Source organism: Rhodococcus phenolicus (assembly GCF_001646785.1).
In the GTDB taxonomy this organism is placed as follows: Bacteria; Actinomycetota; Actinomycetes; order Mycobacteriales; family Mycobacteriaceae; genus Rhodococcus; species Rhodococcus phenolicus.
On sequence record NZ_LRRH01000051.1, the window covers coordinates 1 to 109,443 of the forward strand.

Consider the following 109,443-nt stretch of genomic DNA (forward strand, 5'->3'; position numbering starts at 1 on the left):
CCCGTCGAGGAAGCACCGCCCGTCGAGGAAGCACCGCCGGTCGAGGAAGTGCCGCCGGTCGAGGAGGCGCTGCCGGAAGCGCCGCCGGTCGAGGAGGCGCCCCCGGTCGAGGAGGCACCGGCCGAGGAAGAAGCTCCGGAGGTACCCGCCCCGGCGCCCGAGGCCGAGACCGCCCCGGCTCCGGAGGTGACGCCCGAACCCGAACCGGCACCGGTCGTGCCCGCGATCGAGGAGATCGCCCCCACCGCCGGACGCCTCGACCGACTGCGCGGCCGTCTCGCCCGATCCCAGTCGGCGATGGGCAAGAGCCTGCTCGGCCTGCTCGGCGGCGGCGACCTCGACGAGGACTCCTGGGAGGAGATCGAGGACACCCTCCTCATCGCCGACCTCGGTGCCGCGACCACCACCAAGATCGTCGAGCGGCTGCGGCAGGAGATGGCAGCGCGCAACGTTCGCACCGAAGCAGAGGCGCGCGCGGTCCTGCGTGACGTGCTCGTCGCCGAACTGCATCCGGAACTGGACCGATCCATCCGGGCTCTCCCGCACGACGACCACCCGTCCATCCTGTTGGTGGTGGGGGTCAACGGCACCGGTAAGACCACGACGACCGGCAAATTGGCGCGCGTGCTCGTCGCGGACGGACGCCGGGTGCTGCTCGGTGCCGCCGACACGTTCCGTGCCGCCGCCGCAGATCAACTCCAGACCTGGGCCGAGCGGGTCGGCGCGGAGGTCGTGCGAGGCAAGGAAGCCGGCGATCCCGCCGCTGTCGCGTTCGATTCCGTCTCTCGGGGCATCGAGAACGGTGTCGACGCCGTCCTCATCGACACCGCGGGCCGCCTCCACACCAAGACCGGCCTGATGGACGAGCTCGGCAAGGTCAAGCGGGTCGTCGAGAAGAAGGCCGCCGTCGACGAGGTGCTGCTCGTCCTCGACGCGACGATCGGTCAGAACGGGCTCACCCAGGCCCGGGTGTTCGCCGAGGTGGTCGACATCACCGGTGTCGTCCTGACGAAGCTCGACGGGACCGCCAAGGGCGGCATCGTTTTCCAGGTCCAGCACGAACTGGGTGTGCCCGTGAAGCTGGTGGGTCTCGGTGAGGGTGCCGACGACCTGGCTCCGTTCGAGCCGGGCGCGTTCGTGGACGCTCTGCTCGGCTGAGCCGGCTTCCCGGAAAGCCGCGTGACGACACGCGTCGCATCCCCGGTCGGGGTGTGCGATGCACGTGCCGCACGCGGCTTTTCCCATGTTCCGGACGCGGCGGACGAAGACCGCAAAGAGTGAAACAGAGACGAAACACGGTGTGGGTTCCCGTTCACTTCAACGAAACAGCACGGCGCTTCCACGGAAACATCTCGGCAGCAAGCTTTCCTCAACCACGCGCTGACAGGTGCGGAATCTAGGGAGGTTGCAAGTGGAGGAAGTGGTGAACACCGGCGACGCGGCATGGATGCTCATGGCGGCATCGCTGGTACTGCTGATGACACCGGGCTTGGCGTTCTTCTACGGCGGCATGTCGCGCGCCAAATCGGTGCTGAACATGATGATGATGTCGTTCGGCGCGATGGCGGTGATCGGCGTGATCTACGTGCTGTGGGGCTGGTCGATGTCCTACGGCACCGAGAGTGTCGGCGGCATCTTCGCGAACCCGTTCGAGTTCTTCGGTCTCCAGGGCGCCATCTACGACGCCGAGGGCGGCTTCCTCCCGGGCCTGGGCGACTACCCGCAGATCATCGACATCGGATTCCAGGTCACGTTCGCGATCATCACGACCGCGCTGATCTCCGGTGCCCTCGCCGAGCGCGTGAAGTTCGGCACCTGGATGGTGTTCGCGGGCCTCTGGGTCACCTTCGCCTACTTCCCCCTCGCCCACATGGTGTGGGGTGGCGGCCTTCTGTCCGGCTCCGCGGACAGCATCGCTGCGAAGCTGTTCGGCACCGTCGACGACGGTGAAGGCGGCCTGACCGCGGCGGTCCACCCGATCGACTTCGCCGGTGGCACGGTCGTGCACATCAACGCCGGTATCGCCGCGCTTGTCCTCGCCCTGATCATCGGCAAGCGCGCCGGCTTCGGGCAGGTCGCGATGCGTCCGCACAACCTCCCGTTCGTGATGCTCGGTGCCGCGCTCCTGTGGTTCGGCTGGTTCGGCTTCAACGCCGGTTCCGCGTTCGCCGCCGACGGTGTCGCCGGCCTGGCGTGGGTCAACACCACCACCGCGACGGCTTCCGCGATCCTCGGCTGGCTCCTGACCGAGCGCATCCGCGACGGCAAGGCCACCAGCCTCGGTGCCGCGTCCGGTGCCGTTGCAGGCCTCGTCGCCATCACCCCGGCGGCCGGTGCGCTCAGCCCCGTCGGTTCGATCGCTCTCGGTGTCGTCGCCGGTGTGCTGTCGGCGCTCGCGGTGGGCCTGAAGTTCAAGTTCGGCTACGACGACTCGCTCGACGTCGTGGGTGTCCATCTGGTCTCCGGCCTCTGGGGCACCATCGCGATCGGTTTCCTCGCCACCGACACCGGTCTGTTCTACGGGGGCGACTACAAGCAGCTGGTCGTCCAGATCGTGATCGCCCTGGTCGCCCTGGTGTTCACCGCGATCGTCACCACCGTGATCGCATTCGCGCTCAAGCCGCTCGGCTGGCGGATTTCGCCCGAGGAAGAGGCGCGCGGAATCGACGAGTCGGAGCACGCGGAGTCCGCATACGACTTCGTGTCGGCGCTCAGGTGATAAGAAGACGAACGTAGCGGCACGGCAGACTTGGGAAGGATGAGGAAATGAAGCTGATCACGGCAATTGTCAAACCGTTCACCCTCGAAGACGTGAAGGCAGGTCTCGAGCAGGCGGGCGTGCTTGGCATGACCGTCAGCGAGGTCCAGGGGTACGGCCGGCAGAAGGGCCACACCGAGGTCTACCGCGGCGCCGAGTACTCGGTCGACTTCGTGCCCAAGGTACGTGTGGAGGTCGTCGTCGACGACGCCGCCGTCGACAAGGTCGTCGAGACGATCGTCGAGGCGTCGCGCACCGGGAAGATCGGTGACGGCAAGGTGTGGGTCACCCCCGTCGAATCGGTGATCCGAGTGCGCACCGGAGAACGAGGCACGGATGCACTCTGACCCACACGGGTCCGGAACTCGCGGCCCCGATCCTGCTGCTCGTGCAGCGGGATCGGGGCCGCCCGCATCCTCCGGGCCGGACATGTCCCTCACCACCGCGGGCGGCGCCGCCGACCTGGCCACCGCCCGCGACCAACTGCTTGCCGGCGGTGTCCGCAACCGCCGCCTCGATTCGGCGGCGTTGCGACACGCCCTGGTGGACCTGCACGAATTCTGGCTGACCACGAAGGGCTCCGAGGTCGGGATCGTCCCGGACTGCGGGTTCGCGATCGTCGCCGTCGGCGGCCTGGGCCGCCGTGAGATGCTGCCGTACTCCGATCTCGATCTGATCCTGCTGCACGACGACATGGAACCGGCCGTGGTGTCCGGCATCGCCGACCGGCTCTGGTATCCGCTGTGGGACGCGCACATCAAGCTGGACCACAGCGTCCGGACCGTCCCGCAGGCTCTGCAGGTCGCGGCGTCCGACGTCACCGCGGCGCTGGGCATGCTCGAGGCCCGGCACATCGCCGGGGACGTCGAACTGAGCAACCTGCTGATCGGCGGGGTGCGCAGGCAGTGGCGGACCGGGATACGAGGCCGATTCGACGAACTCATCGAACTCACCGAGACCCGCTGGCAGCGCAGTGGGCAGATCGCACACCGCGCCGAACCGGATCTGAAGAGCGGCCGAGGAGGGTTGCGGGACGTGCAGTTGCTCAATGCCCTGTCCGTCGCGCAGCTCACCGACGGCATGCCGGGACTGGGACCGGACGTGCCCGGTGGCGGCCTCGCCGCCGCGCACCGGCGGCTGCTCGACGTGCGCACCGAGCTGCACCGCGTCGCAGGCCGCGCCCGCGACCAGCTGCGTGCGCAGGACGCCGACGAGATCGGTGCCGCGCTGCGTATCGGTGATCGGTTCGACCTGGCCCGGATGCTCACCGAATCGGCGCGAACCGTCAGCTACTCCGTCGACGTCGGGATCCGGACCGCGGGCAACGCGCTGCCGCGCCGCGGGCTCTCGCGGCTGCGCCGCGTTCCGGTCCGGCGTCCACTCGACGAGGGCGTCGTCGAACACACGGGGGAGGTCGCGCTGGCCCGGGACGCACATCCCCGCAAGGACCCGGGGCTGATCACCCGCGTCGCGGCGGCAGCCGCGCAGGCCGGACTGCCGATCTCCGCCTCGACGCTGAACAGGCTCGCCGACAACGCGCCCGAACTGCGCGAACCGTGGCCGCGGTCGGCGTTCAACGACCTGCTGGTTCTGCTGGGCTCCGGCCGGCGGGCCGTCGATGTCATCGAAGCCCTCGACCGCACGGGGCTGTGGGGCCGGCTGCTGCCGGAATGGGGTGCGGTGCGCGACCTGCCTCCGCGCGACGCCGTGCACACCTGGACCGTGGACCGGCACCTGGTGGAGACCGCGGTGTACGCGGGGGGACTGACGACCCGCGTCGCACGACCCGACCTGCTGGTCCTCGGCGCGCTGCTGCACGACATCGGCAAGGGCCGCGGCGGTGACCACAGCGTCGTCGGCGCCGAACTCGCCACCCAGATCGGGCGGCGGATGGGACTGTGGCCGTCGGATCTCGCACTCCTCACCGCGATGGTGCGGCACCACCTGCTGCTGCCGCACACCGCGACGCGCCGCGACCTGGAGGACCCGGCGACCGTGCAGTCCGTCGTCGACACCCTCGACGGCGATCCGGTGCTGCTGGAACTGCTCCACGCACTCGCCGAGGCCGATTCGCTGGCCACCGGCCCAGGGGTGTGGGGTGACTGGAAGGCGTCTCTGATCCGGGAACTGGTCCGGCGCTGCCGGATGGTGATGGCGGGGGAGGACCTGCCCACCCCCGACCCGATCGATCCGGAACTGGCACAACTGGCCGCCGACGGAGGCGTCCACGTGGCACTGCAGCCCGGCGAGGGACCGCACTCGTACACGGTCTCGGTGGTGGCGCCGGACGAACCGGGGCTGCTCGCCGACGCGGCGGGCGTGCTGGCCCTGCACGGCCTGCGGGTGCTGTCCGCCTCCCTGGGCAGCCATGCCGGCAGCGCCGTCAACAGTTTCGTGGTGGCGCCGCGATTCGGGACACCACCCGAGGCCGGTCTGCTCCGGCAGGAACTGATCCGTGCGCGCGGCGGCGACCTGGATCTGCCGGCCGCACTGGACGCGAAGGAACAGGCCGCCCGGGACGCGCAGCTGCCGGCGCAGCCGGAACGGGCCGTGCCGGTCGTGTACGCGCAGGCACCGCCACGCGTGATCTGGTTCGACGCCCCCGATCCCGGGCAGGTGATCCTCGAACTGCGCGCCGAGGACCGGCTCGGATTGCTGTGCCGGCTCGCCGAAGCGTTCGAGTGCGTCGGGGCGGACGTGCGGTGGGCGCGGGTCTCGACCCTCGGCACGTCGGTCGTCGACGCGTTCTGCATCGATCTCACCGGAACCGACACGCGGGCCACGCGTGAGCACCTCGAGCAGGCTGTGCTCGCGGTGGTCCCGGGTGTCGAACCGAAGAAACCCGAGACGACCGGGTGACCCGGGTGCCGCCCGCCGTGACGTGACGGTCGCGGCGAGCGGCTACCCTGGATCGCAGCACTGTCCGTCTTTCGCCAGAACCCAGGAGCGCATTCGGTGTTCGAATCCCTTTCCGACAGGTTGACCGGGGTCCTGAAGGACCTGCGCGGCAAGGGGCGACTCTCCGATGCCGACATCGACGCCACGTGCCGCGAGATCCGGCTGGCCCTGCTCGAGGCCGACGTCGCCCTGCCCGTGGTCCGCGCATTCATCGCGAAGATCAAGGAACGCGCCAAGGGCGCGGAGGTGCACGGCGCGCTGAACCCGGCGCAGCAGGTCGTCAAGATCGTCAACGAGGAACTCGTCGGGATCCTCGGCGGTGAGACCCGCCGCCTGCGGCTCGCGAAGAACCCGCCCACCGTGATCATGCTCGCCGGTCTGCAGGGTGCCGGTAAGACCACTCTCGCCGGCAAGCTCGCGGCCTGGCTCAAGGACCAGGGACACACCCCGATGCTGGTGGCGTGCGACCTGCAGCGTCCCGGCGCGGTCAGCCAGCTCCAGATCGTCGGTGAACGCGCCGGCGTCGCGGTGTTCGCGCCGCACCCGGGCACGTCGATCGGCGGCGGCGACAACGAACTCGGTGTGTCGGCCGCCGACCCGGTCGCCGTCGCACAGTCCGGTATCGAGGAAGCACGCGCGAAGCAGTACGACGTGGTCATCGTCGACACCGCGGGCCGCCTCGGTATCGACGAGGAGCTGATGGCGCAGGCCGCGGGTATCCGCGACGCCGTGCAGCCGGACGAGACGCTGTTCGTGCTCGACGCGATGATCGGCCAGGACGCGGTGAGCACCGCCGAGGCGTTCCGGGCCGGTGTCGGCTTCACCGGTGTCGTGCTCACCAAGCTCGACGGCGACGCCCGCGGTGGTGCGGCGCTGAGCGTGCGCGAGCTGACCGGGCAGCCGATCCTGTTCGCGTCCACCGGCGAGAAGCTCGAGGACTTCGACGTCTTCCACCCCGAGCGCATGGCCAGCCGGATCCTCGGCATGGGCGACGTGCTCACCCTCATCGAGCAGGCCGAGCAGGTCTTCGACGCCGAGCAGGCCGAGCTCACCGCCTCCAAGATCGGCTCGGGCGAGCTCACCCTCGAGGACTTCCTCGAGCAGATGATGGCCGTGCGCAAGATGGGCCCGATCGCGAACCTGCTCGGCATGCTGCCCGGCGCCGGTCAGATGAAGGACGCGCTCGCCAACGTCGACGAGAAACAGCTCGACCGCATCCAGGCGATCATCCGCGGTATGACCCCGGCCGAACGTGCCGATCCGAAGATCATCAACGCGTCCCGGCGGCTGCGCATCGCGAACGGCTCGGGTGTGAAGGTCTCCGACGTCAACCAGCTCGTCGACCGGTTCTTCGAAGCCCGCAAGATGATGGCGGCGATGGCCGGTCGCATGGGCATGCCGGGCGCCCGCAAGAACCAGCGCAGCAACAAGAAGGGCAAGAAGGGCAAGAAGGGCGGTCGCGGACCGACCCCGCCGAAGATCAAGGGCGGATTCCCCGGCGGCATGCCGGGCGGATTCCCCGGCATGGGCGGTGGCATGCCCGCCGGTTTCCCCGATCTGTCCAACATGCCGAAGGGGCTCGACGAGCTGCCTCCGGGTCTCGAGGGCTTCGACCTGTCGAAATTGAAGCTGCCGAAGAACTAGCACCACCGCGGAACCGCGGCTGCCGATCCCCCCGATGCCGGATTCGTCCGGCGGCGGGGGGATCTGGCAGAATGGTTCGCTGTCGTCGCATCCGGTTCCGTACCGCGCGGCGGTCACAGGTTGGAGGCAAAACCGGGCGCGCCAGAAGGGTGCGTCGTCCGAATTGCACGTGACATGCGCGTTCGCGCGCTCGAAGGGAAACACAGCAGTGGCTGTCAAGATCAAGCTCACCCGTCTCGGCAAGATCCGCAACCCCCAGTACCGCATCGTGGTCGCGGACTCGCGTACCCGCCGCAACGGCCGGGCCATCGAGACCATCGGCAAGTACCACCCGAAGGAAGAGCCCTCGTTGATCGAGGTCGACTCGGAGCGCGCGCAGTACTGGCTGGGTGTCGGCGCGCAGCCGACCGAGCCCGTCCTGAACCTCCTCAAGATCACCGGTGACTGGCAGAAGTTCAAGGGCCTGCCGGGCGCCGAGGGCACTCTCCGCGTCAAGGAGGCCAAGCCGTCCAAGCTGGAGCTGTTCCAGGCTGCGCTCGCGCAGGCCGAGAACGAGCCCGCCGCCGAGGCCATCACGCCCAAGAAGAAGAAGGCCGCCAAGGAAGATGCCGCCGAGGCTTCCGCCGACGCTGCCGAGTCCACCGAGGCTGCCGAGTAATGAGTGCCGTTGTCGCCGATGCCGTCGAGCATCTCGTTCGTGGGATCGTCGCCAACCCCGACGACGTGCGGGTCGAGCTGATCACCGGCCGTCGGGGGCGCACCGTCGAGGTGCATGTGCACCCCGACGATCTCGGCAAGGTGATCGGTCGCGGTGGACGTACCGCGACCGCGCTGCGGACCCTCGTCACCGGCATCGGTGGTCGCGGGATCCGCGTCGACGTCGTCGACACCGACCAGTAGGCGAGCGGCAGTGGAGCTCGTCGTGGGCCGTGTGGTCAAGTCACACGGCATCAAGGGTGAAGTGGTTGTCGAGGTTCGCACCGACGAACCCGAGGAGCGCTTCGCCGTCGGCGCCGAGCTGCGTGGCCGCAAGCCGCGCGAGCAGACCCTGCACACGTACACGGTGGAAGCCGCCCGGGAACACTCCGGGCGGCTTCTGCTGCGTCTGCATCAGGTCGCCGACCGCACCGCCGCCGACGCCCTGCGCGGCACATTGTTCGTCGTCGACAGCTCCGAGCTGACGCCGAGCGACGATCCCGACGAGTTCTACGACCACGAACTCGAAGGTCTCAGCGTCCGCATCGTCGAAGGACGGCCCGACGCAGGCACCGAGGTCGGTACCGTCCGCGAGGTACTGCACACCGCCGCCGGCGAACTGCTCGCGATCCGGCCCGCCGGTTCGGATCGAGGAGAGCTGCTGATCCCGTTCGTGACGGCGATCGTTCCGACCGTGTCGATCTCCACCGGGATCATCGAGATCGATCCGCCCGACGGACTGCTCGACCCCGATTTCGGCGAACCGCCCTCTCGTGGAAAAGACAAGGGAGACAAGTAGTTCCGTGCGACTCGACGTCGTCACCATCTTCCCCGAGTATCTCGAGCCGCTGCGCGCGGCACTGCTCGGCAAGGCCATCGACAAGGGCTTGATCTCCGTCGGTGTCCACAATCTGCGCGACTGGACGCACGATGTCCACAAAGCCGTCGATGATTCCCCGTACGGCGGCGGGCCCGGCATGGTGATGAAACCGACCGTGTGGGGACCGGCCCTCGACGACGTCCTGGCCGGACCCGGTGACGTACCGGGAACCGGCGGCGAACCCGACCCCGACGTGCTGCTCGTCGTTCCCACACCTGCCGGGGTGCCGTTCACACAGCAAACCGCGCACCGCTGGTCCGGTGAGAAGCGGATCGTGTTCGCGTGCGGTCGCTACGAGGGAATCGACCAGCGGGTGTTCGACGACGCCGCGCGGCGCGTTCGCGTCGAAGAGGTCAGTATCGGGGACTACGTGCTCATCGGCGGAGAGGTCGCCGTTCTCGTCATGGTCGAGGCGGTCGTGCGGCTGCTACCGGGTGTGCTCGGCAATCAGCAGTCGCACCAAGAGGATTCGTTCTCCGACGGGCTTCTCGAAGGACCCAGCTACACGCGTCCGGCGAGTTGGCGCGGGCTGGACGTACCGCCTGTGCTGATGTCCGGCGACCACGCGAAGGTCGCGCAATGGCGGCGGGAACAGTCCCTGATTCGCACCCGGGAGCGTCGCCCCGATCTGCTGCCGGACACCCCGGCCGACTGAGCCACCTCACTGTCGCCGACCGCGGCGCCGCCTGCCTTTTCCGGTCGTGCGCAGCGACGCACCGTGGAGCGCAGGCTCAGTGCACGGGCCCCACGAAAGCGTCCCGGACCACCTCGGTCACGGTTTCCCGTGCGTGCTCGGCGCTGGCATCCCCGGTGACGTCGACCAGCGCGGTATCCGGCCACGGAGCCCACTCGTTCCGGGCCGGATCGTCGTAGTGCACCTGCTCGCGAGAGAGTACGGCGACGACGTACCGATGGCCGTCCCCGAAGAACCCGGTCGACAGGTGGATCCAGCTGCCGTCCACGCAACACATCCAACCCTGCTTGACGCCGAGTTCGATCGCGTCGGGAAGAGCATCGGGCAGCCCGAAACGCTGATCGTAACCGTCTGCGCCCAGCGGTTCGAAATCGAGCAGGTGTCCGACGATCGTCGCGGTGCCGCGCTCGTCCAGCCCCGAGGTGCCGCCGAGCACCGAGTCGTACCAGGTCAGCAGATCGGAGGCCGTGGTGACGGTGTTCCACCAGTTCCCGTCGTAAGGGGGACTGGTAGCGGTGAGACCGTGCCGTTCGACGACACGATCGACGATCGCGGTGTCGCCGTAACGCGACCACAGATCACTCGCCGCGGAATCATCCGAGCGGGAGAGCATCGCTGCGATCTCGTCGTATTCGCCCTCGCCGAGCCCGATCTCGCCTGTCCCGACGCGGAACAGCAGATCGTCGGCGATGAACAGTTTGACCACCGATGCCGTCTCGATCGGGTCGTCCGCCCCCGCCACTGTGCGCGACCCGGTTTCGCGATCGAGCAACGCGATCGTCACCCGCGCACCGCGCTCGGATTCCGCAAGCGCGGAGGCAGCGACGATCCGTTCGGTCAGCGCCTGGATCTGCGCCGCCTCCGACACCGGGGCTGCCTCCACTGCGGGCTCGGAATCGGTGACGCCGGCCATGAGAACACCGGGATCGGAAGAGACCGATGAACTGCACGCCACCGCGGTCGCTGCCGCGAACAGCAACGAAGCGATCGATCGGCGGCGCGCGCCCCCAGAACCGGACATCAGGTGCTCCTGCTCTCCATTCTGCGGCGACGCAGAGGTCCCCGTATCCAGAATCCTCGCGCGTCGCACGAAGATGACGCGATGAGGATAGCGGTAGGGTTCGACGGCGTGACGACTGCTCTCAAGACCGTTAATCAGCGCCTCGCCGAGGAACTCGACGTCCGGGAGAATCAGGTGGCCGCAGCGGTCGACCTGCTCGACGGCGGAGCGACGGTGCCGTTCATCGCGCGGTACCGCAAAGAAGTGACCGGCGGCCTCGACGACGCCCAGCTGCGACAGCTCGACGAGCGGCTGCGTTATCTGCGCGAACTCGACGAGCGCCGCGCCGCGATCCTCGAATCGATCGACGGACAGGGCAAGCTCGACGACACCCTGCGTGGGCAGATCATGCTCGCCGACACCAAGGCGCGGCTCGAGGACATCTACCTTCCGTTCAAGCCCAAGCGGCGCACCAAGGCCCAGATCGCGCGGGAAGCCGGGCACGAACCGGTCGCCGACGCACTCTTCGGGAACCCGAGCACCGACCCTGCCGGATACACCGCCGAGCAGCTCGACGGGGCCCGCGCGATCCTCGTCGAACGGTTCGCCGAGGACGCCGATCTCGTCGGGGAACTGCGTGAGGCCATGTGGTCGCGTGGCCGGCTGGTCTCGGCCGTGCGCCCGGGCAAGGAGACCGACGGGGCGAAGTTCGCCGATTACTTCGAATTCTCCGAGCCGTTCGCGGACCTGCCGTCGCACCGCATCCTGGCGGTACTGCGCGGCGAGAAGGAAGAAGTGCTGAGCCTGACCCTCGAACCGGACAGCGACGAACCGCAGCCGGGGGAACGCACGTACTTCGAGGGTCGCATCGCCGCCCGCTTCGGCATCGCCGACCAGGGCCGCCCCGCCGACAAGTGGCTGCTCGACACCGTGCGCTGGGCGTGGCGTACCAAACTGCTCGTCTCGCTCGGCCTCGACACCCGGATGCGGCTGCGGCAGTCCGCCGAGCAGGACGCCGTCGACGTGTTCGCCGCGAACCTGCGCGATCTGCTGCTCGCCGCACCCGCCGGCACCCGCCCGACGATGGGCCTGGACCCCGGATTCCGGACCGGCACGAAGGTCGCGGTCGTCGACGCCACCGGGAAGGTCGTCGACCACACCACGATCTATCCGCACCAGCCGCACAACAAGTGGGATCAGGCGCTCGCCACGATCGCCGGGCTGATCGCGAAGCACGGCGTCGAACTCGTCGCGATCGGCAACGGCACCGCGTCACGCGAGACGGACGCGCTCGCCACCGAGCTGATCGCCCGGTCCGGCACGGCGAACCTGACGAAGATCGTGGTGTCCGAAGCCGGTGCCTCCGTGTACTCGGCGTCCGCGTACGCCTCGCAGGAACTGCCCGACCTGGACGTGTCGATCCGCGGCGCGGTGTCCATCGCCCGGCGCCTGCAGGATCCGCTCGCCGAACTCGTCAAGATCGACCCGAAGTCGATCGGTGTCGGCCAGTACCAGCACGATGTGTCCGAGACCCTGCTGGCCCGGTCGCTCGGAGCCGTCGTCGAGGACGCGGTGAACGCGGTCGGCGTGGACGTGAACACCGCGTCCGTGCCGCTTCTCGCGCGCGTCTCGGGCATCGCCGGTTCGCTCGCCGAGAGCATCGTCGCGCATCGTGATCAGAACGGCCCGTTCCGCACCCGGGCGGCGCTCAAGGACGTCGCGCGGCTCGGCCCGAAGGCGTTCGAACAGTGCGCGGGCTTCCTGCGCATCCCCAACGGCGACGATCCGCTCGACAGTTCCGCGGTACACCCGGAGGCCTACCCGGTGGTGCGGCGCATCGTCGACCGCACCGGCAGCACCGTCCGGGACCTGATCGGCAACACCACCGTGCTGCGGGCGGTGCGTCCCGCCGAGTTCGTCGACGACCGGTTCGGCCTGCCGACGGTCACCGACATCATCGCCGAACTCGAGAAACCGGGCCGCGACCCGCGGCCGGAGTTCAAGACCGCGACGTTCGCGGCCGGCGTCGAAAAGGTCGCCGATCTGAAGCCGGGCATGGTGCTCGAGGGTGTGGTCACCAACGTCGCCGCGTTCGGTGCGTTCGTCGACGTGGGCGTCCATCAGGACGGTCTGGTGCACGTGTCGGCGATGTCGCGCAGCTTCGTCAAGGACCCGCACGACGTCGTCAAGTCCGGTGAGGTCGTCAAGGTCAAGGTGCTCGACGTGGACGTACCGCGTCAGCGCATCAGCCTCACGCTGCGTCTGGACGACGAGATCGCCGCCGGCGACGGCAACGGTGGCTCGGCGCCGTCCGCGCGCGGGGGAGCCCGGCCCGGTGGGCAGCAGCGCCGCAACTCGCGGCAGGGCGGTGCACCTCAGGGCGGTGCACCTCAGGGCGGTGCGACTCGGGGCGGTGGCCGGCAGGGGTCGCGGGATCGCCGCTCGGATTCGGCACCGGCGTCGGGATCGATGGCCGACGCACTGCGCCGCGCCGGATTCGGGAAGTGACCGGACGATCCGCGGACCGGGGTTCGCGTCGGGTCTCCGGCGCGGCCCCGGCCTGACATGCTGGGGGCATGCGGTCGACGGTGACGCCATGAGCGAGTGGCTCCGGCACGAGATCATCGACAGGGGACGGCTGCCGCTGCTGTTCTTCCTGCTGGGGTTTCTCGCTGCGTTCCTGTTCATCCGGTTCAGCGTGCGGCTCATCCGCGCTCAGGTGCGATGGTGGCCCGGAAACGTCACGCCGGGCGGGCAGCACGTGCACCACGTCGTGTTCGGTGTGGTCACCATGGTGATCTCCGGTGGTGCGCTCATCGCTGTCTACGAGAACGGCGGTCAGATCACCGGTGCCGTGCTGGCAACGTTGTTCGGGATCGGTGCCGCCCTGACCCTCGACGAGTTCGCGCTGATCTTCTACCTGAACGACGTGTACTGGGAGGAGGAGGGCCGGGTCTCGGTCGACGCGGTCTTCGTCGCCCTGGCCGTCACCGGTCTGGTGCTGCTGGGCCTGCAGCCGCTCGAGCTGGCCGACGTGACCGATTTCCACGAGAGCACTTCGTGGGGTGTGCGCGCGGGCATCGTCGCAACGTCGCTGGTCAACCTGGTGATGGCAGCGATCGTGCTGCTCAAGGGGAAGATCTGGACGGGTCTGATCGGCCTGTTCTTCCTGCCGCTGCTGCTCGTCGGCGCGATCCGCCTGTCACGCCCGGGAGCCCCGTGGGCCCGGTGGCGCTACCAGGGCAGACCTCGCAAGATGCGCCGGTCCGTCGCACGTGAACGACGCTATCGGCGGCCGATGATCCGGGCGAAGATCTTCGTGCAGGACCTCGTCGCCGGGCAGCCGACGCTCGACACCGTGCGCGACAGCATGGAGCATTCGCGAGTCGCCGCGGAGGCCGAACTCGATCGCACCGTGCATCCGGCACCCCCGCCGATTTCATCGACCGGGGTTGCGTCTGGCACAATTGACGGGCTGCCCGGATCGGGCACGCCTACCTGACCTGGGTACGAACCAGTCGAGCCCCGCCCGTACGGCGGCCGCCGCTCGGTTCCTCTGCTCGAGCGAACAAGAGGATGAACTACCGATGAACACCCTGGACTTTCTGGACGCCAAGTCCCTGCGCGACGACATCCCGGAGTTCCGCGCCGGTGACACGCTGAACGTGCACGTCAAGGTTATCGAGGGCTCGAAGGAGCGCGTGCAGGTCTTCAAGGGCGTCGTGATCCGGCGTCAGGGCGGCGGTGTCCGCGAGACCTTCACCGTGCGCAAGGTGTCGTTCGGCGTCGGCGTCGAGCGGACCTTCCCGGTTCACAGCCCCAACCTCGCCAAGATCGAGGTCGTCACCCGCGGTGACGTGCGTCGCGCCAAGCTGTACTACCTGCGCGACCTGCGCGGCAAGGCCGCCAAGATCAAGGAAAAGCGCTGAGCGCTCACGCCTGATCTCCACAGGTTCACGCGAAGCCCGGTCCGGACGTTCCCGGACCGGGCTTCGTGCCCTCTGTGACGCCCGTACATCAGTGGTGTCCGCGCAGCCGAGCGGATCCCAGAGGCTAATCTGGGTCGGTGGCAGAAACACCGCAGGATCCGGCCGTGCCGGAGTCGCAGGCCGTCCCCGCCGAGCGGGGGCCCCGGCACCGAGGGAACACCGGTTCCCACGAGCGGAAGGAATCGGGGGACACCAAGAAGCAGAAGTCGTTCTGGCGCGAACTGCCACTGCTCATCGTCGTCGCGCTCGTTCTGAGCTTCCTCCTCCAGACGTTCATCGCAAGGGTCTACCTGATCCCGTCGGAATCGATGGAACCGACACTGCACGGATGCCCGGGGTGTACCGGCGACCGCATCGTCGTGGAGAAGCTCAGCTACCGGTTCCAGGAACCGCGGCCCGGTGATGTCATCGTCTTCAAGGGGCCGGATTCCTGGTCCACCGGATACGTGTCGACCCGCTCGGACAATGTCGTGATCCGCGGCATCCAGGAGGTCGGATCGCTGGTGGGCCTGGTCCCGCCGGACGAGAACGATCTCGTCAAGCGGGTCATCGCCGTCGGCGGGCAGACCGTCGAATGCTGCGACGACCAGGGCCGCGTCCTCGTCGACGGGAAACCGCTCGACGAGCCGTACATCAAGATGGACTTCCCGTTCACCCCGGGCGTGCTCACGTGCGAGACCGAGATGAAGTCCGGCCGGTGCTTCGGCCCGGTCACCGTGCCCGAGGGTCACGTGTGGGTGATGGGTGACAACCGCAGCAACTCCGCGGATTCGCGCTATCACGTCGGCGATGAGAACCAGGGCACCATTCCGTTGGACAATGTGATCGGAAAGGCCCGCATGATCGTGCTGCCGCCCGGTCGCTGGGGCATGATCGACTCGCCGGAGATCCAGACATCGTGAACCGTTGGCCACCCCGTCCCGTCGTCCGCAGGTCCTCGGGCCTGTGGACGATGGAAACGACGCTGACCCGCTGCGGGCTCGGGCCCGTCGCCGGTGTCGACGAGGCCGGCCGCGGTGCCTGCGCCGGGCCGTTGGTCATCGCGGCATGTGTCCTCGGGCCGAAACCGCATCCCTCCCTGGCGCGGCTCGACGACTCGAAGAAGCTCACCGAGAAGGCACGCGAGGAGCTGTACCCGATCATCCGGCGCCGCGCGGTCGCGTCGAGCGTCGTCGTGGTTCCCGCCGCGGAGGTCGACGCGATCGGTGTGCACGTGGCGAACATCGAAGGCATGCGGCGCGCGGTCGCGGGACTGGCTACTCCGCTCGGATACGTCCTCACCGACGGTTTCCGGGTCCCGGGCCTGCCGGCGGCGTCGCTGCCGGTGATCGGTGGGGACGCCGCTGCCGCCTGTATCGCCGCCGCGAGTGTGCTCGCGAAGGTCACTCGTGACCGGATGATGATCGAACTCGACGACGAACTGCCCGGCTACGGGTTCGCCGTGCACAAGGGCTACAGCACCGCCGTTCACATGGCTGCGTTGCACGAGCTGGGGCCGAGTCACGAGCACCGGCGGTCCTGGGCGAACGTCGAGTCGGTTGTCGTCGCGCGGTCGAAGGCACGACGATTCGATTCCGACGAGGCCGATGCGGGATGATGGCAGCACAAACCAGAACGGGAGGACACCGAGACCGATGAGTGCCGAGGATCTCGAGAAGTACGAAACCGAGATGGAACTCTCGCTTTACCGGGAGTACCGGGACATCGTCGGTCAGTTCGCGTACGTGGTGGAGACCGAGCGCCGCTTCTACCTGGCGAACGCCGTCGAGCTGATCCCGCAGAACGTGGGCGGTGAGGTGTATTTCGAGGTGCGCATGTCGGACGCATGGGTGTGGGACATGTACCGTCCCGCCCGCTTCGTCAAGCACGTCCGGGTCATCACGTTCAAGGACGTCAACATCGAAGAACTGGACAAGCCGGAACTGCGGCTACCCGACAAGCTGGGCTGAGGTCCGCGCGCTGGTCCCGCGGGATCCGCCTGGTGCCGCGGAACCCCGGAGAGTCCGCGGTGCCGCGACCCGTGGCCGGGGGCGTGCCCGGCAGTGGCGCACCAGCGGATCCCGGCGTTCACGGAGGCGTCGATCACCGGTGCGAGCCGGGCATGACGCCGCGCGGCAGTACGAGCTGCAGGTCGTTGTAGGTGACGATGCCCGGAGCGGCAGCGACGACGGCGGGGATGGCGTTGATCGCCGGCATCGCGGTCATGATGTGGCCGAGCACCATGAATTCCTCGAGCGTGGTCGCCTCGAAGTCCGGTGGGGGCAGGAACCCCACCTTCATCGTGACGGTCGGCCGCCCGGCGACCTCGATGACCCATCCGTCCTGGTCGACGACCCAGTCCGGCTCCAGCGTCCGGCCCTTTCGCCAGCGTACCGTCAGTTCGACGCGGGTCGTGCCGTCGAGGATGCCCTTCCAGCTCACGTACACGCCGGCCACGCAGCCCGCGGGAATGGTCCACGAGCCGAGATCGAGATCCTCGGTGGTCTGTGCGTACTCGGCGTCGCAGCGCACCTCGTCGAACTCCACGCCCAGCGCGTCGCCGATCATCCGGACCGCCTCGCCGAACACGCCGGTGCCGTGCGCGGTCATCGCGGGTAGATCGGGGTTGTCGATCGGCTGACCGAATCCGACCGGTTTCTCGGTGTCCGGCGAATCGTAGAACGTCGTGTCGGCCGCCTCGTTGACCGTGATCCTGTCGACCCGGTCGCAGATTCCCGCGGCCACCACAGCCAGCTGATCGACGAACCCGGGGCTGATCCCCGAACCGAACATCGTCGACCCGCCCCGGATACAGGCGGCCATGAGGCGGTCGCGGCCCTCGCCCTGGTTGTGCCCCGTGATGAAGCATGCCGTGGACACCACGTTCACGCCTGCGGACAGGATGCGCTCCAGTTCCCCGACGTCGATCCACATCGGGTTGTACACCACGACATCGGGTTTCAGTGCCAGCAACTCGTCGACAGAATCCGTGGCCCGGATGCCGAGCGGGGCAGTGCCGGCGAGCTCGCCGGCGTCACGGCCGACCTTGTCCGGTGACCAGGCAAAACAGCCGACCAGTTCGTAGGCCGGATTTGCGGCGATGGCGGCCACCGAGCTCTTGCCGACATTGCCGGTGGTCCACTGGACCACCCGAAAGGGTGTCTGCGCCATAGATTCTCCCCGATGTGAACGAGATTCTCACGAGCGTGAGAAATGTAACACGGCAGGTGCGGCCAGGCCAGGCTCGATGCGGGCGGCTACTACACTGCAACCCGTGGCTGACAGGACCGGTACCGTAGGCGACCGGGCGCGTACCGGTGGGCGCCGTCGCGGGCGGCCTCCCCGGCTCAGCCGCGACCGGATCGTGGCGGCGGCACGAAGCCTGCCTCCGCAGGAACTGACGATGCAGGCGGTCGCCGATGTGCTGGGCGTCGACAGGTCGGCGGTCAACTACTACGTGGGAGACCGCGACGGCCTGCTCGAGATCGTCGTCGCCGACCTGTTCGAGGAGCGGCTACGGCAGGTGACCCTGCCCGATGACGAGGACTGGCGCGAACTGTTGTGCGCCTACGGAAACGCGATCCTGGACGGGGCGCTACGGCTCGGTGTCGCCGCCACGTACTTCCGGCTCGACGGGGCCGGTGGCGCAGCGGGGCTCGCGTTGGCCGAACGGGTACTGGGAACGCTCGCGCAGGCCGGATTCACCGCCGCCGACGCCGGCCGGATCCTGGCGCTGATCGCGGGCCTCGCGTTCTCGGCTGCGCGCACCGCCGCGACGATGCCGGGGACACGCGTCCATCCGCAGACACCCATCGCCGCGGAAGCCCTGAAGGACCGCGGCGGCGACTACCCCTTGCTGTGTCGCGTTGTCGCCGAACGGGAATCGGAGGACGCGGTCCAGCGAGACTTCGAGTTCGGCCTGCGGGTCGTCGTCGCCGGACTCGACCGCATGCTCGGCTGACGCCCGTCGCGACCACACGGCACTCACCCACCTGGGGGCCGCCGGCCAGGTGGGCGCCGCATCCGGTGCCGCGTGCGATCCGCGGACCGGGACGCCGCGCAGTTGTACAACTGCACGTGAGATCGGAGGAACCGACGGCCGTACCAGATCCCTCCGACGCGGCACCCGCCACCGGACGGCCGGGCCGCGAGTCTGTCCACAGCCGGACGATTCATCCACAGATTCGGCCGATTCCCGCGTCGCGCCTTCCGCATCGCCCACCGGGGGCCGCAGAGTGGGGGCACGTAGGGGAGGAGCGCGGATGGGACGCAATCAACAGTTGGGGGCGCTCGGGGAGGACCTGGCCGCCGAATTTCTCGAATCCATCGGAATGACGGTGCTCGAACGCAATTGGCGATGCCGCTACGGTGAGCTCGATCTCATCGCGCGAGACGGCGCGGTGCTGGTGTTCGTCGAGGTCAAGACTCGCACCGGCTTCGGATACGGCAGCCCCGCCGAAGCGGTGACGCCGGCGAAGGCCGATCGGATCCGCCGTCTCGCCGGTCTGTGGCTGACCGAACAGCAGACACGATGGCGCCGTATCCGCGTCGACGTCGTGACCGTGCTGGTCGTCGACGGAAACGCACCCATGATCACGCATCTGAAGCAGGTGCTGTGATGGCGCTGGGGAGAGCGTTCTCGGTCGCGGTCACCGGTGTCGACGGACAGGTCGTGGAGATCGAAGCCGACATCGGCCGGGGGCTGCCCGGCGTGAAGATGGTCGGATTGCCGGACACGGCGCTGCAGGAATCGCGCGATCGAGTGCGGGCGGCGGTGACGAATTCCGGTGGGGAATGGCCGGATTCGAAGGTGGTACTGGCGTTGTCACCGGCGACGCTGCCGAAAGTCGGCAGCGTGTACGACGTTGCCCTCGCGTGCAGCGTGCTCAACGCCGCGAAAGCGCTTCCGCTGGAAGCGTTGACGAAGACGATCCTGATCGGGGAACTTGCACTCGACGGACGGATCCGCCCGGTTCGTGGGGTGCTGCCGGCGGTGCTCGCGGCGGCCCGTGCGGGATGGGCACGCATCGTCGTGCCCACGGCGACGATGGCGGAAGCGGGTCTGGTCGACGGCATCGACGTGTTCGGCGCCGACACCCTCGCCGAGGTCGTGTTGTGGCTGCGCGGAGACGGGCCCCTGCACCGGCCGGACTCCAGGCCCGTGCTGCAACGCCCGGTGCGGGCGGATCTGAGTGAGGTCGTCGGACAGCTCGAGGCGCGGCGCGCCATCGAGGTCGCCGCGGCCGGAGCCCATCACCTCATGCTCACGGGGCCACCGGGAATCGGGAAAACGATGTTGGCGCAACGTCTTCCGGGGATCCTCCCGATCCTCTCCGAAGAGCACGCACTCGAGGTCACCGCGATCCACTCGGTTGCGGGTACGCTCAGCGCCGATCGGCCACTGGTCCTGGATCCGCCGTTCATCGCCCCGCACCACACGGCGTCGGTCAGTTCCCTCATCGGCGGGGGCACCGGCATGGCGAAACCCGGCGCGGTGAGCCGGGCGCATCGCGGAGTGCTGTTCCTCGACGAGGTCGCAGAGATGGGCATCAAGGCTCTCGAAGCGCTCCGCACCCCGCTCGAGGACGGGGAAGTACGGATCGCGCGTCGCGACGGAGTCGCCCGCTACCCGGCGAGATTTCAGCTGATCCTCGCTGCCAACCCGTGCCCGTGCGCGCCGCCGCGTGATGCGGATTGCGTGTGTGCCCCGACGGCACGCCGTCGCTACCTGGGCAGGCTGTCGGGACCGCTGCTCGACCGCGTCGATCTCCGGGTACGGATGGAATCGGTCGCGACGAGCGCGCTGATGGGCGACACGGGGGAGAGCACCGAGGACGTCCGCGCCCGCGTCGCCCGGGCGCGCGCAGCCGCTGCCGAGAGATGGGCGGAGTTCGGCTGGTCCACCAACGCGGAGGTTCCGGGCCCGGCGCTGCGCCAGCGGTTCCGCCTGTCGCCGGCCGCGCTCAAGCCGGTCGAATGGGCGCTACGGAAGGGCGCGATCACCGCGCGCGGGGCGGACAGGGCGATCAGAGTCGCCTGGACCGTCGCAGATCTCGCCGGGCTCGACCGGCCCGGGGAGACGGAGGTCGCGGCGGCACTGGACTTCCGGGATCGGGGTGTCGCGTGAACGCGCCGGACACACGCCGGCTTGCGTGGGCGTATCTGTCGACAGTGGCGCAGGGACCGTCGCGGCGGCTGGCAGATGCCGTCGCACAGCACGGACCCGAAGCGATCGCCGACGCGGTGCGCGAAGGAACGCCGGGATCCGAGATCTCCCGGCGCACCCGCGGGCGGGCCCATCTGGACAGCGCGGCCGCGGATCTCGAGATGGTCGCTCGGCTCGGCGGACGCTTGGTCACACCGGACGACGCCGAGTGGCCCGCATGGCAGTTGCTGCCGTTCGGTTCGCTCACCACCGGTACCGATTCCGACACCGGCCCGTTGGCATTGTGGGTGCTGGGACGCCGACCGCTCGACGAACTGTTCGAGCGTGCGGTCGCGGTCGTCGGCACGCGCGCCGCGAGCGGATACGGCGAACACGTCACTTCCGAGATCGCCGGTGATCTCGCGGTCGACGGCTGGACGGTGGTGTCGGGTGCGGCGTTCGGGGTCGACGCCGCAGCGCACCGCGCGGCGCTGGGGGTCGGCGGCACAACCGTCGCGGTGCTCGCGTGCGGAATCGACCGGGCGTATCCGTCGGCGCACACGGTGATGCTGCGCAGGATTGCCGAGCAAGGGGCGGTGATCAGCGAGTATCCGCCGGGCACGACGCCCGCCCGCTACCGGTTCCTGGCGCGCAACAGGTTGGTCGCCGCGTCGAGCAGCGCGGTCGTGGTCGTCGAGGCCGGGTGGCGCAGCGGTGCCCGTAACACCGCGTCGTGGGCGCGGCGACTGGGGCGTCCGGTCCTCGCGGTGCCGGGCCCGGTCACGTCGGCCGCCTCGCAGGGGTGCCACCGGATGATCCGGGAAGGGGAGGCGACACTGGTGGGGAACGCCCGCGAGGTGGTAGAGGCGGCAGGAGCGGTCGCGGTCGCCGACGACGGGGATGGGTCGTGGCGCCGTTCGCTCGACGGAATGTCCGGTGACATGGAGATGGTGTACGAGGCGTTCCCCGCGGTCGGGGCCTGCGGCGTCCCCGAACTGTCCGAATCGGCGGGACTGGACGTCGACCGGGTGCGCGCGGCGTTGCCGTTGCTCGAACTCGCCGGACTGGTCTCGCGCGACGACACAGGTTGGTCGCGGCGCGGCGGGCAGAACGGCGTGGTCGGCATGTAATGTCGATCAAGTTAGGTAACCCTGATAAATGGAGGTGACCAGGTGGCCCGACAGGCACCGAAATCGGCGGAGCTGACCGTCGTGCGGACCGAACGACTTTCCGACCATCTGACGCGCGTGTACTTCGGCGGCCCGGGATTCGCGCAGTTCGAACCCAGCGTCTTCACCGACTCCTACGTGAAGATCGAACTCGAATCCGCGGGTGAGACCGTCGTGCGGACCTACACGGTACGGTCCGTCGACGCCGAGCGCCGCGAGATCGCGATCGACTTCGTCGTCCACGGGGATCAGGGTGTCGCGGGTCCCTGGGCCGTGTCGGCCCGCCCGGGAGACACGGTGGTCGTGCGAGGACCGGGTGGTGCCTACCGTCCCGACCCGGAGGCCGACTGGCATCTCCTCGCCGGCGACGAGACCGCGATCCCAGCGATCGCCGCCGCACTCGAATCCCTCGCACCCGACGCGACCGGCCGGGTGTTCATCGAGGTCGCCGGAGCGGACGACGAGATCTCGTTGACCGCACCGGCGGGTGTCGAGATCACCTGGCTGCACCGTGGAACCGACGCGGGATCCGTCGACGCAGACCGTGCGGCCGCGAACGCGCCGCTGGTTGCAGCGGTGACCGGCGCGGAATGGCTGCCCGGCGCCGTGCACGCGTTCGTGCACGGCGAGGCCGAGACCGTGATGCACCACCTGCGCCCGTACATCCGCAAGGTACGCGGTGTGCCTGCGGCGCGAGCCTCGATCTCCGGCTACTGGAAGCGCGGTCGTACCGAGGAGACGTTCCGCGAGTGGAAGCGCGAACTGGCTGCGAGCGAAGTGGGCTGAGTTCTCATTCCCCGGCGGTGTGGTCGCGGGGCTCGCGCGTCAGCGTCAGCAGTGCAATGAGCGCGAGCCCCCCGCACACCACGATCGCGAGAGCCATCGGCACCGCGGTGCCCTCGCCACCCAACCCGACGAGTGGGGACACGAGTGCCGCGAGCCCGAACTGGGATGCGCCCATGACGGCCGAGCCGGTGCCCGCGGCCGAGGGGACCTGGGCCTGACCGAGAGCGGTCGCGTTGCCCATGATGAACCCGATGCTCGCGACGCACACCCACAGCAGCGGCAGGATTACCCAGCGTTCGGTCCCCGCGGCGATCGTCGCGATCAGCAGCAGGATCCCGGCCCCGAAGAGCAGGGCCGCGCCGAACCGCAGCAGGCTGCGCACCTCGATGCGGCCGATCAGTCGTGTATTGACGATGTTGGCGCCGACCAGTCCGATCGAGTTGACCGCGAAGACCAGCGAGAACTGGCCGGGCGACAGACCCAGGAGATCCTGCGTGACGAACGACGACGCCGAGATGTAGGCGAACATCGCGCCGAAACCGAGCGCGAACGTCGCGGCGTAGCCGACGAACCGGCGGTTGCGTGCGACATAGCCGAAATTGCGGGCGAGCGCGCTCAATCCGCCACCGTGGCGCTTTTCCGGCGGTAGCGATTCGGGAACGAAGGAGAGCACGCCGATCGTCATCACCACGGCCACGGCCGCCAGTACCCAGAAGATGCCGCGCCACCCGATCGGTCCGAGCAGGACACCACCGAGCAGCGGTGCGACGATCGGCGCGACACCGCCGATGATCATCATGACTCCGAACAACTTCGCGGCGGAGTTGCCCCGCGCCCGGTCGGCGATCACCGCACGCGCGAGAACGATGCCGGTGCCACCGCTGAAACCCTGGATCAATCGGGCCGCCACCAGCACCTCGATCGTCGGTGCCGTCGCGCACAGGACGCTGCTCAGCGCGAGCACGACGGTGCCGGCCAGCAACAGCCGTCGGCGTCCCCAGCTGTCGGACAACGGCCCGACGATCAGCTGTCCCGCACCGAGCCCGGCCATGAACGTCGTGAGGGTGAGCTGCACTCCGACGGTCGTGGTGCCCAGGCTCTCCGACATGACCGGGAGGCCGGGCAGATACATGTCCGTGGCCAGTGGCGCTGTCGCCGACAACAGTGCCAGCGCAAACAGCATCTGCAGAGGAATTGTTTTACTCACGAACTAACCTTAGTGGTCGACCGCGCGTGCCCCGTGGCACCCTTCCACGGCGCGGGAACTTGCGCGTATCCGCTCCGCCGAGCACCGTGACGACATGACCGACCTCCCGGCCCCGCTCGCGGTGCATCTCGAGGAATTCGCCGAGCACCTCGAATTGCAGGGCGGGCGCTCCGCGCACACGGTCCGCGCATACACCGCGGACGTCCGCTTCCTGCTGGAGCACCTCGAGACCGCACACCCCGGTGCCAGGATCACGGATCTGTCCCTCGACGTACTGCGATCGTGGCTCGCGACGCAGGTCGCAGGGGGTGCCGCCCGCACGACCCTCGCCCGGCGTACCTCGACCGCCCGGACGTTCACGGCGTGGCTCGTGCGGACGTCGCGACTCGATCACGACCCTGCGGCGCGGCTCGTCTCGCCGCGCGCGTATCGCACCCTGCCTGCGGTGCTGCGGTCCGACCAGGCACTCGAACTCATGGATGCCGCGGAATCCGGCGCCGCCGAACAGGATCCCGTGGCGATCCGCGACCGTCTGATCGTCGAGTTGTTGTACGCGACGGGGATCCGGGTCGGCGAGCTCTGCGGGCTCGACCTGGACGACGTCGACGCGGACCGGCGCGTGCTACGGGTGCTCGGCAAGGGCAACAAGGAACGGGTCGTGCCCTACGGAGCGCCGGCGGCAGCCGCGATCGAGGAGTGGCTGGGTCACGGACGGCCCGCCCTCGTGCGTGCGCCCTCCGGTCCGGCGCTCCTGCTGGGCAAGCGCGGAGGACGCATCGATCAGCGTCAGGTGCGCACCGTGGTGCACGACGCCGTGGCCGCGGTACCGGGCGCCCCGGATCTGGCGCCGCACGGGTTGCGGCACAGCGCGGCGACGCATCTGCTCGAGGGCGGTGCCGATCTGCGCGTCGTCCAGGAAGTCCTCGGGCACTCGAGTCTGGCGACGACGCAGCTCTACACACACGTCTCGGTCGCGCGCTTGCGTGCCGCCCACGAACAGGCCCATCCACGCGCCTGATCCGGCCTGACGGCGTCGGACGGATTTGGTAGCGTCCCCGCGTATTCGATCCGGGGGGGGAATCTGTGAACAGCGACGAGTCGCCGCATGCTCTTCCGGCCTGGCTCCGGGAGGAGCCGACGCCGGAGCCGGTGTCCACACCTGCCCGCCGTGGCTTCCTGCGCTCTGGCCGGTCCGCGCACGACGAGCCGCCGGAGCGGTCGGATCCACAGCCGGTACCGCCCCAACCGCTCCCGCCCCAGCCGCTCCCGTCCGTCGAGGCCGTGACGCAGGCGGCTGCCGCGAGCCCGGCTGCGGGAGTACCACCGGTCGTTCCGTCGAACCCGATCGCGTCGGTGCCGTTCGGCGTGCCGCTGGTGATGCCGGCAACCACACCTGTTCCCACCGGCGGACCCGCGGTTCCGGAGCCGGACCGGCCATCCGGGCCGGTCCCGCAGTCGCCCGCCGCCGTGCCGGCACCGCCGGCGGTGCCGGTACCGACTGCACCACCTGTCGAGCCTCGAATGTCGGTTCCGGTGGAGCCGAGGGTGACGCCGCAGGTGGTCGCCCAGCCCGTCCCGGAACCGGTCCGGTCGTGGTCGGCGCCGTCTCCGCTGCCACCTGCCGAGCAGCAGCTGTCACCGCCGGGGACCGGCACGTTGTCACCGCCGGGGACCGGCACGATGTCACCCGCTGCGCCGGATCATCAACCGTCGAGTCTCGATCTCGAATCCGGGGTGCTCGTCAAACGATCCCGCCGGTCGCCGTCGGGTGGGTGGCGACGAAGCGTGCATAGGCTGACCGGTGGCATGCTCGGTCCGGGTGAATCCGGCGACGAGTCCCGTCGGCAGGACATGGTCGACCGGATCCGTCAGCCCATCGGGGGTGACTACCGGATCGCGGTGTTGTCGCTGAAGGGCGGGGTCGGCAAGACCACGACGACCGTCGGTCTCGGATCGACGTTCGCGTCGCTGCGCGGGGACTGTGTGATTGCCGTCGATGCGAACCCCGATTTCGGGACGCTGGCTCAGCGGGTTCCCCAGCAGACGCATTCGACGGTTCGGGATCTGCTCGCGGCGGCGCCGCGCATCGAGCGGTATTCGGATGTGCGGGCTCACACGTCGCAGGCGTCGAGTCGTCTCGAGGTGCTGGCCAGCGAACGCGATCCGGCGGTGTCGGAGGCGTTCAGCGAGTCCGATTACCGGCAGGTCATCGAGATCCTGCAGGTGTACTACAACATCATCCTCACGGACTGCGGCACGGGCATCATGCATTCGGCGATGCGCGGGGTCCTCGATCTGGCGAACGCATTGGTGCTGGTCAGCTCGCCGGCGATCGACGGTGCCCGCAGTGCGGCCGCGACGCTGGACTGGCTGGAGCATCACGGTTTCGACGAGCTCGTCGCGCGTACGGTCGTCGTGATCAGTTCGGCGCGTCCGGGCGCGTCGAACATCGACATGGACGCGCTGACCGGTCATTTTCTGGCGCGGTGCCGCGCGGTGCAGGTGGTGCCGTTCGACGAGCATCTCGCCGAGGGCGCCGAACTGGACCTCGAGGCGATGCGTCCGGCGACGCGCCGAGCGTTCGTGGAACTCGCGGCAATGGTCGCCGACGACTTTCCGCCGGTGTCGGGGCGTCACGCCGTGCGGTGGTGAGCGCACCGCGGCTCAGACCGGTTCGAGTCGGATGACGGTCGGCCGGACCAGCGGTAGCGGATCGAGGTAGTCGTCCCGATCGCGGCGCAGACCCCAGTGCAGGCATGCCGGGACCGGACATCCTTCGTGTCCCGCCTCGAGGGTGCCGAGCCGGTCGCCGCGCGCGACCCGACGACCGGGGGTCACGCTCGCGGTCACCGGTTCGTAGGTGGTGCGCAGACCGCCCTCGTGGTCGACCGACACGACCGGTTTGCCGCCGACGACCCCGGCGAACACGACCGTGCCGTCCGCGGCGGATCGCACCACCTGCCCGGCGGATCCGGTCAGGTCGACGCCGCGATGTCCGGGCAGCCAGTCGTGTTCGGGAGGATCGAACGGTCGGGCGACCGCGGGCCGGGGTTGCAGCGGCCAGTCGTAGCCGGCCGGCGCGGCGTGCGCGGGCGGGCCGCACGCCAGCGTTGCCGTGACCGAGACGACGACCGTCCGGAAGATTCTCATCTGCCCAGAATTTCCCGTCGGGGGAGAGTCGGCCAGACCGCTGTCCGCGATTGTGGACAACTTGCCCGTGATGCACAGGCAGGACGCTCACGGCCGTTCACCGGCCGGTTTACGGTCGGGCGGGTACAGGCCGTACACTAGTCGGGCGGTCTGCGTTCGCAGATCGACTTCGCGCGTCCGCGCGCCGATCGTGCTGCGAGTTCCCGGGCACATCGGACATGGCCACCGGCTGGTCCCGCAAGGGTTCGGTGGGCATGCGGGCGCCAGGGCGGGCATCGTGCCCGCAGCAACCGAAACGAAAGGCAGAACACAGCTATGGCTGTCGTTACCATGAAGCAGCTGCTCGACAGCGGCGCGCACTTCGGCCACCAGACCCGTCGCTGGAACCCGAAGATGAAGCGGTTCATCTTCACCGACCGCAACGGCATCTACATCATCGATCTGCAGCAGACGCTGACCTACATCGACAAGGCCTACGAGTTCGTCAAGGAGACCGTTGCCCACGGCGGCACGGTCCTGTTCGTCGGCACCAAGAAGCAGGCCCAGGAGTCCATCGCGGAAGAGGCGACCCGTGTCGGGATGCCCTACGTGAACCAGCGCTGGCTCGGCGGCATGCTCACCAACTTCTCCACCGTCCACAAGCGCCTGCAGCGCCTGAAGGAGCTGGAGTCGATGGAGCAGACCGGTGGCTTCGAGGGTCGCACCAAGAAGGAAATCCTCATGCTCACGCGTGAGAAGACCAAGCTGGAGCGCACGCTCGGCGGCATCCGGGACATGGCCAAGGTTCCGTCGGCCATCTGGGTTGTCGACACGAACAAGGAGCACATCGCCGTCGGTGAGGCTCGCAAGCTGAACATCCCGGTCATCGCGATCCTCGACACCAACTGCGACCCGGACCTCGTCGACTACCCGATCCCGGGCAACGACGACGCGATCCGTTCCGCGGCGCTGCTGACCAAGGTCGTCGCGTCCGCCGTCGCCGAGGGCGTGCAGGCCCGTGCCGGCCAGAGCGCCGACAAGGACGCCAAGCCCGAGGCCGGCGCCGGTGAGCCGCTCGCCGAGTGGGAGCAGGAGCTGCTCGCGCAGGCCACCCCGGCCGCCGATGCAGAGGCTCCCGCCGCGGACGCAGCCCCCGAGGCCTGATCCGTTGCACGGCCCCGACCGCTCGATCGCGAGATCATGGTCGGGGCCGTTGCACTGCGGGCAGTCCCGCGCCGGTGCCGCCCGCACCCGATGAACTTTTCCTTCACAGACACAGGAGGCTCGCTCACCATGGCGAACTACACCGCCGCCGACGTCAAGCGTCTCCGTGAGCTCACCGGCTCCGGAATGCTGGACTGCAAGAACGCCCTCGCAGACAACGACGGCGACTTCGACAAGGCCGTCGAGCAGCTGCGCATCAAGGGCGCCAAGGACGTGGGCAAGCGCGCCGAGCGCTCCACGGCCGAGGGCCTGGTCGTCGCCAAGGACGGCGTTCTGATCGAGCTCAACTCGGAGACCGACTTCGTCGCCAAGAACGACGAGTTCCAGGCTCTCGCGGACAAGATCGTCACCGCGGCTGCTGCGGCTCGCCCGGCCGACCTCGAGGCCCTCAAGGCTGTCGACGTCGACGGCAAGACCGTCGGTGCCCTGGTCGAGGAGCTTTCGGCCAAGATCGGCGAGAAGCTCGAGCTGCGCCGCGTCGCCGTCGTCGACGGCCCGGTCGCCGTCTACCTGCACAAGCGCGCCACCGACCTGCCGCCGGCCGTCGGCGTGCTCGTCGCGTACTCCGGTGAGGGCGACGCCGCTGCCGAGGCCGCTCGCGCTGCTGCCATGCAGGTCGCGGCCCTCAAGGCCAAGTACACGACCCGTGACGAGGTTCCCGAGGACATCGTCGCCAACGAGCGTCGTATCGCCGAGGAGACCGCCAAGGCCGAGGGCAAGCCCGAGGCTGCTCTGCCGAAGATCGTCGAAGGCCGCGTCAACGGCTTCTTCAAGGACGTCGTGCTGCTCGAGCAGTCGTCGGTGACGGACTCGAAGAAGACCGTCAAGGCGATCCTCGACGAGGCCGGCGCCACGGTGTCCAGCTTCGTTCGTTTCGAGGTCGGCGCCAGCTAGTCCGATCTGTTCCTCGACCCCGCCGGCCTCGCGCCGAGCGGGGTCGAGGCGCGTCACGGCCCCGCTCGGCCAGGTCGTGACCCTCACGCCCCGGTCTCGGCCCTACGGTGGTGATGAGGCAGGATGATAGGGCCGATCCTGCGCGATCCGCGATCCGTCCCAACCAGAGGAGAGCCATGTCCGACCACGCCCACGAACGGCCCGGCTTCCGCCGGGTGCTCCTCAAGCTCGGTGGCGAGATGTTCGGCGGTGGGAAGGTCGGACTCGACCCCGACGTCGTGACGACGGTCGCGCAGCAGATCGCCGAGGTCGTGCGCAGTGGCGTCGAGGTCGCGGTCGTGATCGGTGGCGGCAACTTCTTCCGCGGTGCGGAACTGCAGCAGCGCGGCCTCGAGCGCGCCCGCTCGGACTACATGGGCATGCTCGGCACGGTCATGAATTCCCTTGCGCTGCAGGACTTCCTGGAGAAGGAAGGCATCGACACGCGCGTGCAGACGGCGATCACGATGGGGCAGGTCGCCGAACCGTACCTGCCGCTGCGTGCCCGTCGCCACCTCGAGAAGGGCCGCGTCGTGATCTTCGGTGCAGGCATGGGCATGCCGTACTTCTCCACCGACACCACCGCTGCGCAGCGCGCCCTCGAGATCGGTGCCGAGGTCGTGCTCATGGCCAAGGCCGTCGACGGTGTCTACTCCGCCGACCCGCGGGTCGACGCCGACGCGACGATGTTCACCGAGATCACCCATCGCGAGGTCATCGAGAAGGACCTCAGGGTCGCCGACGCCACGGCCTTCAGCCTGTGCATGGACAACGACATGCCGATCATGGTCTTCAACCTGCTGACCAAGGGCAATATCGCCCGGGCCGTCGCCGGTGAGAAGATCGGAACACTCGTACGGTCATGATTGGACAACGGAACATGGAGGAACTGCCGTGATCGATGAAGCCCTCTTCGAGGCCGAGGAGAAGATGGAGAAGGCCGTCACGGTGGCCAAGGACGACCTCGGCGGCATCCGTACCGGTCGGGCCAACCCCGGCATGTTCAACCGCATCGTCGTCGACTACTACGGTTCGCCGACGCCGGTCACCCAGATCGCCAGCATCAACGTGCCCGAGGCCCGCATGGTGATCGTCAAGCCCTACGAGGCGTCGCAGCTCGGTGCGATCGAGACCGCGATCCGCAACTCGGACCTCGGCGTGAACCCCACCAACGACGGCAACATCATCCGCATCTCGGTTCCGCAGCTCACCGAGGAGCGGCGCCGCGAACTGGTCAAGCAGGCCAAGTCCAAGGGTGAGGACGCGAAGGTCTCGGTGCGCAACGTCCGCCGCAAGGCGATGGACGAGCTGAACCGCATCCAGAAGGACGGCGAGGCCGGCGAGGACGAGGTCACCCGCGCCGAGAAGGACCTCGACAAGACCACCGCCAAGTACGTGGCGCAGATCGACGATCTGGTCAAGCACAAGGAAGCCGAGTTGATGGAGGTCTGACAGTGGGTCGAGCCGACGGGCCGTCCGGCCCGCAGCTTCCACTCGATTCCGGTGACAGCGCCGGAATCACACCCGCTGCTCCGGCCGCGGAACACGCACCCGCACCGGAGAAGGCATCCAAGGCCGGCCGGAATCTGCCGGCCGCGATCGGCGTGGGCGTCGCCCTCGGCGCACTCGTCATCGGCATCCTGTTGTTCGCGCCGACCGCGTGGCTGGCGGTCGTCGCGATCGCGATCGCGATCGCGACGTGGGAGGTCACCAAGCGACTGCGCGAGGCGGACGTCCGCGTCCCGCCGATCCCGCTGCTGGCCGGCGGGCAGGCGATGATCTGGCTCGGCTGGCCCTACGGCCCGACCGGGGTTCTGGCCGCATTCGCGGGCACAGTCGTGGTCTCCATGCTCTGGCGGCTGTTCGAGCGCGGCCTCACCGCACAGCCGCACAACTACCTGCGCGACACGGCGGTGACCGTCTTCACCGCCGCGTGGCTGCCGCTGCTCGCGTCGTTCGCGACACTGATGGTGCTCGAGGATCAGGGCGCGCAACGCGTGTTCTGCCTCATGATCGTGTGCGTCTCGTCGGACGTGGGTGGCTACGCCGCCGGGGTGCTGTTCGGCAAGCATCCGATGGCCCCCGCGATCAGCCCGAAGAAGTCCTGGGAGGGCTTCGCCGGTTCGCTGATCGCGTGCGTCGTCGCGGGCGTGCTCACCGTGACGTTGATGCTCGACGCCGCGTGGTGGGTCGGGGTGCTGCTCGGTCTGCTGCTGGTGCTGTGCGCGACCGCCGGTGACCTCATCGAATCGCAGGTCAAACGCGACCTCGGAATCAAGGACATGGGCACTCTGCTGCCCGGCCACGGCGGCATCATGGACCGGCTGGACTCGATCCTGCCGTCCGCGTTCGTCACCTGGCTGGTCCTCGCAGCGTTCGTGTAGTGGCCGTGCGACGCGCCGATCGAGGGGTGATCGCCAGCCCCAACATCTGGCACTGGCCCGCGGTCTACGAGGAGGAGAACCGCGCCCAGGACACCCGTGGCGCCGTGTACGCGGCGCTGCGGGAGGCCGCGGACTGGGCGGGTGCCGACGTCCTCGACATCGGCTGCGGCAGCGGATTCCACCTGCCGATGTTCGCGCGGGACGCGGGCACCGTCATCGGTGTCGAACCGCATCCGCCGCTCGTCGACCTCGCCCGCCGGCGCACCGTGGCCGACGAGACGATCACCGTCGTCCCGGGCGACGCCGAGAAACTGCCGCTGCCGGACAGTAGCGTCGACCTGGTGCATGCGCGCACCGCCTACTTCTTCGGGCCCGGCTGCGGGGCGGGGATCGCCGAGGCCCTGCGTGTCCTGCGCCCCGGCGGGGCACTGGCCGTCGTGGACCTCGACGCGACCGCGCACCCCTACGGGCGATGGATGCGCGAGGACCTCCCGCACTACGACCCGCCCGCTGTCGAGGCGTTCTTCGCGGCTCAGGGCTTCGATCTGCGACGTATCGACACCGAGTGGGCGTTCCCCGACCGGGCGGGCCTCGAACGTGTCCTGGGCATCGAGTTCTCGCCGCGCATCGCGGATCGGGCGGTGCGCGAGACATCCGGCACCACCCTGACCGTCCGGTACCGGCTGCACATCCGCCGGAAACCACGGGGCCTGGAACTGTGACGCGACCGGGCGGGCTCACCTATCCGGAGGTCGGGGCGACCGCCGGCCCGCTTCCGACCGGCTACGACCACACCGTCCGGTCCCGCATCATCGGCACCGGGGACCGCACCTTCCGCCGCGCCGCCGAATCGATCGCCGGGTGGCAGCTGCACCGACGCGCCGGTGTCGCGGTGACCGCGGACTCGCCCGTCGCCACGCGCGGTGCGCACGTGTCCCTCCGGTTGCGGTGGGGACCGTTCGTCATCACCGCGCCGTGCCGGGTCGTGTACGTCGTCGACGAACCGCGACGTCGCGGATTCGCGTACGGCACCCTGCACGGCCATCCCGAGCGGGGGGAGGAGTACTTCGGCGTCGAATGGTGTGGCGACGACACCGTGGTCCTCACGATCCGGGCGTTCTCTCGGCCCGCCACCTGGTGGTCACGTGCGGGCGCACCGGTCGCCCGGGCGGTCCAGCGGCGAATCACCGACCGCTACCTGCGTTCCCTCGACGAGTGACGGCGACACCGAACGCCCGGGCCAGGGTGGTGATCTTCTTCGCCTTCGCCAGTTTCGGCAGGTCGCTGCCGTCCCGGACGCCGCTCCCATCCTCGCCGAGCCGGTCGATCACGTCGTGTGCCCAGATCACGTCCTCGGTGCTCGGGCTGAGCGCCGCATTCGCGTAGGGCGCTCGCTCCGGGGTCATGCACAGTTTCCCGGTCATCCCCATCGAGCGGGTCAGCTGCGCTTCCTGCTCGAGCGAGGCGGGGTCGTCGGTCAGGGACGGCCCGTCGATCGGTCCGGGCAGCCGCGCGGCCCGGCTCGCGATCACCAGCCGCGAACGCGGGTAGGCGAGCGCGAGCGGTGTGTCCCCGACCCCGGTGTCGCGGCGGAAGTCGCCGCTCCCGAACACGAGCCGGAACGTGCTGTCGGCCCGGGCGATCTCCGGGGCGGCTTCGAGTCCCGTCGCGGACTCGATCAGGACCAGGATCCGGGTGCCGTCCGGCAGTCGGTCGGCGGTCGCGTCGACCTGCTGGCCGCTCTCGGTCTTCGCGAGCATCACGCCTTCGAGTCCGGGCGTTGCGCGGAGCGCGTCCAGGTCGTCGGCCCAGAAGGCGGTGGTGGCGTCGTTGATCCGCACCCACGCGGTGCCACCGCCGCGCAACCAGTCCACGACCCCGGCTCGCGCGTCCGGCTTGTCGGCGGCCGGCACGGCGTCCTCGAGATCGAGAACGACCGCATCGGCACGGGACGCCGCGGCCGGGTCGAAACGGTCCGCTGCGTGGCCGGGGACGAGCAGCCATGACCGGGCGAGTTCGGGTCGGATCCGAGTGGACATACTTCGATGGTCCCGCGCTTTCGGGCACCGCGGGGCGAACCGGGCGCAATCACCGTTACCCATCGCACACCGGGGCACCACTCGCATCATGGGATAATCGGTGATTATGGCCTCTTCACTGCCCCTGGTTTTCGACGCACCCAAGCGCGGTATGCCTCCGCGTCACCTCGCCGACCTCGACTCCGAGCAGCGGCGTGAGGCGGTGCGGGACCTCGGGCTGCCCGCGTTCCGCGCCGATCAGCTCGCCCGCCAGTACTACGGGCGGCTCGAGGCGGATCCGGAGAAGATGACGGATCTGCCCGCGGCGATGCGGGACAAGGTCGGCGAGGCGTTGTTCCCGACACTCCTGACCCCGGTCAAGCACATCGCGTGCGACGGCGGGGAGACCCGCAAGACGTTGTGGCGGGCCGGAGACGGCACGCTGCTCGAGAGCGTGCTCATGCGTTACCCGGACCGGGCGACGCTGTGCATCTCCAGCCAGGCCGGGTGCGGCATGGCCTGCCCGTTCTGCGCGACCGGTCAGGGAGGCCTGAACCGCAACCTGTCCACGGCGGAGATCGTCGATCAGGTCAGAGCCGCCGCTGCCGCATTGCGTGACGGCGACGTCGCCGGTGGACCGGGCCGGCTGTCCAACGTGGTGTTCATGGGTATGGGGGAGCCGCTCGCGAACTACAAGCGGGTCGTCGCCGCGGTGCGTCGGATCACGTCTCCGGCACCGGAGGGCCTCGGGTTGTCCCAGCGGTCGGTGACCGTGTCGACGGTCGGGCTGGCCCCGGCGATCCGCCGGCTGGCGGACGAGGATCTGCACGTCACACTCGCCGTGTCGCTCCACACTCCCGACGACGAACTGCGCGACACGTTGGTCCCCGTCAACAACCGCTGGCCGGTCGCGGAGGTGCTCGACGCGGCCCGCTACTACGCGGACAAGACCGGTCGCCGCGTCTCGATCGAGTACGCGCTGATCCGCGACGTCAACGACCAGCCGTGGCGTGCCGACATGCTCGGCAAGAAGCTGCACAAGGCGCTCGGCCCGCTCGTGCACGTGAACCTGATCCCGCTCAACCCGACTCCGGGCAGCAAATGGGACGCCAGCCCCAAGGATGTCGAACGCGAATTCGTGCGTCGTGTCCAGGCACAGGGCGTTTCGTGCACCGTGCGCGACACCCGCGGCCAGGAGATCGCGGCGGCCTGCGGACAGCTCGCCGCTGAGGGCTGAGGGCCTGTCCGGACAGGCACCGCTCGTGCGGTGACGCGCCCGGGTGCTGCGTCAGTCTTCTGCGGTGAGCAGGTCGGCGAGGTTGTCCAGGCTGGCGCGCACGACACGCGAGTACGCCGCACTGACGATGGGGTCGGCCAGCTTTCCGAAGATTCCTCCGAGCCCGCTCTCGGTCTCGAGGCGATAGGTGAACCGCGTGCCACCGTCGGTCTCTTCGAGTTTCGATGTGTTGGTGAAATCCACCTTGCCGTCCACGGATTTGCCCGAGATCAGCTTCTGCGGTTCGTATTCGGTGAACTCGGTCACCCAGTCGACGCGCTTGCCCAGGAGGCGGTTGACCCCGCGCCATCGGGTGCCACTCCGATCTCGCCGTCGGTGATCTGTTCGCATTCGAGGATCGACGTTTCCCAGGACGGCCAATTGCGCGCCTCGGTGAGGAAGTCCCACACTTCCGAGACGGGGCGGGAGATGACGACGGATTCTTCGGTAACCGGCATGATGATCACTTCCCGAGTGATGAAACGTTGACACGGCGTTGCTGTTCCCCCGGCGTGGCTGTTCCCCCGGATGTCCCGATCGTGCGGGACCCTGAATCGGACCCGCCCCACGGCATCGATCGCAGAGCGGTCTGCTCGAAATCGTACGCTGATGTCCATCGGTTGTCCCCGATGGTTAGCCGGTGAAAGTGACTGGGTGCGGCGGAGTTCGGGAATGTGCCTGTCCGAGAACGGACATCGGCCCGGGATCCGTCGGCCGCCCGCACCATACGAAGAATCCGTTGGTGCAGTTGAGTTTTGCGTCCTTTGCGCGGAATGTGTTTCGGTGATGTGGTTTACGGATGGGCGGCGGCCGGCACGGGTGTCCGCGGACCACGGCGTGCGCGTGCGGCCCACCGTCCGTCGGTCCGGGCCACCTCGATCGGGTGCTCGAACGCCGTGCTGATCGTCTCGGTGGTCAGTACCTCCTGGACCGGTCCGGCACGGAGGATTCGGCCGTGTGCGACGACAACGACGTGATCGGTCGTCGAGGGGAGTTCTTCGAGGTGGTGGGTGACGAGGATCGACGCCAGGTCGGGCGCGGTCCGGCGGAGCGCGTCGATGCTCTCGAGCAGCTGTTCGCGTGCTGCGACGTCGAGGCCGGTGGTCGCCTCGTCCAGAAGGAGGAGCCGGGGATCGGAGGCGAGGGCCCGGGCGATCAGCGTTCTGCCTCGCTCGCCCTGGGACAGTGTCGGCCACACGGCGTCGTCGCGCGGGCCGAGCCCGACCTCGTCGACGAGAGCCGCCGCCCGCTCCCGCTCCGCCGCGGTCGGCGACCACCTCGGCGGTAGATCGACGGTCCCGGTGAATCCGGTGAGGACGACATCCGTGACCGTCAGCGGCGAGCGCAGCGGATGACGCGGATCGACGTGGCCGATGTCGCGACGCAGCTCCTGCATGTCGACGCGTCCCAGCCTGCGTCCGAGGACCTCGACGGTGCCGGATGTGGGGTGTGTGCGAGCGCCGCAGAACCCGAGGAGCGTGCTCTTGCCGGCCCCGTTCGGCCCGAGCATCGCCCAGTGCTCGCCTCGATGGACCGTGAGATCCACCCCGTGGAGGATCTGCGTGCCGTTGCGCCGGAACGTCACGTCCCGCAGCGCGAGGACCGGGCTCGTCACGCCAGTGCCTCCTTCAGGAACAGCAGGTGCGCCCGGCTCGACGCCGTTGCGGCGCGATCGTCGCGGTCGGCGATCGCGTCGGCGAGGAGGGCATGCGCGTCGTGGTCGGGGCCCGATCCCCATTCCCCGTGGAGCCGGAGCATCTCGATCATGGCCTGCCGCACCCGTGGCGTGAAGCCGTCGAACAACTCGATCAGGATCGGATTGTGCGATGCCGCAACGACACTGCGATGGAAGGCGGTGTCGGCATCGACGTGTTCCTCGATGGACCCGCGGCGCTGCGCTCGGGCGGCGAGGGTTCGCCTGATCGCGCGCAGATCGGCCGGGGTCCGGCGCGCAGCGGCGAGGGCGGCGGCTTCGGTCTCGATGGCGATGCGTGCTTCCAGGACGGTGACGATATCGGTGCGGCGCAGCACTGTGTCCCAGTCCTCGCGGACGTCGAGTGCGGTCACGAAGACCCCCGAACCCTGCCGTGTGGTGAGCACACCGTGTCCCGCGAGTTGCCGGATGGCTTCCCGGACGGTGGAGCGCCCGACGCCTAGTTGCGGGGCGAGGGTCGTCTCTCCGGGCAGGCGCTCGCCGAGTTCCCATTCGCCGGAACGAATCCGGGCCAGCAACAGTTCGGCGGCCTGGTCCGCCAAGGAATGTCTCCGGACCTGCGCCACGGTCGCACCCTCTCTGCTTGTCTGAGGAATCGTACCCAGACTACCCGTCGGCGCGTCGGCGGCCGCCGGCGGTGTGCGACCCGCCCGTCGGCGACGGCCGATCCGTGTGGCCGGCCGGTGGCGGAGCCGGGTTGCGGAAACGCCGCCGCTGCCCGGTGCAATTCGGCGGCCACGGCGGTGAGAATCGGCTGGGACCTGCTTCCGGCGCGGTACGCGATGCGGGTGCGGCGGCCGATCGGCAGGGCGGTGAGCACGACGCCGTCGGGCACGTCGGTGAGCCCGAGCTGGGGCACGAGCGCGACTCCGGCACCCGCGGCGACCAGTTGCAGCACGGTGGCGAAGTCGTCCACTCGATGGGCCACCTGCGGGTCGAATCCTTGATTGAGACAGCTGCGCACCGCCATCGTGTGGCACAGCGTCCCGGAATTGCCGACGATCCATCGGCTGTTGGCGTGGCTGCCGATCACGGCCTCGGCCGGGACGCCCGGGACGGTCGTCGAGGCCAGGTGCACCGCTTCGTCGAGCAGAGGTTCGAGTTCGATGCCGGCGCCCATGGTCGACGGCACGTTGTCGTATTCGTGCACGAGCGCGATGTCCAGGTGATCGCCGCGCAGCAGGTCCGGGACGTCCGCCGGATCGACCTCCGTGACCGTCGGTTCGAGACCCGGTTCGGTGCGGCCGAGTTCGATCAGCGCCGGCAACACGATCGTCCGCAACGCGGTCGGAAACGCCCCGAGCCGCACCGTTCCGGTCAATCCGGTCTCACTCGCGGCGAGCGCGGCCAATGCTCGTTCCAGATCGGCGAGGATCACCTCGGTGTGCTCGACCAGCACCGTCCCGGCCGCGGTCAGGCGAACGCGTCGACCGGTGCGGATCAGCAGCGGCCGCCCGGCTTCCCGTTCGAGAGCCGACAGCTGCTGGGACACGGCCGAGGGCGTGTAGGACAGCGCCGCCGCGACCGCCGCGATGGTGCCGCGATGGGCGAGTTCGCGCAGCAGACGGAGTTTGCGGAGATCGAGCATCAGTTCAGCTTACGTATCGCATCACGAAGGGTAACTGGACCTGCAGGCTTTGTGGGATAAGGCTCGGGGGTATGACTTTTCACCCCTCGGGAATCCTCGTCCCGCTCGTGACCCCGTTCACCGCCACCGGCGACCTTTCCGGCACCGACCTGGAACGGCTCGCGCACACCGTGATCGACGACGGCGCCGCCGGCCTCGTGGCCTTGGGTACCACCGCCGAGGCGGCCACGTTGACCGCGCAGGAGCGCCGCGACGTCGTCCGGGTCTGCGCCGCGGTGTGCCGCGACCGCGGGGTTCCCCTGATCGTCGGCGCCGGAACGAACGACACCGCCGGGACCGGGCGCGCCCTCGACGATCTCGGCGCCGACACCGATGCCGCGGCGGCGCTCGTGGTGGTTCCGTACTACACCCGCCCGTCCGAGGCCGGTGTCGTCGCCCACTTCGAGTACCTCGCCGATCACAGCCCTGTGCCGCTCGTCCTGTACAACGTGCCGGACCGCACCGGGCAGCGGCTCGGGTGGGAAGCGATCGCGCGCCTGTCCGAGCATCCGCGGATCGTCGGACTCAAGCAGGCAGTCGGTGCCGTCGATCCGGACACCGCCCGGCTGTTCACCGAGTGCGCGGACGGGTTCTCGGTGCTCGCGGGGGAGGACACGCTGATCTCGCCGTTGCTCGCGATGGGAGCGGCGGGGGCCGTCGCGGCGACCGCGAACGTGTGCACGGCCGAACTCGCCGAATTGTTCGGGCTCTGGCGTGCGGGGCAGGTCGAGCAGGCGCGGGAATTGGGCAATCGGCTCGCCGGCCCGGCGAGCGCGCTGATGGGTCCGCCCAATCCGGTCGGGATCAAGGCAGTGCTGCACGCGCACGGCCGGATCTCCACACCGAACGTCAGACTCCCGCTGCTGCCGGTCGACGACGGCGAGTCGATCGTCGCCGCCGTCGACCGGCTACGGGTGCGGCCGGCGCGCCGGGACTCCGAGGAGACAGTGCGCTACTTGTCTGAGTAGTTTGCTACAGTCGGATCATGCTCGTGCGCGGACGACTCCTTCTTCGCCACGACGGGGTGTAGCCGGACCGGCTCCCGTCGTGGAGCTCACCCCTGCGCCGGTCACCCCGTCTTCTGTGAGGAAAACCCATGACCGGCAGCACCTTTCCCAATATCCGTACCCCCGAGGGGCCCGTTCCGCCGAATGCCCCGGCGTGGAATCGGCAACGCGGCTCGCAGATGCCGTCCCACCGCTACCGGGACGTCCACTCCCGAGTCGACGTCCCGGTGAGCGAACGTCACTGGCCGACCCAGCGTCTCACGCACGCACCGCTGTGGGTTCCCGTCGATCTGCGCGACGGGAACCAGGCTCTCGCAGAACCGATGGACCCCGCGCGCAAACGGCGCTTCTTCGAGCTGATGATCGCGATGGGGTACAAGGAAATCGAGGTCGGCTACCCGTCGGCATCCCAGACCGACTTCGATTTCGTGCGACTGCTCGCCGACACCGCCATCGCGCCCGCCGACGTCACGATCGCAGTGTTCACACCCGCACGCCGCGACCTGATCGCCCGTACCGTCGACTCTGTGCGGGGAATCGCCAACCCTGTGGTGATCCACATGTACACCGCGACCGCCCCGATATGGCGGGATGTCGTCCTCGGGCACGGTCGCGAGGACCTGACGGAACTCGTGCTGGCCGGTGCGCGTGACGTCCTCGCGTTCGCCGGCAACATGCCGAACGTGCGCTTCGAGTTCTCCCCGGAGGTCTTCAACCTCACCGAGCCCGACTACGTCCTCGAACTGTGCGACACCCTGACGGAACTGTGGGATGCGTGCCCCGACCGTCCCGTGATCGTGAACCTGCCCGCGACCGTCGAGATCGCGAGTCCCAACGTGTACGCCGACCAGATCGAATACATGCACAGGAACATCGCGCGTCGGGACAGCGTGATCCTGTCCGTCCACCCGCACAACGATCGCGGCACCGGCATCGCGTGCGCGGAACTCGCGGTCCTCGCCGGTGCGCAACGAGTCGAGGGCTGCATCTTCGGCAACGGCGAACGTACCGGAAACGTCGACATCGCCACGCTCGCACTGAATCTCCACGCTCAGGGTATCGACCCGATGATCGACTTCTCCGACATCGACGAGATCCGCCGGACCGTCGAGTACTGCAACCGCATCGACGTGCATTCGCGCCACCCGTACGTCGGAGACCTGGTGCACACGGCCTTCAGCGGCACCCATCAGGACGCCATCCGGAAAGGCTTCGCCGAGCATCGTGCCCGGGCCGCTGTGGAGGGCCGGCCCGAGCGTGAGATCGAGTGGAGGGTCCCTTATCTGCCGATCGATCCGGCCGATATCGGCCGGACGTACGAGGCGGTGATCCGGGTCAACTCCCAGTCCGGCAAGGGCGGCATCGCGTACCTGCTGGAAACCGAGTTCGGCACAGTCCTGCCGCGACGCCTGCAGATCGATCTGGCCCGGCACGTGCAACGACACACCGACGCGTCCGGCGGTGAGGTCACGGCACGGCAGGTGTGGGAGATCTTCGACCGTGCCTACTTGGGCGCGCCGGATTCCGATCCGGAGTTCGGCACGATCGCGCTGCACGAACACCTTATCGAGGTCCTCGCCGTGCACGACACCGTCGTCGGGACCGACACGCTCACCCTGGTCGAGTTCCGCCACGGGGGAGGTACCGAGTGGGCGGCCGGCAGATCCGATACCGTCGAGCGGGCACGCGCGGCAGCGATCGCCGCCGCGGTGTCGAAGTCGGGTGCGTGCGTCTCGTGAACGCGTTCGGTCAGTGTGGCATCACCGTCTTGCCGGCGGCGGGAAGGTGGGGGACGAGCTCGTCCTCGGGTTCGATCCCGAACGAGCGCAATGCCATCGCCAGCATCGAGTACGCGCCGACGGTGAACACCAGATCCATCAGCTGTTGATCGTCGAGCTCCGTGGACAGTGCCGTCCACGTCTGCGCGCCGATCGTGCCGTCGTCGAGCAGTTCGTCGACCGCCGCGAGCATCGACCGTTCGGAAGGTGAGAACTGTTCGGCACCGGGATCGTCTGCGACGAGCGCGATCTCGGTGTCGGTGAGTCCGGCCCTGCGGGCCAGCAGCACGTGCTGAGCCCACTCGTAGTCCGAACCGCGGTGGGCGGCGACGCGCAGCACCAGCAGCTCCCGTTGTCGGGGGGACAGCGATGTTCCGCGCAGCAAGTGCGAATTGAACGTCAGGAACGACTGCGTCAGCTCCGGATAGCGGGCCAGGGTGCCGAGCAGGTTCGACCCGGACGCGCGGCCCTGCTCGGGTCCTGCGCTCGCAACGGACGAGCGGTACCCCGAGACGAACGCGGCCATCTCGGGGGACCACTGTTCCACGGGCAGGGGCGGTATCCGGGTCATCTCGTCGGCTCCTCGCTTCCGTTCCGTGCCGGCCTGCTCATGTGTTGCGGCCACCGTTGACCCCGAACACCTGGCCGGTGATGTATCCGGCTTCCTCCCGTGCCAGGAACGCGCAGGCCGCCGCGACATCCGAGGGATGGCCGATCCGGCCGACCGGCGTCCGGGCGGTCTGCGCGTCCAGGTCGACGAAACCCTTCTCGACGGTGCGGCGCAGCATCGGGGTGTCGATGAACCCGGGCGGAATCGTGTTGACGGTGATGCCGTGCCTGCCGAATTCGAGCGCCAGAACCTTCGTCAGCCCCACCACCCCCGATTTTGCCGACACGTAACCCGCCAGTCCCGGGGAGCCGCTGTGCACGCTCGACGACGAGATGTTCACGATCCGGCCCCATCCCTCGGCGATCATGTCCGGCAGCACCACCTGACAGCAGTCGAAGGTGCCGGTGAGGTTGATCGCGATCGAACGCGCCCACAGTTCCGGCGTGACGTCGAGGAACGGCGAATCCAGGGTGAGCCCGGCATTGTTGACGAGGATCGTGGGCCGGCCGAGCCGAGCGCGTACCTCGTCGACACCCGACTCGATCTCGTGGCGATCGGTGACATCGACGCGCAGTCCCAGTGCCTTGCCGCCGTTGTCCTCGATGCCGGCCGCCACCGCCTCGGCGGACGCGGCATCGACGTCGAGGACCGCGACGGTGTTGCCCTCGTCGGCGAGCCGCTGCGCGATGGCCTCGCCGATGCCCGACCCCCCGCCCGTGACGATCGCAGTGCGCCCGCTCAACTGATCGCCTCCGTACCCAGCAGTGTCGATCGGTGCATCCGGCGCGGCTTGTCCCGGTCGAACGGGCACGCCCGATGCACGAGGCCGGTGTTGTCCCAGATGACCATGTCGCCTTCGGACCATTCGTGCCGGTACACCAGATCGGGTGCGGTGGCGCGTGCTTCGAGGTCGTCGAGAAGGGCGCGGCCGTCCTCGACGTCGAGTCCGACGATGTGCGAGGTGGTTGCTCCGAACACCAGTGAACGCCGCCCCGAATCGTGCTCCCAGACCAGCGGCAGCTCCCGCACCGCGCGTGACGCCCACTCCTCGATCTGCTCGGGGGTCGGATCCGGGTACGTGAGGCGCTGGATCGCCTCGAACGTGTGCACCACGCGCAGCGTCGAGAAGTACTCCTTCTCCTCATCGGTCAACGCGTCGTACGCCGCGTAGGTGCTCGCGAACTCGGTTTCGCCGCCCTCGGCAGCGGTGACCCGGGCGGTGAGGACCGACGCCTTGGCGGGGATCTCGTCGAGCGCTCCGTCGATGTGCCAGTAGTCGTTGCTCGCGAAGTACTCCTTGTTCGGGTTGTCCGGCTCGAAGCTGATCTCCATGATCTCGGGGATCCGGTACTTCGGGAACAGCGCGAGTTCGCCGAGACGGCGGCAGAACTTCACCTGCGCGTCATCGTCGATGTGCAGTTCCCGGAACAGGATGACGCTGTGCTCCTCGAGTAGGTCGAGAAGCGCACCGGGCACGGTGTCGTCGGTGAGCAGACGCTCGACGCCGACGTCGAGGATCTCGACGCCGATGTCGTCGGTGAGCTTCTTGGTGGCAAGAGTGGGCATGGATGTCCTCACTGTCGGCGGCCGGGTATGCCGTGCCCGGCGGCGGTGTCAGTCCTGCTGGGGCTCGTAGCCGAGGATCGCCTTGACCTCGAGATAGTCGTGGAAGCCGAATTCGCCCCACTCGCGCCCGTTGCCGCTCTTGCGGTAACCGCCGAACGGCGCATGGAAGTCGAACGCGTCGTTGATCGCGACGTTCCCGGCCCGGATGCGTCGCGCGACGGCACGGGCCCGGTCGGGGTCGGTACCGGCGACGAACCCGGCGAGTCCGTACTCGGTGTCGTTGGCGATCTCGACGGCGTGGTCGATGCTGTCGTACCCGATGATCGTCAGGACCGGACCGAAGATCTCTTCACGGGCGATCGTCATGTCGTTCTTCACGTCCGCGAAGACGGTCGGCTTGACGTAGAAGCCGGTGCCGAGTCCGGCGGGCCGGCCCGGACCGCCGGTCACGAGGGTGGCGCCTTCGTCGATGCCCTTCCGGATCAGGCCTTGAACCTTGTCGAACTGTGCCTTCGAGACGACCGGGCCGATCACGAAGTCTCCGTTCGGATCTCCCACGGTGACCTGTTCGGTGGCGGCCCGGGCGGCCTCGGCGGCCTCGGCCATGCGCGCGGCGGGGACGAGCATGCGCGACGGTGCGCTGCACGTCTGCCCGGAGTTCATCATCATCGTGGCGACACCCTTGGCGACGTTCCCGGCGAGGTCGGTGTCGTCGAGAACGATGTTCGGGCTCTTGCCGCCGAGTTCCTGGGTGACTCGTTTGACTCCGGGTGCGGCGTTGGTTGCGATGTCGATGCCAGCCCGGGTGGACCCGGTGAAGGAGACCATGTCGACATCGGGGTGACCCGACAGCACGCGACCGACACCGGGGCCGTCCCCCTGCACGAGATTGAACACCCCCGGAGGCACGCCGGCCTCGTCGAGGATCTCGGCGAAGATCTGTCCGTTGAACGGTGACTGTTCCGAGGGCTTGAGCACCATCGTGCAGCCGGTGGCCAGCGCCGGAAACACCTTGACAGCGATCAGGCTGATCGGCCAGTTCCAGGGTGTGATCAAGCCGCACACCCCGATCGGTTCCTTGACGATCAGGCTGGCGCCGCGCTGCTCCTCGAAAACGAAGGCCCGAAGCGCCTCGATCGCCGTGGTCAGGTGGCCGAGACCCAGATTGACCTGGAATCCGTTGGCGAGTGCGGCGGGGGCGCCGATTTCTTCGGTCAGTGCCGCACCGAGGTCTCCCATACGCCGCTGGTACACGTCGAGGATCTTCTCGAGCAGTTCGAGTCGTTCCTCGCGGCTCGATGCCGACCACGCCGGGAAGGCGCGCCGGGCGGCGGCGACTGCCTTGTCGACGTCGGCCGGCGATCCGAGCGCCACCGTGCCGGCGACCTGTTCGGTCGCCGGGTTGACGACCTCGAACGTCTGCGGCCGTGCCGCGTCGGTCCACCGGCCGTCGATGTAGAACTTCAGATATTCGCGCATGGCAACCCGGTTCTCTCGTTCGGATTCTGTTCGAATTTCACTGCTGGCCTTCGGCATACCACGTGCGGAACTCGTCGTAGCTCGGCATTTCCTCGGAGTTGGCCTTGGGGTCGACCGCGACGTGGATGACACCGGGCTTGCCGCTCGCGTACGCACGCTTGATCGCGGGCGCGATGTCCGTGTCCTTCTCGACGTATTCGCCGTAGCAGCCGAAGCCTTCGGCGATCTTGTCGAAGCGCGTCTCGGTGCTCCAATGCACGCCGGTCTCGAGCGACCCGTGCCCGAAGGTGCGCTTGTACACACCCACTTCCAGGCCCCACGCGTAGTCGACGGCGACGACGCAGACCAATGGAAGGTTCAGCCGCGCAGCGGTTTCCAGTTCGGCGATGTGGAACTGGAACGACGAGTCGCCGGTGATGAGCATCATCGGCCGCTGACCGCCGTCGGCGACACCGGCACCCACCGCGTACGGCAAGCCGGTGCCCAGGTGCCCGAAATTCTGGTTCCACATCACGTCGTGCGGTTTGGCCTGCGAGTACGTCCAGCCGAAGATGGTGGTGGCGCCGCCGTCACGCACCATGATGCCGCCGGCCGGGAAGTCCTTGGTGGCCTCGACGATCAGACGCGCGGGATGTACCGGGCTCTGCCCGGAAGGTGCCGTCTCCGCGAGTTCGGCGAGACGCTCTGCGTCCTGCTCGATCCATCGGGCCAGCTCCGGCGTCGCGCTGCGCGGAGTGTCCTTCAATGCGTCGACGAGCTGCGGGACGACCGCGCGCAGGTCGCCGACGAGGGGGACGTCGATCGGCCGGTTCACGCCGATCGCGGACGGATCCTGTTCGATGTAGAGCCACTTGCGGTTCGCTTCGTTCGCGATCCAGTGACGGCCGCGGCCGAAGTGGACGGGCTCGCCCAGTTCGGTGCCGAGGGCCAGGCACAGGTCGGATTCGACCACGGCTTCGATCGCGGACGGGGAGAAGCCGTACGGGAAGGTGCGGTCCTCGAGGCCCTCGATGTACGACGTTCCGCCCGAGGTCTGGACGACCGGGCACGCCATCAGCTCGGCGAGTTCGCGCACCGATCTTCCGGCACGCGAGGTGTGCACGCCGTGCCCGACGAGCAGCACCGGCTGCTTCGCGGCCCTGATGAGCTCGGCGGCCTCGGCGACACGGTCCGCCCCGGCCGTCTGCCCGACCAGGCGGTACCGCTCGGGCGGCAACACCGCGGGAAGATCGAGTTCTTCCTGGATGACGTGCTGCGGGTATTCGATGTACACCGGGCCGGGTGTGCCCGACAGTGCCTTGCGCAGACCTTCCCGGATGATCTCGTCCGTCTGCTCGGCGTACTCGATGCTCGCGTGGTACTTCACCGAGTTCTCGATCAGCGCCATCTGCTGGACGAACTGGATCCGTCCGCGACGCACACGCTGTTCGGTGATGCGCGCACGCTGGCCGCCGAGGAAGATGACCGGCGAGTTCTCGACCTTGGCGCACATGATGGCGCCGGCCAGATTGGCGAGCCCGGGACCGAGCGTGCCGATGCACACGGCGGCCTTGCCCGTCATCCGCGAGACCGCTTCGGCCATGAAGCCCGCGGACTCCTCGTGGTGCGGAGCGACGACGTTCCAGCCGCGTTCCTCGGCGGCGTGGAACAGGTGAACGAAGTTCGGATCCGGAATGCCGAAGATGGTGTTGATACCTTCGGCCTCGAACAGGTCCAGGATGCGTTCGTAGACCTTAACCGACATGCGTGCTTCCCTTCTGTGCGGCTGCGCCGGCATCGACGCCGGTGGCTGTCGCAAAGCTTCTGATGATGTGGTCGACGTGACCCGATACGGTCGGCAGGATCCACGGATCGTCCGTGTCGCGGATCGAGTCGATCTGTTCGCCGACCTCCGCGATCGTCCAGGACGGCCGATACACGCCGGGTGTCTCGGCGATGAACGCGCGCGCGATCCGGCCCGCGATCGTCACCAGCATTTCTCCGGTGATGGAACAGGATTCGTGTGCAAGCCAGCCGACGGCAGGGGCTGCCAGTTCCGGATCCATCGGCGGATACTTCGACGTGTCCAGTCCTTCGGCCAGCCGGGTCAGCGCCGCCGGCACGATGACGTTGGAGGTGACGCCGTGCTCGGCGCCTTCGATCGCGGCAACGTTGGACAACCCGATGATGCCGCCCTTGGCCGCCGCGTAGTTGGCGACCCGGTGGTTGCCGTAGAGGCCGCCGATCGACGATGTGAGCACGATCCGCCCGTAACCGGCCTCGCACATCAGCGGAAACGCCGGGCGCACCACGTTGAACGCACCGCGCAGATGGACGTCGAGCACGGCGTCGAAGTCCTCGTACGTCATCTCCGCCAGCGGCGAGTACCGGTTGTTGCCCGCGTTGTGGATCAGGACGTCGATGCGGCCGAACCGGTCGACGGCCGCCTCGACGATCGCCCTGCCGCCCTCGGCCGTCGCGACCGACTCCGTGCTGGCCACCGCTTCGCCGCCGGCCTCCACGATCTCGCGGACGACCTCGTCGGCGGGACTGATGTCGGCGGGATCTCTGCCTGCGCTCTCGCCGCTGATCGTGGCACCGGTGTCGTTGACGACCACCTTCGCGCCCAGGGACGCGAGCAGCAGCGCGTAGGCGCGCCCCAGCCCGCGTCCCGCGCCGGTGATCACCGCGACGCGTCCGTCGAATCGCAGATCAGACACGGGGAACTCCTCTCGTGCCGGACATGTCGGATCGGCCGATCACTGCTCGAGTACCAGGCCTTCCAGTTCGCCTGTGCTGCGCCAGTTCTCGAGCAGTTCGGTGAGCTCGTAGAAGCCGCCCCAGAACGGATCGCCGAGGAACGACCGCCCGTTCGGCTCACCCTCGCTGTTGTAGTAGCCGGGGGTGCACTCGGTCGTGAATTTGCTGTTGTCGAATGCGTATTGGCGGATGGTCTGGACCCAGCCCTCCTCGGCTTCCGCGGTCGGCTCGACGTGGGAGATACCGCGGCTCTGCGCCTCTGTGATGATGTACGCGATGTGGTCGGCCTGCTGCTCGAACATGAGCGTGGTGGCTGCGGTGACGCCGCCCTGGACGAATCCGGTCGCGAAGTGGTTCGGGAAGCCGTGCGCCATGATTCCGTGCAGGGTGCGGAATCCCTTGCCCCAGTGGTCGTAGAGCGATGTTCCCTCGCGTCCGGTGAAGGGCGCGATGTCGAACTGGCGCTCGAGGGCAGTGGTGATCTCGAAGCCGCTGGCGAAGACGATGCAGTCGAATTCGTGCTCGACGCCGTTCGCGATGATGCCCTTCTCGGTGATCCGCTCGACACCCTTGGTGTCGGAGACGTCGATCAGGGTCACGTTCGGCCGGTTGAACGTCGGCAGGTACTCGTCGTTGAAGACCGGCCGCTTGCACATATTGCGGTAGTACGGCTTCAGCGTCTCCGCGGTCTGCGGGTCCTCGACGATCGACTCGACCCGCTGACGCAGCCGCTCCATGGCCTTGTAGTCCTCGATCTCCTTGAGCTCGAGGAACTTTGCCGGATCGGCGAGGGCGGCCCAGCCGTTGGTCTCGTTGAGCTTCGCGGCCAGATTGCGCGCGACCTCGGTCCAGCCGTCGCAGATCAGGTCGGGCTCGCCCGGGTTGTAGAACGCGAACGCCGCGTTGTGGAAGTTGCGCTGTCGCTCCGCCCGCCAGCCCGGCTGCAGGCTCTTCACCCATTCCGGATCGGTCGGGTAGTTGGCGCGTTCGAAGATGTACGACGGGGTCCGCTGGAAGACCGTCAGCTGCTTCGCGCCCCGGGCCAGGTGCGGGATCGCCTGGACCGCGCTCGAACCCGTGCCGATGACGGCGATCCTCTTGTCGCCGATCCTGTCGAGTCCACCGTGCAGGTCGCCACCGGTGTAGTCGTAGTCCCAGCGTGCGGTGTGGAAGGTGTGACCCTTGAAATCCTTGATGCCGGGGATGCCGGGGAGCTTCGGGCGGTTGTACGGGCCCTGGCACATCACGACGAAGCGGGCGAGGATCTCGTCGCCGCGATTGGTGCCGATCCGCCAGCGCCTGATCCCCTCGTCCCACTCCAGCGACCGGATCAGCGTGTGGAAGATCGCGTGTTCGTAGAACCCGAAGTGCTTTCCGATGCGCTGGGCGTGCTCGAAGCACTCGTCGCCCTTGGAGAACTTCTCCTTCGGCATGTAGCCGGTTTCCTCGAGCAGCGGGAGGTAACAGTACGCGTCGGAGTCGATCTGGATTCCGGGGTACCGGTTCCAGTACCAGACACCTCCGAAATCGCCACCGAGCTCGATGATCCTGAAGTCCTTCACACCGGCCTGCTGGAGCCGGTGGGCGGTGATGAGACCGCTGAATCCACCGCCGAGGATCACCACGTCGATCTCGCCGACGATCGGCTCGCGTGGCTCCACCGGCAGGTGCGGGTCTCCCGTGTAGAACTCCTCGAACTCGTCGTCGGCCTCGAGATATTGTTGCTGGCCGTCGGAGCGAAGGCGCTTGTCACGCTCGAGGAGATACTTCCGGTGCAGGGCTTCCTGATCGACCTCGGGTGTCTGCGTAGCGGCGCAGGGTTCCATGTGAATGTCCTCGGTTGGTGGGGATTCGAAAGTCAGGCGAGGTCGCGTGGTGCGCCGGTGCCCATGTAGGTGGCGAGATTGTGGTGCAGGTTGACGACGCTGCGTTCGCGGTACGGATTCGGTTTGGGTCCGGAGAAGCCGCGGGTCTTCATGCCCTGCTGGACCGCGGCCATGTTCGAGAAGTCCTGCGGCAGCACCGTGCGCCAGCCGGGATCGTCGGCAGGGGTGTACTCCCACTCGGTCTTCGGTTCCTCACCGGCCGGGAACAGTTCGTACACGGCGGCTTCGAAGATGCACTTGTCCGGGTCGTAGCCGTACGGCCGGGCGCTGTAGCAGAGCATGTTGTTGACCGCGTGCCCGATCTGGAAGTTGGGGAAGATCTGCCACGCTGTTCCGCTCTTCGCGACGATCTGCGGGTCGACGGTCGGCCAGATCACTCCCCGTGCCTCGTCGTCACGCCGCGCCGAATCGAGCCAGTGCCGCAGCACCTGGTCGGGGGGAGTGCCCTCGGGCAGCTCCTCGAGGAGTCGCTGCGCGGCGTCGACGAGGGTGCGGGTCGTGTTGGTGTTCGCGTTCTCCCACGTGAAGTTCTGCAGCTCGATCGTGGCCTTGCGCGCGTCGGGGCCGTTGCCGACGCGCAGCTTCGCCTGCTGCTCGTCCATGCCCTTGGGGGCGTCGTAGCCGATGTTGCTGTGTTTGCCCTGCGCCCGTGACCATCCGAGGAAGTTCCCGAAGTTCATGAACTCGGGGTGGGTGTAGGGCACGTGGTAGGTCTCCATGAAGGCTTCGAGCGCGACCTTCCAGTTGCAGTCGAACACAAGCCATTTGCGCCACCGGTAGCGCATGTTCTGAAGCTGGAACGGGTCGAGGAGAGAGGCGGCGGGTTCGAGGTAGTCCCGCAGCGGTTCGCAGTCCGGATCCATGTTGATCCAGATCCAGCCGCCCCACGTGTCGACCTTCACGTCGACCAGCCGGGAGCGCTCGTCGGTGAGCGTGCCGTTCCAGTCGTCGCGTTCGGCGGCGAACGTGTTGTTCCCGTCGAGGTCGTAACGCCAGCCGTGGAATCCGCACACGAACTGCTTGGCGCAGCCGCGCGCCTCGCGGGCACCGTCGGGTGTGTCGACGAGCTTGCGCCCGCGGTGCGAGCACACGTTGTGGTAGGCGCGGATCGTGTCCGGTCCGGTGCGCACGACGATGATCGAGTCGTCGAGGATGTCGTAGGTGAGGAAGTCACCCACCTTGACGAGTTCCTCGACGCGGCCCACCTGCTGCCACACCTTCGCCCACAGTTTGTCGCCCTCGGCGCGGGCGTAGTCCTCGGACAGGTACGCCTCGACACCGATCGTGAGAGGCGTCGAGAGTGGTTCGGCTGCTGAGGCGGTTTCCTGGATGTTGTCGACTGTGTCGGTCATCTGGGACTCTCCTGGTGAACGTGTGTGTCAGCGGGTGATGGCGGCGCGGAACGATTCGTCCTTGAGGAAGAGCGACGTGTGGTCGGCTCCCATGTGCGTCCATTTGAGATTCAGGCCGCCGTCGACGAGGAGTGTCTGCCCGGTGATGTAGCTCGACAGCTCCGAGAGGAGGAACAGGATCGCCCCGGCCTGTTCCTCGGGCCGGCCGCGGCGGCCCATGGCGATCGCGCGACGGTCGCGTTCGGGGTCCTCGTCGACGTAGGTGCCCGACGCCGGTGTCGCGGTCACGCCGGGAGCGACGGCGTTGACGCGGATACCGTCGACGGCCAGCTCGACGGCCATCGTGCGGGTCGCGGCCACCAGAGCGGCCTTCGCGGTGCCGTAGCCGATGTGGAACGGCGCGGTGTTCATGCCGCTGATCGACGAGATCGAGACTATCGAGCCGGGGTTGCCCTGTGACTTGATCTCGGCGGCCACGGCCTGGCTCATGAAGAACATCGTCTCGAGGTTCTGGGTGAACAGCGCCCGCCAGTCCTCGCGGGTGACCCGGGTGGCCGGCATCCACGTCGCCGGTGCCGCACCCCCGGCGACATTGACGAGTCCGTACAGGTCGCCGTCCGTCCGCCGTGCCGTCTCGATCACGGCGGCGATGCCCTCGTCGGTGGATGCGTCGGCCGCCAGCGGAACCACCCGAAGGCCCTCGGCGACAAGAGGTTCGATGTGCTTGTTCAGATTGTCCTCGGAGCGGCTGACCGCGATCACGGTGGCGCCTGCCTCTGCAACGGTCCGGGTGACCGATGTTCCGATGCCACCGCCCGCGGCACCGGAGACGACGACGATGCGGCCGTCGAGACCGAGAAGTTCGCTGCTCACCGCGCTCACCGGACCTTGCGGATCGCCAGGACGCTGCCCTCGGCGTCCGCGGAGACGTAGAGGGTGCCGTCCGGCCCTGCGGCGATACCCGCGAACGGGCCCTGGGGGCCGGAGAACGGCGGCAGGCCGAGCAGCGGTTTCGGGGTTACGCCCTCGGGTGCACCGACCGGTAGGTTGCGCGCGATGATCTGCTGGGCCTTGGTGTCGAGGTCGACCCCGATGAGGGTTTTCGCGTCGACGTCGACGATGAACAGCGTGCCGTCGTGGACGACGATGCCCTCCGGTCGCTCGAGCCCGTCGATCAGTGTGTCCACGCCGGAGCCGGTGATCGAGAGGATGCGTCCGGCGCCGGCTTCGGAGACCAGGGCCGTGCCGTTCGAGGCGAACGTGACGCCGATCGGCTCGTTCAGGCCGTCGGCGACGACCTGGGCAGCGCCGGACGTGACGGCGTAGACCTTGCCGGCACCCAGGTCGGCGGTGACGACGGTTCCGCTGTGGGACACCGCGACTCCGTAGAGTGCGTCGAGTCCGTCGACGAGGACCTCGCTCTCGGCGGCCGCCGGGTTGTACCGGGAGACGATGCCGTCGCCGGTGACGATGAACTCGCCGTCGCCCACAGCGGTGACCCCGCGGATGTAGCCGGGCCAGCCGGGGCTGAACAGCATTCCGAGAGTGCGGGTTCCGCCGCCGGGTTCGAGCGCGAGCAGGAACGTGCCGTCCGCGATGTAGAGGGTGCCGTCCGGCCCGACGGTCAGATCCAGAGGCCAGGTCAACCCGTCGGGCAGAGCTTCGCGGGTCTCGCCGCCGGCGAGGATCTCGGTGACCTTGCCGGTGAAGCTCGACACGAACAGGCGGTCGCCGAGGAAGGTGAGGTTGTCGAGGCCGGGGTTCAGCTGGGCCAGGACCGTGCGGTCGCCGTTGCGCGGGTCGATCCGCAGGACCTGTCCGGAGGCGACCTGGGTGGAGACGATGAAGCCTTCGGAGTCGAACTTCACGGCATCGGGGACGCCGAGGTCGCCGGCGACCCGTTCGGGTTCGCCGCCGTCGGGGTCGATGCGCCAGATGTCGTTCGTGCCGAGCAGGGGATAGTAGAGCTTGCCGTCCGGTCCGACCTCCATGCCGTTGGGCATCGGCAGTTCGTCGAGCAGCACCTTGGGGGCGCCGCCGGTGGGGTTCAGTTCCATGAGGCGGCCCCCGACGCGGCATTCGTTGACGAAGAGCCGGTCCCGGTGGACGGTGATGCCGTTCGCGCCGGGCAGGTCGTCGCGCAGCAGGCGGGTGCTGCCGTCGGCGCCGCGGATGCTGACCCGTCCGTCGTAGTACTCGGTGATGTACATGTCGCCGTGGCTGTCGAATGCGACGTCGTCGGGGGCGACGATGTCGCTGCCCTTGGCGCTGATCGTCTCGAGTGCGCCGCTGTCCGGGTCGAACGCGCTGATCTGGCTGCCCGCGACCTGCGCGACGTAGATGCGCCCGTCCGGGCCGGTGCGGAGACCGTTCGCGCCGAACAGTCGGCTCGGCGGTGTGAGTCGTTCCATTCCCCATCCGTCGATGAGGCTTGTCGATGTTCCGGTGTAGCGCGCCCCTCGTGTCAAGGTGGGGTCCCCTCCCGTGATGAGAATCGGATTCTCAGAAGTGTGGAACTCGGTTGTGCTTCATGTGTGAGTGTTGTCGCGACAGGGCGCTGCGTATCCACCGCGAGTGACGCAGGCCACTTTCTTCGATGAGGGAGTGTAAACATGAAACGGTGAGCTTTACAAGTATTACTATCCTTATAAGGATAGACCGGGCACAAGGATGCGCAGCTATGGAGCCGGCGCGGCGCACGCTGCGATTGCGTTGGGGGAGTGAGGGATCGGTAAGGAAGGCTCACGAAAATCCGGATGCGGAATCCGCAACCGGAGGGTGTCGGCCCGGAGCTAGATCCGGGGGCGCTGGCCGGCTTGGCGCGCCATCGCGGACGACGCGTTCACCACGCCGTCGTCGAAGCGGTCGAGGAGCAGCGCCTGTGTCGCGGCCAGGTGTGCGCGGGCGATGCGTTCGGCTTCGCTGTCGCGGCCGGCGGCGATCTCGTCGACGATGCGGCGATGGATGCGCACCGCCTCCTGCGCCTCTTTCTCGGACGGGTACTCGCCGCGGCGGGTGAGCACTTCTGCCCACGCGACCTCCTGTGCCGACCACAGCGCAACCAGGCTGCTCACGACGTACCGCACGGTGACGTTCGGTGTGAAGGAGACGACGAGATCGTGGAATTCACGCGCGACCCGGGTGAAGGCGACGCCGTCGTCGACCACTTCGGCGCACGCGTTCACATTGGCTTCGAGGGTCGGAACGATCACCTCGGCGCGGTCCGGGCACCGCGCCAGTTCGGCTGCGCACATCGGTTCGAGCTTCTGCAGGCCTGCGGCGAGATCGCCGAGGGTGACGCGGGCGCCCTGCAGGGCCAGGCCCAGGTGGTATGCGGCGGAGAACTCGTCCGGCCGGTGCACCTCGGCTCCGCCGACATTGCCGCGCCGCACGGTCACCAGGCCCTCGGTCTCGAGGATGCGCAGAGCCTCCCGGATCGAGGGATAACTGACGCCGAAATCCTTGACGAGCTGGTCCTGAGTGGGGAGTCGATAGTCGTCGTTCGAGAGGATGTGGTCGCGAAGCTCGGCTGCGACCGTTTCCGCGATGCGCCGCTGGGGAACTCGGCCGCGCCGCGGGGTCGTCACGAAGTGCGCCTTTCGTCCATGAGCGCCAGTCTAGACAGAGCTCTCACCATTCCTCCAATTATTGACAGCCTTGATAGGAGCAAGTATTGCAATCCTTATTAGGATAGACGTAGGGTCCGGGCATGGACTTCACGATGGGTGGGTCGGCTCCGGAGCTCAGGACCGAGCTTCGCAGGCTGGTGCAGGAACACGTGCCCGAGCACTTCCTCGGAGCATTCACCGACGATCCGGCCGATCTCGAAGCGGCGCAGTCCTTCTGCCGCCTGCTCGCCGAGCGCGGGCTGCTGTGCGCGGCCTGGCCGGAAGAGTTCGGCGGGCGCGGCGCCTCGATCTGGGAACAGACCGTCGTCCGCGAGGAGATGTGGGCGCACCACGAACCACGGGGCGCCCAGTACATGGGCGTGAACTGGGTCGGGCCCACCATCATGCGTCACGGGACCCCCCGTCAGCAGGATGTGCACCTGCCGCCCATCGCGCGCGGCGAGGTGATCTGGTGCCAGGGTTTCAGCGAACCCGAGGCGGGTTCGGACCTCGCGTCGTTGCGGACCACCGCGCGCCGCGACGCCGACGGCTGGCTGATCTCCGGCCAGAAGATCTGGACGTCCTACGCCACCATGGCGCAGTGGTGCTTCCTGCTGGCCCGTACCTCGACCGGCGCGCGGAAACAGCAGGGCCTCACGGTCTTTCTCGTTCCCATGTCCGCCCCGGGAATCGAGGTGCGGCCCATCCGGGCGATGCTCGGACCGCACCACCTCAACGAGGTCTTCTTCGACGACGTGCGCGTCACCGAGGCGGACGTGCTCGGCGAGGTCGACAACGGCTGGTCCGTCGTGCAGGAAGTCCTGTCCTACGAGCGCGTGGGCATCGCCCGGTACGCCCGCTGCGAGCGGTTGCTGCAGGCCGCACCTTCGGTTCTCGGTGACCGCTGGGACGACGTGCCCGACGAACTCGTGGCCCGCTGGGCGCGAATGCTCACCCATTGCCGCCGAGCCCGCCTGCTCGCCTACCGCGTGGTGTCGCTGCAGGGCGCGGGCACGGTCCAGCCCGGCGACGCCGCGGCGTACCGGATCGCAGTCACCACCCTCGACCAGGGAAGCGCCGAAGTGCTCACCGAGATCGCCGTGTACGCCACGCCCCCCGACGGCAACGCGGATGAATTCGACAATGCGACGGCCCTGTGGTTCCGCCGGGCGGTGGAGGACCACTGGCGGTACTCCCAGGCGGCCACGGTCGCGTCCGGCAGCATCGAGATGCAACGCATTCTTCTCGCACGATCCCTCCTGGCGGCATCATGAACATCGAATTGAGCACGGAAGCAACCGACTACGGCCGCGAAGCGTTGCGGGCACTCGAGGCGGCGGGTGGTGACGACCTCGTCAGGCGTGTCGAGCACGATCCGTCGCTGCGGCAGGACATCGTCGCACCGATCCTCGCCGGCCTCGGTGCGTGGGATCTCGATCCGCGCCGGGACTCCGACGAACTCGAGGCGGCGGCCGCGCTGTGCCGCAGCGTCGGCTACTGGACGGTGCCGTACCCGGTCGCCGAGCGCCTCGCCCGCCCCTCCGATCTCGACGTCGACGGCCTGGTGGTGGTTGCCGATTCCGACCCCAAGGCGCCCATCGCGAACCTCGATCTGCGGTGGGTGGCCGTCTCACTGGACGGCCGGCGTAGTCACGCAGTCGCGCGGACGCCCAGCACGCCGCCGCGCATGTCCGCGTTCGCCGCGCAACTCGTCCTGGAACCGATCGACGACAACGGCGCCGGCGACCTCGCTCTCGCGCTGGTCCTCCCGTGCTGGACCCTGCTGGGAATGCTCGACCGCGCAATGGATCTCACGCGGTCCCACGTCCTGCTCCGCGAGCAGTTCGGTGCGCCGCTCGCCCGTCTGCAGAGCGTCCAGTTCCAGCTCACCGAAGCCGAAGTCGAACGCAGCGGACTCGACGTGCTCGCCAAGTACACGCTGTGGAGCATCCAGGCCGGCAACCCCGAGGCACTCGACGATGCGCTCGCTCTGAGGCTCGCGGCCGTGGAGGCGGCGCAGATCGTGTTCCGCATCGCCCACCAGCTTCACGGAGCCAGCGGGTTCTGCGACGAGACGACGGTGTCCTGGATCTCCCGCTACAGCATCCCGCTGAGACGCATCCCGTGGGGGCCGTCCGGCACGCTCGACGCGCTGACCCGCACAATCGGCCGACGCGGCCTGACCGGCCTGTTCACCCCCACCATCGAGAGGGCGCTGCTGTGACCTACGACCTTCCCGATGTGCTCACCGTCGAATCCGACGGGCCCGTCCGGATCGTGACCGTCAACCGCCCCGACGAACTCAACGCCGTGAACGCGGATCTGCACCGGGCGCTGGCACTCGTGTGGCGGCAGCTCTCGGCCGACCGCGACGCCGCCGTCGTCGTGCTCACCGGTGCCGGCCGCGCCTTCAGCGCCGGCGGCGACCTCGACTGGATCACCTCGTTCCTCGACGACCCGGTCGCGCGTGACGAGAGCATCCGCGAGGGCGCCGAGATCATCGAGGAGCTGCTCCGGTTCCCGCTGCCGGTGATCGCCGCGGTGAACGGGCCCGCGGTCGGGCTCGGCGCCAGCATCGCCGTGCTGTGCGACATCGTGCTCATGTCCGAGCGTGCGTATCTCGCCGATCCGCACGTCGCAGTCGGCCTGGTCGCCGGCGACGGGGGAGCAGCCTTCTGGCCGCTCCTCACCCCGATCCTGCGTTCACGCGAATACCTGTTCACCGGCGACCGCATCCCGGCCTCGACCGCCGTCGAGCTCGGTCTCGCCAGCCGCATCACCGCACCCGACGATCTGCTGCCCGAGGCCCGGCTCCTCGCGGCGCGGCTCGCCGCCCAGCCGGCGCAGGCACTGCGGGGTACCAAACGCGTCGTCAACATGTACCTGTCACAGGCGCTGGCCGGACCGATGCAGGCCGGCTTCGCCGCCGAGGTCGGCACGATGCAGACGCCCGAGCATCGGGACCGCCTTCTCGCGCTGCGCGCGAACACCGACCGGCGGAAGGAGCCCGCGAGATGAGTCCGGCGCCACCCGCACTCGACGAGTTCCGCGCCGAGATACGCGCTTGGTGCCGCGACCACGTCCCCGCGGGGTGGCGTGCGGCGCAGACCGGTGCCACCGACGACGAATTCGTCGCCTTCCAGAAGCAGTGGTTCCAGGAACTGCGCAGTGCCGGATACGCCGTGCCGCACTGGCCGAAGCAGTGGGGTGGCGGCATGTCCGTCCCCGAGCAGGTCGTCCTTTACCAGGAACTGGCGGCCCACGACGCCCCACGGCTCGTCCTGCCGTTCGTCTCCATCCACCACGCGGCCTCCACGCTGCTCGCCGCCGGAACCGACGAACAACGCCGACGCCACCTGCCCGCGATCCTCGACGGCGAGATCTGGTGCCAGGGCTTCTCCGAACCCGGCGCCGGATCCGACATGGCGGCGCTCGCCACGACGGCCCGCAGGAACGGTGACCACTACATCGTCGACGGTCAGAAGCTGTGGGCGAGCGGCGCGGTGCACGCGGACCGGTGTCTGCTGCTCGCCCGCACCGATCCCGGCGCACCGAAGCGTCGTGGCATCTCGTACTTCCTGATGGACATGAGCAGCCCGGGCATCGAGGTCCGGCCGATCCGGCAGGCCACAGGCGAATCGCATTTCTGCGAGATCTTCCTCGAAGGCGTGGTGGTTCCCGAAGCCGACCGCGTCGGAGCGGAGAACGACGGGTGGAAGATCGCGCAGGAAACCCTCGGTGCGGAACGCGGTATGACCATGCTCGAACTCGCGGAACGACTCGGTACCGGCGGATTCGGCCGGCTCGTCGCGCTGTGCGCGCGGCCCGGACCCGACGGCACGGTTCCGCTCGACGATCCGGTGGTCGCGGACCGGCTCGCGGCGCTGGAAACGGAGATCGCGGGCCTGCGTGCCCTGTGTGCCGATTTCGTCGCCGACGACCGGCCCGGCCCCGCGGACGCGTCGATCGTCAAGCTGTACTACAGCGAGTTGTTGCAACGCACAACCGATTTCGGTGCCGAGGTCGCCGGACTCGCGGCCCACACCGAATTGCGCAAGCCGCTGTCGAGCGGCTGGGAATCGGGAATGTGGGTGCTCGATTTCATCGGCTCCTGGGAATGGACGATCCCCGGCGGCACCAGCGAGATCCAGCGCACCATCATCGGCGAACGCGGACTCGGCCTGCCCCACGAACCCCGGAGCGCGACGTGACCGGCACTCTCGATCTGACCGAGTTCCACGACGAACTGCGCGCCGTCGCGCGAAGTATGCTCGCAGCCGCGGGTGCCGGCGCCGCACCGTCCTGGGATCTCGTCGCCGGGTCCGGATGGATCGGACTCGAAGCCCCCGAGCAATTCGACGGTGCCGGGGGAGGATTCGCGGAGGTTTCGATCGTCCTCGACGAATACGGACGGGCAGCGGCAGCGGGACCGCTTCCATCTGTTGCCGTTCTGGCCGTGCCGGTACTCGGCCTGGTCGAGCCAGGTCCGGCCCGGGACGGTTTGCTGAGTGAGTCCGTCGCCGGCGCGACCGTTCCGGTCCTGGTGCTGGGCGGCGGGGGGCTCGCGGCGCCACCGTTCCGCCTCGACTCCACCACGGGCGGGCATGTGCTGCGGGGAGAGGCCGGCTTCGTGCTCGACGCGCCCGTTGCCGACCGGCTGCTGGTGCCCGCGGCAGGACCGGACGGAACCGTCGTCCTCGTCGACGTCGACCCGGGTTCCGTGGGCATCGACGTGACGAATCAGCCCGTGCTCGATGCGACGAGATCCTTCGGGACGGTCGTCGCGAACGGGGCCGTGATCGCGGACGATGCAGTCCACTCGTTCCGGGGCGACCCCGCGCGTACGCTGCAGCACCTGTACGACCGCGCCGCGACCGCGGTCGCATGCGACAGTCTCGGGCTGGCCGAAGCGATGCTCGACACCACCGTCGCCTACGTCGGCGTGCGCGAGCAGTTCGGGCGGAGGATCGGCTCTTTCCAGGCCGTCAAACATGCGTGTGCCGACATGCTCGTGGCGATCACGGTGTCCCGCCGGCTCGTCGCCGGTGCCGTGCGCGCACTCGTCGACGACGCGCCGGATGCCGCGGTCGCGGTATCGATGGCGAAGTCGCACGTGTGTGCCGCCGCCGTGGACGTCGCGGGCAAGGCCGTGCAACTCCACGGCGGCATGGGCTACACGTGGGAGAGCGGAATCCACGTGTATCTCAAACGCGCCACTCTGAACCGGTCGTTGTTCGGGTCCCCGGGGCAACACCGCAGACGACTCGCGGAGCGGTATGTGATTGCGGGGCAGGGACGGCCGGGTTCCTGAGGTCATGCGTCGGTCGGGTGCCACTCGTCATGCCGGTGCCGGCGCGGAGCTGTGGGTCAGCACCCCGCTGTGCATCTCGTACAGCTCGTCGACGAGGTCGAGCCGGGCGAGGTCGTGGGTGACCATCACGATCGCGAGGTCCCGCTCGTGGGCGAGCCCGGCCAGCAACCCGACGATCTCCCGGCTGCGGGCCTCGTCGAGCGCCGATGTGGGCTCGTCGACCAGCAGCACCGACGGGTCGTTCATCAGGCTGCGGGCGATCGCGACGCGCTGCCTCTGTCCGCCGGACAACTGGTGGGGTCGCTTGTCGAGATGACCGTCCAATCCGAGCGAGGTCAGCAGGTCGCGGGCCCGATCGCGATGGTCGCGAACCCGGCCGCCACGCAGATGCGCCGTCATCAGCAGCTGGTCCACGGCAGTGAGCGACGCGAGCAGATTGGACTGCTGGAACACGAAACCGAGTTGCTCGCGGCGGAGCGCGGTGCGCTGGGACCGACTCAGTCCGGTGGTGTCGGTCCCGTTGACGGTGACGGTGCCGAAGTCGGGGGCGGTCAGCAGGCCCGCCACTGCGAGCAGACTCGACTTGCCCGATCCGGACGGGCCCGTGACCGCGGCCAGTTCACCGCGGCGGACGGCGAGGCTCACGTGGTCGAGCACGCGGAGCACGCCGTCGCCGTCGGGGTAGGTCAGGACTGTGTCGTGGAGAGTGATGCTCACGGTCGTCTCATCTCTGTCGGGTGTCGGGTGTCGGGTGTCGGGTGCCCGTGTCAGCGGGCCGCACCGAGCGCCTCGAGAGGGTCCACGGTGGCGACGCGGATCACTGCGGCGGTTGCTCCGAGCATGCCCAGCACGACGAACGCGACGAACGGCACCGACGTGCCCGCCGCCGTGAGCGTGAACGGGACCACCTGGGCAGCAAGATTTCCCAGTCCGACCGCGGTCAGCGTGCCGAGACCCGCCCCGGTCACGAGCACCAGCAGTCCCTGACCGAGCGCGTCGCACAGCAGGTAACCGGGGGATGCGCCGATGGCCCCCAGCACGGCGAGGTCCTGGGTGCGCTGGACGGTCCACACGGTGAAGAATGCGCCTGCCACCAACGCGCCGACCACGAGCAGCATGCCCTGCATCAGGAGCAGCGAACCGCGCTCGGAACTGTAGCCTCCGATCGCGTTCACGGCTTCCGGAACATCGGCGATCGCCGTACCGGTGGCCGCGCCCACGGCGGAGGCGTCGAATGCGGCGGTCGTGCGCAGCGCGACGATGGTGCCCTCGCTGCCGCCCGACGTCGGTAACGCCAGCCAGTCGGCTCGGTCGAACCAGACCACCGGTTGGTGGCTGTAGTACGAGTCGTCGAGCAGCGCCCGCACCGTGAACGACCGCCCACCGGCCTCGACGCGCTGCCCGAGGTCCCAGCCGTTGTCGTCGGCGAGTGTCCGCTCGACCGCGACGTCGCCCGGCCGGAGCGGTACCGGCGCCGCGAACGATGAGCCGTCGACCCCGAATGCGGCCGCTCCGACGTCACCGCCTGCGCCCGTCACCCGTGTCGTCGCCACCCCGACGATCGCGGCGTCGTCGACGCCCGGTTGTGCGGCGAGGCCGCTGCGCTGCGCCTCGCCGATCCGGGAGTCGGCGAACGAGAGTTCCCGGTCCGGCGCGGGCGCGTCGAAGGCGAAGTGGTCGGCGCCGATGCCCTGCACCGCGGCGATCGACCGGTTTCCCAGTCCCGCGGTCAGCCCCGACAGCATCACCACCATCAGCGAGAGGAGGAACAGGACCGCGGTCGTCAATGCGAAGCGGCCCTTGGCGAACGCGAGGTCACGAATACCGAGGAACATGGGTTCCAGCGTTGCCTGCGGCGGGGGCCGGTCGCATCGCACGAGGGTTGGGTTCTCCGGTCAATCGAAAGTTGGATTCCTGCGATCGGGGCAGGTCGGCGCCCTGCGGCGGTGTTAGCGTGGACGAAATGCAACTCCCAGCGCACCCTGATCGAGGTCCCGCCTCGACCTCTGCCGATCGCGGTCCGGCCTCCGTGCTGCGTGCCATGACGCTCGGCGCGCACGGCCTGTTCGTCCTGCTGCTCGCTGTCGGAGCCGCTCGCAGTGTCGCCGACGAGCCGAATCCCGCGCCCGCGCTGGTCCTCGCGTTGCTGGTGCTCGTGTGGTATCTCGCAGGGGTCCGGTTCGCCCGTCGGTCCGCTGTCACCGGCCGGCCGAGTTACGGACGATGGTGGCTCGCGGTGCTGGTCGCGGGATGGCTCGGTCTCGCGGCGTTGAGCGGGAACTACGTGTGGGTGGCGTTCCCCCTGTTCTTTCTGTGCTTCCACCTGCTTCCGACCGCGGGCGCACTGGCGTCGACGGCCGCCGTCACCGCGGTGGCCGTCGCGGCCGCACTGTGGCACGGCGAGGGGAATGCGGTGGCGTCGATCATCGGGCCGATCTTCGGTGCCGCTGCCGCCGCCGGAATGGCGGTGGTGTACCAGCAGTTGGTTCGCGACGGCCGGCAACGCCGGCAACTGTACGACGAGCTGGCCCGCGCGCACCGCGACCTGCTCGGGGCTCAGGACGAACTCGCAACGCTCCAACGTGAGGCGGGAGCCGTCGCCGAGCGGGCCCGGCTCGCTCGCGACATCCACGACACTCTCGCCCAGGGCTTCTCGTCGATCCTGCTGCTCGCCCGGGCGGGGCAGCGCGACCCCGAACCGGTCGCGGTGCTGGCCCGGATCGCCGACACCGCGCAGGACAACCTCGCCGAGGCGCGACGGGTCGTCGGGGCGCTGACACCGTCCGCTCTGGAAGAGGCTTCTCTCGGGCCGGCCCTCGGCAGGCTGGTGGCGCAGTTGCGTGAGCACACAGGTGTCACCGCCGAACTCGTCGTCGACGGTCACGCCGTGGCATTGCCGATGGAGTTCGACGTCGCGTTGCTGCGGGTCGCACAGAGCGCACTCGCGAACGTGCGATCGCACTCGCGAGCGGCGCACGTCCGGGTCACTCTCACGTACACCCCGGACGAGGTGCGGCTCGACGTCGTGGACGACGGTGCCGGATTCGATCCGGGTGCCGCAGCCGGGCCGCACTCGTACGGTCTGCGCGCGATGCGCGACCGGCTGGATTCTCTCGGAGGTTCACTCGTCGTCGAGTCCGCTCCGGGTGACGGCACCGCCTTGGCCGCAACGCTTCCGGTTCCGGTTCCGTCATGACACTGCGGATCCTGCTGGTCGACGACCATCCGGTGGTGCGGGCCGGGCTGCGGGCCCTGTTGTCGTCGCACGACGGACTCGAGGTGGTCGGGGAAGCGGCGACGGGAGAGCAGGCGCTCGAACTGGTGGCGGCAGTGCGTCCCGACGTCGTGCTGATGGACCTGCGGCTCGGGGAGGGCATGGACGGCGCGACGGCCACCGCGCAGATGGTGGCGCGTGCCGACCCGCCCCGCGTCGTCGTGCTCACCACCTACGACACCGACGGCGATATCCTGCGGGCCGTCGAGGCGGGCGCGTCCGGCTACCTCCTCAAGGACAGTGAAACGCAGATTCTCGTCGACGCGGTGTGGGCCGCGGCCCGCGGAGAAACCGTGCTCGATCCCGATGTGGCGCAGCGCCTGTACCAGCGGATCCGTACACCCGGGGTCGAGCTCAGCGCCCGCGAGGCGGAGATCGTCGCTCTCGTCGCGCGCGGGTTGTCCAACCGAGCCGTCGCGAAGGAACTGTTCGTCACGGAGGCGACCGTGAAATCACACCTGGTGCATGTCTTCTCGAAGCTCGGCGTGGACAGCCGGACGGCCGCCGTCGCAGTCGCGCGGGATCGCGGCCTGATCGACTGAGCCGAGCCCGGAGGCCGGTCGCGCCCGGGAACCTAGGGGTTCCGGAGGCGTTCCGTTGCGAGCGTGCGGACCTCGTCGGTCTTGATCTTGGCGCTGCCGGTCAGTGTGATCTCGTCCTCGCCGAAGAACAGCACGTGACGGGGAACCTTGTAGCTGGCGAGCTGTTCCCGCAGGTGCGCTCGGATCGTGTCCGCCTCGAGATTCGTACCGTCGTGCGGCACGATGCACGCGACCACGACCTCGCCGAGGGTGTCGTGCGGCACCCCGACCGTGCGGGCGACCTTGACGCCCGGCAATCCGATCAGCGCCTCGTCCACTTCGAGCGGGGAGACGTTCGCGCCGCCGGTCTTGATGATGTCGTTGAGCCGGCCCTCCCAGAACAGCCGGCCGTCCGCGTCGAGGTGACCACCGTCGCCGGTGTGGAAGAAGCCCTCGGCGTCGAGCGTCTCGGACAACGGCACGCCGAGATACCCGAGCATCAATGTCGGTCCCTTGACGCAGATTTCGCCGCTGTCGCCGATCGGGACGGGAGTTCCCGAGAGGGGCTCGACGACCTTGACGGTGACGCCGGGCAGCGGCACCCCGCTGCTGCCTGCGGTCACGTCGTCGGGGGTGTTCGCGGGATACGCCGTCGAGATCGTGAACGTCTCGGTGTTGCCGTATGCGTGACCGGGCTCGCGGTAGTCCACGGAGACCGATGGATGCCGCGCGATCGGAGTGCTGTTGTCCACGAACCGCATCGCGCTCAGGTCGGCCCCGGCCCAGTTCGGTGCCGCCTCCAGCTGTGCCCACTGGTGTGGCCACGCGACCGGGAAGTTCACCCGCTCGCGTTGCATCAGGGCGAGTGCTTCGGCGGCGTCGAACATCGATTGCAGGACGAGCGAGCCGCCCTTGGACAGGGTCGCGCCGAGCGCCATCCCGAAGTTGCCCGACCAGAAGAAGCCGTTGGCCGACCAGCAGCGCACGTCGTCGGCGGGTTCGAACCCGTACATCCGCCCGAACCGCCACGATTGGATGCTCACCCCCCGGTGGGCGCTGAGAATTCCTTTCGGTTTGCTCGTGGTACCCGAGGAGAAGAACAACACGGCGGTATCGCTCGGCTCGACCCCCGCGGCGGTTGCCTCGACGATTTCGCGGGGCACGTCGCGTCCCCCTGCGACGAACGTGTCCCACGACTCGACGGCGCCGCCGGCAGGCGCGGCACCCACCGCGGCGAGATACCGGAGGTGCGGGTACCGCACCGACTGCAGGTCGCCGGGTGTGGACCCGCCGATCTTCGGTTCCAGGTCGGTGAGTGCCTCGGCGAGGTCCCGGTTCGCGACGGTGCGTTCGAACAGCAGCACCGAGATGCCCGACGTCCCGATGAGGAGGTCGAGTTCGGCGGCGGTCGAGAAGGTGCTGAGGGCGACCGCGACACCGCCGACGAGCGACGTGCCGAAGGTCGCCGCGATCCACTCGGGCCGGTTGGTCATCAGCACGCCGACCCGGCTGTCCTTGCCGATCCCCACCGCCCGCAACGCCCGCGCGACCTCGATCGCGCGCTCCCAGAGGTCGGTGTAACTCCAGCGGGTGACATCGCCGGATTCGTGCATCACGAGGGCTTCCCGGTCGGCATAGGCCGTGGTGACTTCGCGGAGGAAACCCGGCAGTGTCAACGTCCCGAGACCGGGCTCCTCGGTGAGCGGTGGTCCCGAGACAACCGAAACCGGTTGTGCCGATACAGCATTCTCTACGGTCGTCATGTCGGCCCTCGTGTGTTCGGTGCGATCAGTGCGGCAGTTCGATCTCGGCGGTCGAGGAGACCAGGACACCCGAGTCCTGGTTCGTCAAGCGCAATTTCACCTGCACCAGCGGCACGCCCCACGTGGTGTCGGTCTGCTTGTCGATCACCTCGGCGTCGAAGTACGTGACATCGCCCTCGAATGCGGGAGTGCGGAAATCGGATTTGATGTGCCGCACCATGCCGTCGTTGCCGGCCCAGTTGGCGAGGTAGTCCGTGCACCAGGCGCCCATCGTCGCGCCGTAACCGTAGGCGCGGGCCATACCCACCTCGCCGGCCTTGTCGGCGTCGATGTGCCCGCGGGACGGTCCGACATACAGTCCGTCGCGCAACCTCGGGTCGATCCGGGCACCTTCCTCGTCGAAGCCGAATCCGTCCACCCAGCCCGGGTCCTGGTTCACCCACGGGTCGTCGACACCGTCGGGAGCGACCCATTCGAAGGTGCCCCAGATGTTGAACAGGAACGCTCGGTACTCGGTGGTGAAGGAGGCGATCGTGTGCGGGCCGAGAACTCGGCGGGGCAGGGTGTCGCCCACCTTCACTTCGTCGAAGTGAGGCGAGATGCCCGAGCGCGTCGTCAGCAGCCATTCGTGACGCAGAGCATCGATCTCGGTGAGTTCGTCGGCCGTCCATCGTTTGATCTCGCCGAGCTGGTTCTCGTACTTCCCGCGCTTGTTGGCTTCCTCCGCGAGGTACCGGATGGCGGTCGATCTCTCCCGCGCTACGAGAGCACCGTGCTGGTTGCGGTGCACGGTGTCGCCGCGCGAGAACATCGTCGGGCCGGCAAAACTCGTGTCGGCAACCTTGTAGTCGTGGAATCGGCGGTCCTGGAACAGTTTGTCGCCGGGGCGGACTGGGGTTCCGTAGAACCACCACTCCTCGCCGCCGAAGATCAGGTGGCTGCCGGGGATTCGGCCCACACAGGCGGGGGCTGCGCCGTGCCCGTAGTCGAGTGCGACGGCGATCGACTGCGGTGCGATGATGCCGCCGTAACGGGACGCGCGGGCGAACTCCTCGTCCCAATGGAGGGGGTTGGGGTTGTCCATCGCCATCACCCAGCGGCGGATGTCGGAGGCGCTGCACGGATCCCACAGCTGCCCGCCGCCGACGGGTTTGCCGACGCGGTGATCGACGTCGGACAGGTCGAGTTCGGGATTCGATTTCTTGGTCACGTCCACTCCTCGATCAGCGATTGACATCGACAACGATGCGGCCGCGCACGGTGCCGTCCATGAGCTTCCCGGCGGCAGCGATCGCTTCCTCCAAACCGACCTCGTGCGCGATCGCGTCGAGCACACTCGCATCGAGATCCCGGGCCAGGCGCTCCCACGCGGCGGCACGCCGCGGGTGCGGGGCCATCACGCTGTCGATACCGAGGAGGGAGACGCCGCGCAGGATGAACGGCGCGACCGAGGCGGGGAAGTCCATGCCTTGTGCGAGGCCGCACGCGGCGACCGCGCCGCCGTAGCGGGTCTGGGCGCACGCGTTGGCGAGAGTGTGGCTACCGGCGGTGTCGACGACGCCGGCCCACCGTTCCTTCTGCAGTGGTTTGCCGGCAGCCGACAGTTCGGCACGGTCGACGACGGTGGCGGCACCCAGCGCGGTGAGGTAATCCGCCTCCGAGGTCTTACCGGTCGCGGCGGCGACGGTGAAACCCGCCTCGGCGAGCAGCGCGATGGCGACGCTGCCGACCCCGCCGGTCGCTCCCGTCACCAGGATCTCGCCCTGGTCCGGAGTCACCCCGTAGCGGACCAGCGCGTCGACGCACAGGCTCGCGGTGTAACCGGCCGTCCCGATCGCCATGGCCTGCCGCGTGGTGAACGTGTCGTGCAGCGGAACCAGCCAGTCGCCGTCGAGCCGGGCGCGCTGAGCGAGCCCGCCCCAATGGGTTTCGCCGACCCCCCAGCCGTTGAGGACGACCCGGTCGCCCTTCGACCATCGCTCGTGCGAGCTGTCGGCGACGACGCCGGCGATGTCGATTCCGGGCACCATCGGGAACCTGCGCACGACCGGCGACTTGCCGGTGATCGCGAGAGCGTCCTTGAAGTTGAGGGTGGAGTACTCCACATCGACGGTGACGTTCCCGCCGGGCAGGTCGGTGTCCTGCAGGTTCTTGCGCGTCACCGTCTGTCCGGTTTCGTCCTTCTCGATCACCACTGCGGAAAACATCGTCGGAGCAAGTCCTTCCTCGAGCCGTCGAGCGACAGCGAAAACTGCATTCGTCGGACCGGGCGCCGTGCCGGAATCGGCGTCTCCGGGCCCATGCAGCGGACACTACGTCAATCCTTGTAAGGATGGCAATACTTGAATCTTCGGAGCGGCCTGGCGATACTCCGCTGTGACAGACGTCACCACTCGGTGGATCGGCGTACGGATGTTCGGGAAAAACGCTGGGGGACAGGACCGAACGCGTCGGTTCCCGGCATCACCGAATCCGGCGTCGACGTACCGCGACCCGAAAGGCCGAGATGCCACGAAGAAGGATGCTGTTGTCCGCCGTCGCCGCGGGATGTGCCGCGACCCTACTGCTCGGGGCCTGCGGCGCGCAGAACGACGAGGGACCCTCCGGCGGGGTCGAGGCCGGTGATCCGGTGGCCGGCGGCGACCTCGTCGTCCTGCAGACCGGGGAACCGCGCTCCCTGGACCCGGCCGCGTTGTCCAACACGTGGTCGCATCAGCCGGTGCTGGGCAATGCGCTGTACGGCACGCTGATGGTCAACGACGTCGACACCTTCGACATCGAGTACAAGATGGCCACCGGGTTCTCCACCACCGACGGGGGAACCACGTTCCTGCTGACCCTGCGGCCCGGTCTGACGTTCACCGACGGCACGCCTCTCGATGCCGCCGCGGTGAAATTCAACTGGGACCGTATGGGCGATCCGGCGGTCGGGTCGACCACGATCCGTTGGGCCGGGCAGATCGCGGGCACCGAGGTGATCGACCCCGAAACCCTCCGCGTGATCATGCGATCCCCGAATCCGCACTTCGCGCAGTCCGTCGTCTCGAGCGGTCTCAACTGGATCGCCTCACCGGACGCGCTGGGGAAGGGGCAAGCCGCATTCGACGAGAATCCCATCGGCGCAGGGCCGTTCACGCTCACCCGCTGGACCCGGCAGGACTCGATCGAACTTGCGAAGAACCCCGGTTATTGGGACGCGCCGAAGCCCTACCTCGACAGCCTGACCATCCGCACCGTCAGCGACACCAACCAGCGGGTCAACGCGATCACGACAGGTGCCGCGGACCTCGCGTCCGAAACCAACTGGGCGAGCCTGAAGAACGTCGAATCCGCCGGCTACTCCTACGAAGTGGTCCCGACCGGCGGTGGACAGTTCATCGGCATGAACTTCGCCCGCGCACCGTTCGACGACGAGCGTGCCCGCCGCGCGGTCGCCCTCGCCGTCGACCTCGACGCGGTCAACACCGCCGTCTACAACGGGGAAGGACAGGTCCCGCAGACCCTGTTCGAGGAGAACTCGCCGTATTTCAGCGACATCGAACTCGGCCGGACCGATCCGGAGGCCGCGCAGCAACTGTTCGACGAACTCGCCGCCGAGGGCAAGCCGGTCTCGTTCACCTTCCTGTCCTACCCGACGACCGAGAGCAAGACCCTCGGAGAGGCGCTCCAGGCACAACTCAGCGCCTACGACAACGTCGAGGCCAAGGTCGACGTCGTGGACTATGCCACTGCCACCGCACGTTCGGGAGCTCGTGATTTCGACATGTTCATTTCGTCGGCGGTCATCCAGGACCCGGACAGCCCGCTGTGGATGGCGTTCCACACCGATTCCCCGGGCAACGTCATCGGCATCGACGATCCGGAATTGAGTGCGGCGCTGGACGCCGGACGATCCGCCGGAACGGTCGACGAACGCAAGGCAGCGTACGAGACGGTGCAGCAACGACTCGTCGCCCTGAATCCGGGTATCTGGTACTACCGTGCCGTCCCTGCGGTCGTCATGGGTGCGGACGTGCACGGCGTCGAGCTGTACGGGCTCGGATCCCCTCTGCCGGAGGAGATCTGGTCCACCGAGTGAGATCGGGCGGGCCGCCGCGGTCGATCGGCGGCCCGCCCGGATCAGCGGGCGGTCCAGCCCCCGTCGACGACGATCGTCTGACCGGTGACGTAGCTGCCGGCATCCCCGGCGAGCCACACCACAGCGCCCACGATGTCGTCGGCGGTGCCTTCCTTCGGGAGCGGTGTGTTGCGGCGCAGGTACTCGGCGGCCCGCTCGCTCTCGTAGAGCGGGCCGGTGATCTCGCTGCGGAAGAAGCCGGGCGCCACCGTGTTCACCCGGATCGAATGCCGGGCCCACTGCACCGCGAGTTCGGAGGTCAGGCCGGACAGGCCGAGCTTGCTCGCGGCATAGGACGCCTGCGGTATCCCGGGAACACCGACGCGGCCGCTGATCGACGAGACGTTGACGATCGAACCGCGACCGGCGGCTCGCATGTGCGGAAACACGTCCTGCGCGAGCCGGAACGGGGCGAGCAGGTTCAGGTCCACGGTGCTGCGCATCGCATCGAGCGGCTCGGACTCGGCGCGTTCCTCGGTGAACATGCTGCCCGCCGCATTGACCAGGATTTCCGGCGGTCCCAGCTGCGCGAGCACCGTCGGCACGACCTCGGCGACCCGGTCGAGGTCGGACAGGTCGCAGGTCACGGCCAGGCCTCCGATCCGCCGGGCGAGGTCGGTGAGGCGATCGCGGCGCCGCGCCACCACCGCGACCGTCGCCCCGAGCGATGCCAGGGCCTCGGCGACGGCTGCGCCCAGCCCGGACGATGCTCCGGTCACGATCGCGACCCGGCCCTCCAGGCCGAACATTCGCGCGGCGGCGTCGCCGATCGGTGCCACGGGGCTCTCCTCTCGATGGGGGAACGATCCTCGCACGGATCGTGTGATGCCGGGATCAGGCATGGCCGGTGTCCCGCCGTCCGGGGGTGCGGCGCGAGGCGACGAACTCGCCCAGCCCGGCCCGCTGGATCTTGCCCATCGCGTTGACCGGCAGGGCATCGACGCGGGACCAGAGCTCCGGGACCTTGTACGACGCGAGTTCGCGTCGGCACAGTGCGGAGATATCGACGAAATCCGGTTCGAGGCAGTGGCTTTCGATCACGGCCGCGACACGTTGGCCGAGCCGGTCGTCCGGGACCGGGTACACGGCGGCCTTCACGACGTCCGGATGGCCGGCCAGCACACGTTCGACCTCGAGCGGGTATACGTTGGCGCCGCCCCGGATGATCACGAGCTTCTTGCGATCGAGGACGGTGAGCCGGCCGTCGCCGTCGACTGTTCCGATGTCCCCGGTGGGGATCGGCCCCGGTGCCGGCGGCCGGATACGCCCGTCCTCCCAGTAGCCGAGCATCGGAGTCCAGGAGTTCGCCCACGGGCCCTCGCCGGCGCCGGCGAGTTTCAGTTCGCCGAGCTCACCGGCGGCGAGCCGACGGCCCTCGTCGTCGTACGCGGCGACGTCGTACTGCGGCAGAACCCGCCCGCTGGCTCCGGGATACCATTCGTCGCCGACCGGGTCGATGGACACGACCGTGGGCGCCTCGGTCAGTCCGTAGGTCACGCGCGGGACCAGCCCGTGCGTGTCGGCGAAGGCGCGGCGCAGCGCGTCGGGGGTGTCGCTGCCGCCGCTCCACACCTCGCGCAGGGTCCCGAGGGCGATGTCCGGGCGGTGGGCCAGGTCGAACAGCTGTGCCGGAGCGCCGTTCCACACGGTGACGCTGCGGGTGGTGATCCACTCCGCGACACCGTCGAGGTCGCGGCGGTCCATCACGACCGAGCAGCCGCCCGCCTGCGCGGTGAGCAGGGTCGAGAGCACCATGAGATTGAGGATCGTCAGGGGGAAGCTGTCGCCTTTGCGCAGATCCGGTCCCCAGCCTCGGGTCGCGACGAGTGTCGCGCCGGGCAGCAGCAGATTGCGGTGACTGTGCACCACGGCCTTCGGGCTGCCTGAGGTTCCGCTGGTGAACGCGATCCCGGCCGGAGACTCGGGGGCCACGGCGACCGGGGGAGCGTCGCCGGCGCGGGTCAGCAGCTCCGCCCAGCGGTCCGGGCGCACGGACTCGGCGGTGTCCAGCGTGCACCGGTCCCCGGCCAGGACCACCGCCGGGGCGCACAGGTCGAACAGGTTCCGTTGCTCGCCCTCGGCGAGCGCTTCGCCGATCCCCGCCCAGATCGCGCCGATGCGCATTGCGCCGTGGAACGCCGCGACGATATCGAGATCGTTGGGCAGGCACGCGGCCACCCGGTCGCCGGGGCGGACTCCGAGTGACCACAGTGCCCCGGCCGCACGGCGCGCCTGTTCGTCGAGTTCCGCGTACGTCCACACGCCTGACGCGGCGTCGATCGCGGGGGCGTCCGGACGCTCGGCGAGTGCGGCGTCGAGAACGGCACCGATGGGGGCCTGCGGCCCGGTGTGTCTTTTTGGCGGCCCCGACCGCCCAAAAGACATACCGGCAGTGGCCGTCGAGTTCGTTTCCACCCCACAGTCATACCACTATCCTTGTAAGGATTCACCTGATAGTGTGGCGCCGTCCCGGGGAGGGATTCGAAGCGTCGCGTCATCGGTCCGGCAGAGCGCAGTGAGGTTGAGACGAATGGAACACACAGGTCCGCTGTCCGGCGTGCGGGTCGTCGACCTGACCGCCATGGTGATGGGCCCGTACTGCACCCAGATCATGGCCGACATGGGCGCTGAGGTGATCAAGATCGAGCCGCCCGCCGGAGACAACACCCGCTACATCTCGGTCGGCCCGGAACCGGGCATGAGTGGGGTCTTCGTCAACGTCAACCGCGGCAAACGCAGCGTCGTGCTGGATCTGCGCACCGACGGGGACCGGGCGGTCCTGCGCGAACTCGTCACCGGCGCCGACGTGTTCATCCACTCGATGCGTGCGAAGGCCGTCGCGAAACTCGGCTTCGGCTACGACGACGTCTCCGCGCTGAATCCGTCGATCGTCTACACCAACTGCTACGGCTACGGCCGCCGCGGACCGGACGCGGACCTCACCGCCTACGACGACACGATCCAGGCCGAATGCGGGCTGCTCTCCGCCCAGGAGCAACTCACCGGCGAAGCCGGCTACGTCGGCACCATCATCGCCGACAAGGTCGCCGGCCTCACGGCGGCGTACTCCACGATGATGGCCCTGTTCCACCGCGAACGCACCGGCGAGGGGCAGGAGGTCGAAGTCGCCATGTTCGAGACGATGGCGTCGTTCATGCTCGTCGAACACGCCAACGGCGCGATGTTCGACCCGGCGGCGGGCCCGGCGGGCTACCCCCGCGCCGTCGCCCCCAACCGCAGGCCGTACCGGACGAAGGACGGCCGGATCTCGGCACTGGTGTACAACGACAAGCAGTGGACGGCATTCGTCGACGCCGTGAAACCGGCATGGGCCGGAGAGCATTACGCGACCCTCGAGCAACGCGCCCGCTCCATCGACACCGTGTATGCGCATCTCGGTGCGACGTTCCTCGAACGGACCACGGGGGAGTGGCTCGATCTGCTGCGCGCCCTCGACATTCCCGCCGCCCCGGTACGCAGCCTGGAGGAACTGTTCGACAACGACCACCTCGACGGCGTCGGCTTCTTCCAGGACGTCGACACGGAGTACGGCACCGTGCGATTCCCGGGGCCGCCGACGTGGCTGTCGCGCACCCCCGGGCGCGTCGCCGGTGCCGCCCCCCGGCTCGGCGAGCACACCAGGGAGGTGCTCGACGAACTTCACGCCGCGGCCGGTGCGCGAGTGAACGGGACGGACGCATGAGCGGGCTGAGCGCGAATCTCGGAACACGCACGGACACTATCGATCTCACCGATTACCTGCGGTCCGGCGACCACATCGTCATCGGGCAGGCCTGCGGTGAGCCCACCACCCTGATCGAAGCGCTGATCGAGCAGGGCCCGGGCATCGGGGGTGTGAAGGTGTTCGTCGCGACGAGCTTTTCGGGGATCTTCGCGCCGGGCCTGACCGGCAGTTTCGCGATGTCGAGCATGGGCGCGATCGGCGCGTTGCGGGCGCTGACCAGGGTCCACGAACTCGACGTGATTCCGTGTCATGTCGGTCAGGTCGGCGCGATGATCGAGGCGGGCGTCATCCGCTGCGACGCGGCCTTCGTTCAGGTCGCCCCGGCCGACGAGGAAGGCCGCCACAGCTTCGGGCTCGTCAGCGATTACGTGCAGGCCGCCGTCGCGACCGCTCGCGTCGTGCTCGCCGAGGTCAACGACCGGGTGCCGGTCACCTTCGGTGAAACTCTCCCTGCATCGGAAATAGATCGTGCGGTGCATGTTTCACGTCCTCTGGTCGAGGTTCCGCCGGCGCCGATCGGGGCGGTCGACGCGGCCATCGCGCAACACGCCGCCGCCTACATCGAGGACGGATCGGTCATCCAGACCGGAATCGGAGCCGTACCCGATGCGATCCTGCGGCTCCTGCACGACCGGGTCGATCTCGGCGTGCATTCCGGAATGATCGGCGACGGTCTCGTCGAGCTGATCGAGTCCGGTGCAATCACCAACGCGCGCAAGAGAATCGACCCTGGCGTCTCGATCACGGGGGCGCTGATCGGAACGGCGCGGCTGTACGGGTTCGCCCATCGCAACCCGCAGATCCGCATGTGCACCACCGCGTACACCCACGACGCGGGGGTTCTCGCGCAACTCGACAAGCTCGTCACGATCAACTCGGCGATGGAGGTCGACCTGACCGGGCAGGTCAATGCCGAACAGAGCGGCCCTGCCTACCTCGGCGGCACCGGCGGCCAGGTCGATTTTGTGCGTGCCGGTGCACGCTCGGCCGGCGGCCACGCGATCATGGCACTGCCCGCGACCGCGAAAGGCGGCACCGTCAGCCGGATCACCGCGGCACTGTCCGGTCCGGTCACGACCGCGCGCTCCGACGTCGACGTCGTCGTCACCGAATTCGGTGCGGCCGAGCTTCGGGGACGCACGCTGCGGGAACGTGCCCGCCGTCTCATCGCGATCGCCCATCCGGACTTCCGCGAGGAACTCGAGCGGCAGGCCCACACCATCGAGCAGCGAGGTTTCTGAGTGAACGAGCCCGTACTCTTCGAGGCCCGCGACGACGGCATCGCAGTGATCACGCTGAACCGGCCGGAGACCCGCAACTGCCTGACCGCGGAGATCCGCAAGGGCCTCTACGCCGCGTGGGAACGGTTCGAGCAGGATCCGGACCTGCGCGTGGCGATCCTCACCGGCATGGGGGAGAAGGCGTTCTGCGCGGGGGGTGACCTGAAGGAGATGGTCGAGACCGGCATGCGGGTGCCGCCGCGCGATCTGATTCCGGTCCCGTACGACACGGTCGAGCTGTCCAAACCGACGATCGCCGCGGTCAACGGTGCCGCGTTCGCCGGGGGCTGGTTGATCGCCCAGGCCTGCGATCTGTGCGTGGCGAGCACGACCGCGACGTTCGCGATCACCGAGGTGAAGGTGGGGCGCAGTTCGCCGTGGGCGTCGCCGCTGATCCACATGATCCCGCAGCGGATCATGATGGAGATCCTGCTCACCGGCAAACCGGTCACCGCGCAGCGGGCGTACGAAATCGGACTGGTCAACCGGCTCGCCGAACCGGCCGCTCTGCTCGAGACGGCACTGGAGCTGGCGGGGGAGATCCTCGCCGGCGCGCCGCTGTCGGTTCGTGCCGCCCGCGAAACCGTGATGATCTCCACGGAGATGGGGAGGTCGGCGGCGTTGCGGGCGGCTCGGCACGCGTCGGAATTCTGCTACAACAGCGACGACGCGCAGGAGGGGCCGCGGGCGTTCGGCGAGAAGCGGAGCCCACAGTGGCGGGGCCACTAGAGGGCGGCGTGGCGGGGCACTGAAGGGCGGCGTGGCGGGGCCGGTGACGAGACGGTTGTTCGCCTTCTGATTCGGAGGATGCCCGAGCCGGGTACACACAGGCCGACAGCACGACTCCGGCTTCGGTTCCGTCCCGGGCCGGTGGTGGACGTGACAGCCTGAATGCACCGGCCGGGAACCGTGGCCGGGGCAGGAGCCGACGATGACCTCATCCCCAGCCCGCACCGCCGGTCCCGTCGGCGAAGGTTCCGTTCCGACCGTCGGGGTGGAGGAAGAGTTCGTGCTCGCCGATCCCGGTACCGGGGCTCCGTGGCTCGACAATGTCGCCGTCGCCGCGGCCGGGCACGAATTCGGCGTGGACCTGCAGTTGGAACTGTCCCGGTGCCAGATCGAAACCGCCACCCCGGTCTGCACGAACATCGCGGAGTTGCGGACGCAACTGCGGCGGGCGAGGACCGGTGCCGCCGCGGCGGCCGCGTGCTCGGGTGCGGTGCTGCTGGCGACGGCGGTACCACCGCTGGGCCCGCCGCCGCGCCTGATCACGGACCAGGCCCGATATCGCAACCTCGTCGAGAACTTCGGTCTGCTCGGCGAGCAGGTCATCTGCGGCTGTCACGTCCATGTCGCCATACCCGACCGGGACGCCGGGGTGCGGGTCAGCAATCATCTGCGGCCGTGGTTGCCTGCGTTGCTGGCGTTGACGGCGAACTCGCCCATCGCCGACGGACGCGATACCGGATACGCGAGCTGGCGTCACGTGCTGTGGACTCGGTGGCCCAACGCCGGTCCGCCACCGCGTTTCGAGTCCGCGCAGCATTACGACGCCGTGGTCGCGACGATGCTCGAGCATCGGGTCATCCTCGATACGGCGATGCTCTACTGGGATGTGCGGTTGTCGGCGCATCTGCCCACCATCGAGGTCCGCATCGCGGATACCCAGGCCACCGTGGACGAGGCGGTCCTGCTCGCCACCTTGGTGCGTGGCCTGGTCATCACCGCTCTCGATCCGACGCGGCAGGGACAGGGTGTTTCCGACGTGGAACCGGAGGTTCTGCGGGCTGCGTACTGGCGAGCCGCCCGCGACGGTCTCACCGGGCACGGAATCGACACCGAGTCCGGTCGTCTCGTGCCGGCCGCACACCCGATCACGCGGCTTCTCGAACATGTGCGTCCCGCCCTCGAACGCACCGGCGACTACCGGTCCGCCCGGGAGGCCGTGGACCGGATGCTGAGGGAGGGGAACGGCGCCGCCCGGCAACGCGCGACCTTCGAAGAAGGCACGCCTGCCGACCTCGTCCGGTTCCTGGCCTGCGCCCCTGCGCGGGACATCGCGTGATCCCGGGGCACCCGCGGTTTCACCGCGTGGACGAAACCCGCGAGCGCAGCGAGTCGATCGCGTCGACGAACACCGCGGTGAAGCTGCCGCCACCGTGCCCGGCATCGTCGACGACGACGAGACGGCTCCCGGTCCAGCGGCGGGACAGGTCCCACGCGGTGTCGAGCGGTCCGGAGACGTCGTATCGCCCGTGCACGAGAACCCCGGGAATGCCGTCGAGCCGTTCCATTCCGTCGAGCAGTTGATTCTCCGCGAGGAAGCAGTCGTGGGCCCAGTAGTGGGTGACCATCCGGGCGAACATCATCCGGAAGGCGGGGTCCTGGTATCTCGGGAGCGGTTTCCACCCGGGGACGAGGGAGACGTGGGTGTCCTCCCACTCGCACCAGCGCCGTGCCGCCTCCTCGCGACGGGCGGCGTCGGGATCGGCGAGCAGGCGTGCATAGGCGGCCGCGAGGTTTCCGTCCCGCTCGTTCTCCGGCACCGGTTCGACGAATCGTTCCCATTCGCGGGGAAAGACGCGGCGCATGTCGCGGGTGATCCAGTCGATCTCCTTGCGGCTGCCCGAGGTGATCGCGCCGAGCGCCATGCCGATCACCCGCTCGGGATGCGCTTGCGCGTACGCCAATCCGAGTGTGACGCCCCACGACAACCCGGTCACGATCCACTGCTCGATTCCGAGATGCACGCGAAGGCGCTCGATGTCGGCGATCGAGTGGACGGTCGTGTTCGTCGACAGGTCGATGCCCGGATCGTCGACGCGGGGTGTGCTGCGTCCGCACCCTCGTTGATCGAACAGCACGGCGCGGAAGGCGTCCGGATCGAAGTATCGGCGCATTCCGGGTGTACAGCCGGATCCGGGTCCTCCGTGGAGATGGATCACCGGTACTCCGGTCGGGCTGCCGACGGTCTCCCAGTACAGGGAGTTCCCGTCGGAGACGTCGAGGTGTCCGGAGTCGTGAGGTTCGACGGCGGGGAACAGGTCCATCTGCCCGAGTCTTCCATCGGAGGGGTCAGGTGCCGCCGCTTCGGCAGCAGGAGCGGCGTGGCGAGCAGCAGCACCCCGCAGATCGTGATCGCGGTGAGCGGGGTGGTCGCCGTGGCGACGACGCCCCCGAGTGCGATGACGCCGGCCTGGGAGAGTTTGCTGCTCACACTCCACGCGGTGAGGGCACGCGCAGTGTGATCGGCCGGTGTGCGCTGCAGTTTTTCGGTCGCGGCGATCGGGTTGAAGATCCCCATGGATGTGATCAGCAGGGCTTCGACGACGATCACGGTGACGAGGCCGCCGGTGCCCGGTCCGGCGAACGCGAGGCCGAGAGGAAAGATCGAGCGCAGCCATCCGGAGGCGAGCATCACGCGGTGGCGTCCGTAGCGTGCGACGAGCAGCGCCGAGAGGCGGGCGCCGGCGAGACCGCCGAGCGCGGGAATCCCGAACGCGAGGCCGTATTGCCATGCGGGCATGCCGAATTGCCCGAGGAGGAGAACTGCCAGCAGGGGGCTCGTGGCCATGATCAGGCCGTTGACGGCCATGGAATTGAGGAACAGCCGCCGGAGCACGGGGTCGGCCAGCAGAACTCTCCAGCCCTCGCGGAGCTCGAGGGTGCGCCGCCTCGTCGCCGGGGCACGACGGGCCGCGATGTCGTTGCCGCGGCGGGCCGCGATGTCGCTGCCGCGGATTCGGCGGACGGCCACTGCCGACAGGAGAAAGCTCACAGCGTCGATCGCGACGGTGACGACGGGACCGCACATCGAGACGAGTACGCCCCCGAGAGGTGGGCCCGCCGCTGTCGCCACCCAGTTCGTTGCTTCGAACCTGCCGTTCGCTGCCACCAGGCGGTCGCCGGGGACGAGATGTCTGACGTAGGCACCCGATGCGGCGGTGAACGCGATTGCTGCGGTGCCGGAGATCACCGCGACGATCAGCACTTGCGCGTAGGACAGCACTCCGAGCAGGTAGGCGATCGGAATGCTCGCCATCGCGAGGAACCGGACGATGTCCGTCGCCACCATCACCGGTCGCTTGGCGCGACGATCCACCCACGGACCCAGCGGAGTCGCCGTGACGGCAGCGACCGCGAGTGCGGCGGACTCGAGGATCGCCACCGCGACGGTGGGCACGTCGAGCGCCTGAACGGCGATGAGGGGGAATGCCCCGAACGCGATCCACGTGCCGTAGGTGCTCACCGCGTACGCCGACCACAGCCGGCCGAAATCGGACCCCGGTCCCACCTGCATGCGACTCCTCGTGACAACCCAGCGTTGGGTATCCGAATGACACCAAGAGGATTCGACGAGATCAAACAACTGGCGGGAAGCGAGCCACAACCGATGGTTGTGCAGCGTCCGATAGCCTCGTCCGATGGACTCCGAAGCGCTGCGATCGTTCGTCCTGGCCTCGAATCTGGGCCGGTTGCAGCATGCCGCCGACGAACTGGGGGTTTCGCAGCAGGCCGTGTCCAAGCGGATCGCCGCCCTCGAGCGAGAACTCGGAGTACGCCTCTTCACACGCACGGCCCGGGGCGTCGAACCGACACTCGACGGTCAAGCGCTCCTGCCGCACGCGCGGAGCATCGTCGCCGGCGTCGACCGGGCCGTCGCCGCGGTGCGGCCGGGATCCCGGACCCTCCGGATCGACGTCCTTGGCCTGCGCAGCGCCCAGGCCGTCGTCCTGCACGACTACTGGCGGGCACACCCGGAGATCGATCTCGACGTGGTGACCCTCAAAGTGAACGATCCGCGTGAGGTGGTCGCCGCGGTCGTATCGGGCGACATCGACGCCGCGTTCCGCACCCTCACCGATCGCGCTGCGCTGCCGCGCGATCTGCGGATGATCCACGCGTTCGACTCACCGCTGGAACTGCTCGTCGGCCCGCGGCACCCGCTCGCGTCCGCGCGGACACTGACACCCGGCCGGTTGCGTGGCCACCGGATCTGGGTTCCGGGCATCGCTCCTCGCAGTGAATGGGCGGAGTTCTACGCCGAACTCGCCGCCGAGTTCACCCTCCGGATCGATGCGGCGGGACCCAACTTCGGCAACGAAGTGCTGCTCGACGTCATCGCGGACTCGGCGGACGTGGCGACCCTCGTCGGCGCGCGCGATCGCTACCTCTGGCCGTCGAGCCATGACCTGCGCCGCATCCCGATCGCCGGACCGGCGTTGGCATACCCGCTCTCGCTGATCTTCCGAGGAACGAACACCCACCCGGGGCTGCGCGCGATCATCGACCATCTCGGCACACTGCCGCGGCTTCCGGCAGCGACGTGGCGCCCGTCCTGGGCCCCGCCCGCGCATCCGGTGCCGGGGTGACCTGCGCGGCACGGGGAACGGGCGACAGACAGCAGGGCCTGCCCGGAACACTCCGGGCAGGCCCTGCCGAAAATCGTGTGCGACTACCGCGGGCGACGGCGCTTGACGGCGTCGACCACGAGGATGAGCACGAGAAGCGCGGCGAAGCCGATGAGGTACCAGTCCTCGACGCGGCCGTGGTGATTGCCGATGATCATGAACAGCAGGAAGATCGCACCGATCACGCCCATGGTGCGGAACAGCTTGGGAGATTCGCCGCTCCAACCCCACTCCGCCGAGGGCACCTCGGCCGTGTCGACGTGAGTGGACTGCAACTCGGTACCGGCCACGGTTGTTCCTCCTGCTCGAAAGATCGCGCTGTTGGGCTAATCGTGACATACGACCGCGTGTCGTATGAAGCGGGGGCGGCACCCGCGCGTCGCGGCGCCCGGCCGATTCAGGAACGGCTCAGGTGCATCAGGAACAATGGTCGCGTGGTCGACACAGAATCCCGCTCCCGCACCCGCGTCCTGCTGCTCGGCAGCACCGGATCGATCGGCACCCAGGCGCTCGAGGTCGTCGCCGCCAATCCCGACAGGTTCGAGGTGGTCGGCCTGGCCGCCGGCGGCGGAAACCTCGACCTGCTCGCCGAACAGATCCGCGTGACCGGAGTCACCGAGGTCGCGGTCGCGAACCCCGGTGCCGCGGCCCGGCTGAAGTTGCCGCACGACGGGGTGACGGTGCGCAGCGGCCCGTCCGCCGTCACCGAACTCGTACGGGAGACCGAAGCGGACGTCGTCCTCAATGCGCTGGTCGGTTCGCTCGGCCTCGAACCGACGCTCGCGGCCCTCGGGACCGGCGCGCGGCTCGCGCTCGCCAACAAGGAATCGCTGGTTGCCGGTGGCGCGCTCGTCACCGCCGCGGCCGCGCCCGGACAGATCGTGCCCGTCGACTCCGAACATTCGGCGCTGGCGCAGTGCCTGCGCGGCGGCGCCGCGGGCGAGGTTTCGCGGCTGGTGCTCACGGCGTCCGGCGGCCCGTTCCGGGGCTGGAACGCCGAACAGCTCGAGGACGTCACGCCGGAGCAGGCGGGTGCGCATCCGACCTGGTCGATGGGTCCGATGAACACCCTCAACTCGGCGACCCTCGTCAACAAGGGCCTCGAGCTGATCGAGGCGCACCTGCTGTTCGGGATCGGCTACGACCGCATCGACGTCACCGTGCATCCGCAGTCCATCGTCCATTCGATGGTCACGTTCGCCGACGGGTCGACCCTCGCTCAGGCGTCGCCGCCCTCGATGAAACTCCCGATCGCGCTGGCCCTGGCGTGGCCGGACCGGGTGCCCGACGCCGCGCCGGCCCTGGACTTCGCGACGGCGTCGACCTGGGAGTTCGCGCCCGTCGACGACGTCGTGTTCCCGGCGATCGAACTGGCACGTGCCGCAGGACGCGGCGGGGGCAGTCTCACCGCCGTGTACAACGCGGCCAACGAGATCGCTGCCGAGGCGTTCCTCGCCGGGGCGCTGCCGTTCCCCGGCATCGTCCGCACCGTCGAGACGGTGCTGAACGACGCACACGAGTGGTCCGCGGAACCCGCTACCGTGGAAGATGTGCTCGCCGCCGACGGCTGGGCTCGGGACCGAGCCCGCGCGCTCGTGAACTAGGAGGAGCGGCTACAGATGATGTTCGTGCTGGGCGTGGTGATCTTCGCCCTCGGCATCACCGCCTCCGTCGCGCTGCACGAGGCCGGTCACATGTGGACCGCGCAGAAGCTCGGCATGAAGGTGCGGCGGTACTACATCGGTTTCGGTCCGAGGGTCTTCTCGTTCCGCCGCGGCGAGACCGAGTACGGCCTCAAGGCGCTGCCCGCGGGCGGTTTCTGCGACATCGCCGGCATGACGGCACTCGACGAACTCGAACCCGACGAGTACGACCGCGCGATGTACCGGCAGAAGACCTGGAAGCGGCTGGTCGTGATGTCCGGCGGCATCGCCATGAACTTCCTGATCGGCATCGTGCTCATCTATGCGCTGGCCGTCACGTCCGGCCTGCCCAACACCGAGACCCGCGCGGTGGTCGGGACCGTCGGGTGCGCCCCCCCGACCCAGGCCGGTGAGGAAGGCGGTTACGAGCCCGCCGCCTGCGAGGGCGTCGGACCGGCCCAGGCCGCCGGAATCGAACCCGGCGACATCGTCGTCGCGGTCGGCGACACCCGCGTCGAGACGTTCGGCGAGCTCGTCCAGGCCACCCAGCCGCTGTCCGGAACGGTCGACTTCACCGTCGAGCGCGGCGACGAAACCCTCACCTTCCCCGTCACGGTGCAACAGGTGCAGCGCTGGGTGTACGAGAGCAACGAACCCGACGCCGAGCCGGTGTCGCGGGAGGTCGGTGCCATCGGTGTCGGTGGCGAGCCGCGTGAGCTCGAATACACACCGCTGTCGGCGGTCCCGGCGACCTTCGAATTCACCGGGTACCTCGCGGCCCGCACCGCCGAGGCGCTGATGCAGTTGCCGTCGAAGGTGTCGGATCTGTGGACCGCGGTGACCGGCGGGGAACGTGCCGTCGACACCCCTGTCAGCGTCGTCGGTGCCAGCGTCATCGGCGGGCAGTTCGCCGAACGCGGCATCTGGCAGTCCTTCGTGTTGCTGCTCGCCCAGCTGAACTTCTTCCTCGGCGCGTTCAACCTGCTGCCGCTGCTGCCGCTCGACGGCGGGCACATGGCCGTCACCATCTACGAGCGCATCCGCAACTGGTTCCGCAACCTGCGCGGCCTCGCCGACGGACCGGCCGTGGACTACATGAAACTGCTGCCCATCACCTATGTGGCGGTGGTCGTCGGCGGTGCCTACATGCTGCTGACGCTCACCGCGGACATCGTCAACCCCATCAAGCTGTTCTGACCTGCGCCGCTAGAATCGGCAGGTAGCTACGAAAGAAGGCGAAACGTGACCAGCCCCATCGGATTGGGCATGCCCGAAGTTCCCGCGGTCCTCGCACCGCGACGGAAGACCCGCCAGCTCATGGTCGGCGATGTCGGTGTCGGCAGCGACCATCCGGTGTCGGTGCAGTCGATGTGCACCACCAAGACGCACGACATCAACGCGACCCTCCAGCAGATCGCCGAACTCACCGCGTCCGGTTGCGACATCGTCCGTGTCGCGTGCCCGCGGCAGGAGGATGCCGACGCGCTCGCGACCATCGCGAGGAAGAGCAAGATCCCCGTCATCGCGGACATCCACTTCCAGCCGCGCTACATCTTCGCAGCGATCGACGCCGGGTGTGCCGCGGTGCGCGTCAACCCCGGCAACATCAAGGAGTTCGACGGCCGCGTCAAAGAGGTCGCGAAGGCCGCCGGCGACGCCGGCATCCCGATCCGTATCGGCGTCAACGCCGGATCCCTCGACCCGCGGCTGCTGCAGAAGTACGGCAAGGCCACCCCGGAGGCGCTCGTCGAATCGGCGCTGTGGGAGGCGAGCCTGTTCGAGGAACACGGCTTCGGTGACATCAAGATCTCCGTCAAGCACAACGACCCCGTGGTGATGGTCGAGGCGTACCGGCAGCTCGCCGCACAGTGCGACTACCCGCTGCATCTCGGTGTCACCGAGGCCGGGCCCGCCTTCCAGGGCACGATCAAGTCCGCGGTCGCGTTCGGCGCGCTGCTCTCGGAGGGCATCGGCGACACCATCCGGGTGTCGCTGTCCGCACCGCCCGCCGAGGAGATCAAGGTCGGCACGCAGATCCTGCAGTCGCTGAACCTGCGTCCCCGCAAGCTCGAGATCGTCTCCTGCCCGTCGTGTGGTCGCGCGCAGGTGGACGTCTACACCCTGGCCAACGAGGTCTCCGCAGGTCTCGAGGGCATGGAGGTGCCGCTGCGCGTCGCCGTGATGGGCTGCGTCGTCAACGGTCCCGGCGAGGCCCGCGAAGCGGATCTCGGTGTCGCCTCCGGCAACGGCAAGGGCCAGATCTTCGTGAAGGGACAGGTCATCAAGACCGTCCCCGAGGCGCAGATCGTCGAAACCCTCATCGAGGAGGCGATGCGCATCGCCGAGGAGATGGAGGGTGACGCCGGCTCCGGCGCCCCCACCGTGTCCGTGGGCTGAGCCTCCGACCCCCTGAATCGGGAGTAGGTTTCCGTAGAGCCGAAGCTCGTGGCAATCTGATCGGTATCGGCAGTCGACAGGTGGTGGGCACGTGCTCAAGCTTCTGGGGGTCCGGTCGCTCGGTGGACGGGACACCGCGGCGGTGCTACGGGTACTCGCCCGCGACCCCGTGGCCTCGTGCATGGTCACCGGACGCGTCGAGGAGTACGGCATCGCCGGCCGTTCCGTGGGCGGCGACATGTGGAGCCGCGGCGGCGCGGAGACATCGCTGTGCTTCTCCGGAGCCAACCTGATCCCTCTGCTCGGTGCTCCCGACGACCTGCAGGCGTTCGCCGAACGCGCCGCACGCGGACCGCGGCTGTGCTCGTCGGTCGTCGGACGCGCCGAACTCGCCATGCCCATGTGGGAGCTGCTCGAATCCGCGTGGGGACCGGCCAGGGAGGTGCGCGCCGAACAGCCCCTGCTCGTCCTCGACCGGGAACCGCTCGTGACACCGGACCCGCTGGTACGCCGTGTTCGTCCCGAGGAGCTCGACGCCTACCTGCCCGCCGCCGTGGCGATGTTCATCGAGGAAGTGGGCATCGACCCACGTGCCGGGGACGGGGGAGTGAGCTACCGGCGCCGCGTCGCGAGCCTCATCGCGACCGGACGTGCCTGGGCCCGGTTCGAGAACGGTGAGGTGGTCTTCAAGGCCGAGGTCGGCTCGCAGTCGTCGACGGTCGGGCAGATCCAGGGAGTCTGGGTGAGCCCGGACATGCGCGACGCCGGACTCGGATCGGCGGGCACCGCGGCGGTCGCGGTCGCGGTCGCGGCGACCGGCCGGTTGCCGAGCCTGTACGTCAACAGCTTCAACGTGCGGGCCCGCGCCGCCTACGCGCGCGTCGGGTTCCGGCAGGTCGCCACGTTCTCCACCGTTCTGCTCGACTGAGCGGGGACAACGGTCGCCGGACGGCGAGACGCCTGCCACGTTCGCTGCGCCTCCCCGAACTCCGGCCGTCGGCCTCCTACGATGGCGGGCGATGACAGCAAGATCAGTTCCCCGGCCGGCCCCGCCCGCCCGCCGTCGTGTCCTCTACCGGATGACGGCGGTGTGGCTCGTGGTGGTCGCGGTGGTCGGCGGCCTCGTCGCGTGCACGCCGAAACCCGCCGGACCCGAATCGGCGGCCCAGGCGTTCTTCGCGGCGTTCGCCGAACAGGACTTCGGGGTCGCCGCCGCCCACACCGATCGCCCCGGGGACGCCGAATCGGCCCTCGCCGAGACGTGGGACGGACTGCAGGCCGAATCGCTGACCGCCGGCACGACCGGCGTGCAGATCCACGGCGACGCCGCGACCGTCACCTACTCCTACGAGTGGCACCTGCCGAAGGACCGGATCTGGCAGTACACCGGGACGATGCAGATGGGACGCAGCGGCGACGACTGGATCGTGCGGTGGACCCGCTCGAACCTGCACCCGCAGCTCGGCGACCGCCAGACGATGCACCTGCGAACAAAGGCAGCGCCGCGGGCGCGCGTCAACGAGCACTCCGGTGGGGACGTGCTCGTGCCCGGGACCGTGTACTCCGTCACGTTCGATGCGTCCGCGAGCAGCGACGTCCTCGGTGCAGCGCGCGCCCTGTCCGCCGCGCTGACCGGCTTCGACAAGTCCCTCACCGCCCAGTCCATCGCCGAATCCGCGACCGCGGCGAGCGGGCCCATGGCCGTGGTCCGGCTCGTCGAGGACGACTACGCGACCGTTTCCGAGGCGCTGGGCGCGATTCCGGGGGTGAGCGTCGTCGAGCAGGCGGATCTGGTCGCCACCGACCGGAACCTGGCGCCCGACCTGCTCGGACAGATCAAGAAGACGGTGATCGACGAGATCGACGGTGTCGCCGGCTGGAGCGTCGTCGTGCTCAACCAGTACGGCGTCGACATCGGTGTTCTCACCGAGACGGCCCCGCAGCCGGCTCCGTCGTTCTCCATCAGCCTGGACCGGCCGATCCAGCTGGCGGCGCAGGCCGCCGTCGATGCCCGGACCGAACAGGCGATGACGGTCGTGATCGAGGCCTCCACCGGTGCGGTCCTCGCGGTCGCCCAGAACAAGGCCGCCGACCGGGACGGGCCGGTCGCGATCGCGGGCCACTACCCGCCCGGATCCACGTTCAAGATCATCACCTCGGGTGCGGCGATCTCCACCGGTCTCGCCACCCCCGACACGATGGTGCCGTGCCCGGGTCGCATCACCATCGGCGAACGCAGCGTCCCCAACTACAACGAGTTCGAACTCGGCACCGTCTCGATGGCGACGGCGTTCGCCCGCTCGTGCAACACCTCGTTCGCGAAACTGGCGTCCGAGATGCCCGCCGACGCGCTCACGAATGCCGCCGCCGCATTCGGTATCGGACCCGAGTACGGGGTCGTCGGTCTGCCGGTGTTCTCGGGATCGGTCCCGCCGGCGGAGAACACCGTGCAGCGCGCCGAGGACGGTTTCGGGCAGGGCAAGGTCGTCGTCAGCCCGTTCGCGATGGCACTGGCGGCCGCGACCGTCGCCGCCGGGCGCACCCCGGTCCCGTATCTGATCCAGGGTCGCGAGACGACGGTGGACGGCGACCGTCCCGAGGTCACTGCCGGGAACCGCCCGACCATCACCCCGGAGATGGTCGACGGGCTGCGCGACATGATGCGGCTCGTGATCACCAGCGGCACCGCCGACCGCATCCGCGACCAGGGCGAGGTGTACGGCAAAACCGGTGAGGCGGAGGTCGAGGGCGGATCGCACGCGTGGTTCGTCGGCTATCGCGGGGACCTCGCGTTCGCCACGCTCGTCGTCCGCGGCGGCAGCTCCGACAACGCCGTCGCGGTCACCCGGGACATGTTCGCGGCACTGCCGGAAGGCTACTGAGCCTCACGGCAACAGGGACAGCCGGCGCGCCACGACGACGGCCTCGTGCCGGTTGTGCACGTCCAGCTTGCCCATCGCACTGCGCAGGTAACTCTTCACGGTCTCCGGTGTCACCGACAGACGCTGCGCGATCTCGATGTTGGTGCACCCGAGCGCCACATGCGAGAGCACATCGGTTTCGCGCGGCGACAGCACGATCGCGGTCGCCGGGGCCGGGGTGCCACCGAACGCGCCGACGAGCCGATCCGACAGAGACCGCAACTGTTGCCGCAGGCCGGCATCGGTCACCGTCTGGGCGAGGCTGCGCAGTTCGGCATGAACCTCCCGGACCTCCGCCGTCGCCATCGGATCACGCTCGGCAGGACTCTGCCGCGCGAGCATCGCCACTCGCCGGTCGACCTCGTCCCGCACCGTGATCTCGTCGGCGAGACGTCGCGCGGCCTGCACGAACGCCCCCACGGCGCGATCACCGAGCGGAGCACACTCGCGGATCGCCCCGTACAGCACCGCGCGCGCGGCGCCGCCCACGAGCACCGGAACAGCGAGGATCGAACGCAACCCCTCGCCGAGCACCGGCCGGTCGAAATGGTGCGTGATCGACGACGACCGCCCGTAGTCCGCGACCGTGAGCGGTTTGGCACGGTCGACGACGAGCCCGCCGAGCCCGGCCTTGGGGGGAACGATCACCCCGTCGAGGCCGTTGGTGCGGGTCCCGAGGAACTCGCTCAGCTGCAGGTGGCCGCTGCGGACCTCACCGGCGAACACGACGGAGACCTGCGCGTCCGCTGCGGTGCGTCGCAGCTCGCCGCGCAGGGCGTCACCATCGCGCGGCCGGAGCAGAGACGAGGGACCGGAAACCGGCACGATCGCTCACCCCTTTCCGGGGGTATCGGGAAAGTTCTGTGACTCGGATCATAGAGGTGGCGGTACGTTCGGGTGACGCGCATCCCCGTGACGTGCCGCGACGACCCTGTGAACGCTCGACGAGGAGGACGGATCGATGGCTGCCGACTTCGCTGCCCGTGTCCGCGAACTGCTGGACCGCTACGACACCGCGGACGCGTGCGCCGCCGACCTGCTGTGCGACGACCACCCTGCGGACGCGGTCGCGTTCACCGTCGTCGACGCCGACCTCACCTCGAAGGATCTGACGTACGGCCACCTGCGCGAGGAATCGACCCGGTTCGCGGCAGCGCTGAACGATCTCGGCGTCGAACCGGGCGACCACGTCGCGACCCTGATGGGCAAATCCACCGACCTGGTCGTCGCGCTGCTGGGCATCTGGCGTCGCGGCGCCGTGCACGTACCGCTGTTCACCGCGTTCGCATCGCCGGCCATCGCGTTCCGGTTGCAGGCCAGCGGCGCGAAGGTGGTGGTCGCCGACGCCGACCAACTCGGCAAACTCGCGCCGGGGGAGGACATCCCCGCGGATGCGCCGTGGCAGATCGTCGTCGCGGGGGACTCCGGCGACGCCGGGGTCGGGCTTCATTTCGCCGAACTGCTCGAAGCCCACACCGGCGACGATCCGCGCGGTGCGGCGGTCGCCGTCGGCGGTGCCGGTGGTCTCGTGCAGCTGTTCACGTCCGGTACCACGGGAACGCCGAAAGGCGTGCCGGTTCCGGTGCGGGCGCTCGCGTCGTTCCACGCGTACATGGAATTCGGTCTCGACGTGCGCGCCGACGACGTGTTCTGGAACGCCGCGGACCCGGGCTGGGCGTACGGCCTGTACTACGCGCTGCTCGGTCCGATGGCCGCCGGCCGGCGCAGCATCCTGCTGCACGCCGGATTCTCGCCGTCGCTGACCTGGCAGGTGATGGACACGTTCGGCGTCACCAATTTCGCGGCCGCGCCCACGGTGTACCGCAGCCTGCGTGCCGATGCCGACACCGGACCCGAAATCCGGCTGCGACGCGCATCGTCGGCGGGTGAGCCGCTCACCCCGGACGTGCTGAACTGGTCCGAGCAGAAATTCGGTGTCGTCGTCCACGACCAGTACGGGCAGACCGAGCACGGCATGTTCGTCGTCAACGCGTGGGGCGAGGGCCTGCTCGAGGACGTGCCACCGATGTCGATGGGCAAACCGCTGCCCGGCTGGTCGGTCGCCGTGCTGAAGGACGACAGCGACGAACTCGCCGACCCGAACGAAGTCGGCCGCGTCGCGATCGACACCCACGCCAGCCCGCTGCTGTGGTTCACCGGCTACGTCGACGCACCGCAGAAGACGAAGGAACGTTTCAGCGAGGACGGCCGCTGGTACCTGACCGGCGACGCCGGCCGCGTCGACGAGAACGGTTTCTACTTCTTCTCGTCCCGCGACGACGACGTGATCATCATGGCCGGTTACCGGATCGGGCCGTTCGACGTCGAGAGCGTGCTCGTGCTGCACGAGCAGGTCGTCGAGGCCGCCGTCGTCGGCATGCCCGACGAGTTGCGCGGCGAGGTGCTCGAGGCGTTCGTCGTCCTCCGCGAGGGTATCGAGGGCACCGACGAGCTCGAGGTCGAGCTGCAGCAGCTGGTCAAGAAGAAGTTCGCTGCACACGCCTATCCGCGGACGGTGCACTTCGTGCCGAACCTGCCGAAAACCCCCAGCGGCAAGATCCAGCGGTTCCTGCTCCGTCAGCGCTGAGCGCGTCCGGCGGGTGCTGAGCGCGTCCCGCGGGTGCCGAGCGCGTCCCGCGGGTGGTGCCTCGACGGCATCACCCGCGGGGCCGGGGGCATATCCTGGTCCGCATGTCTGTGCGCACAGCTCTCGTCCCCGGCACCCCCACCCCCGTTCGTTCGGTTCCCAAGCTCCTCGAGCGTCCCGAGTACGCGTGGAAGCCGACCGCCAAGGAAGGCAGCGAGCCGTGGGTGCAGACCCCGGAGACCATCGAGAAGATGCGTGAGGCGTCCCGGATCGCGGCGCAGGCCCTCGCCGCGGCGGGCGCGGCCGTGGCGCCCGGTGTGACCACCGACGAACTCGACCGCATCGCTCACGAATACATGTGCGACCACGGCGCCTACCCGTCCACGCTCGGCTACCGCGGCTTCACCAAGTCGTGCTGCACCTCGCTCAACGAGGTCATCTGCCACGGCATACCCGACTCGACCGTGATCGAGGACGGCGACATCGTCAACATCGACGTCACCGCCTACATCCACGGCGTGCACGGCGACACCAACGCGACCTTCCTGGCCGGCGACGTCTCGGAGGAGCACCGGCTGCTCGTCGAGCGCACCCGCGAAGCCACCCGGCGGGCCATCAAGGCCGTCGCGCCCGGACGTGCCCTCAACGTCATCGGCCGCGTCATCGAGGCCTACGCCAACCGATTCGGCTACGGCGTCGTCCGCGACTTCACCGGCCACGGTATCGGCGAGACCTTCCACAACGGCCTGGTCATCCTGCACTACGACCAGCCGGCCGTCGAGACGGTCATCGAACCGGGCATGGTCTTCACCATCGAACCGATGATCAACCTCGGCACCGTCGACTACGAGATCTGGGACGACGGCTGGACGGTCGTCACCAAGGACCGCAAATGGACCGCGCAGTTCGAGCACACCATCGTCGTCACCGACACCGGATGCGAGATCCTCACACTGCCGTGACGCCGCGATCGCGTACCGTTCTGCGGCATGGAAGCGACTGACGTGAGCACCGCGAGCGGCACCGTCCGGGTACGGATCGACGGACCCGAGAGCAGGCACACCGTGCTGCTGCTGCCCGGCGCGGGGGAGACCGCCGACGTGTTCGACGCGGTGTGCGAGCGCCTGCACAATTCCGACCTGCGGACGATCGTGCCGGAGAGCATCGACGGCCTCGACCCGGCCGCGGTGTTCGCGCTGCTCGACGAACTGAAACTGCCATGGGTGCACCTGGCGGGCAGCGGTGCCGGTGCGGAACTGGCGTGGGCCGTCGCGGCGGGTCGGTTCGGCCGGTTCGCGAGTCTCGTCGTCGCCGACCGCGGTCACCCCGCAGTTCCCGACGCCGGCGGTGCCGTGCGCGACGGATCGGCGCCCGCCGCCGAGGTCCCCACCACCGTCGTGATCGGAAGCGGCGCGCGCCGCGCCGAGGCCGACGGATCCATGCGGTACGTCACGGGAGAGTTCCGGGTCGTCGAACTCGACGGCATCGACAACGTCCCGGCACAGGCCCCGGCCGAGTTCGCGTCGGCGATCGCCCTGCGCACCGGAAGCTGGTAGGACGACGGCGCCCGGTGCCGCCCTCACGGAACGGCACCGGGCGGCCGGTCACAATCCCAGCAGCGCGTTCTCCACGACCTCAGGCAACCCCGGATGGATCCAGTACTGCCCGGTCGCCATCTCGTGGGCGGTCAGTCCGAAACTCATCGCCTGGATCAGCGGCTGGATCACCGTCGACGCCTGCGCACCCATCACGTGCGCGCCGAGCAGCAGACCCGTCGACCGGTCGGCGATCAGCTTGCAGATGCCCTCGGTGTCCTCCATTGCCCAGCCGTACGCGACATCCCCGTAGTTCTGGATCTTCACGGAGATGTCGTATCCCTGCGCGCGGGCCTGTTCCTCGGTGAGCCCGACATCCGCGATCTGCGGATCGGTGAACACCGCTGCCGGCACGAAGCGGTGGTCGGTGCGGCGCAACGCCGCGGTGTCCCCGGACCAGGCGTCCTGCAGCAGGTTGTGCTGCACGACCCGCATCTCGTGATTCGCGACGTGCTTGAGCTGATACGGCGACGACACGTCACCGAGCGCGAACACCCCTCGTGCGGTGGTGCGCTGGAACTCGTCGACGACGACGCGCCCCTGCTCGTCCAGCTCCAGCCCGCCGGCCGCCGCGTCGAGCTCGTTCCCGTTCGGTTGCCGTCCGACCGCGACCAGCAGCGCGTCACCCGCGACGACCGTGCCGTCGGAGAGCACGACCTCGACACCGTCACCGACCGGGCGGAACTCCTTCGCCGGATTCGACAGGTGCACGTCCCACTTCGCCTGCGCGATGCGCGTGAACCGCTCGGAGACGTCCGTGTCGAGGTGACGTAGTAGCCGGCTGCTGCGCGCCAGGATCGACACCCGCACACCCAGCGCGGAGAACACGTGCGCGAACTCCATCGCGATGAATCCGGATCCGAGGATCACCAGCGATTCGGGCAGCTTCGGCAGCCGCATCACGTCGTCGTTGGTGTGGTACTTCACGCCGCTGTCGCGAACCTCCTGCGGCACGATCGGCCGGGATCCGGCGGCCACCACGATCTGGTCGGCGGTGATCGTCTCGCCCGTGCCGGTGTCGAGAGTGCGCTCGCCGACGAACCGCGCGTGCCCGTCGAACACCGTGACGTTGGCGCAGTCCTCGCGCCGGTACCGTTCGCCGCCGGCCGAGATCGGGTCGATCCGCCCGAACACCCGGTCGACGATGTCGTTCCAGCGCACACCGTCGACACTCGCGTCGATGCCGTACTTCGCGGCGGTACGGACGGTGTGCGCGACCTCGGCCGCGTACACGTACATCTTCGTCGGAATGCATCCGACGTTGAGGCAGGTGCCGCCGAAGGTGCCCTCTTCGAGGATCGCCACCTTCTTGCCGTCGTAGCGCTCGTCGAGGATCGAATTGCCCGATCCGGAGCCGATGATCGCGAGGTCGTAGTGGGTCACGCGGGGTCTCCTGCGGTTCGTGTGTGCACGCTGCTGTCGTGGCGGCTGCTGTCGTGGTTGTCCAACCCGTCCAGCCACCGGTCCAATTCCCGGAACGCCACGGCGAGCGGTCCGGGAGTGGACAGGAAGACGTCGTGACGGGCCCCGTCGATCGGGACGATCGTGGTGCGGTCGCCCAGGCACCCCGCCCACCGGGCGATCTGCCGCACATCGAGGACGGCATCGACGGTGTCGATCGCCGGGTCGTACTTCGGAGCGGATCGGCTCGCCGTGGACCGCAGGATCAGGGAGGGCACCCCGATGTCGAGTCCGCGATGCAACTGTGCGTGCCCGCACCGCACCGCCCGCAGCCACCCGAACGTGAGAGGAAAACCGGCCAGCGGTTTCCAGTCGAGGTTGTAGCTCCAGCCGCCCGTACGCAGGCTCACCCCGTACGTGTCGAGCTTCTGGGCCGGAACGACGTCCTTGGGCCGGAGACGTCCGAGGACGTCGATCGCGACCGTGCCCACGTTGCGCAGATAGGACGGTCCCTGCAGGTCGAACCAGGGACTGTTGAGAACGACGCCGCTGATCCCGGCGCCCGCTGTGCCACCGGGCCGCCTGTTCAGACGGTCGAGCCACAGCGGCAGCACGAGGCCACCCGTCGAATGCGCGACCAGCAGCACGTCCCCGCCCGTCTCGGCGCGGACGATCCGCAGGGCCTCGTCGAGCTCGGTGTCGTAGTACGACAGGTCGGTGACGAAGTGCGCCGTGTGGCCGTCGGCGCGGGATCGTCCGCACTTGCGCAGGTCCAGGGCGAAGAAGCGGTAGCCCTGCTCCGCGAAGTGCTCGGCGAGATGCTGCTGGAAGAAGTAGTCGGTGAACCCGTGCACGTAGAGCACCGCACGGCGCGGGGCATCCCCGTCGGCAGGCTGGTAGCGGACCAGGGTCGCGCTGATCTCGCCTTCCCCGTCCGGATCGGTGCCGAGCGGGAGAACGAGCTGCTGATAGCCGTCACCGAGGATGTCGGGCTGCCAAGTAGTCACCATCACACTGTATTGGTGTTCAAGCCGGATCGTGGCGGGGGCACAATTGGGGGGAAGGAAACGCCGAGCGACGTGCGGGTAACCTGTTCGTCGCAGTCGGCGCGGCTGTGGTGGTTCCCAGATCCGTTCGTGAGCCGATCGGAAGTGGAGCGGGACCACGGACGTGCACGGGACACCCACGAGCCCCGGTCCTCGAGGATCCGGCGGTGCGTGCGAACAGACAAGGAAGTCGATCCTCCAGTGGCAGACAACGTGTTAGAGGCGAAGACCGATGTAGTGCTCATCGGTGCAGGCATCATGAGCGCCACCCTCGGCGCGCTGCTGCGTCAGTTGCAGCCCGACTGGTCGATCACCGCTTTCGAGCGGCTCGACGCCGCCGCGGCGGAGAGCAGCGATCCCTGGAACAACGCCGGAACCGGTCACTCCGCGCTGTGCGAGCTGAACTACACCCCGGCCAAGACCGACGGCACCGTCGACATCACCAAGGCGATCAACGTCAACGAGCAGTTCCAGGTCTCGCGCCAGTTCTGGTCCTACGCCGTCGACAACGGGATCCTGTCCGATCCCAAGAACTTCATCAACCCGATTCCGCACGTCAGCTTCGTGCACGGCGCCGACGACGTGAAGTACCTGCGCGCCCGGTACGACGCGCTGGCCGGCCACCCGCTGTTCGCGGGCATGGAGTACTCCGAGAGCCCCGAGCTGTTCTCCGAGCGTCTGCCTCTGATGGCGAAGGGTCGTGACTTCTCCGACCCGGTCGCCGTCAACTGGACCTCGACCGGCACGGACGTCGACTTCGGTGCGCTCACCAAGCAGCTCATCAACAACGTCGCCGCCTCCGGTGGCACCGTGTTCTTCGGTCACGAGGTGACCAACCTGTCGAAGCAGTCCGACGGCAGCTGGATCGTCAAGGTCCGCAACACCCGCACGCGGGAGTCCCGCAAGGTTCACGCGAAGTTCGTCTTCGTCGGCGCCGGTGGCGGTGCACTGCACCTGCTGCAGAAGTCGGGCATCAAGGAGGCCAAAGGCTTCGGCGGCTTCCCCGTCTCGGGCGCGTTCCTGCGCTGCACCAACCCGGACGTCATCGCCCAGCACAGCGCCAAGGTGTACGGCAAGGCCGCCGTCGGCGCGCCGCCGATGTCGGTGCCGCACCTGGACACCCGCGTCATCGGCGGCAAGCAGGGTCTGCTGTTCGGTCCCTACGCCGGCTGGTCGCCGAAGTTCCTCAAGCAGGGTGGCGTCATGGACCTGCCCAAGTCGATCAAGCCGAACAACATCATGTCGATGCTCGGTGTCGGCGCGACCGAACTCGGCCTCGTCAAGTACCTCGTCGGCGAGCTCACCCAGTCGCCGCGCGACCGCATCGGCACCCTGGCCGAGTTCGCGCCGCAGGCGAAGCTCGAGGACTGGGAGCTGATCGTCGCCGGTCAGCGCGTCCAGGTCATCCGCCGCAAGGGCGCCGGCGGCGTGCTCGAATTCGGCACCGCCGTGGTCAGTGCGGAGGACGGTTCCATCGCCGGTCTGCTCGGTGCGTCCCCGGGTGCCTCCACCGCCGTGCCCGCCATGCTCGACGTCCTCGAACGCTGCTTCCCGCAGCAGTGGACCGGTTGGCAGGGCAAGCTGCGCGAAATGGTGCCGTCCCTCGGGACGAAACTGTCCGACGATCAGGCGCTGTTCGACAAGGTGTGGCACTGGAGCACCAAGTCGTTGCAGCTCGACGTCACCTCCGTGGCGGAGACGACCGCCCCGATCGAGCCCGCATCGGTCTGATCCGACCGACACGACCCGACACCTGTCACAGGCCGGTCCGCACGGCGCGGTCCGGCCTGTGACACGTCGCCAACCAGAAGTGGGGAACCCCGGTGCCATCCATGCCTGCGGACGAGACCAGCTACCTCGTCGGCCTGAATCTGTCCGGTCGCCGGGTGGTCGTGGTGGGCGGCGGTTCCGTCGCCCAGCGACGCCTCGGTCTGCTCGTGGCCTCCGGGGCCGTGGTGCACGTCGTCGCCCGGGTCGCGACGCCCGCGGTCGAGAGCATGGCCGCCGCCGGCCACATCACCCTGGAACTTCGCGACTACCGCGACGGGGACCTCGACGGTGCCTGGTATGCGCTGGCCTGCACGAACGAACCCGACACGAACGCGGCGGTCGTTGCCGAAGCCGACCGCAGCCGAATCTTCTGCGTCCGCGCCGACAACGCCCGTCACGGCAGCGCCGTCACCCCCGCCACTGCGGCCTACGACGGCCTGTCCATCGGTGTCCTCGCCGGCGGCGACCACCGTCGCTCTGCCGCCGTCCGCACCTCGATCCGGGAGGCTCTCGCCGGGGGCGCCGCGATCGCCGACACCGCGCCGGCTCCGGTCGGCGTGGCGCTCGTCGGTGGCGGCCCGGGCGATCCGGACCTGATCACCGTGCGCGGTCGCCGGCTGCTCGGCCGCGCCGATGTCGTCGTCGCCGACCACCTCGCGCCGCAGGAGCTGCTCGACGAACTCGGCCCGCACGTCGAGGTCATCGACGCGTCGAAGCTGCCGTACGGGCGGGCGATGGCGCAGCAGGCCATCAACGACACGCTCGTCGACCGGGCGAAGGCCGGCAAGTTCGTCGTGCGGCTCAAGGGCGGCGATCCGTACGTGTTCGGCCGCGGCTTCGAAGAACTGCAGGCGTGTGCCGCCGCCGGGGTGCCGGTCACCGTCGTCCCGGGCATCACCAGTGCGATCTCGGTGCCGTCGGCGGCCGACGTCCCCGTCACCCATCGCGGCGTCACCCACGAATTCGTGGTGGTCAGCGGGCACGTCGCCCCCGATCACCCGGACTCCCTGACGGACTGGCCGGCGCTGGCGCGGCTGCGCGGAACCCTCGTGCTGCTCATGGCGGTCGAGCGGATCCAGCAGTTCGCCGACGCCCTGCTCGCCGGCGGACGTCCCGCGGACACCCCGGTCGTCGTCGTACAGGAAGGCACGCGGCGCACCCAGCGGGTGCTGCGCGCCGACCTGCAGACCGTCGCGGCCCGCGTGCGCGAGGAGCAGATCCGGCCACCCGCGATCATCGTGATCGGCCCGGTCGCGGGCCTCACGGCGGATGCCGGGTGAGCCGGATGCTGGGTAACGTCGACGGGGTGTCGGACTCCTCGAAGCCCACCCGCTCCGCGACGGCCGGGGCACTGGGCCTGGCCATGCTGGTCCTGAGCGGCCTGCAGCTGATGGTCGTGCTCGACGGCACCGTCGCGAACCTGGCACTGGCCCCGCTGCAGGCAGAGCTGGGACTGTCCGACGCCGGCCGCAACTGGGTGCTCACCTCGTACGCGCTCGCGTTCGGCGGACTGATGCTGCTCGGCGGCCGCTTGGGCGACAGTTTCGGCCGCAAACGCATGTTCGTCGTGGGTGTCGGCGTGTTCACCGCTGCGTCGCTGCTGTGTGGTCTCGCGAGCGGTGAGTTCATGCTCATCGCCGCCCGCGCGTTGCAGGGTGTCGGCGCCGCGATCGCCTCGCCGACCGCGTTGGCTCTCGTCGCGACCACGTTCGCGCCCGGTCCCGCCCGCAACCGTGCGATCGCGGTGTTCGCGGCGATGACCGGTGTCGGTTCGATCGCCGGGCTGATTCTCGGGGGAGCGCTCACCCAGGTGTCCTGGCGCTGGATCTTCCTCATCAACGTCCCCATCGGGGTCCTCATCGTCGTGGCCGCGTCCCTCGTGCTGCGGGAGACCGCAACCGAACGGCTCGCGCTCGACGTGCCCGGCGCGGTCCTCGCGACCCTCGGCTGCACGGGTGTGGTGTTCGGTCTGAGCGAAGGACCCGAGATGGGCTGGGCGAGCCCGGCCGTGATCGGCGCGCTCGTCGGAGGTGTCGTCGTCCTCGGGCTGTTCCTGCTCGTGGAGCGGCGCGCCGAGAATCCACTGCTGCCGTTCGTGTTGTTCCGCGACAGCTCCCGGGTCGCCACGTTCGTCTCGATCTTCTTCGCCGGCGCCGTGATGTTCTCGCTGGCCGCGTTCGTGGCGCTGTTCGTCCAGGACATCCTCGGCTACACCCCGCTGCAGGCAGGTCTGGCGTTCGTGCCGTTCGCGTTCGGTCTCGGCGGCGCGGCGGCGGTCGCGTCGAAGCTCGTGGTCCGCGTGCAGGCGCGCTGGCTGGTGGTCGCGGGCGCGGTGATCATGAGCGTGAGCCTGTTGTTCGGGTCGACGATGGACGCGACGGTGCAGTACCTGCCGACCCTGTTCGTGCTGGTGCTGATCGTCGGTTTCGGGGTGGGTCTGGCATCCGTGCCGCTCCCGTTGTGCGCGATTGCCGGGGTCGGGACCCACGAGATCGGCCCCCTGTCGGCGATCGCCCAGGTCGCTCAGACCCTCGGCGGTCCCATCGGCCTGGCGGTGATCGGCGCGATGGCGACCTCCCGGACCATGGCGAACGGCGGCACCTCCGGTGCGGTCGCCGACATGACCGCCGCGCAGCTCGCCGCGCAGGGGGACGGTTACATGTTCGCGCTCGTCGGTTGCGCGGTGTGCGCGGTGATCACCGGTGTCGCGGCGTTGTTCATCCGGTTCACCCCGCAGCAGGTCGCGCAGGCGCAGGAGGCAGAGAAGGCCGCCCAGAACGTCTGAGTCCGGGGCCGTCCCACCGGTCACACCGCGTGGGCTCGTTCCGGCTCGACCGCGGCGGAGGCCGCGAGGGGTGTCCGCGTACCCGCCGCGCGGCGTCGCCGGATCGCCTTCTCGATCTCGATCACGACCGGCACGATCACCGACAGGCCGATGCACGCGAGCCACTGACCCCCGGTCAGCGAGGTGGTCATCAGCAGCTTCTGCAGGAAGTCGAGTTCGACGGCGAGCACGGTGATGATCGTGGGGATCGCGAGGATCTTCACCGCGCCCAGGATCGGCGGTGCGAAGCCCGTCTCCGGATCGCGCCGCATCACCAGCCCGCCGAGGATCGACCCGAGGGACATGACCACGAACGCCATCGTCATCGGCACGTTCGCGACGGTCGAACTCATCTCGCCGGGCGCGAGGAACAGCGCGGCCAGGGTGACCGCGAACTCGACGGCACCGTAGAAGACCCACTGCCACAAGGCAAGCGGATTGGTGATCGGCACGGCCGGGTCCCGCGGCGGCTTGCTCATCAGGTGCGGCGGCGACGGGTCGTGCATGATCACGATGACCGGGAACATGGTGACGAAGAAGTTCTGGAACAGCACCATCAGCGGGGTGAGGGCGACACCGTCGTTGATGTCGAACACGCTCGCGACGAGGAACAGCAGGATCAACGAGAACAGTTTGGCCATCTGGCAGCGGATGAACGCGACGATCTTGTCGTAGATGCTGCGGCCCAGGCTGATCGCGGTGACCAGGGTCCCGAAGTTGTCGTCGGTCAGGATCATGTTCCCGGCCTGCTTGGTGACTTCGCTGCCGGATCCCATCGCCACACCCACGTCGGCCTGCTTGAGTGCCGCCGCGTCGTTGACGGCGTCGCCGGTCATCGCGACGATCGCGCCGTCGCGCTGCATGAGCTCGGCCAGGCGCAGCTTGTCCTGCGGGGTGACCCGGCCGAAGACGTGCAGATTCGGCAGCGCCGCGGCCAGCTCGTCGTCGGACAGTGCCTGAATCTCCGGTCCGCTGATCGCGCCCGGCCCGAGGCCGAGTTCGGCGCCGATCGCGGACGCGGTGATGGCATGGTCCCCGGTGATCATGCGCACGTCGATGCCCGCCGCGTGCGCGGTGCGCACGGCCTCGACGGCCTCGGGCCGCAGCGGATCGATGATGCCCACCATGCCGACGAACGTCAGGTCCTGGACGAACGACATCGGATCGGCGGTGACCTCGGCCTCCCGGCCGTCGAGGAGGCGCGCGGCGAACGCCAGTACCCGCAGCCCCTTCTCGGACATGCTCCGGTTGGCCGCGAGGATCTGGTCGCGCACCGAATCCATCGGTACCTGCCCGTCCTCGGTGAACGCCGTCCCACAGCGGGCCAGCACCACGTCCGGTCCGCCCTTGACCAGTTCGACGAACGTGTCGCGGCCGTCCAACGGCAGATGGTGGAAGGTCGCCATGAACTTGTACGCCGAATCGAACGGGACCTGGGCCACACGTGGATAGGCGCGCCGGGTCTCCTCGGCGTCGACCCCGATCTTCGCGGCCAGCACCACCAGCGCCGCCTCCGTCGGATCGCCGACCACGACACCCGCATCGGAGACGGTGGCGTCGCTGTCCAGGCACAATCCGTACGCCAGCCGTGTGAAGTCGGGTGTCTCCGCCCCCGCGACGTGGCGCAACGCTCCGGTCTTCGCGTAGCCCTCGCCCTCGACGGTGAACCAGCGACCATGGAAGTACAGCGACCGCGCCGTCATCTGGTTCATGGTCAGGGTGCCGGTCTTGTCGGAATTGATCGCACTGGTCGCGCCGAGCGTCTCGACGTCGTTGAGGTTCTTGACGATCGCCTTGGCGTCGGCGAGCTGTTTGGCCCCGTACGACAGCATGGACTGCACGAACGTCGGCAGGCCCGTCGGGATCGCCGAGATCGCCATCGAGATGCCCAGCAGCAGGACCGTGGTGGCACTCTGGCCGCGCAGCAACCCGATGACGACGATCACCGCGACCGCTCCCCAGGCGACGATGCCCAGCACCTTCGTCAGCGAGCCCAGTTCGCGTTGCAGCGGGGACTTCTTGGGCGCCACCGCCGACAGCATGGACGCGATCCGGCCCATCTGCGTCTGCATTCCCGTTTCGGTCACCACCATCGTCGCGGTGCCGCGGGTGACCGACGTGTTCTGGAACAGGATGTTGCTGCGGTCGCCGAGAGTCACATCGGCGGAGCCGAGCGTCGCCACGTCCTTCGCGACGGGGGCGCTCTCACCGGTCAACGCCGCCTCCTGGGTTTCCAGGGTGGCGGAGGTGAGGATCCGGCCGTCTGCGGGCACCAGGTCGCCCGCCTCGAGATCGACGATGTCGCCCGGGACGAGATCGGTCGAGGGGATCTCGGTGAGGGTGCCGTCGCGCACCACACGGGCCTGCGGGACCTGCATCTTCGCGAGCGCGTCCACGCTCGCCCGCGCTTTCAGCTCCTGCCTGGTACCCAGCACCACGTTGAGCACCACCAGTGCGGCGACGGTGAGAGCGACCGGAATCTGGCCGATGACGATGCCGACCACGACGACCGCCACCAGCATCACGTTCATCGGGTCGGTGAGCTGCAGCAGCGTGATCGCCCACAGCGACGGTGCGGGTTCGGACGCGATGATGTTGGGTCCGTAGCGGGCACGACGCTCCTCGACGGCGGCGCTGCTCAGCCCGGACCGGTCGTCGGTGGACAGCGACGCGGTCACGGCACCGGGTTCCATGGCGTGCCACGGCTGTGCGTCGGGAGGAGCGCCGGCCGGCGGGACGTCTGCCGCGGGCGTGTCGCGCGACGCGGATCGTTGACCGAGCATGCTCTGGTACCTCCTCGCGCCGGTGGGCGTGATGGTCAGAAGGGGGTGGGAATCCAGTCCACGACGAGACCGGGATCGCGATACCCGTCCGGTTTCTGTCGTTCGGGCAGCGTGATCTCGGGGAGTTCCAGCGGCTCGTATGGCACCCGGTTCAGCAGGTGGGTGATGATGTTGAGCCGCCCGCGCTTCTTGTCGTCGTTGAGCGCGACGTGCCAGGGCGACCATCCGGTGTGCGTGAGCCGGAACATCTCGTCGCGTGCTCGCGAGTAGTCGTACCAGCGGCTGTAGGACTCGAGGTCCATCGGGGACAGTTTCCAGGTCTTGCGCGGATCGTTGATGCGGCTCTGCAGCCGCAGCGTCTGCTGTTCCTGGCTCACCTCGAGCCAGTACTTGATCAGGATGATCCCGGACTGCTGGATCGCGCGTTCCACCGCCGGGACGAGCTGCAGGAACTGATCGGTCTGCTCCTGGGTGCAGAATCCCAGGACGGGTTCGACGCCCGCGCGGTTGTACCAGCTCCGGTCGAAGATGACGACCTCACCGGCTGCGGGCAGGTGCGGCATGTACCGCTGGAAGTACATCTGCGACTTCTCGCGATCGGTCGGGGCGGGCAGCGCCACGACGCGGAAGACGCGCGGACTCACCCGTTCCGTGATCGCCTTGATGACACCGCCTTTCCCGGCGGTGTCACGGCCCTCGAACAGGATGCAGACCTTCGCGCCCGTGGCCTTGACCCACTCCTGCATCGCCACGAGTTCGGCGTGGAGCGGTTTGAGGAGCTTGCGGTATTCCTTGTTCTTCATCGGCGGCAGATCGAGATCGACGCCGATCGGCGGGGGATGGAGCTCACCGGTGTGCGCACCGGTTCCGCCCCCCGCTGCCTCGTGCCCTGCTGCCTCGTGCCCTGCTGCCTTGCTTCCCTTGGACTTCTTCCCCATGGGCGCTCCCGCGTCGGCTGTAGGGTTCAGAACTATACGGCAGCACCCGGGCCATCGCCGGGAAACTCCACCGGCTCCGTGCCGGTGCCGGATGTCGTTGTCGCAGTTGCCCTCAGGTCAGCACGATCAGTTCGGTGCGGGACGCGACCTCGACCCGAAGGCCCGCCTTCGCCGCGACCCGCGCCACCGCCTCGACGTCGGCCGGTTCCGCGCGGGTGACCACCAGTGCCCGAGCCAGCAGACCCTTGTGGTGCTTGTTGAAGTGACTGACGACCTTGCGGGTGCCGTCCGGCTGCTCGGTGAGCACGGTCGCCGTCACCGCGCCGGGCACCGGCCCGAGCTGCTGGTAGATCCCCGATCGCAGGTCGACGACGAGATCGCCCGCGGCTTCGGTCGTCAGCGCGGCGGTCAGTTCCGGCTTCCACAGGGACGACAGCGTGGTGAACCCGGGCAGCTTCGAACCGCCCGACAGGCGGTAGGCGGGGATCGGATCGCCCGCGCGGATCGCCCCGAACAACGCCGAGCCCATCCCGATCCGCCGGTACGCCTTCTCCCGCTGCGCCCGGGTGAACGACTTCGCGTCCAGCGCGTCGAACAGCACCCCCGTGTATCGCTCGAGCGCGGGCCGCGTCGCCGACACCCACAACTTGGCGTTGCGTTCGATCTCGTCGGCCTGCGTGGCACCGAGCCCGAGGGCACGCATCGACGCGTCGGTGTCGGCCGCCAGGTCCACCAGAGCCTGCACGAGCATCTCGCGCGTGTCGGTCAGCTGCGGCATCGACAGCTCGCCCAGATCGAGGGGCGCGCCGTTGCCGCCGTCGGACTTGGTTTCGGAGGGAGGCAGAAGCACCAGCACAACCGCATACCGTACCGAGGGCGGACGAGGGCCTGGAGGTAGGCTGCCTTTCCGTGATCACCCGCATGTCGCACCTGTTCCTCCGCACGCTCCGCGACGACCCGGCCGACGCCGAGGTCGCCAGCCACAAACTGCTCGTCCGAGCGGGCTACGTGCGGCGCATCGCGCCGGGCGTCTACTCGTGGCTGCCGTTGGGACTGAAGGTGCTGCGGCAGGTCGAGCGGGTCGTCCGCGAGGAGATGAACGGCATCGGCGCGCAGGAGATCTCCCTGCCCGCACTGCTCCCGCGCGACCCCTACGAGACCACCAACCGGTGGACCGAGTACGGCGACTCGCTGTTCCGGCTGCAGGACCGCAAGGGCGGCGACTACCTGCTCGGCCCCACCCACGAGGAGATGTTCGCGCTCACCGTCAAGGGTGAATACAACTCCTACAAGGACTTCCCGGTCACCCTGTATCAAATCCAGGCGAAGTACCGAGACGAGGAACGGCCCCGCGCCGGCATCCTGCGCGGCCGCGAGTTCATCATGAAGGACTCCTACAGCTTCGACCTCACCGACGAGGGCCTGGCTTCGTCGTACCGGGCGCACCGCGACGCGTACGAACGGATCTTCGCGCGGCTCGGCGTCAAGTACGTGATCGTCTCCGCGACCTCCGGCGCGATGGGCGGCAGCGCATCCGAGGAGTTCCTCGCCGAGTCCGACGCCGGCGAGGACACCTACGTGCGTTGCCTCGAATCGGGATATGCCGCGAACGTCGAGGCGGTCGAGACCCTCGCTCCCGAGCCGATTCCGTTCGACGGCCTGCCCGATGCGGTCGTACACGACACCCCGGACACCCCGACCATCGAATCGCTCGTCGCCGTCGCCTCGGAGATCCTCGGACGGGAGGTCGCGGGCGCGGAGACCCTCAAGAACATCCTCGTCAAGGTCCGGCAGCCCGGTGGTGAGTGGGAGCTGCTCGGCATCGGCATCCCGGGCGACCGGGAGGTCGACGACAAGCGACTGGAGGCGTCGCTCGAACCCGCCGAGGTCGAGTTGCTCGGCGACGCCGACTTCGCCGCCAACCCGTTCCTCGTCAAGGGGTACATCGGTCCGAAGGCATTGCTGGACAACGGAGTTCGCTATCTCGTCGACCCGCGCGTGGTGGACGGCACGAGCTGGATCACCGGTGCCGACGAAACCGGCAAGCACGTGTTCGGGCTGGTGGCCGGCCGCGACTTCACCCCGGACGGCACCATCGAGGCCGCCGAGGTCCGCGACGGCGACCCGTCGCCCGACGGCGCCGGCGCGCTCGTCTCGGCACGCGGCATCGAGATCGGTCACGTCTTCCAGCTCGGCCGCAAGTACACCGACGCGTTCGCCGTCGACGTGCTCGGGGAGAACGGCAAGCCGGTACGTCCCACCATGGGGTCGTACGGCGTCGGCGTCTCGCGCCTCGTCGCGGTGATCGCCGAACAGCAGCACGACGACAAGGGCCTGCGCTGGCCCGCCGAGGTCGCGCCGTTCGGGGTGCACCTGGTCATCGCGAACAAGGACGACGCCGCCCGTGAGGGCGCCGAAGGACTGGCCGCGGACCTCGACAAGGCGGGCGTCGAGGTGCTCCTCGACGACCGCAAGGCGTCGCCGGGCGTGAAGTTCAAGGACTCCGAACTGATCGGTGTGCCGCTGGTCGTCGTCGTCGGACGCGGCTGGTCCGAGGGCAACGTCGAACTGCGCGACCGCTTCACCGGTGAATCCCGCGAGGTCGCGGTCGCCTCGGCGCTCGACGAGATCCTCGCCGCCGTCCGCGGCTGATCCGGGCGCGGTACGGCAGATCCCGCTCCTTCAACCGTCTCCTTCAACCGAGCGAATGTATCGTTCGCTCGGTTGAAGGAGACGAACGGTACATTCGCTCGGCGCAGGCACGGCAGACTCGGGTCATGAACAGCGATCCAACGTGGCAGACGACCGACGACTATCTCACCGACATCCTCATCGGGGGGGACGACGCGCTCGACAGCGCCCTGGCTGCGAACAGCGAGCAGGGGCTGCCGCCGATCGACGTCTCCGCCCCGCAGGGCAAGTTCCTGCACCTGCTCGCCCGCGCGGTCGGTGCCCGCAAGATCCTCGAGATCGGCACCCTCGGCGGCTACAGCACCATCTGGTTCGCCCGCGCCGTCGGCTCGTCGGGTCGCGTGATCACGCTCGAATACGAACCGCACCACGCCGAGGTCGCGCGTGCCAACCTCGACCGTGCCGGCGTCGGCGACATCGTCGACATCCGGGTCGGTGCCGCACTGGACTCGCTGCCGCACCTCGGCTCCGAGGCGCCGTTCGACCTGGTGTTCATCGACGCCGACAAGGAGAACAACCCGCGCTACGTGCGCGCGGCGCTCGAGCTGTCGCGGCCCGGGACGGTCGTCGTCGTCGACAACGTGGTGCGCGGCGGAGCCGTCTCGGATGCGGGACTCGACGACGAGCGGATACGTGCGAGCCGCGAGGTGCTCGAGCTCATCGCGTCCGAGCCGCGACTGGACGGCACCGCCCTGCAGACCGTCGGCAGCAAGGGCTGGGACGGTTTCGCGCTCGCCCTCGTGACCGGGTAGCGCTCCCGTTCGGATCGGCCGAACCCGAGCGAATGCACCGGTTCGTCTCCGCTGACCGATCGGCTGTACCGTTCGCTCGGAGAAGGGCGGGGCGTCAGAACAGGGGGCCGCCACCGAACACGCTGCGGTGCGAGGGCGGACGGTGCCCGTCGTCGGTGAGGTCGTAGTCGCGGGCGAGTTCGGCGGTGACGAACGTGTGCCCGCTGCGCTCGGCGAGTTCCGGGTCGTCGGTCAGCGCCGCGACCACGGCACCGATGAACTCGGGCGACTCGGCATCCGCGACCGGGAATCCGGCGATGTGGGTCATTCCGCTCGCGACGATCTTCTCGGTGCGCACGATGCCCGGCCACAGCGACACCGTGTGCACGTCGTGGTCGCGCAGATCGGCAGCCATGTCGGAGGCCATCTTGTCGAGGCCGGCCTTGGATATCCCGTACAGCACCGAATGCAGGTGGCCGCGGGTGCCGAACGACGAGATGTTCACGATCAGGCCGGTGCGTCGCGGCACCATCAGGCGGGCCGCGGCGACCGACGCGACGTAGTGCGCGCGCAGCCCGAGCCCGATCAGGCTGTCCCAGTCGTCGAGCGGTCGCTCCCAGAACGGGGTGTCGAAACCGCCGAAGCCGCGCGGACCCGCCCACACGTTGTTGACCAGCAGGTCGAGCCGGCCGTCCTGCTCGTCGGCGATCTGCGCGAACACGGCGTCGATTGCCTCGTCGTCGCGGTGGTCGCACGCGACCGCGTGCCCGCGACCGCCGCGCTCGGTGATCTCGCAGGCGGTCGTCGCCAGGGGAGCGTCACCGGTCGCGGGCCCTCGTCCGGTCACGTACACGGTCCATCCGGAGTCTCCGAGGATCCGGGCGATGCCCTTGCCGACCCCGCGCGATGCGCCGGTGACCAGCGCGACCCGGCTCACTGCCGGACCTCGGGACGTCGATCGGTGGTCGGGGGAACGGTCGGTTCGGGTCCTGTCGTCGGCACCCCCACGACGGTAGAACACGTTTCGGTTTTGCGGTACGGAATTCCGGAGGACGGGATCTTCAGGGCTGTCCGGGCAGGGCCACGGTGGGAGGTGCGACGCCCAGGTTCACCCGCCACCGCGCGCCGCGCAGGGCCGATTCGGTCAGCGCGTCGACGGCCGTGCCGCGGGTGGGTTCGGTGGTCGCCCGTTCGACGACCGACCGCCACGCGACCGCGACGTCCGTCTCGATCTGCACGGCGAGTTGCGCGGCGCTGACCGGGTCGGTCACCGGGAACGGCACCGTGTATCCGGCCGCGGCGACGGGCGGGGTGACATTCGCCGCGGTCAACGCGTCGATCGTGGCGTCGCGGCGCGCCCGGTGCGCGGCAGTGTCGGCGGACACCTCGTCCCCGCGCGCCGGGTTGGAGAACGCGGCGACGAGACCGTAGCCGAACACGGCGGCGTGTTCGGCGTTCAGTGCGTCGACGAGTGCTTGCTGCTCGGGTCCGAGCCCGGGGGAACTCACGGCAGCAGCACCGCCGTCTCGGTCGCGCACGCCGCGCTGACGGACGCCAGCAGGCCCGCGCGGTAACCGCGCAGGGTGCGAGCCAGATTCGCGGCGTCGCGCTGGGACCGGGTCAGCCGCTCGCGCAGCAGTTCCACGGTCGGAGCCTCGGCCGGCAGGGCCGCGGTCGGGGGAGTCGTCGGGGACGTGGGTGTGGCGCCCACCAGTCGCGCGACCTCGGCGTCGAGCGCCTCGGCGTGTGTCGTGCGTTCGGCGCCGATCGTCGCGAGCGCTTCGGCCCGGTCGGGCGCCACGGCGACGAGGGCGCCGGCGAGAGCGGCGTCCGTGCGTGCCCGCTCGGCCTGTGCGATCAGCGGATCGGGCTCGTCCGTCTCGTCGGACGGTGTGCCGCATCCGGCGACGGTCAGCAGGCCCGCGCTGCCCAGCGCGGCGCCGGACCAGCGCAGCAGTGTTCGTCGGGACACGGGTGACGGGTGTGGTGGCATGGACACCGGACCATCGTGCCAGTCGCGGCGAATCGATCCGGACGCCGCCCTGGTCACGGCACACCGAAATGCGCGATACCCTTGATACCTGCCGGATCGATCCCCGTACCGGCCCGCCTACCGCTGCGACCACAACTGAACGAGGAGCTTGTCGCCATGCCTGTGCCGCCCCCGGAGAGGATTGTCGAGCTCGTCTCGGATCTGATCGAGCGTGAGGGTTACGACCTCGAGGACGTCGTGGTCACGGCGGCCGGCAAGCACAGCACCGTGCGGCTCATGGTCGACAGCGACGCAGGTCTCGGCCTCGACGAAGCCGCCCGCCTGAGCCATCTCGTGTCGGAGGCGTTCGACGCGGTGTCCGATTTCGGTGAGTCGCCGTACATGCTCGAGGTGACCAGCCCCGGCATCGGGCGGCCTCTCACACAGGATCGGCACTGGCGGCGCGCCCAGGGGCGGAAGGTTCGCGTGGACCTGGGTACCGAGTCGCTCGTCGGCCGCATCGGTGAACTCGTCGGTGACGAGATCCGCATCGTGGTTCCGGACCGCAACGGTCCGATCGTGCGGGCGATCCCGCTGTCCCAGGTACGGGCGGCGACGGTCGAGGTGGAGTTCAACCCGCCCAACCCGCGGGAGCTGGAGCTCGCCGGCGGCCTGCCCGACGGCCGGGTGCGCGCGGGCGAGATCGACGAGAACGCGGTCGGGGTGGACGACGACGGCAGTGAAGACGAAGACGACGTGAACGAGACGAAGGTGGACAAGTGAATATCGACATCACGGCGCTGAAGGCGCTCGAATCCGAGAAGAACATTCCGTTCGATGCGCTGATCGAGACGATCTCGACGGCTCTGCTCACCGCCTACCGGCACGTGGACGGTCACCAGCAGCACGCCCGGATCGATCTGGACCGCAAGACCGGTGTCGTGCGTGTGATGGCCGAAGAGTTCGACGCCGACGGCAACCTCGTCTCCGAATGGGACGACACCCCGGCCGACTTCGGCCGGATCGCCGCGACGACAGCCCGGCAGGTCATCATGCAGCGCATCCGTGACGCCGAGCATGAGCAGCGCTTCGGTGAGTTCGTCACGCACGAAGGGGAGATCGTCGGCGGCGTCGTCCAGCGCGACACCCGCGCCAACGCCCGCGGCATGGTCGTCGTGCGAATCGGTGGCGACAACGGCGCCGAGGGTCTGATCCCGCCCGCCGAACAGGTACCGGGGGAGACCTACGAGCACGGTGACCGCATCAAGTGCTACGTGGTGGGAGTGGCGCGGGGACAGCGCGGGCCGCAGATCACCCTGTCGCGGACCCACCCGAACCTGGTTCGCCGGCTGTTCGCGCTCGAGGTCCCGGAGATCGCCGACGGATCGGTCGAGATCGTCGCGGTGGCCCGCGAAGCCGGGCACCGGTCGAAGATCGCGGTGTACTCGCAGGTGCACGGGCTCAATGCGAAGGGGGCATGCATCGGTCCCATGGGTCAGCGTGTGCGCAACGTGATGCGTGAGCTCGGCGAGGAGAAGATCGACATCATCGACTTCGACGAGGATCCGGCACGGTTCGTCGGTAACGCCCTGTCGCCGTCGAAGGTGGTATCGGTCACCGTCGTCGACCCGGAGGCCCGGGCCGCGCGCGTGGTCGTCCCCGACTTCCAGTTGTCCCTCGCGATCGGCAAGGAAGGCCAGAACGCCCGCCTGGCCGCCCGCCTGACCGGATGGCGGATCGACATCCGGAGCGATGCCGCGGCGGGTGACGATGATCACTCGGGTGCCGCTTCGACAGGCAGGTAGGGGTGGAATGCGGGCTTCCGGGCGAATCGGCGGTAGAGTGGTCGATGGTTCAGCATGAGCCGTCGTCGTCACGTGGCGCGCGCACCGGTCCGGTACGTACCTGCCTCGGGTGTCGGCAGCGATCGCTGACTGCCGATCTGCTGAGGATCGTGGCACGGGAAGTGGAGCCGAAACGCTTCGTTCTGGTGCCCGATCCCGAACGCAGGCTCACCGGGCGGGGAGCGTGGTTGCATCCCGATCCGGAGTGTCTGAGTCAGGCGGAGCGGCGTCGAGCATTCGGCAGAGCGCTGAGGGTGCCCGGGAATCCGGACGCGGCGGCGCTTGTTCAGCTGGTCGGGTCCGGCGACGGAGCATCACTCGGCGTAGCACCGCAGTGAGATCGACGGCAGGGACACCAACGCAGTGACATCGAACTCTGAGAAGAACAGGCACGAACACTCATGAGCACACCGTGAAGCACCAGCGATGAACGTCCATCGGAGATAACCCGAGGTCGTGCGGGCAACCAGCCGCTCGACCTCATCAGTGAGGAGAGCAGTGGCAGGCAAGCCCCGCGTGCACGAGTTGGCGAAAGAACTCGATGTCACAAGCAAGGTCGTACTCGAGAGGCTCAAGGAGCTCGGCGAGTTCGTGAAATCCGCGTCGTCGACGGTCGAAGCGCCCGTCGCACGTCGCCTGCGTGAATCCTTCGGCAAGGCCACGAGCGAAGGCTCGTCGGCAGCCCCGACCCCCGGCCCCAAGC

General features: G+C 68.8%; 99 protein-coding genes and 2 pseudogenes. 62 read left to right on the top strand and 39 right to left on the bottom strand.

Features of this window, described 5'->3' with window-relative positions; translation table 11 throughout:
- The 9 genes from ftsY to trmD all read left to right on the top strand — a co-directional run.
- Window positions 1-1,158: signal recognition particle-docking protein FtsY (gene ftsY, locus A8G15_RS14325; RefSeq protein ID WP_156665404.1), on the top strand; the 1,158-nt coding region annotated here is incomplete at its 5' end.
- Between the two features lie 253 nt (window positions 1,159-1,411).
- Window positions 1,412-2,719 carry an ammonium transporter gene (locus A8G15_RS14330; RefSeq protein WP_068160492.1) on the top strand — a complete coding sequence of 436 codons (1,308 nt, stop codon included), beginning with the start codon at window positions 1,412-1,414 and terminating at the stop codon, window positions 2,717-2,719.
- 47 nt (window positions 2,720-2,766) lie between these two features.
- Window positions 2,767-3,105: a P-II family nitrogen regulator gene (locus tag A8G15_RS14335; protein ID WP_068160495.1), complete on the top strand. Its 339-nt coding sequence runs from the start codon at window positions 2,767-2,769 to the stop codon at window positions 3,103-3,105.
- Window positions 3,095-5,617, top strand: a complete 2,523-nt coding sequence (locus tag A8G15_RS14340; protein ID WP_068160498.1) for a [protein-PII] uridylyltransferase — start codon at window positions 3,095-3,097, stop codon at window positions 5,615-5,617. Before A8G15_RS14335 ends, A8G15_RS14340 begins: the two co-directional genes overlap by 11 nt.
- A gap of 96 nt (window positions 5,618-5,713) precedes the next feature.
- Window positions 5,714-7,300 (top strand): signal recognition particle protein, encoded by a 1,587-nt coding sequence (ffh, locus tag A8G15_RS14345; protein ID WP_068160500.1) that lies wholly within the window; start codon window positions 5,714-5,716, stop codon window positions 7,298-7,300.
- A gap of 208 nt (window positions 7,301-7,508) precedes the next feature.
- Window positions 7,509-7,958, top strand: coding sequence for a 30S ribosomal protein S16 (gene rpsP / locus A8G15_RS14350; protein WP_068160729.1), 450 nt, complete (start codon window positions 7,509-7,511; stop codon window positions 7,956-7,958).
- Window positions 7,958-8,200 carry an RNA-binding protein gene (locus A8G15_RS14355; RefSeq protein ID WP_068160502.1) on the top strand — a complete coding sequence of 81 codons (243 nt, stop codon included), beginning with the start codon at window positions 7,958-7,960 and terminating at the stop codon, window positions 8,198-8,200. The genes rpsP and A8G15_RS14355 overlap by 1 nt, the downstream gene beginning before the upstream one ends.
- 10 nt (window positions 8,201-8,210) lie before the next feature.
- Window positions 8,211-8,795 (top strand): ribosome maturation factor RimM, encoded by a 585-nt coding sequence (gene rimM, locus A8G15_RS14360; protein WP_068160504.1) that lies wholly within the window; start codon window positions 8,211-8,213, stop codon window positions 8,793-8,795.
- Between the two features lie 4 nt (window positions 8,796-8,799).
- Window positions 8,800-9,531, top strand: a complete 732-nt coding sequence (gene trmD / locus A8G15_RS14365; RefSeq protein WP_068160507.1) for a tRNA (guanosine(37)-N1)-methyltransferase TrmD — start codon at window positions 8,800-8,802, stop codon at window positions 9,529-9,531.
- Between the two features lie 76 nt (window positions 9,532-9,607).
- Here trmD and A8G15_RS14370 read toward each other — a convergent pair whose 3' ends face one another.
- Window positions 9,608-10,591 carry a serine hydrolase family protein gene (locus A8G15_RS14370; protein WP_068160509.1) on the bottom strand — a complete coding sequence of 328 codons (984 nt, stop codon included), beginning with the start codon at window positions 10,589-10,591 and terminating at the stop codon, window positions 9,608-9,610.
- Window positions 10,592-10,699: 108 nt separating this feature from the next.
- Here A8G15_RS14370 and A8G15_RS14375 point away from each other — a divergent pair, with 108 nt between their 5' ends.
- The 6 genes from A8G15_RS14375 to A8G15_RS14400 all read left to right on the top strand — a co-directional run bounded on the left by A8G15_RS14375 (window position 10,700) and on the right by A8G15_RS14400 (window position 16,508).
- A complete protein-coding gene (locus tag A8G15_RS14375; protein WP_068160512.1) occupies window positions 10,700-13,078 on the top strand; it encodes a Tex family protein in 2,379 nt (792 codons plus the stop codon).
- Between the two features lie 88 nt (window positions 13,079-13,166).
- Complete coding sequence (locus A8G15_RS14380; protein WP_068160514.1) at window positions 13,167-14,072, top strand: hypothetical protein; 906 nt, start codon at window positions 13,167-13,169, stop codon at window positions 14,070-14,072.
- Window positions 14,073-14,157: 85 nt separating this feature from the next.
- Complete coding sequence (rplS, locus tag A8G15_RS14385; RefSeq protein ID WP_068160517.1) at window positions 14,158-14,499, top strand: 50S ribosomal protein L19; 342 nt, start codon at window positions 14,158-14,160, stop codon at window positions 14,497-14,499.
- Between the two features lie 137 nt (window positions 14,500-14,636).
- Window positions 14,637-15,461 (top strand): signal peptidase I, encoded by an 825-nt coding sequence (gene lepB / locus A8G15_RS14390; protein WP_211270170.1) that lies wholly within the window; start codon window positions 14,637-14,639, stop codon window positions 15,459-15,461.
- Window positions 15,458-16,156 carry a ribonuclease HII gene (locus tag A8G15_RS14395; protein ID WP_082899902.1) on the top strand — a complete coding sequence of 233 codons (699 nt, stop codon included), beginning with the start codon at window positions 15,458-15,460 and terminating at the stop codon, window positions 16,154-16,156. Before lepB ends, A8G15_RS14395 begins: the two co-directional genes overlap by 4 nt.
- A gap of 37 nt (window positions 16,157-16,193) precedes the next feature.
- Entirely contained in the window at window positions 16,194-16,508 is a 315-nt protein-coding gene (locus tag A8G15_RS14400; RefSeq protein ID WP_068160521.1) for a DUF2469 domain-containing protein, read from the top strand.
- Between the two features lie 133 nt (window positions 16,509-16,641).
- Here the strand turns inward: A8G15_RS14400 and A8G15_RS14405 are convergent, their stop codons facing one another.
- Window positions 16,642-17,709: an NAD(P)H-dependent amine dehydrogenase family protein gene (locus tag A8G15_RS14405; protein WP_068160524.1), complete on the bottom strand. Its 1,068-nt coding sequence runs from the start codon at window positions 17,707-17,709 to the stop codon at window positions 16,642-16,644.
- Window positions 17,710-17,812: 103 nt separating this feature from the next.
- On the opposite strand from A8G15_RS14405, the gene A8G15_RS14410 reads away from it, so the two are divergent.
- The 5 genes from A8G15_RS14410 (at window position 17,813) to A8G15_RS14430 (ending at window position 22,638) form a co-directional block, all read left to right on the top strand.
- Entirely contained in the window at window positions 17,813-18,499 is a 687-nt protein-coding gene (locus A8G15_RS14410; protein WP_068160528.1) for a TetR/AcrR family transcriptional regulator, read from the top strand.
- Between the two features lie 301 nt (window positions 18,500-18,800).
- Window positions 18,801-19,157 (top strand): YraN family protein, encoded by a 357-nt coding sequence (locus tag A8G15_RS14415; protein ID WP_068160531.1) that lies wholly within the window; start codon window positions 18,801-18,803, stop codon window positions 19,155-19,157.
- On the top strand, window positions 19,157-20,665 hold the full coding sequence (locus A8G15_RS14420; protein WP_068160534.1) for a YifB family Mg chelatase-like AAA ATPase: 1,509 nt from the start codon (window positions 19,157-19,159) through the stop codon (window positions 20,663-20,665). Before A8G15_RS14415 ends, A8G15_RS14420 begins: the two co-directional genes overlap by 1 nt.
- Window positions 20,662-21,813 carry a DNA-processing protein DprA gene (gene dprA / locus A8G15_RS14425; RefSeq protein WP_068160536.1) on the top strand — a complete coding sequence of 384 codons (1,152 nt, stop codon included), beginning with the start codon at window positions 20,662-20,664 and terminating at the stop codon, window positions 21,811-21,813. Before A8G15_RS14420 ends, dprA begins: the two co-directional genes overlap by 4 nt.
- Before the next feature lie 42 nt (window positions 21,814-21,855).
- Entirely contained in the window at window positions 21,856-22,638 is a 783-nt protein-coding gene (locus A8G15_RS14430; RefSeq protein WP_068160547.1) for a siderophore-interacting protein, read from the top strand.
- A 4-nt stretch (window positions 22,639-22,642) separates the two neighbouring features.
- Here the strand turns inward: A8G15_RS14430 and A8G15_RS14435 are convergent, their stop codons facing one another.
- Complete coding sequence (locus A8G15_RS14435) at window positions 22,643-23,821, bottom strand: multidrug effflux MFS transporter (RefSeq protein WP_068160551.1); 1,179 nt, start codon at window positions 23,819-23,821, stop codon at window positions 22,643-22,645.
- A 118-nt stretch (window positions 23,822-23,939) separates the two neighbouring features.
- On the opposite strand from A8G15_RS14435, the gene A8G15_RS14440 reads away from it, so the two are divergent.
- Together A8G15_RS14440 and A8G15_RS14445 are read left to right on the top strand one after the other, a co-directional pair.
- Window positions 23,940-24,863 carry a tyrosine recombinase XerC gene (locus tag A8G15_RS14440; RefSeq protein ID WP_068160555.1) on the top strand — a complete coding sequence of 308 codons (924 nt, stop codon included), beginning with the start codon at window positions 23,940-23,942 and terminating at the stop codon, window positions 24,861-24,863.
- 662 nt (window positions 24,864-25,525) lie between these two features.
- Entirely contained in the window at window positions 25,526-26,497 is a 972-nt protein-coding gene (locus tag A8G15_RS14445) for a MinD/ParA family ATP-binding protein (RefSeq protein ID WP_068160733.1), read from the top strand.
- A 12-nt stretch (window positions 26,498-26,509) separates the two neighbouring features.
- Here the strand turns inward: A8G15_RS14445 and A8G15_RS14450 are convergent, their stop codons facing one another.
- Complete coding sequence (locus A8G15_RS14450) at window positions 26,510-26,995, bottom strand: M23 family metallopeptidase (RefSeq protein WP_068160558.1); 486 nt, start codon at window positions 26,993-26,995, stop codon at window positions 26,510-26,512.
- A gap of 315 nt (window positions 26,996-27,310) precedes the next feature.
- Here A8G15_RS14450 and rpsB point away from each other — a divergent pair, with 315 nt between their 5' ends.
- The 7 genes from rpsB to A8G15_RS14485 all read left to right on the top strand — a co-directional run bounded on the left by rpsB (window position 27,311) and on the right by A8G15_RS14485 (window position 32,734).
- On the top strand, window positions 27,311-28,138 hold the full coding sequence (gene rpsB / locus A8G15_RS14455; RefSeq protein ID WP_068160563.1) for a 30S ribosomal protein S2: 828 nt from the start codon (window positions 27,311-27,313) through the stop codon (window positions 28,136-28,138).
- A gap of 129 nt (window positions 28,139-28,267) precedes the next feature.
- Window positions 28,268-29,092, top strand: coding sequence for a translation elongation factor Ts (gene tsf, locus A8G15_RS14460; RefSeq protein WP_068160566.1), 825 nt, complete (start codon window positions 28,268-28,270; stop codon window positions 29,090-29,092).
- A 176-nt stretch (window positions 29,093-29,268) separates the two neighbouring features.
- Complete coding sequence (gene pyrH, locus A8G15_RS14465) at window positions 29,269-29,997, top strand: UMP kinase (RefSeq protein WP_068160568.1); 729 nt, start codon at window positions 29,269-29,271, stop codon at window positions 29,995-29,997.
- A 28-nt stretch (window positions 29,998-30,025) separates the two neighbouring features.
- The gene (gene frr / locus A8G15_RS14470) at window positions 30,026-30,583 is read left to right on the top strand and encodes a ribosome recycling factor (protein WP_068160580.1); all 558 of its coding nucleotides are present in this window, start codon (window positions 30,026-30,028) and stop codon (window positions 30,581-30,583) included.
- Window positions 30,580-31,515 carry a phosphatidate cytidylyltransferase gene (locus A8G15_RS14475; RefSeq protein WP_425415094.1) on the top strand — a complete coding sequence of 312 codons (936 nt, stop codon included), beginning with the start codon at window positions 30,580-30,582 and terminating at the stop codon, window positions 31,513-31,515. The genes frr and A8G15_RS14475 overlap by 4 nt, the downstream gene beginning before the upstream one ends.
- A gap of 26 nt (window positions 31,516-31,541) precedes the next feature.
- Window positions 31,542-32,237: a class I SAM-dependent methyltransferase gene (locus A8G15_RS14480; RefSeq protein ID WP_068160738.1), complete on the top strand. Its 696-nt coding sequence runs from the start codon at window positions 31,542-31,544 to the stop codon at window positions 32,235-32,237.
- Complete coding sequence (locus A8G15_RS14485; protein ID WP_068160583.1) at window positions 32,234-32,734, top strand: DUF1990 domain-containing protein; 501 nt, start codon at window positions 32,234-32,236, stop codon at window positions 32,732-32,734. The genes A8G15_RS14480 and A8G15_RS14485 overlap by 4 nt, the downstream gene beginning before the upstream one ends.
- Here A8G15_RS14485 and A8G15_RS14490 read toward each other — a convergent pair.
- Entirely contained in the window at window positions 32,700-33,554 is an 855-nt protein-coding gene (locus A8G15_RS14490) for an HpcH/HpaI aldolase/citrate lyase family protein (RefSeq protein WP_068160586.1), read from the bottom strand. The genes A8G15_RS14485 and A8G15_RS14490 overlap by 35 nt on opposite strands.
- A 106-nt stretch (window positions 33,555-33,660) precedes the next feature.
- Here A8G15_RS14490 and rlmN point away from each other — a divergent pair, with 106 nt between their 5' ends.
- Window positions 33,661-34,770 (top strand): dual-specificity RNA methyltransferase RlmN, encoded by a 1,110-nt coding sequence (gene rlmN / locus A8G15_RS14495; RefSeq protein WP_068160588.1) that lies wholly within the window; start codon window positions 33,661-33,663, stop codon window positions 34,768-34,770.
- A gap of 51 nt (window positions 34,771-34,821) precedes the next feature.
- Here the strand turns inward: rlmN and A8G15_RS14500 are convergent.
- The 4 genes and pseudogenes from A8G15_RS14500 to A8G15_RS14515 all read right to left on the bottom strand — a co-directional run.
- Window positions 34,822-35,267 (bottom strand): annotated as a pseudogene (locus A8G15_RS14500) (SRPBCC family protein).
- Window positions 35,268-35,602: 335 nt separating this feature from the next.
- Window positions 35,603-36,424, bottom strand: a complete 822-nt coding sequence (locus A8G15_RS14505) for an ABC transporter ATP-binding protein (RefSeq protein ID WP_068160596.1) — start codon at window positions 36,422-36,424, stop codon at window positions 35,603-35,605.
- A complete protein-coding gene (locus A8G15_RS14510) occupies window positions 36,421-37,089 on the bottom strand; it encodes a FadR/GntR family transcriptional regulator (RefSeq protein ID WP_068160599.1) in 669 nt (222 codons plus the stop codon). Before A8G15_RS14510 ends, A8G15_RS14505 begins: the two co-directional genes overlap by 4 nt.
- 137 nt (window positions 37,090-37,226) lie before the next feature.
- Window positions 37,227-38,111: pseudogene (locus A8G15_RS14515) on the bottom strand (LysR family transcriptional regulator); the annotation flags it as partial.
- A 71-nt stretch (window positions 38,112-38,182) separates the two neighbouring features.
- Here A8G15_RS14515 and dapA point away from each other — a divergent pair.
- Both dapA and A8G15_RS14525 read left to right on the top strand, forming a co-directional pair.
- Window positions 38,183-39,118, top strand: a complete 936-nt coding sequence (dapA, locus tag A8G15_RS14520; protein ID WP_068160602.1) for a 4-hydroxy-tetrahydrodipicolinate synthase — start codon at window positions 38,183-38,185, stop codon at window positions 39,116-39,118.
- A gap of 128 nt (window positions 39,119-39,246) precedes the next feature.
- Entirely contained in the window at window positions 39,247-40,896 is a 1,650-nt protein-coding gene (locus A8G15_RS14525) for a 2-isopropylmalate synthase (protein WP_068160605.1), read from the top strand.
- A gap of 10 nt (window positions 40,897-40,906) precedes the next feature.
- On the opposite strand, the gene A8G15_RS14530 is transcribed toward A8G15_RS14525, so the two are convergent.
- The 11 genes from A8G15_RS14530 to A8G15_RS14580 form a co-directional block, all read right to left on the bottom strand.
- Window positions 40,907-41,506 carry a carboxymuconolactone decarboxylase family protein gene (locus tag A8G15_RS14530; RefSeq protein WP_068160740.1) on the bottom strand — a complete coding sequence of 200 codons (600 nt, stop codon included), beginning with the start codon at window positions 41,504-41,506 and terminating at the stop codon, window positions 40,907-40,909.
- Between the two features lie 37 nt (window positions 41,507-41,543).
- Window positions 41,544-42,287: an SDR family NAD(P)-dependent oxidoreductase gene (locus A8G15_RS14535; RefSeq protein WP_068160608.1), complete on the bottom strand. Its 744-nt coding sequence runs from the start codon at window positions 42,285-42,287 to the stop codon at window positions 41,544-41,546.
- A complete protein-coding gene (locus tag A8G15_RS31845) occupies window positions 42,284-43,111 on the bottom strand; it encodes a TauD/TfdA dioxygenase family protein (RefSeq protein ID WP_068160617.1) in 828 nt (275 codons plus the stop codon). Before A8G15_RS31845 ends, A8G15_RS14535 begins: the two co-directional genes overlap by 4 nt.
- Before the next feature lie 48 nt (window positions 43,112-43,159).
- Window positions 43,160-44,590: an aldehyde dehydrogenase family protein gene (locus A8G15_RS14545; protein WP_068160620.1), complete on the bottom strand. Its 1,431-nt coding sequence runs from the start codon at window positions 44,588-44,590 to the stop codon at window positions 43,160-43,162.
- Window positions 44,591-44,627: 37 nt separating this feature from the next.
- Window positions 44,628-46,334: a thiamine pyrophosphate-binding protein gene (locus A8G15_RS14550; RefSeq protein WP_068160622.1), complete on the bottom strand. Its 1,707-nt coding sequence runs from the start codon at window positions 46,332-46,334 to the stop codon at window positions 44,628-44,630.
- Window positions 46,324-47,289 carry an SDR family NAD(P)-dependent oxidoreductase gene (locus A8G15_RS14555; protein ID WP_068160624.1) on the bottom strand — a complete coding sequence of 322 codons (966 nt, stop codon included), beginning with the start codon at window positions 47,287-47,289 and terminating at the stop codon, window positions 46,324-46,326. The genes A8G15_RS14550 and A8G15_RS14555 overlap by 11 nt, the downstream gene beginning before the upstream one ends.
- A gap of 39 nt (window positions 47,290-47,328) precedes the next feature.
- A complete protein-coding gene (locus A8G15_RS14560; protein WP_068160627.1) occupies window positions 47,329-49,155 on the bottom strand; it encodes a flavin-containing monooxygenase in 1,827 nt (608 codons plus the stop codon).
- 32 nt (window positions 49,156-49,187) lie between these two features.
- Window positions 49,188-50,567: an aromatic ring-hydroxylating oxygenase subunit alpha gene (locus A8G15_RS14565; protein ID WP_068160628.1), complete on the bottom strand. Its 1,380-nt coding sequence runs from the start codon at window positions 50,565-50,567 to the stop codon at window positions 49,188-49,190.
- A 27-nt stretch (window positions 50,568-50,594) separates the two neighbouring features.
- Window positions 50,595-51,440: an SDR family NAD(P)-dependent oxidoreductase gene (locus A8G15_RS14570; RefSeq protein ID WP_068160744.1), complete on the bottom strand. Its 846-nt coding sequence runs from the start codon at window positions 51,438-51,440 to the stop codon at window positions 50,595-50,597.
- Between the two features lie 5 nt (window positions 51,441-51,445).
- Complete coding sequence (locus A8G15_RS14575; RefSeq protein ID WP_082899905.1) at window positions 51,446-52,978, bottom strand: SMP-30/gluconolactonase/LRE family protein; 1,533 nt, start codon at window positions 52,976-52,978, stop codon at window positions 51,446-51,448.
- A 381-nt stretch (window positions 52,979-53,359) separates the two neighbouring features.
- Window positions 53,360-54,154 (bottom strand): FadR/GntR family transcriptional regulator, encoded by a 795-nt coding sequence (locus A8G15_RS14580; protein WP_068160634.1) that lies wholly within the window; start codon window positions 54,152-54,154, stop codon window positions 53,360-53,362.
- 122 nt (window positions 54,155-54,276) lie between these two features.
- Here A8G15_RS14580 and A8G15_RS14585 point away from each other — a divergent pair, with 122 nt between their 5' ends.
- Genes A8G15_RS14585 through A8G15_RS14605 form a run of 5 tightly spaced genes read left to right on the top strand, consistent with a single transcriptional unit; the run spans window position 54,277 to window position 59,486 of the window.
- A complete protein-coding gene (locus A8G15_RS14585; protein WP_068160636.1) occupies window positions 54,277-55,449 on the top strand; it encodes an acyl-CoA dehydrogenase family protein in 1,173 nt (390 codons plus the stop codon).
- Window positions 55,446-56,399, top strand: a complete 954-nt coding sequence (locus A8G15_RS14590; protein WP_068160638.1) for an acyl-CoA dehydrogenase family protein — start codon at window positions 55,446-55,448, stop codon at window positions 56,397-56,399. The genes A8G15_RS14585 and A8G15_RS14590 overlap by 4 nt, the downstream gene beginning before the upstream one ends.
- Window positions 56,396-57,193, top strand: coding sequence for an enoyl-CoA hydratase/isomerase family protein (locus A8G15_RS14595; RefSeq protein WP_068160639.1), 798 nt, complete (start codon window positions 56,396-56,398; stop codon window positions 57,191-57,193). The genes A8G15_RS14590 and A8G15_RS14595 overlap by 4 nt, the downstream gene beginning before the upstream one ends.
- Complete coding sequence (locus A8G15_RS14600; RefSeq protein WP_068160642.1) at window positions 57,190-58,386, top strand: acyl-CoA dehydrogenase family protein; 1,197 nt, start codon at window positions 57,190-57,192, stop codon at window positions 58,384-58,386. The genes A8G15_RS14595 and A8G15_RS14600 overlap by 4 nt, the downstream gene beginning before the upstream one ends.
- The gene (locus A8G15_RS14605; RefSeq protein WP_068160644.1) at window positions 58,383-59,486 is read left to right on the top strand and encodes an acyl-CoA dehydrogenase family protein; all 1,104 of its coding nucleotides are present in this window, start codon (window positions 58,383-58,385) and stop codon (window positions 59,484-59,486) included. Before A8G15_RS14600 ends, A8G15_RS14605 begins: the two co-directional genes overlap by 4 nt.
- 27 nt (window positions 59,487-59,513) lie before the next feature.
- Here the strand turns inward: A8G15_RS14605 and A8G15_RS14610 are convergent, their stop codons facing one another.
- Together A8G15_RS14610 and A8G15_RS14615 are read right to left on the bottom strand one after the other, a co-directional pair.
- A complete protein-coding gene (locus A8G15_RS14610) occupies window positions 59,514-60,203 on the bottom strand; it encodes an ABC transporter ATP-binding protein (RefSeq protein ID WP_068160645.1) in 690 nt (229 codons plus the stop codon).
- A 50-nt stretch (window positions 60,204-60,253) separates the two neighbouring features.
- Complete coding sequence (locus A8G15_RS14615; protein WP_068160748.1) at window positions 60,254-61,321, bottom strand: ABC transporter permease; 1,068 nt, start codon at window positions 61,319-61,321, stop codon at window positions 60,254-60,256.
- Window positions 61,322-61,449: 128 nt separating this feature from the next.
- Here A8G15_RS14615 and A8G15_RS14620 point away from each other — a divergent pair, with 128 nt between their 5' ends.
- Entirely contained in the window at window positions 61,450-62,682 is a 1,233-nt protein-coding gene (locus tag A8G15_RS14620) for a sensor histidine kinase (RefSeq protein ID WP_082899912.1), read from the top strand.
- On the top strand, window positions 62,679-63,302 hold the full coding sequence (locus A8G15_RS14625; RefSeq protein WP_068160647.1) for a response regulator: 624 nt from the start codon (window positions 62,679-62,681) through the stop codon (window positions 63,300-63,302). Before A8G15_RS14620 ends, A8G15_RS14625 begins: the two co-directional genes overlap by 4 nt.
- Window positions 63,303-63,334: 32 nt before the next feature.
- Here A8G15_RS14625 and A8G15_RS14630 read toward each other — a convergent pair whose 3' ends face one another.
- The 3 genes from A8G15_RS14630 to acuI are packed head-to-tail and all read right to left on the bottom strand — an operon-like array spanning window position 63,335 to window position 67,251.
- Window positions 63,335-65,044, bottom strand: a complete 1,710-nt coding sequence (locus A8G15_RS14630) for a class I adenylate-forming enzyme family protein (RefSeq protein WP_068160648.1) — start codon at window positions 65,042-65,044, stop codon at window positions 63,335-63,337.
- 25 nt (window positions 65,045-65,069) lie between these two features.
- Window positions 65,070-66,254 (bottom strand): FAS1-like dehydratase domain-containing protein, encoded by a 1,185-nt coding sequence (locus A8G15_RS14635; RefSeq protein ID WP_082899913.1) that lies wholly within the window; start codon window positions 66,252-66,254, stop codon window positions 65,070-65,072.
- A 13-nt stretch (window positions 66,255-66,267) separates the two neighbouring features.
- On the bottom strand, window positions 66,268-67,251 hold the full coding sequence (gene acuI, locus A8G15_RS14640) for an acrylyl-CoA reductase (NADPH) (RefSeq protein WP_068160650.1): 984 nt from the start codon (window positions 67,249-67,251) through the stop codon (window positions 66,268-66,270).
- 314 nt (window positions 67,252-67,565) lie between these two features.
- Here acuI and A8G15_RS14645 point away from each other — a divergent pair, with 314 nt between their 5' ends.
- Window positions 67,566-69,122, top strand: coding sequence for an ABC transporter substrate-binding protein (locus tag A8G15_RS14645; RefSeq protein ID WP_245687847.1), 1,557 nt, complete (start codon window positions 67,566-67,568; stop codon window positions 69,120-69,122).
- Between the two features lie 41 nt (window positions 69,123-69,163).
- Here A8G15_RS14645 and A8G15_RS14650 read toward each other — a convergent pair whose 3' ends face one another.
- A complete protein-coding gene (locus A8G15_RS14650; RefSeq protein ID WP_068160750.1) occupies window positions 69,164-69,910 on the bottom strand; it encodes an SDR family NAD(P)-dependent oxidoreductase in 747 nt (248 codons plus the stop codon).
- 85 nt (window positions 69,911-69,995) lie between these two features.
- The gene (locus A8G15_RS14655; protein WP_068160652.1) at window positions 69,996-71,546 is read right to left on the bottom strand and encodes a class I adenylate-forming enzyme family protein; all 1,551 of its coding nucleotides are present in this window, start codon (window positions 71,544-71,546) and stop codon (window positions 69,996-69,998) included.
- A 145-nt stretch (window positions 71,547-71,691) separates the two neighbouring features.
- Here A8G15_RS14655 and A8G15_RS14660 point away from each other — a divergent pair, with 145 nt between their 5' ends.
- The 4 genes from A8G15_RS14660 (at window position 71,692) to A8G15_RS14675 (ending at window position 76,251) form a co-directional block, all read left to right on the top strand.
- Complete coding sequence (locus tag A8G15_RS14660; RefSeq protein ID WP_068160655.1) at window positions 71,692-72,864, top strand: CaiB/BaiF CoA transferase family protein; 1,173 nt, start codon at window positions 71,692-71,694, stop codon at window positions 72,862-72,864.
- A complete protein-coding gene (locus A8G15_RS14665; RefSeq protein WP_068160657.1) occupies window positions 72,861-74,147 on the top strand; it encodes an acetyl-CoA hydrolase/transferase family protein in 1,287 nt (428 codons plus the stop codon). Before A8G15_RS14660 ends, A8G15_RS14665 begins: the two co-directional genes overlap by 4 nt.
- Complete coding sequence (locus A8G15_RS14670; protein ID WP_068160660.1) at window positions 74,148-74,915, top strand: enoyl-CoA hydratase/isomerase family protein; 768 nt, start codon at window positions 74,148-74,150, stop codon at window positions 74,913-74,915.
- A 202-nt stretch (window positions 74,916-75,117) separates the two neighbouring features.
- The gene (locus A8G15_RS14675) at window positions 75,118-76,251 is read left to right on the top strand and encodes a carboxylate-amine ligase (RefSeq protein ID WP_068160663.1); all 1,134 of its coding nucleotides are present in this window, start codon (window positions 75,118-75,120) and stop codon (window positions 76,249-76,251) included.
- A 19-nt stretch (window positions 76,252-76,270) separates the two neighbouring features.
- On the opposite strand, the gene pip is transcribed toward A8G15_RS14675, so the two are convergent.
- Window positions 76,271-77,236, bottom strand: a complete 966-nt coding sequence (pip, locus tag A8G15_RS14680) for a prolyl aminopeptidase (protein WP_068160665.1) — start codon at window positions 77,234-77,236, stop codon at window positions 76,271-76,273.
- Window positions 77,128-78,486, bottom strand: a complete 1,359-nt coding sequence (locus tag A8G15_RS14685) for an MFS transporter (protein WP_082899907.1) — start codon at window positions 78,484-78,486, stop codon at window positions 77,128-77,130. Before A8G15_RS14685 ends, pip begins: the two co-directional genes overlap by 109 nt.
- 124 nt (window positions 78,487-78,610) lie before the next feature.
- Here A8G15_RS14685 and A8G15_RS14690 point away from each other — a divergent pair, with 124 nt between their 5' ends.
- The gene (locus tag A8G15_RS14690; RefSeq protein ID WP_068160671.1) at window positions 78,611-79,558 is read left to right on the top strand and encodes a LysR family transcriptional regulator; all 948 of its coding nucleotides are present in this window, start codon (window positions 78,611-78,613) and stop codon (window positions 79,556-79,558) included.
- 83 nt (window positions 79,559-79,641) lie between these two features.
- Here A8G15_RS14690 and A8G15_RS14695 read toward each other — a convergent pair whose 3' ends face one another.
- The gene (locus A8G15_RS14695; protein ID WP_068160673.1) at window positions 79,642-79,887 is read right to left on the bottom strand and encodes a DUF2631 domain-containing protein; all 246 of its coding nucleotides are present in this window, start codon (window positions 79,885-79,887) and stop codon (window positions 79,642-79,644) included.
- A gap of 144 nt (window positions 79,888-80,031) precedes the next feature.
- On the opposite strand from A8G15_RS14695, the gene dxr reads away from it, so the two are divergent.
- The 5 genes from dxr (at window position 80,032) to A8G15_RS14720 (ending at window position 86,519) form a co-directional block, all read left to right on the top strand.
- On the top strand, window positions 80,032-81,201 hold the full coding sequence (gene dxr / locus A8G15_RS14700; RefSeq protein WP_068160676.1) for a 1-deoxy-D-xylulose-5-phosphate reductoisomerase: 1,170 nt from the start codon (window positions 80,032-80,034) through the stop codon (window positions 81,199-81,201).
- 15 nt (window positions 81,202-81,216) lie between these two features.
- The gene (locus A8G15_RS14705) at window positions 81,217-82,437 is read left to right on the top strand and encodes a M50 family metallopeptidase (protein WP_068160678.1); all 1,221 of its coding nucleotides are present in this window, start codon (window positions 81,217-81,219) and stop codon (window positions 82,435-82,437) included.
- A gap of 45 nt (window positions 82,438-82,482) precedes the next feature.
- Window positions 82,483-83,637 carry a flavodoxin-dependent (E)-4-hydroxy-3-methylbut-2-enyl-diphosphate synthase gene (ispG, locus tag A8G15_RS14710; protein WP_068160681.1) on the top strand — a complete coding sequence of 385 codons (1,155 nt, stop codon included), beginning with the start codon at window positions 82,483-82,485 and terminating at the stop codon, window positions 83,635-83,637.
- Window positions 83,638-83,728: 91 nt separating this feature from the next.
- On the top strand, window positions 83,729-84,565 hold the full coding sequence (locus A8G15_RS14715) for a GNAT family N-acetyltransferase (protein WP_068160684.1): 837 nt from the start codon (window positions 83,729-83,731) through the stop codon (window positions 84,563-84,565).
- A 151-nt stretch (window positions 84,566-84,716) separates the two neighbouring features.
- On the top strand, window positions 84,717-86,519 hold the full coding sequence (locus A8G15_RS14720) for a penicillin-binding transpeptidase domain-containing protein (RefSeq protein WP_068160687.1): 1,803 nt from the start codon (window positions 84,717-84,719) through the stop codon (window positions 86,517-86,519).
- Between the two features lie 3 nt (window positions 86,520-86,522).
- On the opposite strand, the gene A8G15_RS14725 is transcribed toward A8G15_RS14720, so the two are convergent.
- Window positions 86,523-87,383, bottom strand: a complete 861-nt coding sequence (locus tag A8G15_RS14725; protein ID WP_068160689.1) for a helix-turn-helix transcriptional regulator — start codon at window positions 87,381-87,383, stop codon at window positions 86,523-86,525.
- A gap of 136 nt (window positions 87,384-87,519) precedes the next feature.
- Between A8G15_RS14725 and A8G15_RS14730 the strand changes: the two genes are divergently transcribed.
- From A8G15_RS14730 to A8G15_RS14740, 3 genes are all read left to right on the top strand, one after another.
- On the top strand, window positions 87,520-89,145 hold the full coding sequence (locus A8G15_RS14730; protein ID WP_068160692.1) for an AMP-binding protein: 1,626 nt from the start codon (window positions 87,520-87,522) through the stop codon (window positions 89,143-89,145).
- Between the two features lie 104 nt (window positions 89,146-89,249).
- Window positions 89,250-90,107, top strand: coding sequence for a type I methionyl aminopeptidase (gene map, locus A8G15_RS14735; protein ID WP_068160695.1), 858 nt, complete (start codon window positions 89,250-89,252; stop codon window positions 90,105-90,107).
- 27 nt (window positions 90,108-90,134) lie between these two features.
- Window positions 90,135-90,701 (top strand): alpha/beta fold hydrolase, encoded by a 567-nt coding sequence (locus A8G15_RS14740; RefSeq protein ID WP_068160699.1) that lies wholly within the window; start codon window positions 90,135-90,137, stop codon window positions 90,699-90,701.
- 48 nt (window positions 90,702-90,749) lie between these two features.
- On the opposite strand, the gene mtr is transcribed toward A8G15_RS14740, so the two are convergent.
- Together mtr and A8G15_RS14750 are read right to left on the bottom strand one after the other, a co-directional pair.
- Window positions 90,750-92,123 carry a mycothione reductase gene (gene mtr, locus A8G15_RS14745; protein ID WP_068160702.1) on the bottom strand — a complete coding sequence of 458 codons (1,374 nt, stop codon included), beginning with the start codon at window positions 92,121-92,123 and terminating at the stop codon, window positions 90,750-90,752.
- On the bottom strand, window positions 92,120-93,148 hold the full coding sequence (locus tag A8G15_RS14750; protein WP_068160753.1) for an alpha/beta hydrolase: 1,029 nt from the start codon (window positions 93,146-93,148) through the stop codon (window positions 92,120-92,122). The genes mtr and A8G15_RS14750 overlap by 4 nt, the downstream gene beginning before the upstream one ends.
- Before the next feature lie 240 nt (window positions 93,149-93,388).
- Here A8G15_RS14750 and mqo point away from each other — a divergent pair, with 240 nt between their 5' ends.
- From mqo to A8G15_RS14765, 3 genes are all read left to right on the top strand, one after another.
- Window positions 93,389-94,918, top strand: a complete 1,530-nt coding sequence (gene mqo, locus A8G15_RS14755; protein ID WP_082899909.1) for a malate dehydrogenase (quinone) — start codon at window positions 93,389-93,391, stop codon at window positions 94,916-94,918.
- Window positions 94,919-95,019: 101 nt separating this feature from the next.
- Window positions 95,020-96,237 carry a uroporphyrinogen-III C-methyltransferase gene (gene cobA / locus A8G15_RS14760; protein WP_068160708.1) on the top strand — a complete coding sequence of 406 codons (1,218 nt, stop codon included), beginning with the start codon at window positions 95,020-95,022 and terminating at the stop codon, window positions 96,235-96,237.
- Window positions 96,238-96,320: 83 nt separating this feature from the next.
- Entirely contained in the window at window positions 96,321-97,742 is a 1,422-nt protein-coding gene (locus A8G15_RS14765) for an MFS transporter (protein ID WP_245687851.1), read from the top strand.
- A gap of 20 nt (window positions 97,743-97,762) precedes the next feature.
- Here A8G15_RS14765 and A8G15_RS14770 read toward each other — a convergent pair whose 3' ends face one another.
- The 3 genes from A8G15_RS14770 to yaaA form a co-directional block, all read right to left on the bottom strand.
- A complete protein-coding gene (locus A8G15_RS14770) occupies window positions 97,763-100,474 on the bottom strand; it encodes a cation-translocating P-type ATPase (protein ID WP_068160757.1) in 2,712 nt (903 codons plus the stop codon).
- A 125-nt stretch (window positions 100,475-100,599) separates the two neighbouring features.
- Entirely contained in the window at window positions 100,600-101,502 is a 903-nt protein-coding gene (gene ppk2 / locus A8G15_RS14775) for a polyphosphate kinase 2 (protein WP_082899911.1), read from the bottom strand.
- 112 nt (window positions 101,503-101,614) lie between these two features.
- The gene (gene yaaA / locus A8G15_RS14780) at window positions 101,615-102,358 is read right to left on the bottom strand and encodes a peroxide stress protein YaaA (RefSeq protein WP_068160711.1); all 744 of its coding nucleotides are present in this window, start codon (window positions 102,356-102,358) and stop codon (window positions 101,615-101,617) included.
- 53 nt (window positions 102,359-102,411) lie between these two features.
- Here yaaA and A8G15_RS14785 point away from each other — a divergent pair, with 53 nt between their 5' ends.
- Both A8G15_RS14785 and A8G15_RS14790 read left to right on the top strand, forming a co-directional pair.
- Window positions 102,412-104,154 (top strand): proline--tRNA ligase, encoded by a 1,743-nt coding sequence (locus A8G15_RS14785; protein WP_068160712.1) that lies wholly within the window; start codon window positions 102,412-102,414, stop codon window positions 104,152-104,154.
- Between the two features lie 125 nt (window positions 104,155-104,279).
- Entirely contained in the window at window positions 104,280-104,945 is a 666-nt protein-coding gene (locus A8G15_RS14790) for an O-methyltransferase (RefSeq protein WP_068160715.1), read from the top strand.
- Window positions 104,946-105,039: 94 nt separating this feature from the next.
- Here the strand turns inward: A8G15_RS14790 and A8G15_RS14795 are convergent, their stop codons facing one another.
- The 3 genes from A8G15_RS14795 to A8G15_RS14805 all read right to left on the bottom strand — a co-directional run bounded on the left by A8G15_RS14795 (window position 105,040) and on the right by A8G15_RS14805 (window position 106,917).
- Window positions 105,040-105,861, bottom strand: a complete 822-nt coding sequence (locus A8G15_RS14795; RefSeq protein WP_068160717.1) for an SDR family NAD(P)-dependent oxidoreductase — start codon at window positions 105,859-105,861, stop codon at window positions 105,040-105,042.
- Window positions 105,862-105,985: 124 nt separating this feature from the next.
- Window positions 105,986-106,432: a ferritin-like domain-containing protein gene (locus tag A8G15_RS14800; RefSeq protein WP_068160719.1), complete on the bottom strand. Its 447-nt coding sequence runs from the start codon at window positions 106,430-106,432 to the stop codon at window positions 105,986-105,988.
- A complete protein-coding gene (locus A8G15_RS14805) occupies window positions 106,429-106,917 on the bottom strand; it encodes a conserved transmembrane alanine RICH protein (RefSeq protein ID WP_068160722.1) in 489 nt (162 codons plus the stop codon). The genes A8G15_RS14800 and A8G15_RS14805 overlap by 4 nt, the downstream gene beginning before the upstream one ends.
- 156 nt (window positions 106,918-107,073) lie before the next feature.
- On the opposite strand from A8G15_RS14805, the gene rimP reads away from it, so the two are divergent.
- The 4 genes from rimP to A8G15_RS14820 all read left to right on the top strand — a co-directional run.
- Window positions 107,074-107,679, top strand: coding sequence for a ribosome maturation factor RimP (gene rimP, locus A8G15_RS14810; RefSeq protein WP_068160725.1), 606 nt, complete (start codon window positions 107,074-107,076; stop codon window positions 107,677-107,679).
- Entirely contained in the window at window positions 107,676-108,701 is a 1,026-nt protein-coding gene (gene nusA, locus A8G15_RS14815; protein WP_068160726.1) for a transcription termination factor NusA, read from the top strand. The genes rimP and nusA overlap by 4 nt, the downstream gene beginning before the upstream one ends.
- Window positions 108,702-108,745: 44 nt before the next feature.
- On the top strand, window positions 108,746-109,078 hold the full coding sequence (locus tag A8G15_RS29925; protein ID WP_082899915.1) for a YlxR family protein: 333 nt from the start codon (window positions 108,746-108,748) through the stop codon (window positions 109,076-109,078).
- Between the two features lie 160 nt (window positions 109,079-109,238).
- A partial coding sequence (locus A8G15_RS14820) for a translation initiation factor IF-2 N-terminal domain-containing protein (RefSeq protein ID WP_156665405.1) occupies window positions 109,239-109,443 on the top strand: 205 nt, incomplete at its 3' end.

Bases quoted from the DNA above. Each gene is read 5' to 3' on its own strand.
- A8G15_RS14340 (WP_068160498.1), top strand. From the start codon at position 3,095: ATGCACTCTGACCCACACGGGTCCGGAACTCGCGGCCCCGATCCTGCT.
- A8G15_RS14615 (WP_068160748.1), bottom strand. From the start codon at position 61,321: ATGTTCCTCGGTATTCGTGACCTCGCGTTCGCCAAGGGCCGCTTCGCA.
- A8G15_RS14660 (WP_068160655.1), top strand. From the start codon at position 71,692: ATGGAACACACAGGTCCGCTGTCCGGCGTGCGGGTCGTCGACCTGACC.
- A8G15_RS14740 (WP_068160699.1), top strand. From the start codon at position 90,135: ATGGAAGCGACTGACGTGAGCACCGCGAGCGGCACCGTCCGGGTACGG.
- pyrH (WP_068160568.1), top strand. From the start codon at position 29,269: ATGTCCGACCACGCCCACGAACGGCCCGGCTTCCGCCGGGTGCTCCTC.
- A8G15_RS14370 (WP_068160509.1), bottom strand. From the start codon at position 10,591: ATGTCCGGTTCTGGGGGCGCGCGCCGCCGATCGATCGCTTCGTTGCTG.
- A8G15_RS14805 (WP_068160722.1), bottom strand. From the start codon at position 106,917: ATGCCACCACACCCGTCACCCGTGTCCCGACGAACACTGCTGCGCTGG.
- rplS (WP_068160517.1), top strand. From the start codon at position 14,158: ATGAACACCCTGGACTTTCTGGACGCCAAGTCCCTGCGCGACGACATC.
- A8G15_RS14490 (WP_068160586.1), bottom strand. From the start codon at position 33,554: ATGTCCACTCGGATCCGACCCGAACTCGCCCGGTCATGGCTGCTCGTC.
- A8G15_RS14405 (WP_068160524.1), bottom strand. From the start codon at position 17,709: ATGGCGCAGACACCCTTTCGGGTGGTCCAGTGGACCACCGGCAATGTC.
- dapA (WP_068160602.1), top strand. From the start codon at position 38,183: ATGACTTTTCACCCCTCGGGAATCCTCGTCCCGCTCGTGACCCCGTTC.
- A8G15_RS14685 (WP_082899907.1), bottom strand. From the start codon at position 78,486: ATGCAGGTGGGACCGGGGTCCGATTTCGGCCGGCTGTGGTCGGCGTAC.
- A8G15_RS14380 (WP_068160514.1), top strand. From the start codon at position 13,167: ATGAGCGAGTGGCTCCGGCACGAGATCATCGACAGGGGACGGCTGCCG.
- A8G15_RS14645 (WP_245687847.1), top strand. From the start codon at position 67,566: ATGCTGTTGTCCGCCGTCGCCGCGGGATGTGCCGCGACCCTACTGCTC.
- A8G15_RS14720 (WP_068160687.1), top strand. From the start codon at position 84,717: ATGACGGCGGTGTGGCTCGTGGTGGTCGCGGTGGTCGGCGGCCTCGTC.
- A8G15_RS14335 (WP_068160495.1), top strand. From the start codon at position 2,767: ATGAAGCTGATCACGGCAATTGTCAAACCGTTCACCCTCGAAGACGTG.
- A8G15_RS14355 (WP_068160502.1), top strand. From the start codon at position 7,958: ATGAGTGCCGTTGTCGCCGATGCCGTCGAGCATCTCGTTCGTGGGATC.
- A8G15_RS14530 (WP_068160740.1), bottom strand. From the start codon at position 41,506: ATGACCCGGATACCGCCCCTGCCCGTGGAACAGTGGTCCCCCGAGATG.
- A8G15_RS14560 (WP_068160627.1), bottom strand. From the start codon at position 49,155: ATGGAACCCTGCGCCGCTACGCAGACACCCGAGGTCGATCAGGAAGCC.
- A8G15_RS14705 (WP_068160678.1), top strand. From the start codon at position 81,217: ATGATGTTCGTGCTGGGCGTGGTGATCTTCGCCCTCGGCATCACCGCC.
- A8G15_RS14765 (WP_245687851.1), top strand. From the start codon at position 96,321: ATGCTGGTCCTGAGCGGCCTGCAGCTGATGGTCGTGCTCGACGGCACC.
- A8G15_RS14400 (WP_068160521.1), top strand. From the start codon at position 16,194: ATGAGTGCCGAGGATCTCGAGAAGTACGAAACCGAGATGGAACTCTCG.
- A8G15_RS14585 (WP_068160636.1), top strand. From the start codon at position 54,277: ATGGACTTCACGATGGGTGGGTCGGCTCCGGAGCTCAGGACCGAGCTT.
- ppk2 (WP_082899911.1), bottom strand. From the start codon at position 101,502: ATGGGGAAGAAGTCCAAGGGAAGCAAGGCAGCAGGGCACGAGGCAGCA.
- pip (WP_068160665.1), bottom strand. From the start codon at position 77,236: ATGGACCTGTTCCCCGCCGTCGAACCTCACGACTCCGGACACCTCGAC.
- rpsB (WP_068160563.1), top strand. From the start codon at position 27,311: ATGGCTGTCGTTACCATGAAGCAGCTGCTCGACAGCGGCGCGCACTTC.
- A8G15_RS14650 (WP_068160750.1), bottom strand. From the start codon at position 69,910: ATGTTCGGCCTGGAGGGCCGGGTCGCGATCGTGACCGGAGCATCGTCC.
- map (WP_068160695.1), top strand. From the start codon at position 89,250: ATGTCTGTGCGCACAGCTCTCGTCCCCGGCACCCCCACCCCCGTTCGT.
- A8G15_RS14655 (WP_068160652.1), bottom strand. From the start codon at position 71,546: ATGTCTTTTGGGCGGTCGGGGCCGCCAAAAAGACACACCGGGCCGCAG.
- A8G15_RS14730 (WP_068160692.1), top strand. From the start codon at position 87,520: ATGGCTGCCGACTTCGCTGCCCGTGTCCGCGAACTGCTGGACCGCTAC.
- rimP (WP_068160725.1), top strand. From the start codon at position 107,074: ATGCCTGTGCCGCCCCCGGAGAGGATTGTCGAGCTCGTCTCGGATCTG.
- A8G15_RS14545 (WP_068160620.1), bottom strand. From the start codon at position 44,590: ATGCGCGAATATCTGAAGTTCTACATCGACGGCCGGTGGACCGACGCG.
- A8G15_RS14600 (WP_068160642.1), top strand. From the start codon at position 57,190: ATGAGTCCGGCGCCACCCGCACTCGACGAGTTCCGCGCCGAGATACGC.
- A8G15_RS14415 (WP_068160531.1), top strand. From the start codon at position 18,801: ATGGGACGCAATCAACAGTTGGGGGCGCTCGGGGAGGACCTGGCCGCC.
- A8G15_RS31845 (WP_068160617.1), bottom strand. From the start codon at position 43,111: ATGCCCACTCTTGCCACCAAGAAGCTCACCGACGACATCGGCGTCGAG.
- A8G15_RS14620 (WP_082899912.1), top strand. From the start codon at position 61,450: ATGCAACTCCCAGCGCACCCTGATCGAGGTCCCGCCTCGACCTCTGCC.
- A8G15_RS14770 (WP_068160757.1), bottom strand. From the start codon at position 100,474: ATGGAACCCGGTGCCGTGACCGCGTCGCTGTCCACCGACGACCGGTCC.
- cobA (WP_068160708.1), top strand. From the start codon at position 95,020: ATGCCTGCGGACGAGACCAGCTACCTCGTCGGCCTGAATCTGTCCGGT.
- A8G15_RS14575 (WP_082899905.1), bottom strand. From the start codon at position 52,978: ATGGAACGACTCACACCGCCGAGCCGACTGTTCGGCGCGAACGGTCTC.
- A8G15_RS14525 (WP_068160605.1), top strand. From the start codon at position 39,247: ATGACCGGCAGCACCTTTCCCAATATCCGTACCCCCGAGGGGCCCGTT.
- A8G15_RS14665 (WP_068160657.1), top strand. From the start codon at position 72,861: ATGAGCGGGCTGAGCGCGAATCTCGGAACACGCACGGACACTATCGAT.
- A8G15_RS14420 (WP_068160534.1), top strand. From the start codon at position 19,157: ATGGCGCTGGGGAGAGCGTTCTCGGTCGCGGTCACCGGTGTCGACGGA.
- A8G15_RS14550 (WP_068160622.1), bottom strand. From the start codon at position 46,334: ATGTCGGTTAAGGTCTACGAACGCATCCTGGACCTGTTCGAGGCCGAA.
- A8G15_RS14675 (WP_068160663.1), top strand. From the start codon at position 75,118: ATGACCTCATCCCCAGCCCGCACCGCCGGTCCCGTCGGCGAAGGTTCC.
- A8G15_RS29925 (WP_082899915.1), top strand. From the start codon at position 108,746: ATGGTTCAGCATGAGCCGTCGTCGTCACGTGGCGCGCGCACCGGTCCG.
- A8G15_RS14565 (WP_068160628.1), bottom strand. From the start codon at position 50,567: ATGACCGACACAGTCGACAACATCCAGGAAACCGCCTCAGCAGCCGAA.
- A8G15_RS14790 (WP_068160715.1), top strand. From the start codon at position 104,280: ATGAACAGCGATCCAACGTGGCAGACGACCGACGACTATCTCACCGAC.
- A8G15_RS14440 (WP_068160555.1), top strand. From the start codon at position 23,940: ATGACCGACCTCCCGGCCCCGCTCGCGGTGCATCTCGAGGAATTCGCC.
- A8G15_RS14445 (WP_068160733.1), top strand. From the start codon at position 25,526: ATGTCACCCGCTGCGCCGGATCATCAACCGTCGAGTCTCGATCTCGAA.
- acuI (WP_068160650.1), bottom strand. From the start codon at position 67,251: ATGTTTTCCGCAGTGGTGATCGAGAAGGACGAAACCGGACAGACGGTG.
- A8G15_RS14590 (WP_068160638.1), top strand. From the start codon at position 55,446: ATGAACATCGAATTGAGCACGGAAGCAACCGACTACGGCCGCGAAGCG.
- A8G15_RS14625 (WP_068160647.1), top strand. From the start codon at position 62,679: ATGACACTGCGGATCCTGCTGGTCGACGACCATCCGGTGGTGCGGGCC.
- A8G15_RS14450 (WP_068160558.1), bottom strand. From the start codon at position 26,995: ATGAGAATCTTCCGGACGGTCGTCGTCTCGGTCACGGCAACGCTGGCG.
- A8G15_RS14630 (WP_068160648.1), bottom strand. From the start codon at position 65,044: ATGACGACCGTAGAGAATGCTGTATCGGCACAACCGGTTTCGGTTGTC.
- A8G15_RS14435 (WP_068160551.1), bottom strand. From the start codon at position 23,821: ATGCTGTTTGCGCTGGCACTGTTGTCGGCGACAGCGCCACTGGCCACG.
- rlmN (WP_068160588.1), top strand. From the start codon at position 33,661: ATGGCCTCTTCACTGCCCCTGGTTTTCGACGCACCCAAGCGCGGTATG.
- tsf (WP_068160566.1), top strand. From the start codon at position 28,268: ATGGCGAACTACACCGCCGCCGACGTCAAGCGTCTCCGTGAGCTCACC.
- A8G15_RS14690 (WP_068160671.1), top strand. From the start codon at position 78,611: ATGGACTCCGAAGCGCTGCGATCGTTCGTCCTGGCCTCGAATCTGGGC.